The following is a 112,970-nucleotide window of genomic DNA, read 5'->3' as shown; positions in this document are numbered from 1 at the left end:
GACCTGCATCTGGCTGAAGCGGCCGATCACGTCGAAGACGTTGTTGGCATGGATGGTGGTGAACACCAGGTGCCCGGTGAGCGCCGACTGCACGGCGATCTGCGCGGTGTCGGGGTCGCGGATCTCGCCGACCAGGATCTTGTCCGGGTCGTGGCGCAGGATCGAGCGCAGGCCACGGGCGAAGGTCAGGCCCTTCTTCTCGTTGACCGGGATCTGCAGCACCCCCGGCAGTTGGTATTCGACCGGGTCCTCGATGGTGATGATCTTGTCCACGCCGTGGTTGATCTCGCTGATCATGGCGTAGAGGGTGGTGGTCTTGCCGCTGCCGGTGGGGCCGGTGACCAGGATCATGCCGTAGGGTTCGGCGGCCAGGCGGCGCAAGGCGCACAGGGTCTCGTCGGCGAACCCCAGGGCCTGCAGCTGTACGCCGCTGACCTGATCGGACAGGTCCTGCTTGTCGAGCACCCGCAGCACCGCGTCTTCGCCGAAGATGCTCGGCATGATCGACACGCGAAAGTCGATCTGCCGCTCGCCCACGGCGACCTTGAAGCGGCCGTCCTGGGGCACGCGCTTCTCGCCGATGTCCAGCTCAGCCATGACTTTGATGCGCGAGATGACCTGTTCGGCGAAGGCGCTGCCGCTGGCCTTGCCAGCCCCATTGAGCACGCCGTCGATGCGGTACTTGATGGTCAGGCCCTGGCCAGTCATGCCCAGGTGGATATCGCTGGCGTGCTGCTTGAGGGCATCGTAGAGGGTCGAGTTGACCAGCTTGACCACCCGGCTCTGGTCTTCGCTGATGCTGGCCAGGGACAGGCGCTGCAGCGGGTCGGCCTCGGCGCCGGGCTCGGCGTCCTGGCCGAGGGCGTCGATGGCGTGGAAGCTCTCTTCCTGGCGCGCCAGGAAGGCGGCCAGGTCCGCGGCATGGGCCAGGTACAGCGGCGCGCCCTGCAGGCAATCGTCGATCCAGGCCAGGCGGGCGTTGTCGAACGGGTCGGCGAATACGCCGATGACCTCGCCGCCACGCAGCACCTGGGCGAACTCACGTTTCAGGCACTGGGCCAGGCTGACCTGTTCGAAGACCGGCGTGCTGGCCAGCAGCCCCTGGCTGTCGAGCACCGGGAAATGCAAGGTGGCGCCCAGGCGCTGGGTGAAGGTGGCAGGGGTGTCGCCGGCAAGGCGTTCGAGGCAACTCAGCAGGCGCTCGTCACCGGCCTCGAGACGGGCCTGGGCGAGCAGTTCGCGGGGGTAGGCGCAAGGTTGAGACGTCGGCAGCGGCCCTTGCACGGGCGAGCCTGCTTCTACAGGGTATGCGTCGACGGCTGGATCGGTGGCTTCGGGCATGACCTGCGACTCCGCTCAGGGGGCGCGTCGCAGGCTGGTTCGGGAGTTCCAAAGTGGCCGCGGGCGCCGCTATTCCCCGGTGAGCAGTTGGTCGTCGTCAGGTTCGGGGGGCTTGGCGCCGTTGCGGCGGCGATCGGCCAGGACCCAGCTGCCATCGTACAACTGCAGGGGGAACGTCTCGTTCCTGTTCTGGCGTCGTTCGACGAAACCCTCGGCCTGTGTGTCCGCTGCCGCGCGCTGGCGCTCCATGCCCATCAGGTCGAACACCGCGCGGGCCAGTTCCGCCAACGGGAACGGCTTGAACAGGACATGGGTGACGCCAAGCTCGGCGGCCCGCTCACGGACCTCGGCGGTCGGGTGGGCGGTGATCAGCACGAAATGGCACTGCCTGTTCCTGCGCACGGTCTCCAGGACCTCGAACCCCTCCATATCGGGCAAGCGGTAATCCAGCACGATCACATCCGGCGCCAGGGCTGTGGCCTGGCCGATACCCGTGGCACCGTCATGGGCGACATGGACTTCCAGGCCTTGCGCCTGCAGGTAGGCCTGCAGGTTCTGTGCAAGGGTCTGCTCGTCATCGACTACCAATACTCTGTTCACCAAGGTCGACTCCCAAGAACTGCCCGGTTTCCCGGTCTGCGAAGTGCGGCCTCATACAGGCTTGAGCAGGCTTCGTGCCAGGCGTGAATAGTCATGTCGCACCGTTGTAAGTCATTGATCTGCTGGGTTGCCTCCACACTGTCCGGCGCATGCCAGGCAGGCTCCCCCCAGATGCGGGGAAACCTGATGGCCTTTTGCCCTGCGTTATTCCCCAGAAGTGGGGAAAGCCAGCTCGGCGGTGGGTCAGCGCGCCCGCTCCACCTGCGCCCCTTCACGCAGGCGTTGGCGCACCGACTGCCACGCCTGGGCCTGCAACTGCCCGACCAGCGCGGCCCTGGCCATGGCCAGGCCCTGTTCCCCTTCGACCGAAGCGTTATCACTTTGGTTCTGCGTCCCCTGCAGTCTTTGCCGATTCGCCTGATAGAAGGCCTCGACCTCGGCCTCGCTGGGCGCATCGATGGCGGTCAGCTGGGCGAACACCTGCTGGGCGGCCATCTCGTGACGAGTGTAGTCGGCGAACCCTGCCCTATCGAAGCCGGCCTCGGCCAGGCGGCGCTCGAACGCCGCGGCGCTGCCGAAGGCCCGTTCCAGCTGGTCGAGCCGCGCGGCCACCTGTGCCTCATCGACGACGATACCCCGCCGACCGGCCTCCTGCCATAGCAGCTCCTTGTCGATCAGCTGGTCCAGGGCCTGGTCGCGCAGGCGCTTGTACAGGCTCGGGCTGCGAATGCTGGCGAGCGCCCGCCCCTGTTCCTGGAGGTATTCGCTGAAGTAGCGCTCCAGGCGCATGACGCTGATCTCCACGCCATTGACCCGCGCCGCCACCAAGTCGGCCCAGGCATTCGGCAGGCTACCGAGCAACAGGCACAGCAACAGGATTCGCATGGCGACCTCCATTCAAGGGGTATCAGGAATGGCCCGGTACGGGGCGACGGCGTGAAAGCGTGGCCCAGGCAGAGCCACCTGGACCACATGGGCGCCGGCCAGCCCCTGGCGCCGCCCCGGGCCGAAGCCCAGGGCCGGGGTCAGGCCGGTGTCCACGTCGTGCAGGCCTTCCAGGGTACGCACCAGTTGCTCGCGGCTGGCGTCGCGGCCCACCTGCTTCAGGGCCTCGGCCAGCAGGCGCAGGGCGCACCAGGTGCCCACCTGCAGCGACGCCTGGCGGCTGTCCAGGCCCTGGCGGCGTTGCAGGCCGGCCAGGGTGGCACGCCCCTGCTCGGTCCAGTCGCCGGGGAGGAACGGGTAGGCCAGGAACAGCCGCTGCGACCAGGGCTGCGCAAGGCCAGGCACGGCGCCAGCCACCTGGCTGGAGGCGGCGAACAGGTACGGCTGGCGCCCGGCGACGTGCAGCGCTCCGGCAAGTTCGGCGAAAGCCTGGGCACGGCCGAGAAAGACGATGCCCTGGCCGTCCGGCGCCTGGCCCTCGAACGCCTGCGCCGGCGGTGGGGCCCAGCCGGCGCCTTGCAGGCGCTGGCGCACGGTCTCGGCGAGCGCCGCCTGCTCTGCCCCGGCATACACCACCTGCAGCCCGTCGGAAGCCAGGCCCAGGCTGTCGCGGGCATGTCTGGCCAGGCTCAGCAGTTGCTCGGGCAGGCCAGGCAACGGGTCGAAGATCTGCGGGCTGGCGCCGCTGCGCGGGGTGCTGCCGACCAGCGGCACGCCACGCCGTTCGAGTTCGCCGGCCAGGTGCGCGTCGAGCATCGGGGCCAGCGGGGCGACCAGGGCGAACACCTGCTCGTCGTCCAGCAAGCGCGCCAAGGCCTGCTGGGCGCTGTCCCGGTCCGGCCCCGGGTCGAGCGCCACCAGTTGCAGGCGACGGCCATGGATGCCGCCCTGCTGGTTGAGCTGCGCCAGGCCATCCTCCAGGACCGCGCGCACCACCCTGCCCGCCTCGGCCAATGGCCCGTGCGTGGGCAACAGGGTGCCCAGGCGCAGCACGGCCTCCTCCACGCCGGGGTCGCGCTCTTCGGCCAGGCGCTTGAGGTAGGCGGTCAGGTTGCGCTGGTCGGCCAGGCTCAGGTCGAAGCGCGGCATGGCCGGGTCCAGGCGGTTGCCGGCCGGGTCCAGGCCATGCTGGATGGCCCGGGCCAGGCTAGCCTCGGTGTAGGCCGGGTAGCGCCGGTTGTTGACCTGGCGCGCCCCCTGACCCACGGCCAGGCGCTGCCAGTCCAGGCTCGGCGGGCGCACGCCGCCCTCGGCGCGGCCACGGCCATCGTTGCCATGGCAGCTGGCACAGGGCAATACGCTGGCAGGCACCTGCACGTCGCTGGCGCCGACCCGTGCCAGCACCTGGGCATCGCTGCTCGACACACCCTCGCGGTACAGGCGCCTGCCGGCCTGTTCCTGCTCGTTCAGGTCAAGGGCCACGGCCGCCCCGCACAGGGACAGGCCCAGCCACAGTGCCAGCAGCCGGCCCATGGCGTTCACCGACCTGCCAGTGGCTGGGCCAGCAACTGCATGCGCTGGGCGATCGCGACGGCGGGCGCATCCGGGCGGATCCTGCTCCAGCGCTTGCCGGCCACATCGCCAGCGATCAGTTGCGTCGAGTGCTGCTCGGGGCTGGGCAGGAACTGCCCGAGGCGTCCCAACACCTGTTCGACCTCGTCCTGCCCGCCGGTCAGGAACAGCCAGTTCGGCCCGTCCACCCCCTGCTTCTCGGCGAACGCCTTGAGCACCGCCGGCGTGTCATTGGCCGGGTCGCTGCTGATCGAGACGAAGGTGACCTGGCTGGCCAACTCCGGCCCCATGGCCTCGCGCACCTCGCGCAACTTGCGGGTGATCAGCGGGCAGGCGTCGGTGCAGTGGGTGAAGATGACATTGAGCATCACCACCTTGTCCTTGAGCACGTCGCTGTAGAAACGCAGCTCGCGTCCGTTCTGGTCCTTGAGCAGGGTATCGGTGAACCAGGCCTGGGCATCATGGGTGCCACCGCCGCTGGCCATCGGCGGGAGCGCCGGTTGCGGCGACGGCGTTGTCGGGCCATGGCCCTCGTGGGCGAGCGCCACCGAGGCGAGGATCCACAGGCAGCCGGCCAGGGCCAGCCAGTCGAGGCCGCGCATGCTGGCGCGGCGGGTGGCCGGGTTGCTCATGGGTGCACCTCCTGGTGGTCAGGCGTGGCGGCGATGGCGGTGCTCTTGGCGTGCACCCGTCGGGCGCTGAGGCGGTTGACCTCCTCGATCAGCACCTGCGGGTCGGTGAAGCCGTAGTAGCGTGTCCACTGGCCACTGCGCCCGTCGCCGACCATGATCAGCGGCGGGTGCTGAGCCAGGTCGGCGCTGAAGCTGCCCAGGCCCTTGAGGGTTTCGCTGATGGCATAGGGCGAGCCGGTCAGCCAGCGCCAGCCCGGCCCATGCTGGAAAGCCTTGGCGTAGCCCAGCAAGCGCTTGGGATCGTCACGCTGCGGATCGACGCTGATCGACACCAGCTGGACCTCCTCGCCAACCCGCCCGCCCAGTTGCTGCTGGACCTTGGACATGATCGACGAGACCACCGGGCATACCGTGGTGCAACTGGTGTAGATGAAGCCCATGACCACCAGGCGGTCGCCCACCAGGTCCTTTTCCAGGCGTACCGGCAGGCCGTCCTGGTCGAGCAAGGCAACGTCGGCGAAGCGCACGCTGGCCTTTTCCTGGTGAGCCGCCGGCACCTGCGCGGCATGGCCGGCATGCTCCTGGGCACTGTGGTCATGCCCGGCGTGGGCCAGGGCCAGGTTACTGGCCAGCAGCAGGCCGAGGGCGAGCAGCTTGGGACGATTGGCGTTCATCGCACACTCCTGGGTTCCCCTTGGGAAGCGGTGGATGCTGCGGCGGGCAAGACGCGCAGGCTGGTGTAGTTTTCTTCGGTGAATTTGCGTCCGAGCGAAGGCGACTGCAGGTGCAGGTACCAGGCACCCGCCTCGGCCAGTTGCAGCGACACCTGGTAGACCCCGTCGCCAATTTCTTCCAGCGGCAGGCTGCGCGGCATCGACGAGGGCGCCAGGAAGTAGCGCAGGCTCAGGTCACGCAGGCCCAGGCGCGGCTGGCCATCGCTGCCGAGGATGCGCACCCGGGCGACGAAGGGGCTGTGCTGTATCGCCGGCTGGTCGCTGCCGAGGAACTCGGCGTGCACACCCTTGCGCCGGGCCGCCGCGCCAGGCACCGCCGCCACGTCGGTGCTGAAGCAATGGATGATCTGCGGCTGGTTGAGCAGGAAAGCCACGTCGAAGGTCCCGGCCGCCGGCATCTTCACGGTCGAGCCGTACACGCCTGGGGCCAGCTCGCGCAGGCTGCGGTCGATGACGATCGCCGCGCGGGCCTGATGGCCACGGTTGTTGTAGCCGGACATCGGCGCGTTCATGCCCTCGGCATAGAAGTAGGTGGTATTGTCCACCGGGTTGACCACGAACACCGAGTTGTCATCGCGCGCCACCGACAGGCCCTGGGCCAACGGCAGGTCGCCGGCCTGGCGCGGTGCGGCGGCGCCGGCCTCGAAACCCTGGACGATCGGCTCGCGCCCCTCGCCCAGGCTGCCCAGGTTGATCATGCTGACCTTCGGCGAGGCCAGGCCACGCACGTAGGCATAGCCCTTGGTGAACACCAGTTGGTACGGCTCGGCCGCCACCGGGATACGGTGGATCAACCGGTCGTTGCTGGCATCGATCACCACGGCCTGGTTCTCCAGGGTATTGAGCACCACGCCGTAGCGCCCGTCGCCACTGAAGCGCATTGGCCCCAGGCCCTGGCTGGCCTTGACCGTATGGCGCAGTTGGTGACTGCGGGCGTCGATCACCTGCACCGTGCCTTCCTTGCCGTCGACCACGTAGACCGCCTGGGACAGCGCCGAGTAGGCCACCGACAGCGGGTGCGGGCCGACCTCCAGGGTCTTGACCAAGCGCATCTCGGCGGCATCGATGACGCTCAGGGTACCGGCATCGCGGTTGCTGACGAAGGCGTAGCGCGAGTCGGCGCTGAAGGCGATCTCGTGATGCCCGGAGCCGGTGGCGAAGAACTTCAGGGTGCCGCGGCTGGGCACGTCGATCACCGTCACCCCGCCCTTGGCCGGGTCGCTGCTGTTGTTGCCCACCCACAGCCGGCGCTGGTCCGGCTGCAGGGCCACGCGCAGCGGTTGTTCGCCGGCGTCCAGGCTGGTCACGTGGCGGAAGGTCTCGGTATCGATCACCGCCACCTGGCCACGCTCGGGCATCGACACGAACACCTGCTTGTCGTCGCCGGTGGCCACCCAGTCCATGGGCCGCCCCGGCAGGTCGATGCGGGCCAGGGTGCTGGTGACGCCCCCCACCGACACCGTGGGGTCGATCACCGTCAGGCTGGCGTCCCTGTTCAGCACCAGCAAGAAGTAGCTGTTGAGGTCGAGCAACGGCCGGGCGCCGATGCTGCTCTTGAGAAACAGCGCCACGCGGGCCTTGCAACTGCTGTCACGGTCCCCGGCGGGGGCCGCTTGCGCCGGGTCCAGCCAGGCCCCCGGGGCCATGCCCGACAAGGGCTGGCCGCTACTCTGGTCGCTGACCTTGAAACGGATGTTGGCGAAACTGCCTTCACGCAGCTCGCCGCCATCCAGTGGCCGGGCCTCGAACTCCACGGTCACGCCATCCCGGCTGAGCCGGTGCAGGGCCTGCGGATCGGCAGGTGCCTGCAGCAGCTCGCGGGGGTCGCACCAGAGTTTGTCGTAGGCCACCCCCAGGCCGATCAGCGCCACTCCCAGCAATACCCCCAGGTAGGCGGGGCGGGTCTTCTTGTCCATGCTCACGCTCCCCCTCTTCTGTCATTGCGCCGGTGCGGTGGCCGGCGGCGCTTCGTGGGTGACCCGCAGCAGGCCCCACAGCCCCGAGACGTTGCCGTAGGCGGCATAGTCGCGGAACAGGTAGTCCCCCGGCACGGCGTTGGCTCCCCCGGCGCTGGGCAGCATGAAGCTGAAGTGCGCCGCCGGCAGCACGCTTTCCTGGGCGCCGATGTAGACCGACATCGGGTTGTAGCCAAAGCGCACCGAGCCGATGCCCGGCAGGCCCATGGGGTAGCCATCGAGGTCGTTCTTCTCGGCCTGGTAGGCGTGCAGCGGCCACAGGTGCCCGTCCAGTTGGTAGGTGATGCCACGGCTGCCGCCACTGGGCATCAGCACGTGGCTGCGCAGTGGCTGCCCGGGCTTGGCCCAGAGCACCGGGGTCTGCGGGTCGCCGCCGACCAGGTCGTTGCTGTAGGCCATGTGGGCGTTGGGCACATCGGCGAAGCCATTGCCGTCGGCGTGGCCGAAGGGTGCGTCCGGCGCCAGGCCGAAGCGCAACCACAGGGGCTCGGTCTTGTAGTTCATGGCCATGTTGCCGTTGTCCTTCGGATCGCCCGGCACACCGTTGCCCTCGGTGTTGATGCCCTCCACCGGCCGGCCATCGGCCCAGCGCATGTTCATCGCGCGTTGCCACACCGTGACGAAGTCGCGGTAGTCGGGCTGGCCGGCGACCTTGACCGTGGCCTGGGCACGGCTGGCTGCGTCCTCGGTCCAGGTGGCGCCCTGCGCCAGGATGCTCATGGCGCCGACCAGGCCTTTCTGCGGCTGCTTGATGAAGTCCGCCGGGGTCAGGTTGAGGCCGCCGAACTCGATGGCCGTGGTGTTGATGTTGTCCACCGTGCGGCCCAGTTGCAGCACCGGCTTGCCTTCGCGCTCCAGATGCCCGGCGTAGTACTGGTACACCTTGCTCGGGTACGCGCCGCTGCTGCCTGCGCGCGGTGGCACGGTCTGCACCGGGTTCAGGCCCACGTTGGCGCCGTCGGACTTGGTGATGTCGTAGGCCAGCAACTGGGCGTGCAGGCCCACGTGGCTGGACGGGCGCATCAGGTTGTTGTTGAAGGCGGTGGAGCCCTCGCTGCCGTTGCGGTCACGCTTGACCACGTGCTGCATCACGGCCGTGCTGGGCAGGTCGGGCATGACCAGCGGCAGGCGGTTCTCCAGGGTGATGCTCAGGCAGTCGCCGGCGTTGGCCCGCAGCACCAGCGGCTCCACCGGGACCCCGGCCTTGAGCTTGCCGGTGGCCGGGTCCAGGTCGGCCTTGCGCACGTACAGCACCGCGGTCGGGTCGTGCAATGGGGCGCTGTGGCCGCCGATGGTGAAGGTGGTGCCCTCCTCCTCGTCGGTCACCGTCACCTGCGGGATGCTGGTCTTGCGGCTGTTAAACACCAAGGTGCCACCGTTGGCCTTCAGCGGGCCGCCGACGTGCTGGCCGACGCCGGCCGGGTCGTCGATGCTGACCCCGTGGTTGTTCTGCAGGATGTCGTTGGCCAGGGCGGCGACGATCTCGTAGCTGCGCTTGACCGTCGGCCGGCTGCCGATGCCGTTGGGGTTGGCGGTGGTTCGCGGGCAGATGCCATCGAACGCCACGGTGTTGCGCATGGCCACCGGCTGCGGGTTGTTCGGCAGCGCGATCAGGTCCGGGCGATGGGCGGTGTAGTTGCGCATGACGCCCCAGATGCCGTTCCAGTAGCCCTCCAGTGCCGCGTCCAGGGAGTACAGGTAGTCACCGTTGGTGGCCGCGGAGCTGGAGATCATCGACACCGGTGCCATGAAGCCCATCTGCTCGGAGATGCCGACCATCTGCGAGGATTTCCACCCCGAGTTGGAGCTGCTGCCATAGCCGGAGCCGTTCTGCAGCCACTTCACGCCGTGCAGGGTGATGTTGTGTTCCTCCTCGTGACCACCGGCATGGATGCGCAGGCGCACGTTGTCGCCGGAATAGGTGCGCAGCATCGGGGTGAATGGGTCGCCCGGCTCGCTGCCCTGGTTGATGTGCGGTGGGAACAGCGTGGTGCCGCCGGTAGGCCCGACCGCCGCGGTGATCGCCGACGGCGCCAGGTTCATTGCCGGGATGGCGCGGTCGGTACGGCTCTGCATGGCGTAGGCCAGGTCGCCGCCGAGGCCATCGGCCTGCATGCCGCGCTTGCCGTCCGGGCCGACCTTGTTGGGATCGAACACGCGCAGGGCCAGCGGCTCGTTGCGGTAGTTGACGACGAACATGCCCGGATCATCCACCGAGATCGCCTGCGGGCACGGCCGGGTCGGGCAACCCGGGGCCAGGCCGCCACGCGACTCGACCACCGCCTCCAGCAGGTTGGACGCCTTCTGCCGCACGGGCGGGTTGATGGCGTAACGGAAGCTGTCAGCCGTGGCCGGATAGGCCTGGCTGTCGGGGATGCCGTCCGGGCCCGCGCCCACGTACACACCCGCCTCGTAGGCATGCTGGAAGTCGCTGTATTCGAGGAAGAACTCGCGGTAGCTGTCGTTGCGGCCATCGCCATCATGGTCGCCGGTGTGGATCACCGCCTGCCACGAGGTCGGCCCGCCATCCTGGCGCACGGCCGGGTCGTACAGCTTCTCGCCGGTCTCGGCGTGGTACCAGGTGGAGCCGGCCGGCTCGGCCAGCACGGTGGCGTACAGGCCCAGTTGCTGGTGGGTCGACGGGCCGAAGTGGTCGTGGGTGAAGATGGTGCCCAGGCCACGGTCGACGTTGTGCACGTTGACCAGCGGGTCGGCGAACCAGCGCTGCATGGCCGTGCGTGCGCCCAGCCAGTCGGCCCTGCCGAAGCGGCCGAAGTACGGGTGCTGCTTGGCTTTCGGGCAGGCGGCGGTGCCCTCGCGTTCGTCACCCTCGGTGCAGCCGTTGAAGCTGCGGATGGCCTGCACGCGCTCCACCAAGCTGCCGGGCGAGAGAACGCCGTCTTCATAGTTCCAGCCGTTGGCCGAGCCGTCGGAGGCGGTCAGGTCCCACTTGGGCAGGTGGATATGCTGGCCGATCACGTCGGTCGGGGTGCGCACCTGATAGTCGTCCATCTCGTAGAACGCCGGGATCAGGTTGGTGTGCTGGTACAGGGTGCAGTCGAAGGTGTTCATGCGCATCACCAGCGGCTCCGGTGGGCGCTGCTTGGTGATGACTGGCCAGGCGTCTTCCCAGAGGGCGATGATGCGCGCCTGCGGAAAGTGGTAGCCGACCTTGTTGTACACCGCGTCGAACTGGATGTTGGCGCCCTTGTAGATGCGCGGGCGGTCGGCGGTGAAGCTGGAGCCGCCACGGAAGTTGAGGCCGGTCAGGCTCTCGCCGCTGAAGAACTCGCCAAGCCCCGAGGCCTGGGTCAGGCGCTTGCCGCGATCGTCCATGCACGGTTCATAGAAGGGCGCGCCGGCGCTGGGCAAGGCACCGTTGGTGCGGAAGTTGCCAGGCTGCAACTGGCCGCCTGGCAGCAGGGCGAAGCTGGCGTGCTCGGCCTTGGCATGGAACCGCATGGCCGCCTGCTCGACCTCGGTGCCCTCTTCCGGCAGGTAGATCGGCTTGGCCTTGTGCACCACCTTGGAGAAGTCCAGCCGGGTGGTGGTGGTCAGGGCCTGGCCACCGGAGGAGAGGCCGTCCAGGGTGTGCCGGCTCAGGCCGCCATCCCAACCGTCGACCTGGTTCGGGTCGAGGTCGGCCCACAGGGCATTGCCACTGTCCTTGAGCTGACGGGCCAGGGCCGGGTCGAGCATGTCCAGCGGCGGGGTCGGCGGGCGCTGGCCGACGCTGCTTTCCATGCCACCGATCCAGAATGGGTAGCCGGGGTTCTTCAGGCTGCCATCGGCGTTGCGGTTGCTCTCGCTGCGATCGACCAGGGCCAGGGAGCCCACTGCGCGGGGCCCTGAGGCGCCATGCCCTGAGTGGTCGTCGCCTTCCTCGTCGTCGTCTTCGTCATCGTCGTCATGGCCGGCGACCAGAGTCTGGGCGAGTTTCGGCACCACCGTCACCTTGCCCGGCATCGGCGCCATGGCCTTGCCGGGCAACGGCACGATCGCCGGGATCGGCGTGCCGGCGATGATCTCGCCGTCCGGCAGGGCCCGGGCACCGGCAGCGGGCTTGCCGCTGCGCAGGGCGAACGGGGTGCTGTGGAAGCCGTTCTCGCTTTCGCCGCTGACCGCCAGGCGGGTGCCCTCCTCGAACACATCGTGGACCCGCCACATGCCCCACATGCCCTGGGCGAAGTGCGGGTAGAAGTGGCAGTGGTAGATGGCATCGCCCGCCACCCGGTTGCGGTTGCCCGAACCGCCGTTGGCGATCTCGTAGGTGTAGCCGACACCCGGGCCGATGCCTTGGGCATCGAGGTAGTCGGAGTTGTCGTCATTGGGGTTGAACAGCCACTGGTGGCCGTGCAGGTGGAAGATGTGCTGCTCGTGGCCATTGTGGGTATTGCGAAACTTGGTGAAGTCACCGATGTAGCTGTGGTGCACGTTGGCCGGCTCCGACGGGTACAGGGCCATGCTGGCCTTGACCCCGGTCGCGCTGGCCGGCGGTGTTTCGCCCGGGCGGATCTGCTCCAGGCCGACGTTGGCCGGTACGTCCACCAGGGTGCCGATGTCGCCCACGGTGTGGGCGCTGAGGAAGAACTCCTCGTAGGCGCACGACAAGCAGTCGTGCATCGGCCCCACGCCGAGGCGGTTGGCCACCACCTCGGCGCCCATGCCGCCAGAGCCGTAGTTGATCATGAAGGAGTCGCGGGTCGGCTCCAGGACGTGGCCCATCACAGGGTCGGCCCAATAGCCGGGAAAGGCCTGGGTGGCGGCCACTTCGTCAGCGAACTGCGAGGCGAAGTCGCGGAACGCCTCCAGGCGGTTGGGCAGTGCCGGGTTGCGCTTGCCGACGCTTTCCAGCGGATAGGTCGAGCGTGGGAAGCTGCCGTCGGGGTTGGGGCCCATGACGATGGCGTCGGTCTCGCTGCTGAGGATCTCGTTGCCGTCGACCATGGCGATGATCGGCTTGCCGGCCTTGCCTTCGGCGATCCACGGCTCGACCTGCGGATAGCGAGCCTCGTAGTCGATCACCGGCTGGCCAGTGGGCGCGCGACCCGTGGTGGCCAGGCGCATTTCCTCCTCGGTGAGGGTGTTGCGGTAGGTGCGGCCGCCCTTGGGCACCACCACCACCTGGCCGAACAGCCCGTTGGCCACGTTCCCGGCCCCGCCCTGGCCACCGAAGGTGGCGCCCAGGCTGGTGGCGGCGAAGGCGCCCTCGCGCTCGGCATAGAGGGTGTAGCTGCGGGTATTGCCGGGGGCGACCAGGAAGCTGCCGTTGCGGCCGGTGTTGGCGGCGATGTCGCTGATGCCGTTGACCGCCTGCATGCCGTTGACCTGGAAGCCCACGTGGCGGTCGGTCACCTGTTCGTCGGCGATGAAGTGTTCTCCGCCCGGGTGCCCGGCCTGGGCGTCGTCTTCTTCCTCGCCTTCGACGTCGTGCTCGTCGTGATCGAGGCCGTGCTTGTTGGGGTTGGCCTGGTAGGCCAGCAGGTTGGTCAGGTTGACCGTCAGGCAGTCACCGGCGGCGACCCGCAGCACGATCGGCCGCGGGCGCTTGTCCGGGCGCAGGGTGACCTTGCCGGGAACGGCGGCACCGCCCTTGGACAGCGGCACCAGGTGCTCGTCCACCACATCCTGGCGCAGGGCGAACATCATGCCGTTGGCGTTCTGCGCGCCAAGGCGGTTGAACATCAGCGGCTGGTCCAGCGCCACCACGTTGGCCACCAGCGTGCGCTGGCATTGCACCGCCGCCTCGCTGGTCGCCTGCCAGCCGAACAGGGCCAGCACGAGTGAAGTCAGGACGGAGCCTTTGAGCGGGGTCATCATGCTGCACCTCCGGGGGACACAGGGACTCTGCGAAGGGCCGGAGCAAGCGGCATGCCATAAATATTCGTGTGGTTTTTCAGTGGGTTGCGGTGACAACCGGAACGAGTTGGGGAGGATTCCCCAGTGGATTCCCCTGAATCGGGGGGCTGTGCAGGTCTTGCGGCTTGTCGCTGGGTTTGGCAGATGCTGGGGCCGCTATCGCCATAGTAAAAAGCCCTAGGACCGGGCTACACCTGCCGCCGTTTTTCTGCCAATGTCTGCCCCGCAGTGCGGACCAGCGCACCGCGCCTTGCCAGGACGTCGAATGAAAACACAAGAAAACGGCAACAAGCACAAAGGCTACCGGCGCATCATCCCGTCGATGACTGCGCTCCTCGAGTTCGAGGCGGTGGCCCGTCACAACAGCTTCACCCTCGCCGCCCGCGAGCTGGGCGTCACCCAGGCGGCAGTGAGCAAGCAGGTCAAGCAGCTCGAGGAGAACCTCGGCGCCCAGTTGTTCCAGCGCTTGCACCGGGGCATCCGCCTGACCAGCGAGGGCCAGGCGCTGTTCGCGGTGATCTCCGACTCCCTGCAGAAGATCGCCGCGGTCTTCGACCGCATCAGCGAAGGCAGTGGCGAACAGGAGCTGGTGCTCAGCACCACTGCGACCTTCTCCCAACTGCGTGTCATGCCGCGCCTGGGCAACCTGCGCGCTACCCTGCCGCAGATCCAGTTGCGCCTGGCCACGCAGATGTTCACCGGCGACCTGCGCAACCATGACGTCGACCTGCTGGTGCGCTACGGCAACGGCCGCTGGGAAGACGGCAGCGCGGTGCTGCTGTTCGAGGAAGAGATCTTCCCGGTCTGCTCGCCCGCCTGGCTGGCACGCAATACGCCACCGACCTCGCTGCACGACCTGTACACCAGCGACCTGCTCGACGCCGACGCCACCAGCGAAGGCTGGATGACCTGGCCCACTTGGTTCAGGGAGCAGGGCCATACGCCCCCCAAGCTGCGCTACAGCCTGCGCTGCCACCTGTACACCGACACCATCCAGGCCGCCCTGCACGGCCATGGCGTGGCCCTGGGCTGGGGGCGGATGATCGATCACCTGCTGGCCAGCGGCGAACTGGTACGCCTGACCGAGCTGACGGTCAGGCCACGCGAGGCGTACTACGTGGTGATCCCCCACGGGCGCAGCGCCACCCCGGCCATCCTGGCGCTGATCGACTGGCTGCGCGACGCCCTGCCAGAAGCCGCGCGGTAAAGCCGCCGCTCGCATAACCCTGGGTAATGCGAGCGGTAAAATTAGGCGCGTTGACGCTTTTTCGGGCCGTTCTGATACTGCGGGCACAGCCTCCGTAATGTCTGACAAAGTGCCTGAGGAAAACAATGAACATTGCGCCTGTCCAAAAGAGCCATCGTGAGCTCGTCGCCCTGCGTCAACCCGGCTTCGGCATGAACGGCGAACTGTTCGGCCGCCAGGATATCTTCGACACCGACGTGGATATCTTCTTCACCAAGCACTGGATCCTGGTCGGTGTCACCGCCGACATCGCCGAGCCCGGCGACGTCTCGACCCTCGACATCGGCAAGTCGTCGATCCTCCTGGTGCGCGATGACGACGAGCAAGTCCGGGCCTACCGCAACGTCTGCCGTCACCGCGGCGCGCGCCTGAAGGAGGCCGGCAAGTCCACCGTGGGCATGCTGGTGTGCCCCTACCACCAGTGGACCTATGACCTGGACGGCAGCCTCAAGCATGCCGCGCACATGGGCAAGGGCTTCGACCCCAAGTGCCGCAGCCTGATCCCGGTGCATTGCAAGGTGATCGGCACGCACATCTTCGTTTGCCTGGGCGACAACCCGCCCGAGGACATCGCGGTGCTGGAGCAGACCATGACCCCGCGCTTCGCGCCCTATGACCTGACCAACACCAGGATCGCCCACGAGCAGGAGATCATCGAGAACGGCAACTGGAAGCTGGTGATGGAGAACAACCGCGAGTGCTACCACTGCGCGGGTACCCACCCTGAATTGACCGCCTCCTTCCTGCCGGAGGACTTCGGCTTCTGCACCGACGGCATGGGCGAGGACTCGCTCAAGGCCCTCGACGAATACTACCAGCGCAACGCCGATGCCCAGCGGGACTGGGAGCGCGACGGGCATCTCTGCGCCGCCGTGGAATACCTCGACGAAGACGCCGTGACCCAGTTTCGCACCCAGCGCCTGGTGATCGCCGGACGCGGCGAGTCCCAAACCCTCAGCACCGCAGTGGCCTGCACCCGGCTGTTCGGCGAGCTGACCCGCCGCGACCTGGGCGATACCCACTTGTGGACCCACAACTCCTGGACCCACGTGATGAGCGATCATGCCGTGATCACCTACATCATCCCGCTGTCGCCGGACAGGACCCTGGTGCGCTCCAAGTGGCTGGTGCACAAGGACGCCGTGGAAGGCGTCGACTACGACCTGCAGACGCTGACCGAAGTGTGGATCGCCACCAACCAGCAGGACGCCAGCCTGGTCGGCATCACCCACAGCGGCACCCAGGACCCGGCCTACGCACCCGGCCCGTTCTCGGCCTTCACCGAGCGCTACGTCGATCAATTCTCCCGCTGGTATGCCGCGCGCCTGGCCGCGCATGGCGTGTGAGGCCAGACATGAACAGCATCCATGTGATCCCCAGCCTGATGGTCGAGGAACGTTTCAACGACCCTGCCCACTGGAGCACCTTCGGTGCCCAGTGGGGCAGCGCCGACAGCCAGCGCCTGGAATGCGTGAGCGTGGTGGACGAAACCCACGACGTGAAGACCTTCACCTTCCGCAGCCCGGTCCACCACGCCATCGCCTACGAGCCTGGGCAGTTCCTCACCGTGTCGCCGCTGATCGACGGGCAGACGGTATCGCGCTGCTATACCCTGTCGTCGACGCCGACCCGGCCGTTCACCGTCTCGATCACCGTCAAGCGGGTGCCCGGCGGTGTGGTGTCCAACTGGCTGCACGACAACCTGCGCAGCGGCCACACCCTGGCCGCGTCGGGGCCGGCGGGCAACTTCACGCCGGTGGCCGGGCCCGCGCGCAAGCTACTGTACCTTTCGGCCGGCTCCGGCGTGACGCCGCTGATGGCCATGACCCGCGCCGCCGCCGACCTGCATGCCGAGCTGGACATCGTCTTCGTGCACAGTGCGCGCACCCCGGCAGACATCATCTTCCGCGCCGAGCTGGAGCGCCTCGAGCGTACCCTGCCCCAGCTGCGCACGCTGTTCTTCTGCGAAGACGTCGGTGACGAGCCTGGCTGGAGCGGCCCCATCGGCCGCCTGTCGCTGCAGGCGCTGCGCCAGCAGGTGCCGGACTTTCTCGAGCGCGAGGTCTTCACCTGCGGCCCGAAGGGCTACATGGACGCAACCCGCGCACTGCTGGCCGAAGGCGGTCTCGACCTGTCCCGCTACCACCAGGAAAGCTTCGACATCAATGCCGAGCCGATCATGGAACCGGCCCCCGCCGAACCTGCCGCAGGCCAGGCCCAGGCCACCTTCAACGTGCGCCTGGCCCGCTCCGGCAAGACCTTCACCATGACCGCCGAGCAGACCGTGCTCGCCGCGGCGAAGAAGGCCGGCGCCATCGTGCCGTCCTCCTGCAGCCAGGGCGTATGCGGCACTTGCAAGACCGCCCTGCTCGAAGGCGACGTCGAGATGAAGCACAACGGCGGCATCCGCCAGCGCGAGATCGACAAGGGCCTGCGCCTGCTGTGCTGCAGCCGGCCGACTTCGGACCTGGTCATCGACCTCTGACCGGGCGCCTCGGCGCCCCTTCCCTTCACCCTGCCACCTCTGCAGCACCTGTGCCTTGCCGCGCAGAGGCTTGGCGCGAGCCCACAGGTTCACCCACGTCCATCCTGCCGCCAGCGGCCTGACACGCCGCGCCATGGACCCACTCGCTGAACAAAGGCCGCCTGACGGCCTGAAAACAACAAAAGCTCAGCTGTACCAGGAGAAACCATGACTCACCCCGCTCAATCGATCGAAGACGTCCCCCTGAACCACTTCCATCGACTGCTCACCCTGCGCTCGGCCGGCGGCTCGTTCGTCGACGGCTACGTCCTCAGCCTGATCGGCATCGCCCTGATACCCACCGCCGCCGCCCTCGGCCTGGACAGTTTCTGGGAAGGCATGATCGCCGCCTCGGCGCTGATCGGCATCTTCTTCGGCGGTTTCCTCGGCGGCTGGCTGACCCACCGCCTGGGCCGTCGCCGTGTGTATTTCATCGGTCCGCTGCTGTTCATCTTCGCCTCGCTCGCCCAGTACTGGGTGCAGGATGCCCAGACCCTGTTCATCCTCAGGTTGATCATCGGTGTGGCCGTGGGCATCGAGTACCCGGTGGCCACCTCGATGCTGGTGGAGTTCATGCCGAAGAACGCCCGCGGCCCGCGCCTGGCCGGCTTCATCGTCATCTGGTTCGCCGGTGCTGCAACGGCCTACGGGCTGGGCGAGATCATCCTGCGCCTGGGCGATGCCGAAGCCTGGCGCCTGGTGCTGGCCAGTGCCGCGGTATTCGGCGCGGTGCTGCTGCTCCTGCGCCTGGGCACGCCCGAGTCGCCGCGCTGGCTGCTGAGCAAGGGCCGGAATGCCGAGGCCGAGCGGATCATCAAGCAGGTCTACGGCCCGGCATTCTCCCTTGCACATCTGCCGGAGGAGCCACGCAGCAGCACGCTGTCGGCCTGGGACTTGATGCGCGCCGGCTATGGCCGACGTATGTTGTTCGTCAGCGCGTTCTGGAGCTGCTCGGTGATTCCGCTGTTCGCCGTATACGCCTTCGCCCCGAAAGTGATGGACGCGCTCAATCTCAAGGGCGATTGGGCCTCCCTCGGTTCGATGGCGATCACCCTGCTGTTCGTGGTTGGCTGCATCCTCGCCGCGCGGTTGATCAACAGCATCGGCCGGCGCAACCTGCTGATCAGCAGTTTCCTGTTCTCGGGACTGGCGCTGTTCGGGCTGGGGCTGTTCCACGACAGCAACGCCCTGCTCATCCTCATCCTGTTCGGCGCCTATGCCGTGGCCATCGGCGGTGCCCAGGTACTGGCACTGGTCTACCCCAACGAGATCTTCCCCACCGAAATCCGCGCCCAGGCGGTCGGCGTCGGCACCTCGCTGTCGCGCATCGGCGCGGCGGTGGGCACCTACCTGGTGCCCATCTCCCTGCAGGACTATGGCATCGCCCATACGATGTACGCCGCCGCGGCGGTGACCCTGGTGGGGTTGCTGGTCAGCTGGGCGCTGGCGCCGGAAACCCGCTCGCTGAACCTGCAGCAGGCGGCGGCCTTGAGCTGAGCCGTTGGCGGCGCTTCGCCCCCCGGCAAGCCTGCTTGCGCAGGGACAGCGCCAAACTTCAGGATTGCGCTGTACCCTGTGGGCTTGCCAGCGATGGGCAGCAAAGCAGCCCCGCGATGGCATGGCAACACGAGCACCGGGCGTCTTTACTTGCAGGTAACTGCCCACAGGAAGGATGCATTGCCTATGAAGATCGTCGTCACCAGCATTCTCGTCGACGACCAGGCCAAGGCCCTGGCGTTCTACCACCATGTACTGGGCTTCGAGCCCAAGCACGACATTCCCATGGGCCAGCACCGCTGGCTGACCCTCACCTCGCCCAACGACCCCGACGGCGTCGAGCTGCTGCTCGAGCCCGACGTGCACCCGGCCGCCAAGGCCTTCAAGGCGGCGATCAAGCAGGACGGGATTCCCGCCACCTCCTTCGGCGTCAAGGACATCCAGGCCGAGTACGCACGCCTGTGCGCCGCGGGCGTTCATTTCACCCAACCGCCGACGGCCATGGGGCCGGTCACCGTGGCCGTGTTCGACGACACCTGCGGTAACCTGATCCAGATCGCCCAGCGACATTGAGCGACCACGCCAGGCGGTTCTTCCGCTACAGTGCCCTTTCCCGCCAAGAAGCGCAGCCACAATAAGGAAACCCAATGCGCTACGAATTCAGCGAAGTCCTCAACGACCTGGTCGATTACTTCCTCGTCGGCGACATCCAGTTGCTCGAACGCTTCAAGGAAGAGAACGACCTGCCCGACGACCTGGCCTACGAGTTCACCCACAACGACAGTGGCGACCAGGCGGTGCTCGCGGGCGTCGTCTTGCCCCTGGCCGGCATCGAGAACCTGCCCTACCGGATCATCTTCAGCCTGAACGAAGCCACCCCCGTCCTGCGCGAGGCCGGCAGCCGGCTGCAGCACCGCCGGGCTGGCTACCTGCTGCGGGTGGAGCATCGCACGCTGATGCTGTTCACCTGGCGCATCCTGCAGCACTTCACCAACAAGACCCTCGGCGACCTGCTGGCGCGCTACCAGCAGCCTGGGCGGCCGATCATCGAGCTGGACAACGGCTGGTACGAGGTCGAGGTGCTCGCCGGCGCGGTGTTGCGCGATGGCCTGTACGAACCGGCCTTCGAGTTCATGCTCAAGCGAACCGGCGGCCCTGGGGCCACCCGTGAGATCGACATCGGCTACCGCTTCAGCCTGCAGGACTGTTTCGACTGAACCGGTGTCTGGCAAGGGCTTGCCCTATGCCAGTCGGTTAACCAGGGTTTTGTCATTCTTGGGGCTGCCTTGCAGCCCATCGCCGGCAAGCCGGCTCCCACAGGGTGGCCGAGTCGACCACACATGATGCGGTTTGCAGGACCGTGTGGGAGCCGGCTTGCCGGCGATGGGGCGCGAAGCGGCCCCAAATGACAGATGACTACGAGGCCCCGCCGACCACATCACCTGTGATCGACGCAGCCCCTGTGGGAGCGGCGCCGAAGCGCCGCGGACAGCCCTGTTCAGGCGTGATGGATATCCCGGTCCTTGGTCTCCGGCAGGAAGAAGATGCCGAGGATCGCCGTCATCACCGCGATGACGATCGGGTACCACAGCCCGTAGTAGATATCACCGGTGGCCGCCACCATGGCGAACGCCACGGTCGGCAGGAAGCCGCCGAACCAGCCGTTGCCGATGTGGTACGGCAGCGACATGGAGGTGTAGCGGATGCGCGCCGGGAACAGCTCCACCAGCCAGGCGGCGATCGGACCGTAGACCATAGTCACGTAGATCACCAGGATGGTCAGCAGCAACAGCACCATCGGGTAGTGGACCTTGTCCGGATCGGCCTTCTCCGGATAACCCGCCTCCTTGAGGGCGTTGCCGAGGGTCGCGGTGAAGGCATCGTTCTGGGCCTTGAACGCCTCCGGCGCCAGGCCACTGCCTTCGAAACTCGGGATCACCTGCTCGCCGATGCGGACCTGCGCCACGCTGCCAGGTTCGGCACGTTCGTTCTCGTAGGGGATGGCACGCTTGGCCAGCAGGCTCTTGGCCAGGTCGCAGGAGCTGGTGAAACGGGCCTTGCCCACCGGGTCGAACTGGAACGCGCACTGGCTGGGGTCGGCGATCACTACCACCGGGTTGCGCTCCTGGGCGACGAACACGTCCGGGTTGCCGTACTCAGTCAGCCCCTTGAAGATCGGGAAGTAGGTCAGCGCGGCGAGGATACAGCCGGCCATGATGATCTTCTTGCGGCCGATGCGGTCCGACAGGCTGCCGAACAGGATGAAGAACGGCGTGCCGATCAGCAAGGAACCCGCGATCAGCAGGTTGGCCGCCTGCGGGTCGATCTTGAGCGTCTGCAGGAGGAAGAACAGCGCATAGAACTGCCCGGTGTACCAGACCACCGCCTGGCCGGCGGTGCCGCCGAGCAGCGACATGATCACCACCTTGAGGTTGTCCCAGCGGGCGAAGGACTCGGTCAGCGGCGCCTTGGACGCCTTGCCCTCGGCCTTCATCTTCAGGAACACCGGTGACTCGTTGAGCTGCAGGCGGATGTACACCGAGATCGCCAGCAGCAGGATCGACAGCAGGAACGGAATGCGCCAGCCCCAGGCTTCGAAGGCCTCGGTGCCCAGCAAGGTCCGGCAGGCCAGGATCACCAGCAACGAGAGGAACAGCCCCAGGGTGGCGGTGGTCTGGATCCACGAGGTGAAGAACCCACGCTTGCCCTTGGGTGCGTGCTCGGCCACGTAGGTCGCGGCGCCGCCGTACTCACCGCCCAGCGCCAGGCCCTGGAGCAGGCGCAGGGTGATGAGGACGATGGGTGCGACCACACCGATGCTCGCGTAGCTGGGCAGCAGGCCGACCAGCGCGGTGGACAGGCCCATGATCACGATGGTGATGAGAAAGGTGTGCTTGCGCCCGATCATGTCACCCAGGCGACCGAACACGATCGCGCCGAACGGTCGTACGGCAAAGCCTGCCGCGAAGGCCAGCAAGGCGAAGATGAAGGATGTGGTTTCGTTGACGCCGGCGAAGAAATGCTTGGCGATGATCGCAGCCAGCGAGCCATAGAGGTAGAAGTCATACCACTCGAATACGGTGCCCAGGGATGAAGCGAAGATGACCTTGCGCTCCTCCCGGGTGATGCCGCGTTGGGGCGCACTGCCCGTGGATGTGCTGTCGATTGCCGCCATGGGTTGCCTCCGTCTTGTTGTTTTCAGGCCGGAGTACCTTGCACGCAGTTGATCATCGCACCCTGGCCCTGGATTGACACTCGGTTGCGCGAAGCACGACGAGGCGTACCGCCCCGCATCGCAAAGCCTGTTGAAGCATAATCAGCTTTGCCGGGATATCCACCGCCCCCGGCCTGCGGCCTCCTTCAGGAACGTGACTGGCGCAGCAGCGCGACGACCTCCGTGTCGGTGGTCTGCTCGAACGTTTCGTAATGCAGGCCCACCGCGCGAAACGGCTCGGGCATCTGCAGGCACACCAACTCATCCACCAGGGGCCTGAGCCGCGCCACCGACTCCCAGGCACCGACCGGCGCGGCGAACAGCAATCGGGAAGGCCCAGCGGCGGCCAGCGCCATCAGCGCAGCGCGGGCGGTGTTGCCAGTGGCGATGCCGTCGTCCACCAGGATCACCTCCCGGCCAGCCACCTCAGGCAATGGCCGGTCACCGCAATAGACGGCGCGCCGCCGGGCGATCTCCGCCAGTTGCCGGTCGCGCTCGGCATCGAACCAAGCCTGGCTGGCACCGAACATGTCCATCACAGCCTGGTCGGCCACGCAGAATGGCGGGTTGCCTTCGGCCACCGCGCCGATGGCGAACTCCGCATTGCCCGGTGCACCGATCTTGCGCACCAGCACCACGTCCAGCGGTGCCTGCAAGGCCTCGGCGACCTCGAAGGCCACCGGCACCCCGCCCCGTGGCAGCGCCAGTACCAACGGCTCGCCCTGGACCTTGGCGCGCAACACCGCCGCCAGGGCTCGCCCGGCCTGGCGGCGGTCGCGGAAGGCGGGTCCATCCGGGAACGCGCGATTCATGGTTTCAGGCTCTCGCTGGCAAGGTGTGTTTTCGCATGGCCGGCACCTGTGGGGCGGTTTGCCGGTAATGGGCCGGCCCTGATATCCGGCAGACACCAGCACAACCCAGGATGTTCCTCCCGACAGTCAACGCCGTCGTCGCCCCGCAACGCCCAAATGCAGGGGAACCGCACCACGGCAAAGCCCTGAGCCGGCCTGAACGCCTGGTTTAGAGGGCCACGCCAAGGGAAAGGTCATCGCAGCCCATGGCCGTGTCAGGCCAGGAACCGGCCGATCGCCTCGAGCACCGCCGCTGGTTGCTCGCGGTGCGGCACATGCCCGCAGCCGGGCAGCAGTTGCATGACACTCGGCCCACCGGCCAGGGCGGTGATGCGCCGGGGGTGTGCGGGCGAGCCGAATTCATCCTGGTCGCCGTGCAGGCTGAGCAGCGGGCAGTGCACCCTGGGCAGCAGTGCATCCAGGCTCCAGCCGGCGAAGGCCTCGCTCAGCCAGGTGTCCACCCAGGCCCGCAGCACCCATTCGGCCTTGTCGCCATGGTACTTGCCCAGCCGCTGCAACTGCCCGGGCTCGGCGAACTGCCGTTGCGCGGCACGAATGCCGTCGAGGGTAAGGGGCTCGACGAAGGCCTGGGCCGACTCGCTGACCAGGCCCCGGCACTGCCCAGCGAAAGCCGCTGCGCAGCCAACGGCCATGCCACCGCCCACGCTGTGACCAAGGACGAGGAAGCCGTCGATGCCGAAATGACCACGCACGGCCGCGAAACCCTCGTGCGCCTCGGCCTCGACGAAGCCCGGGCGCAGATGGCCGGGATGGGCATCGGAACGGCCGAAGCCCAGCCGGTCGTAGGCGACGACCCGGCGCCCGGTGGCCTGCGCCAGTTGCGCGGGGAAGTCGCGCCACAACGCCACGCAGCCGAGCGAGTCATGCAGCAGGACGAAGGGCTCGCCCCGCGCCTGAGTGGGAGTCCAGACTTGGGCGAACAGCCTGCCCTGGGGGGTGCCTATCATGTGCTGGCTGACGATGAGGTCCTTCATGCAGTCTCCTGATCCCGGCGCCGCCGGGGTACTGGGCTTTCCCTATGGGCCGGCGGAGGGCCCCTTGAGCTCGACCTGGTTGCCATCGGGGTCGAAGCAGTACAGCGACAACCCCTCGCCCTCGGCACCGTAGCGTTTCTCGGCGGGCTCCACGACCACGCCCGCCGCGTTCAGGTAGCCGACCAGGGCTGCCTCGTCGAACGGCTCGATGCGCAGGCAGAAGTGATCGACATTGCGCCCCTCACGGGCTGCGGCTCGCCCACCTCGACGCCCCAGCGGGCCGTCGAGCGCCACCAGGTCGATCATCGCCGTGCCGGCGGCGAGGTGGATCATGCCCAGGTCGTCCCGCTGACGGCTCACCTGGCAGCCGAGCAGGTCACGATAGAAAGCGACGCTGCGCGCCAGGTCACTGACCCGCAGCACCACATGGTCGATGCGCTGGATGGTGAAAGGCCGCATGCGCAGTTCCTCCTTGCAAGGCACAGGGAAAGGCTTGGCAGCACCATAGCCTATCGGGCGCCGGCTCGACCAGCGCCCGGTCGCGCTCATTCGTTGACCAGGCGCTGCAACTGGCCCAGGTCGTGGCTGGCCAGCACCCGCAGGATCTGGTCCACCAGCGCCCTGTCCGGCGCCTCCAGGTGGAAATGATGCCCTCCGGGGTGCCAGGACACCCGGGCATGTCCAGGCAAGGCCGCGCGGCGCTGCTCGAAACCACTGCCCGCGAAGGCCCCCTGGCGGCCGAGCATCAGGTACAGCGGGCAGTTTATTTGCCTGAGCAGGTCGCAGGCTTCGCGCTCGGTCAGCGGCATGGGCTCGGGCAATACCAGGCGCGGGTCGTGCCGCCAGCAATAGCCCTCGCCCACCTGCAGCAGGTCACGCAGTGCCAGCAAACGTGCGGCCTCGTCCGACAGGTTGCCGTCGAGGCGGTTACGGCGTTGCTGCAGCGCGGTTTCCAGGCTGTCGAACTGGCTGCCGTCCGGCTCGGCGAAACCTTGCAGGCGGCTGCGCCGCACCAGACGCTTGAGGCGGTAGGCCCGGGCCAGGTGCTGCACCCGGTCATCCTCGGCAACGGTGAAGGGTACCCCCATGCCATCGAGGAAAATCATGCTGGCAATCGAACTGGACAACGCCGCCAGCACCGAGGCGATCCCCGTGCCCATGCCGTGGGCCAGCACATGGACGTGCGAAAGGCCCAGGCTGTCGAGCACCGCCAGCATGTCTTCGGCGTGCTCCCACAGGTAATAGCCGCTGTCGTCGCGGCGGTGATCGGAACGGCCGTGACCGACGAGGTCCGGGGCCACCACGAAGCAACCGTCGAGCAGTGGCGCCAGGCGCTCGAAGGAGGCCGCGTTGTCCAGCCAGCCGTGCAAGGCCAGCACCGGAACGCCATCCTCCGGCCCCCAGGTACGGACGGCGATCTCGATGCCATTGAGGTCAAGCAGGTGATCCTTGGGTGTCGCGGTCGAGCGCATGGGCATTCTCCTGGCCAGGGCCCGGCGCCTGCGCGCCAGGCCGGACATGCCGCCGCCCTCATGCCGGCGGCTACTACGCAGCGGACGTCCGCACGGCGTCCGGCATCCCACCTTCGCGCATGCGGCGGCGCGATGCTGGCCCCTCAACGACCGTCGCATGCGCGACACCGACCCCTGGCCACGACACGGCTACTGGCCGCGCAGGTCCTCGAAGAACACGTGCCGGCCATCGACCTGGGCCGAGGCGCGAAGCTGCCCCGCCTCGCCGCTGGCCGGCTCCACGTGCCAATAACAGTGCCTGGCCGCCCGGGTCACGGCCACGTAGGCCAGGCGTTGCACCTCTTCCTTCTGCGCCGTGTCGAACGGCTGGGCATCCCCGGCACGGCCAAGGCCTGCCTGGCGATAGACCTGGTTCTTGTACGGCGAACTGGTCAGGTACTGGCAGTCGCCGAGCATGAATACCGCGTCGGCCTGCAGGCCCTTGGCGCTGTGGTAGGTGAGCTGGCGCAGCCGGCGCTGATCCGGCGGCAAGCTGGACTCAGCTTGAAGAACCGAAACCAAATGCTCGTTTATCAACGATTTATCGCTTGTTTTTCGAAACAACATCATCACCGTCTCACCCTGCTGGTAATGCTCCATCAGGGTCTGGGCCAGCGCCGCCTCATCGCGCTCGCAAACCTTCACCGGCGACAAGGGCAGCTCGGCCGCCGGGCCGCTGGCCCTGGCCTTCTTGCCGGCGATGGCCGGCGCGCCCTTCACCAGGTGCTCGGCGGCCGCGATGATGTGCTGCTGGCTGCGGTAATTCTCCACCAGCATCACCCGGGTATTGGCCGGCGACGGAAAGGTCTTGGCGAATTCCATGAAGTACTTCGGCGAGCTGCCCCGCCAGCCGTAGATCGACTGCCAGTCATCACCCACGCACATCAACGAGGAATGCCCGGCGTTGCGCCCGACGTGCATAGCCGGGCCGCGTCGGCGGATCTCTGCCAGGCTCGCGCGCAACCAGCTGACGATCTGCGGCGAGACATCCTGGAATTCATCGATCATCAGATGCGCCATCGGGCGCAGCAGCGGGTCGGGCAACAGGCGCAGGTTCTCCGGGTTGTTCTCACCGAACAGGGCGAACATGCGGTTGTAGGTCATCACCGGTGGCGACTGGGCCAGCAGGTGCGCCTCCAGCGCCTGCCAGTACAAGGCCAGGGCCTCGAAGAACAGCCCGTCGCTGTCGCCTGGGGCAAAGCGCATCCCGGCCACGGCGGTGCCTACGTCCAGGCCCAGGTTCTCGATGAAGCTGGCCGCACTGACGAAGGCATCGAGCAAGGGCGCCGGCGCCAGTTCGCCCTTGACCTTGTACTCGAACCCCGGCCCGGCCACGGCATCGCCGGCCAGGGACGCGGCCAGGCGTTTTGCCGATGCGTAGTTTTCCAGCCATATCAAAGGCTTGTCGCAGAAAGCTTGAAACAGGGTGCGTTTCACCGCCCACTCCGCACGCACTCCAAGCCTGGCCCCTGGGCGCTGGTACTGCGCGCTCTCGGACGGGTCGAAGCCCAGCACCACCCAGGCGTCCAGGCCTTCCAGGCGGCCATGCACGTGAAAACGACTGCCGCGGATCTGCACGGTGTCGCGGCATGGCTCGATCCCCTTGATCGGCCAGGCGCCGGCGGCGAACCAGAGGTCCTCGATCAGGTCGCACAGCTCCTCGTCGCGTTGTGCGGCCAGCTGGGTCACCTGCACGCGCTTCTGCACGTCGGGGTGGTCCGGGTCCAGCGGCTTGAGCTGCAGGGCCTCACGGCGCATCGCCGCCACCAGTTCGGCGAAACGTGGGTTGCCTTGCAGCAGGTCGCGGTAGCAGAGGTTGAGCTGCTGACGCTGGGCGTCGTTCAGGCGCAGGTCGAAGGGGTTGCCCTCGGCGTTGGCCTCGTTGCCCGCGGGCAGTTCCTGGCCGAGGGTCTCGAACGCGCGCAACTGGCCGAAGCCCGGCAGGCTGCGCACCAGCGGCAGGATGCGCGAGTGGAAGGTGCGCACCAGCTCACGGGCCTGGGCTGGCGGCAGTTCGACTTGCCAGAGGGCGAAGACCTGTACCAGGCGCTTGATGAAGTCCTTGCGCGATTCGCGAGTGAAGGTCACCACGGTCATGGCGTCCAGCTCGAAGCCCAGGTAATGGCGCAGCAGCAGCAGGCGCAGCACCAGCGAGGTGGACTTGCCCGCCCCCGCGCCAGCGACCACGCAGGTGGACGGCGTATCGCTGAAGATCAGCTTCCATTGCGCCGCGCTGGGCTGTGCCTGGGCGGGCAGGCGCTGGGCGACGTCGGCCTTGAAGCGTTTCTTCAGCTCGGCACTCAGCGGCAGGCGCCAGTCGTCGAACAGCGCGTCGTCCTGACCGGGGACTGCGGCGCTGTCGGGCCGCACGTCGCGGATCACCAGCACCTGGCGCCCGGCCTCGTAGCCTTCCGCCCGGCCACGCTCGTAACCTTCGCGCAGGCCGTCGGCATGGCCACTGCGCTGGCCGGTGGCATGGCCGAGGAACCAGGAGTCGCGGTGCTGTGCCCGCAGGCGGGTCAGGCCACGGCCCAGCAGGCGCGCGGCCAGGCGGCGGAACCAAGGCAGTTGGGCCGGTGGCGTCAACTCAGCCGAGGCTGGGGGAAGCTCGTGGGGCACGGTCACTCCATTGCAGGTCGAATCAGCAGGCCATGTTCGCCGCATCTGCAAAAAATCGCCAGCGAATGCTTGAGGATCAGGGGATTAGGCGATGAATCGCAGGGAGTATCGCACCTTTATTTATCTATTAAATAGATAATATAAAGCCGATATTTACGCTTATTTTCGATCTTTCATTAGCGCATCATGGCGTCATTCCACCCATTCAAGGAGCACGATCATGCTGCAACTGCGACCGTTCGAAAGCCTCGGCCACGCCAACCATGGCTGGCTCGACGCCCATCACCACTTCTCCTTCGCCGAGTACTACGACCCGGCTCGCATGCACTGGGGCAACCTGCGCGTGTGGAACGACGACCTGATCGCCGCCGGCAGCGGCTTCCCACCGCATCCGCACCGGGACATGGAGATCGTCACCTATGTCCGCGAAGGGGCCATCACCCACCAGGACAGCCTGGGCAACAAGGGCCGTACCGAGGCTGGCGATGTGCAGGTGATGAGCGCTGGTACCGGCATCGTCCACAGCGAGTACAACCTGGAGAAGGTCGACACGCGCATCTTCCAGATCTGGATCGTCCCCGAGCGGGTCGGCGAAGCACCGTCGTGGGGCACCCGGCCGTTTCCCAAGGGCGAGCGTGGCGAGGGTTTCGTGACCTTGGCCAGCGGCCGGGCCGGGGATGAAGACAGCCTGCGTATCCGTACCGACGCACGCTTGGTGGCGGCCACCCTGCGGGCCGGGGAAAGCGCCGAGTACCGCTTCGATGCCGAACGCCGGGGATATCTGGTGCCGGCCAAGGGGCTGGTGGAGGTGAACGGGGTGCGGGTCAAGGCGCGGGATGGCTTGGCCATCGAGCAGGAGCCGGTGTTGAAGGTCACGGCCGTGGAGGATAGCGAGATCGTCCTGGTGGATGTGGCCTGATCCGGGGGCGACAGGGCTTGCCTTTGGCGGGCAAGCCCGACCCTACAGGGTACCCGTTGGGCTTTCGGGCGCTTGTTCTCTGCAAGACAACGCAGCCCTGTCCTTGCCGCCCACCGCCCGAAGCCTGTAACGTGCCGCCACCCCACCCCGGAGGCCGTTCGCATGTCCCTCAAAGCCCTGCGCACCCTGGTGACCATCGCCCGCCACGGCACCTTCGCCCGGGCTGCCGACCTGCTCAGCCTGACCCCTTCGGCGGTAAGCCTGCACATCAAGACCCTGGAAGACGAACTACAGGTCACCCTGTTCGACCGCAGCCGCCGCCAGGTGGCGCTGACCGAGGCCGGGCAGTTGGCGGTGGCTCGCGCCGAAAGCATCCTGGCGGCCTACGACGAACTCGCCGACGCCCTGGCCAGCGGCCCGAGCCTGCGCGGGCGGCTGCGCATCGGCGCGATCCATACGGTACTGGCGCGGCGCCTGCCCAAGGCCCTGGTATGGATCAAGGCCCATCACCCACAGCTGCACATCAGCGTCGCCTCGGGGATGTCGGCGGAGCTGGCGCGGCGGGTCGAGGACGGCGAGTTGGATGCCGCGATCACCACCGAGCCGGTCAGCCCCTACCCCCAGTGCCTGCAGTACACCACCTTGTTCGAGGACCGCTTCTGGGCGGTGGCCAGCACCGAGCTCGCCGGCCAGAGTCTGCCGCAGTTGCTGGCCAGCCAGCCGTTCCTGCGCTTCGACAAGCGCGCCTGGGCCGGCCGGCAGATCGAGCAGGAACTGCGCCGCCAACACCTGCAGGTCAGCGAACAGATGGAGCTGGACAGCCAGGAAGCCCTGGCGCGCATGGCCGCCATGGGCCTGGGCGTGGCCATCATTCCCATGGCCGACGATGACCTGGAACGCCTGCCGCCGGCGATCCGCCTGCCCTTCGGCGAACCGCAGCTGACCCGTCGGGTGGTGCTGCTGGAACATGAAAAGAGCCAGCGCCGGCACCTCAGTGCCGTGCTCGGGGCAGCCCTGGCGAGCTGATCCCCCTCGCGACCATGCAGTTTTCCTCAATAGTCACTGCAGAAAACACCGTTTTTTCCCATCGTTGCTCAGCGGTAGTCTGTGCCAGACCCGACAACGGAATGCCGCCATGCTCCACCTGCTGCTGACCACCCTGGTGCCCATCATCCTGCTCATCGCCCTGGGCGCTTTCCTGCGCACCCGCCATTTCCTCGCCGACACCTTCTGGCCCGGCGCCGAGCGTCTGAGCTACTACGTGCTGCTACCGTCGCTGTTCCTCCACGGCCTGGCCACCGCCAACCTCGACGGTGTGCCGGTGCTGGGCATGGTCGGCGTGCTGATGCTCTCGACCGTGCTCGGTGCCGCCCTGCTGGTGCTCTACCAAGGCGTGGTGCACCACGATGGCGCCGACTTCACCTCGGTATTCCAGGGCGGTGTGCGTTTCAACAACTACATCGGCGCCACCCTTGCCGCCGGGATCTACGGCAGCGCGGGCATCGCCCTGGCGGCAGTGGCCAACGCCGCTATCGTGCCGCTGGTCAACCTGCTCTGCGTGCTGGTGTTCGCCCGCTTCAGCGCACGCCACAGCTCACCGCTCACGGTGCTGCGGGCGATCTTCGCCAACCCGTTGATCGTCGGTTGCGCCGGCGGCCTGTTGTTGCGGGTGAGCGGGCTGGGCCTGCCGGCGGGGCTGGAACCGACGGTCAAGGCATTGGGCCAGGCCGCCCTGCCCCTGGGCCTGCTGTGCGTCGGCGCGGCGCTGGGCGGTGCGCGCCTGGGCCATCAGGTGCGGCCGCTGGCGGCGGCCTCGGCGTTCAAGTTCCTGGTCCTGCCAATGACAACCTGGGGCCTGTGCCGCCTGCTCGGGCTGGGAGGCCAAGCAGCCGTGGTGGCGGTGCTGTTCCAGGCGTTGCCCACGGCGTCGTCATCCTACGTCATGGCCCGGCAGATGGGCGGCAACGCCCCGCTGATGGCCACCATCATCGCCTTGCAGACCATGGCCGCGGCCATCACCCTGCCACTGGTGCTGGGCCTCATGCTCGATTGAAGCCATGCGGGGCACTAGACTGAGATTCACTTCACACTTCGGAGCATGGCCATGCGCCTCTCGTGGATGCTGTCCGGTCTGACCCTGGCCCTGCTCGCAGGCCCGTTGCACGCCGCCGACAGCCCCCAGGCCGCGGTCGCCGAGGACAAGGCCGAGGTGCTGGAGGAAAGGGTCGTCGAGGACGCCACGCCGCCGAAGCCACGCGAAACCCTCAGCCCTGGCGAGGTGCAGGCGGTCGACCCGGCTGGCCAGTCGCCCATGGACGACAGCATCACCTGCCTGGCCCGTACCCTCTACTGGGAAGCCAAGGGCACCGATGCCCGGGACATGGCCGCGGTGGCCAGCGTGGTGCTCAACCGCCTGGGCCACGACGGCTTCCCCGACAGTATCTGCGGCGTGGTCAAGCAGGGTGTGGAGCGCGGGAGCTGCCAGTTTTCCTGGTGGTGCGACGGGCGTCCCGACCAGGTGGAGGAAGCGCAGCGCTACGCGATGGCCAAGGAGATCGCCCGCAAGGCGCTCAACCAGCAGCTCGAGGACTCCACCGGCGGTGCCCTGTACTTCCACGACCGCCACGTACTACCCGACTGGGCCAAGGCCTACCGCAAGACGGCCGAGACCAGCCACTTCATTTTCTATCGGCCGAACCAGGCGCTGGCGCACTGAGGATGGGCGGGGCGTGTCGGTTGCAACCCGTTCGCGACGATTCGACGCCCGACAAGCCCGCTCTCGCAAAGTGAACTTTTCCTTACAGCGACCCCACGCCGGGCACCGGGCGTTAATCTGGACAGGCATCCCTGCCAACCCGCCGCCCGAGGTGCCGAGCCATGAACCCACGACTGCGCGTACTGTTCGTCTGCATTCACAACGACGCCCGTTCACTGATCGCCGAGGCCGTGCTGCGCCATGCCGATCCCGAGCACTTCGAGGCCTTCAGCGCCGGCGTGCGGCCTACCGAGGTGGATCCACGTGTACGGGCAGTGCTCGAGCATGCCGGGATATCCGGCCAAGGATTGCAGAGCAAGCCGCTGGAGACCTTCGCCGGTGAAGCGTTCGACTACCTGATCGACTTGTGCGACAGGCGCACCGACGAACTGGCGGAGCTGCCCCAGTCCAATGCGACGATCACCTGGAGCTTCGTCGACCCGGTGGGGCAGGATGGCGAGGAAGGCTTCCGTCACCTGCTGCAAGAGGTGAGCGACCGGGTGAAGCTGTTCGTGATGGTGAAGAACCGGCCGCATGGGCGGGAGGAGTAGGCTCAATATCCAAGTAGTCCTGGAGCCGCTTCGCGCCCCCAAATGGCGGCTGTAAAACCGTTTGCCGGCAAAACCTTCCATGAGCCGTCCCGCACGTTATATCCCCCCTGCCCCCTCGGTGCGATATTGGAGAAAACAACACGGATAAAAAACATGTACAGAAACACCTCTACCCCCGCGGACGACAACGGTTGCGGCTGGTTCGACCTCAGCCCCAGGCGCCAGCCTCGTCCCGCTCACCGGGGGCGGAGCGAAGCGCGCTGGGTCGTGCTCGGCGCGGGCTTCACCGGCCTTGCCGCCGCCCGGCAACTGGCCCTGCGTCACCCCGGCGACCAAGTGATCCTGGTCGAGGCGCAGCAGGTAGGCTTCGGCGCCTCGGGGCGCAACTCCGGCTTTGCCATCGACCTGCCCCACGACATTGGCGCTGCCGACTACATTGGCGATTTGCCCACGGCCAGGATGAACCTCAAGCTCAACCTGCGCGCCCAAACGATCCTCAGGCAACTGATCGCCGAGCATGGCATCGACTGCCAACTGCGCCCGGACGGCAAGTACCAGGCGGCGGTGGAGGACAAGGGCCTGGCGGTGCTGGATGCCTACCGCAGCGGCCTGGACAAGCTCGGCCAGCCCTACGAGATGATCGACGCCCGTGACCTGCCCGCGCACCTGGGCACTGCCTTCTACCGCAAGGCGCTGTACACCCCCGGCACCCAGCTGCTGCAACCGGCGAGCCTGGTCAAGGGCCTGGCCGATAGCCTGCCGGGCAATGTCACGCTGTACGAGAACACGCCGATCAGCCACCTCGAGCAAGGCCGGCGCACCACCCTCAGGCATCCGGATGGCGAGATCGTCGCCGACCAGTTGCTGCTGACCAACAATGCCTTCGCCAGCCACTTCGGCTTCTTGCCCGGGCGCCTGCTGCCGATATTCACCTACGCCAGCATGACCCGCCCACTGAGCGAGGAGGAACAGGCGCGCCTGGGCGGCAAGCCGACCTGGGGCATCATCCCCGCCGACCCGTTCGGCAGCACCTTGCGCCGCACCCCCGACCAGCGCCTGCTGGTGCGCAACAGCTTCAGCTTCAACGCCGACGGCCGTGCCCAGCAGCGCTACCTGGACCGCGCCGGGCGCCAGCACCGCGAATCGTTCGAACGGCGCTTCCCGATGCTCTCGGGCATGCCGTTCGAATACACCTGGGGCGGTTCCATGTGCCTGTCGCGCAACCACCTGTCGTTCTTCGGCAGCCTGGCGCCGAACATCCATGGGGCACTGTGCTGCAATGGCCTGGGCATCACCCGCGGCACCGCCACCGGCACCCTGCTGGCCGACTGGCTGGCGGGCGAGCGCGACGAACTGATCGATTTCCTGCTCGGCGGCGCTGGGCCGAACCGCAACCCACCAGAGCCGTTCCTCAGCCTGGGGGTCAACATGAACCTGTTCTGGGGCCAGCGTCGCGCCGGCCTGGAAAGCTGAAGGAGGCGGCATGCACAGCCTGGGCATCCTAGGGGTCGGCGAGCTGACCGAAAAAGTGGTACATGGCCTGCGCCGCAGCGGCTTCACCGGCGCCATCCTGCTCTCTCCACGCAATGCCCAGCGGGCCGCGGCCCTGGCCCGGGAATACGGTTGCCAGGTGCTGCCCGACAACCAGGCGGTGGTCGAGCAGGCCGAGCTGCTGGTGCTCGGCGTGCGCCCCGGGTCGCTCGGCGAACTGGCGGCGCAGGTGCAGGTGCGGCCTGGGCAGCGCCTGGTGTCGCTGGCGGCCGGGGTGAGCCTGGAGCAGTTGGCGACGGCCTTTCCTGGCGCCCGTTGCGTCCGCGCGATGCTGTCGTACGCGGCGCAGTACAACCAGTCCACCGTGGTGGTCTGCCCGGCGGATGGGCCCACCGAACAATGCCTGGGCCCACTCGGCAACCTGGTGGTGGTCGCTGACGAGTCGGCGTTCGAACTGGCCACCGTCGCGGCGTGCATGAACGGCTGGTTCTACTTCCTGCTGCACGACCTGCAGCAGTGGCTGAGCGACAAGGGCCTGCCGCCGGAGCAGGCGCGGGCCCTGGTGCTGGGCAACCTGCAGGACTGTGTGGCCAGTGCCCAGCGTCAGCCCGAACAGCCCCTCAAGGCCCTGGGCCAGGCGATCGCCACGCCGGGCACCTTCACTGCCGACGGCCTGGCGGTGCTCATGCACCAGCCTTCCAGCACGAGCTGGGGAGCGGCCTGCGAAGTGGTGCTCGATGGCCTGTTGACACGGTCGCGGTAGCGGTATTCGCGGGCACACCCCGAGGCCGGTTCAGCGGTCATGGGCTGCAAAGCAGCCCACGCGAGCCGCTGCGGTCCTCACAACTGCCGGTACACCCGCGCCGTATCCTCCTCGAAATACCGCAGCTCTTCCTGCCGCCGCACCTCGGACCAGCCCAACGCCGCCGCCATACCCTGCGATAGCTGCTCCACGCGCTGGCGCCCCAGGTCCGGGTCCAGCCCCCAAGGCAGGCGCCGGCGCACCAGGTCCACCAGGCGTACCACATGCTCGCGGGCAACGAGGCGGGCAATGTCGTCCGCCGCCACCCGCTCCCGCTCGAGCATGCCCTTCGGCGCGGCGCCACGCTTGCCCAGCCGCCGCTCCACCGCCCGGGCGATTACCCGCGCCGCGTGGCGGTGGAGCATGATGGTCGAGCCGGTCAGGGTGAGCAGGTCCGGCTTGTCCGCCGCTTCGCTGAGGCGCACCGGCAGGTAGGCGGTGCGGCCGTCGAGGGTCGAGGTAGGACGCACGCCGCACCAGCAGTGCTGCACGTCGGCGCGGGTCAGCCCGAGCTCGGGGAACAGGTGGTTGGCCTCGCCGAGGATGTAGTCGATCTCGCTGTCCTGCACACGCACCTGGTCCGGGTTGTCGGTGAACGTCGACTCGGTGGGGCCGATGAAGTGGAAGTCGCGCCAGGGGAAGACATAGAACGGCTCGCCTTTGCTGGAGAACGCCTCCAACCCCTGGCCACGGTAGGACTCGGGCAGGCGCACCATGACGTTGACGCCCTTGATGCCCAGCACGCGCGTATCGCTGTCGCCACCAGCGCCCGGTACCCGGTCGACCCAAGGCCCGGCGGCGTTGATCACCACCCGGGCCTTGACCCGGGCCTGACCCAGGCATTCCGGGGCCTGCTCATCCAGGGTGACCCACCAGTGGCCATCGGCGCGCTCGAGCTGGCTGACGCGGGTGTAGGTGCGCAGCGTGGCGCCACGCCATTCGGCGTCCAGCGCCGTGTCCACGCAGATGCGCTCGGGCCAGGCGTACATGTACTCCTCGAACACCCCGACTCCGCGCAATGGCCCGCCCAGGTCGGCGGCCATGGCACTCTCGCCTGCGGCCTTGTCCCGCGACAGGCGCCGGTAGGCCAGCGGCACCTTCCAGCCGCCCAGGGCCTCGACCAGGCGAAAGCCCATGTCCACCAGCCATGGCGGATAACGGTCGCCCTGGCGGAACGGATAATGGAAGCGGTGCTTGGTCAGGTGCCCGGGCATTTCCTTGACCAGCTCGGCACGACAGCGCATCACCTCGCGGGTGTAGCGCAGGCGCTGCCACATGTCGAGCGGGCGCAGCGGGATCTGCCACAAGGGGTAGCGCGCAGCCAGGTAGCCCAACCCGGAATACAGCATGCGGCTGGAGCGGGATGAGGTGCCGGCGCCGATATCGCCACGGTCCACCAGCAGGGTGCGGAAATTGCGCGCGGCCAGTTGCCGGGCGGCGGCGCAACCTACCGCGCCAGCGCCGACGACCAGCACGTCGAAGCATTCGCCGTCGAGGCGCTCCAGTGCCGAGCGGGTCATGCGGCGTGCTCCATTGGGATGGCCTGGGTGTTTTTCATGTCGAGGGTCTCCGGTTTCTTGTGATTGTCCCGACACGATAGAAAGCCTCCTGCCTTGCCCCCTAGAACATCCATGACAACTTGCATAAGCCGGCGGCCACCTTCCATGACTCGTCCCAGGCGTTATATGGCCGGCCAGCGCCCCGGTGCGATAGTCCCTGCATGACCACCCCTGCTCGCAACACCTCAAGGAGCCTGTTTTCATGAGCCAAGTACTGACTGTCGTGCGCAATGCCGCCGAATCGCCCCTGGGCGAGCTGGCACCTGCCAAGTTGCCGATCGGCGAGCCGATCGCCCAGGCCGCCACCGGGCAACACCAGACCGATGAGGCGGTGAACGCCAGCATCGGCGTCTGGGAAAGCAGCCCGGGCGTGTTCCGCCGGCACCTGAAGAACCGTGAGTTCAGCCATATCGTCAGCGGCTGGTGCACCTTCACCCCGGACGGTGGCGAACCGGTGGAACTGCGCGCCGGCGATGCCGTGCTGTTTCCGGAGAACTGCGAGGGCGTGTGGGATATCCGCGAGCCCCTGCGCAAGACTTATGTGCTGTTCTGAAGGAGCGCCAGGATGATCGAACGTATCAACCCCGGAGCGCGCGCCAGCCAATTGGTAATCGTCGATGGGCGCATCGAGACGTCGGGGATCGTGGCCCTGGCGCCTGGGGATATCGCGTCGCAGACCCGCTGCGTGCTGGCCCAGCTCGACGACTGGCTGGCCCAGGTCGGCGCCACCAAGAGCAACCTCACCCGCATGCAGATCTGGCTGGCCGACATGGGCGAGTTCAAGGCGATGAACGAGGTGTACGACGCTTGGGTTGGCGACCAACCACCGGTGCGGGCGTGCGTGGGCGCGGCGTTGGCAACGCCTGAGTACCGGATCGAGATCCAGGCCTTCGGGCAGCGTTGAGAACGCCGGGGCTGCTGTGCAGCCCCTACAATCCTCCTGCTACAACTCCGGGTCCAGCCCCACCTTGTCCCCATGCCAGTCGAAGCGTTCCACCTCATGCCGCCGCTTGCGGAAGCTGTACGGCGTCTCGCCATACTGCTTGCGAAACCACAGGATGAAGTGCGAAGCATCGGAAAACCCGCAAGCCAGGGCGATGGTGGTGATGTTCTGGCTGGTATTGACCAGCAGCCGCCGCGCATGGTCCAGGCGCAGCTTGCGCCAGTAATTGGCAGGCGGCTCCTGAGTGTTGGCGACGAACTCCCGGTGCAGTTGCCGGGGGTGGGTGCCGACCGCCTCGGCCACGGCCTTGAGGGTCATCGAGGCATCCAGGTTGGCGCGCATGAAGGCAATGGCGCGCTGGACACGATCGTTCTGGTAGACGCTGGCCGCTTCCTCCCGCGCCTCCTCCGCCCGCTCGTCCACCAGCAGGTACTCCAGGCCCTTCTGCGCCCGCACCGCGCCGCAGTGTCGGCGGATCAGGCTGGCCGCCAGGTCGATGGCGGTGCCGCCGGGGCAGGTGATGATGCCGCGATCGTCCACGTAGCTCTTGTCGATCACCATGGTGGCCAGGGGAAAGCGCTCCTTGAACTCATCGCGCAAGGTGAAGTGCACCGCGCAGCGCCGGCCATCGAGCAGGCCGGCCTTGCCCAGCACGAACGAGCCGGAACACAGGGCGATGATCGGTACGTTCGCCGCATGCAGGTCGCGCAGCGCCTCCAGCAACCAGGCCGGCGGATTGCGGGTCTCGCCCAGCAAGCCGCCGGCGAGGACGATGTAGTCGTACTGCGCCCACAGGTTCAAGGGCTTGGTCGGCGAGACGGGCATGCCGCAACTGGCGCTGATCGGCTGGTCGTCGAGGGTCATCCAGTCCCACTGGCAGTACACCTGCTGGCTGCGGAACGACTTGTCGGCGGCAAAGCGCAGCGAGTCCACCAGGCCGGCCACCGGCACCAGGGTGAACTGGTTCATCAGCACGAAGCCGACGCGCAGTTCCGGCTTGACCGATGTGGCGATCTGCGGGGCTTGCAGGGGTTCTACTCGTTCTTGGGAAACCATGGACGCGGGCCTTGCGACATCCGGGATAACGCCATTCTAAGGGGCGGTTTCGGTCCGGCATATCATATCGATCCCAAGAAATAGTAGATCCAGGACAAAAGGTGAGCTGGGTTGGCTGAACTGCCGGTCAGTCAAGACGTTCTGTTGCCATTTGGGGCCGCTTCGCAGCCCCCTGCACACTCAATGCCCCCTGAGATACGCCAGCAACCGCCCAAGCATCGCATCGCACCCTTGCAACTGCTCGACACTGAGGTACTCATCCGGCTTGTGCCCCTGGTCCATGCTGCCAGGCCCGCACACCACGGTGGGAATGCCCGCCTGGTCGAACAGCCCGCCTTCGGTGCCGAAGGCCACGGTGGTGAACTCGCTCGAACCACTGAGCAGAGCGACCCACTGCGCCGCCTCGCTGTCAGCCGGGGTGGCCAGCCCCGGGTAGGCGCTCAGCGGCTGCAGGCGGATATCGCTGCCGGCATCCACCGCACGCATGCGCGGCAGCAGCTCGGCCTCGGCGTAGGTCTGCAACTGGTCGACCACGGCCTGCGCCTCGAAACCGGGCAAGGCACGTACCTCGAAGTCGAACTCGCACTCGGCCGGGACGATGTTCAGCGCCCTGCCCCCTTTGATCACGCCGGTCTGCACCGTGGAGAACGGCGGGTCGAAGCGGGTGTCGTGCTGCTCCGGGCGGGCCAGGCCGTCGCCGATCTCACCGAGCCTGCCGATCAACCGCGCCGCGTATTCGATGGCATTGACCCCATAGGGCGCGTAGGCCGAATGGCAGGCCGCACCGTGCACCTGGCAACGCATCGCAAGCTTGCCCTTGTGGCCGAGCACTGGCTTGAGTTCGGTCGGTTCGCCGATCAGGCACAGGCGCGGCTTGTGCGGGCGCTGCTCGAGGGCCGCGAGCATGGAGCGCACACCCAGGCAGCCCACTTCCTCGTCATAGGAAAACGCCAGGTGCACCGGCACCTTCAAGGGTTCGGCGAGCATCGCCGGTACCGCCGCCAGCACCGAGGCGATGAAGCCTTTCATGTCGGCGGTGCCGCGCCCGTACAGGCGGCCATCCTGTTCGCTCAGGCGAAACGGCTCGACACTCCAGGCCTGGCCATCCACCGGTACCACGTCGGTATGCCCGGACAACACCACGCCGCCGCGGTCCGTGGGGCCGATGGTGGCGAACAGGTTGGCCTTGGTGCCTTCGGCGTTGTGGAACAACTCGCTGTGCACGCCCAGGCCCGCCAGGTAGTCGCGGACGAAGGCGATCAACTCGAGGTTGGAGTCGCGGCTGACCGTGGCGAAACCGACCAGCCTGGCCAGCAGCTCACGGCTGGTGAACTCACTCATCGCCAGGCACCCCGTAGCTCGGCGCGGCGGTGGGGTTCAGGGCGCGGGTCACGTAGTCCTGCATCTGCGGCCGGTAGGCCTGCCAGAGCTGGTCGAGGGCCGCGATGGGGTCTTCGTCCGTCCAGTCCACGCGCAGGTCGATCAGCGGCCAGGTCAGCTCGCCGGCGATCTTCAGCGCCGCCGAATGCACAGGCCCCGCCTCGCCGCCGGCGGCGATCGCGGCGTGCATGGCGGCCAGCAGGCGGTCAGCCAGGTGCCCGTCGGCCTGTTCGAACGCCTCGACCATGGCTTCGATGACCTGGGTGGAGGTCAGCAGGTTGCCCGCCGCCGCGCATTGCTCGCCCGCCACGGCGTTGTGCACGCCCAGGGCCTCCTTGCCGGTGAACAGCGCCACCTGGCCTTGGCTGTCGATCACCGTGACCTGGCGATACTCGCTCCAGCCGTTGGCGCTGAGTACCCGGTCCAGGGCGGCGGCAGGTGGCAGTTGGGCCTGCTCCAGGACATCGAGGATCTGCGGGCCGAGGGCCGGCAAGGTGATGTTCTGGGTGGCCACGGCACCCACACCGGCGCGTACCCAGGGGCAGCGGGCGCCCACGGCGATGCTCGACGAGCTGATGGCGATGCCCAACTGGCCGGTTTCCTGGCAGCGGCCAATGATGGAAAAGGTCATGTCTGCGACTCCTGATCGTGTCTGTCCCATGCACTGCGAAAAGCGAACTTTCGCGTAATCGAAGGCATTCTGGGCAGAAGCGGCCGGCCCACGAAACCACCTTTTTCCTGGGTCTTGGGCAGGAAAAAACTAAGCCGGGCCAAGGGCCAGGAAATTGCCCGCGCCAATGGCCTCCAGCATGGTTCAAAGCCCCGTATCACAAGGCCTTCGTCAATTTATGGGCAAGCATTAGCTAAATAATAATTTCGCGATCCAAAGCGCATCCCTAGTCTGGCCCCAGGCAAAGACGGTCTCCCAACCGACCTGAATAAAACCGCCTTTCAAGAAGGGATCGGACATGACAATGAACACAATCGAAATCGACACCCTCGTGGTGGGTGCCGGCCAGGCCGGCGTGGCCATGAGCGAGCACCTGAGCAAACTCGGCGTGCCCCACCTGGTGCTGGAGCGCAAGCGCATCGCCGAAGCCTGGCGTACCGGCCGCTGGGATTCCCTGGTGGCCAACGGGCCGGTCTGGCACGACCGCTTCCCAGGGCTGGAATTCGACCTCGACCCCGATGCCTTCGCTGGCAAGGACCAGGTCGCCGACTACTTCGAGACCTACGTGCGCAAGTACAACCTGCCGGTGCGCACCGGCGTCGAGGTGAAGAAAGTGGTGCGCAACGCCGACCGCCCGGGCTTCACCATCGAAACCAACGAGGGCATGATCCACGCCAACCGTGTGGTGGCCGCCACCGGCCCGTTCCAGCGCCCGGTGATCCCGGCCATCGCGCCGAAGGACGAACGCCTGCACCAGATCCACTCGGCCGCCTACTACAACCCCCAGCAACTGCCCGAAGGCGCGGTGCTGGTCGTCGGTGCCGGCTCCTCGGGCGTGCAGATCGCCGAGGAACTGATGCGTGCCGGGCGCAAGGTCTACCTGTCGGTAGGCGCCCATGACCGCCCGCCACGCAGCTACCGTAACCGTGACTTCTGCTGGTGGCTGGGCGTGCTCGGCGAATGGGACGCGGAAATCGCCAAGCCTGGCCGCGAGCACGTGACCATCGCCGTCAGCGGCGCCCGTGGCGGCCATACCGTGGACTTCCGCGCCCTGGCCCACCAAGGCATGACCCTGGTCGGCCTGACCAAGGCCTTCGCCGACGGCGTGGTCACCTTCCAGCCCGACCTGGCCGACAACATCCGCCGTGGCGACGAAAACTACCTGGCCCTGCTCGATGCCGCCGATGCCTACGTCGAGCGCAACGGCCTGGACCTGCCGGAAGAGCCCGAGGCCCGCAAGCGTCTGCCGGACCCTGCGTGCATCAGCGAGCCGCTGCTGCAACTGGACCTGGCCGAGGCTGGCGTCAGCACGATCATCTGGGCCACCGGCTATGGCGTGGACTTCAGCTGGCTGCAGGTCGATGCCTTCGACGCCAATGGCAAGCCGCAGCACCAGCGCGGCGTGTCCAAGGAGCCTGGCGTGTACTTCCTCGGCCTGCCCTGGCTGTCGCGCCGTGGCTCGTCGTTCATCTGGGGCGTGTGGCACGACGCCAAGCACGTGGCCGGCCATATCGCCACCCAGCGCACCTACCTGGCCTACCGCGACCGCGAGCAGCGCGCGGCGGATGCCGAGCACACCCCTTCCCCGATCAAGAAAGTCAGCACCCTCGGAGTTCACTGATGCCTACCCATACCCGTATCCGCATGTTCAACACCAAGGCGACCTACCCCAACCAGTCGCTGGACAACGACCTCTGCCAGGCCGTGCGCGCCGGCAACACCATCTATGTGCGCGGCCAGGTCGGCACCGACTTCGAAGGCCGCCTGGTGGGCCTGGGCGATCCTCGCGCCCAGGCCGAGCAGGCGATGAAGAACGTCAAGCAACTGCTCGAGGAGGCCGGCTCGGACCTGTCGCACATCGTCAAGACCACCACCTACATCACCGACCCTCGCTTCCGCGAGCCGGTGTATCAGGAGGTCGGCAAGTGGCTCAAGGGTGTGTTCCCGATTTCCACCGGGTTGGTGGTGGCGGGGTTGGCCCAGCCTGAGTGGCTGATGGAGATCGATGTGATCGCGGTGGTGCCTGAGCAGGTGTAGGCCCTTTACCCATTTTGGGGGCGCTTCGCGCCCCTTTCCGACCGGCCCGGCCGGAAAGGGCTGCAAAGCAGCCCCAGGACTACGGCTCAGAACCGCGCCAGCTCCTCCCGGCAGAACTCGACGAACAGCTGCGCCGGCTTGGTCAACTGCACCCGCTTCAAGCGCGCCGCCGCAAGCCCCGACAGGGCCACCGGCTCGGCGATGTCCACGGTCACCAACCGCTGCCCGTCATAGGTGCACTCCGAATGCGGCCGGGTCACCAGCAGCGAGAACCCGAACCCCTGCCCCACCATCCCCCGCACCATCTCGATCGACGGCGAACTGAAGACGATGTTCGGCGTCAGCCCCAGCTCGTTGAACAGGCTGACGAAGTAGGTACGGCTGGGCGCCACGTCGAGCAGGATCATCGGCTCCGGGCACAGGTCGCGCAGCGACACCTGGGCCTGTCCGGCGAAGCGGTGCTTTTCCGGCAGCAATACATAAGGTTTCTGCGGCGGCATCAGGGGTTCGGCCTCGATGGTGCCGTCCAGGTCATGGTCGTAAAGGAAGGCCAGGTCGAAGGTACCGGCGGTCAGCCCCTGGATCAGGTCCTGTTGCTCGCCGTCGCGCAGGCGGATGTCCACGCCGGGGTAGCGCTCGCGAAAGCCGGCGATCAGCCTGGGCAGGTACAAGGGCGCCACGGTCTCGAAGCAGCCGATGTCGATCTGTCCGGCCACCGTGTCGTTGTCGGCCAAGGCATTCTGCTCGAACTCGTGGGTCATCTGCAGCAGGGCCTTGGTCTTGGCGTAGAAACGCTTACCGCTGGGGGTCAGCGACACGCCCTGGGCATGGTGGCGGATGAACAGCTGGACGCCGAAGCTCTCCTCCAGGCTCTTGATCGCCGTCGAGATCGACGGCTGGGCGATGTACAGCTGGCGGGAGGCCTCGGCCACGCTGCCGGCCTCCACGGTGGTGACGAAGTACTTGAGTTGTCGCAAGGTATAGGAAGCCACAGGCACCTCTCTGGCGCCTAAGGGCGGCGCGCGGGGATCTTTCCTGCCACCTTACCCCAGCGCCGGCCTGGCGGGCGCAGGAAAGACGCAAGGATTTGCCTAAGGCCTGGGCATATTTGCGCTATCCAGGCCGGCCCCGCGCAGGGGTGGCGCTACTGCACCACCCCGCAGGCCACCCGATCCCCGCCACCACCGAGCTTCTCGGGGTGGTCGCTGTGGTTGTCACCACCGGCGTGCACCATCAAGGCATGCCCCTTGAAGTCACCGGCCTTCAGGCGTGGTGCCAGCACCGGGTAGGTCGCCGTGCCATCGGCCGCGACATACAAAGCCGGCAGGTCGCCACGATGGCCACTGTCGTCGTAAGGGCCCTTGTGGGCATTGGTGGCGTCCGGGTCCCAGTGGCCGCCGGCGGCACCGGCCGGCACCGGCTTGCCGTTTTCCTCGGCCGGCTCGCACGAGGGCCGCTGGTGCAGGTGGAAACCGTGCACGCCCGGTGGCAGGTCCTTCAGGTCTGGCGTGAGCACGGCGCCGTACTGGCTCTGCTCGATGCTCACGGTACCGATCGGCTTGCCGGGCCCGTCGGGCGCCGCGAGCGTCAGCTCCACGGTCTGGGCGGCCTGGGCGAGGCCAGCGGCGGCCAGCAATGCGGTCATTAGCACTGTTTTCATGACGATTCTCCATGGCTTGGATGCGTCGGGCGTCGTACCCGCCTGGGCAGGCACGCAACGCGCCCGCATAACAGGTGGGACTGCCCAGCCTGGCGACGATTCCATCCAATCACGGCCGGATACACGTCCATCCTGTGGAAGGAACCTCCTGGCCCCTGGGCTTTCTACCCAGCATCCCAGCGAAGGAGGCCCGTCCCATGCTCGACCCTGCAACCGGCATGCAACCTGGCGAACGCTATACCCTCGACAACGAGGAGCGTACCTGGCAGTTCTCCGGTTTTTTCCTCGACGGCAAGTACTACCTCGGCCCCGACCTGCAGACCGCCCTCGGCTGGCTGGAGGGCACGCGCTTCTACTACGACGATGTCGACCCGGACGGCCAGCCGATCTTTCCCGATCGCCTGGCCGGCACCATCGAGGACTTGGTCCTGACCCTGGCCGACGGCACGACGCTCAAGCTGCTAGGTTCGCTGCAAGGCCACCCGAGCGACCGCCGCAAGGGCCTGTGAGGCACACGCCGCCGATCGGCGAAACGGCCGGGCCGCCCGGCGATTCTTGACGAAGCGGCCATACTTGGACTCCGTCGCCCCTGCGCCGAAGGCCCCGCATGCCCAGCCGCCGCCCATTCTTCGACTTGCGTACCCTCGTGCTCGGCATGATAGTGCTGGCCTGCCTGGCCACCTTGTGCAACAGCCTCTACGTGGCCTACCGGGTGCAACGCGACGCCCTGGTGCAGGTCGCCCTGCAGGCCAACCAGGCCTACGCCAGCAAAGTGGCGTCGAGCATCGGCGAATTCCTCCGCTCGGCGCACAGTCACCTGCGCTACAGCGCCGGCCTGCTGGCCGCGGGTCTCGACGATCCAGCCCTGCTGCGTGCCGAAGCCGTGCGCTTGCAGGCCCAGGACGAGGACTTCAATTCCATCGTCATCGCCAATGCCGAGGGCCACGTGCTCACGGCCTACCCGGACATCCGCCAGATCGCCAGCCTCCCGTACCGCTCGCCCGAGATCCAGCAAGCGGTGAGCGAACGCCGCCCCCTGGTCAGCCGGGCCTACACCTCCCAGGGCGGCGACCTGGTGGTGTTCATCTGCGAGCCGATCTTCGCCGACGATGGCCGCTTCCTCGGCATCGTCGGCGGCTCGGTGTTCCTCAAGAAAGAAAGCGCGCTGCATACGGTGATTGGCGCTCACTACCACCACGATGGCACCTACGCCTTCGTCGCCGATGCCAACGCGCGCCTGCTCTATCACCCGGACTACCAACGCATCGGCGAAGCGATCAGCGGCAGCCCGACCCTCAGCGCAGCGCTGCGCGGCGAGAGCGGCACCCTGCAAGCCCCCAACTACATCGGCATCCCCATGCTCGCCGGCTTCGCCCCGGTACCCGCCGCCCATTGGGCCGTGGTGGCCCAGCAACCCGAAGCGCGTGCCCTCGCCCCGCTCACCGAACTGATGCGCAAGATGCTGCTGCATATCCTGCCGGCCAGCGTGGTCGGCCTGCTGCTGGTGCTGTGGATGACCCACCGGCTGACCCGGCCACTGCGCCAGTTGGCCCGCCGCGCGACCCACCTGACGGCCAACGAGGCCGGCGAGGAGCAGCCGCGAATCGATGCCTGGTATGCCGAGGCCGCCGCCATCCGCAGCGCCCTGCTCACCGGCAAGCGGCTGCTGCAGGACAAGCTCGGCCTCCTGCGCCTGGAAGCCCAGAGCGACGCCCTGACCGGGCTGGCCAACCGCCGGGCACTGCAGGCCGCCCTAGACACGCTCATGGCCAGCGGCCGCGACTTCGCCGTACTGGCCCTGGACATCGATCATTTCAAGCGGGTCAACGACACCCACGGCCACGATGCCGGCGACGAGGTGCTCAAGCACCTGGCCAACCTGCTGCGCCATGGCTCGCGTAGCCACGACCTGGCCTGCCGGGTCGGCGGCGAGGAGTTCACCATGCTACTGCCGGACACTGGCCCGGCCGATGCCCGGCAAATCGCCGAACGTATCCGCCAGGCCGTCGAGCAGGCCGAGACGCCCTACGTCGGCCGGCTGACCCTGTCCATCGGCGTGGCCTGCCGCCAGCCCGATACCCTGCTGGCCGAGACGGTACTCAAGCAGGCCGACGAACAGTTGTACAAGGCCAAGCAGAATGGGCGGAACCGGGTCGAGGCGCTCACATCCTGATGCCGATGATGTGCGACGTTGAAACGGAGGGTGCGCTGCTGGGTTTTCCAAGCGAAGCGCGCAAAGGGCTGTCGCTACCTACGTATGCCGGATACCACCGCAACCTCTCCCGGTAGTATCCAGCCATTCACGTCATTCAAACTCAACGTCGGCAAGTACGCAGTCATCCCCAATAGGCTTGTAGCCCGACTCGCAGGGTATAGGTAGCACCGGCCCGATCGACCTGGGTGTTCTGCGCAGTGGCACCTGCTCCGGATTGGCAGCCTCGCCATCCCCCCGACTGTTTTCGGCCACGTTCTGCCCGATGCCGACGGGGCTGGTCGTCTTCGGCATCACTGCCGTCGCCTCCTGCGCCTGTGCGACCTGGACCGGCCCTGCGATCGCCAGCAAGGCAACCATCACCGTTACTTTCATGATTAGCGCTCCTCGGTTTGCGTTAGTCGGCCTTATGCCAACAACCGGCAAACGCTACGCAGTACCCGAGCAGAGATACATCTGGAAAGGGTGCGCGCTCCAGCCTTTGGCAGCCGCTAGGCGCAGGCCCGATCACCTGACGCCCAGCATCCCCCGCTCGACGATGAAGTCGATCACCGCCTGCAGCCCCTCGCCCTTTTTCAGGTTGCTGAAGGTCCACGGCCGCTCCGGGCGCATGCGCTGGGTGTCGCGCGCCATCACCTCCAGCGAGGCGCCGACGTACGGCGCCAGGTCCGTCTTGTTGATCACCAGGAAATCCGACTTGGTGATGCCCGGCCCGCCCTTGCGCGGGATCTTCTCGCCTTCGGCGACATCGATCACGTAGAGGGTCAGGTCGGCGAGCTCCGGGCTGAAGGTAGCGCTCAGGTTGTCGCCGCCGCTTTCCACGAAGATCACCTCGAGGTTGCCGAAGCGGCGCGCCAGCGCTTCCACCGCGGCCAGGTTCATCGAGGCGTCCTCGCGGATGGCGGTGTGCGGGCAGCCGCCGGTTTCCACGCCGACGATGCGCTCAGGCTCCAGGGCGCCGGCCTCGGTGAGGATGCGCTGGTCTTCCTTGGTATAGATGTCGTTGGTCACCACGGCGATCTGGTAATGATCGCGCATGGCCTTGCACAGCGCTTCGAGCAGCGCGGTCTTGCCGGAGCCGACCGGGCCGCCGACACCGACGCGCAGGGGTTGCTGGTAGCTTTGCATGGAGGCAGTCCTCAGGAACGGAACAAACGGGTGTATTGGGTTTCATGACGTGACGAGGCGATCGCCAGCAGCGGCAGGCCGCCACCGAGCTGGTCGTCCTCCAGCGCCAGGGCCTGGTCGAGCGCCGTCGGCAGCGCCTCGCCCAAGTCGCGCAGCAGAGTCTGGGCAGCCTGCTGGCCGAACGGCACCAGCTTGACGCCAGCCATCACCGCGCCTTCCAGCCAGGCATAGCCATGGCCCAGGGCCAACTGGCGTAGCGGGATCGACCAATGTGCACCCAACCAGGCCATACCGCCCAGTTGGCTGAGTTCGAGGCTAGCCCGCCAGGCCGGTGCCTGGGCCAGTTGCCAACCGTCCAGCAGGCGCGCCAGGGCGCTGCCGCGCTGGCGCTCCTCCAGGCGCAGCTCGGCGGTCTCGCGGTTGGCCAGCAGGAAGCGACTCCACTGGCCGAAGGCCTCGGCATCGCCGGCCTGGCAGGCGCGGTACAGGCGCGCCAGCACCGGCCAATCGAGATAGCCCAGGGTGTCGTGCAACTGCTCGCGCTGCCACGCGCCGAAACTCGCGACGTCGCCCACCCAGCCCACCTCGACGGCCCACTCCAGGCCCTGCGAGTAGGTGAAGCCACCCACCGGCAGGCCCGGGCTCGCCAGTTGCAGCAGGCGCAGCAGCGCCAGGTCGCTGTCCATCAGCCGGCCAGTACCATGGCGGCGCCGGCCAGCAGGCCGCCACCGAAGGCCTTCTGCAGGCCGCTGTGCCGACGCAGCAGGCAACCTACGGCGAAACCGGCCAGCAACAGCAGGCCGCTGACCGTGACGAAACCTGCGCTGAACAGCCAGAACGCGCTCGGCGTGGCCTCCACGCCATGGGCCCAGCCATGGAACAGGGCGAACACCGGCATGGCCAGGGCCAGCAGCAGTTGTCGGTCGGGCACCAACAGCGCGGCGGCGGCCACCAGCAGGGAACCGATGATCATCGTCTCCATGCCCAGCACGTCACCGAACAGGTGCCCGCATACGGCACCGGCGAACATCGCGCCCAAGGTCGCCAGAGGCAGTGCCAGGTTGCGTCGGGTCAGTGCCGCCAGCACACCGGTGCCCAGCAGCATCAACAGGTGGTCGAGGCCGGTCAGCGGATGCAGCAGGCCATCGTGCAGCGGGTTGCTGTCATGGCCCGGGTGAGCGAACGCAGGTACCGCTACCAGCAGCAGGACAAGGGCGAGGGTCTTTTTCATCGAGGGCTCCAACGGCAGTTCAGGAATGGGCGTGCAGACGCACGAAGGGGTGGTCGTGGCCATGGTTGTGCGGGGCGCTCTGGTAGGCGCCGGCTTCCGGCTCGAACGGCGCCTGCTCGGCCTCCACGGCCAGGCCGAGGCCGCGCAGCATGTCGTCCAGCACGTGGTCGTGCTGGTAGCGCAACAGGCCGGGTTCGATCTGCAGCGGGACATGGCGGTTGCCCAGGTGATAGGCAGCGCGGGCCAGCAGGTGCGGGTCGGCGCAGCGCACCGTGGACACCGCCTCCGGCGCGGCCAGCACGCGCACCACTTGCGTGCCGTCGGCGTCGGCGAGCAGCTCGCCGCCGCGCAGCAGGTGACCGCGCTCGAGCATCAGGCCCGCCTCGCGGCCATCGTCGAGGGTCACGCGCAGACGGCTCTTGATGCGGCTGTCCACATCCAGGGTGACGGTGCCGGTGACCGTGGCGGCCTCGGCGATCCGGCGGGTCAGGACAATCATGTTCGCTCCTTCAGAACAGGAAATAACGCTGGGCCAGCGGCAGTTCGCGGGCCGGCTCGCACACCAGCAGCTCGCCATCGGCGCGCACCTGGTAGGTCTGGGCATCGACTTCGATCACCGGCTGCAGGCCGTTGTGCAGCATGTCGGCCTTGCGCACCCGGCGGCAGCCCCGGGCCACGCCGATCAAGCTGTGCAGGCCGAGCGCATCGGGCAGGCCACGGTCCAGGGCGGCCTGGGACAGGAAGGTCATGCGCGTGGCATGCCGTGCCGCGCCCAGGGCGCCGAACATCGGCCGGTAGTGCACCGGTTGTGGGGTCGGGATCGAGCCGTTGATATCGCCCATCGGCGCCGTGACGATCATCCCGCCCTTGAGTACCAGGGCCGGCTTGACCGCGAAGAACGCCGGCGACCAGAGCACCAGGTCGGCCAGCTTGCCGACTTCCACCGAGCCCACCTCGTGGGCGATACCGTGGGTCAGCGCCGGGTTGATGGTGTACTTGGCGATGTAGCGCTTGACCCGGAAGTTATCGCTGTACGCGCCATCCGGCGCCAGCGGCCCGCGGCGCAGCTTCATCTGGTGCGCCACCTGCCAGGTACGTAGCACCACCTCGCCGACCCGGCCCATGGCCTGGGAGTCGGACGAGGTCATGGCGAAGGCGCCCAGGTCGTGGAGGATGTCTTCGGCGGCGATGGTCTCGCGGCGGATGCGCGACTCGGCGAAGGCCACGTCCTCGGCGATGCTCGGGTCCAGGTGGTGACAGACCATGAGCATGTCCAGGTGCTCATCGACCGTGTTGACCGTGTACGGCAGGGTCGGGTTGGTCGAGGACGGCAGCACGTTGGCCTGCCCCGCTGCGCGGATGATGTCCGGGGCATGGCCGCCGCCGGCGCCTTCGGTATGGAAGGTGTGGATGGTGCGATCGCCGATGGCGGCCAGGGTGTCCTCGATGCAGCCGGACTCGTTGAGGGTGTCGGTGTGGATGGCCACCTGGATGTCCATCTCTTCGGCCACGCCCAGGCAACAATCGATGGCGGCGGGCGTGGAGCCCCAGTCCTCGTGCAGCTTCAGGCCCACCGCGCCGGCGGCGATCTGCTCGCGCAGCGCCTCAGGCCGCGAGGCGTTGCCCTTGCCCAGCAGGCCGATGTTGATCGGCAGGCTGTCGGCGGCCTGGAGCATGCGCGCCAGGTACCAGGGGCCTGGGGTGCAGGTGGTGGCGTTGGTCCCGGTCGCCGGCCCGGTGCCGCCGCCGATGAAGGTGGTGACGCCACTGGTCAGCGCCTCCTCCACCTGCTGCGGGCAGATGAAATGGATGTGCGAGTCGATACCGCCGGCAGTGACGATCTTGCCCTCGGCGGCGATCACCTCGGTGCCCGGCCCGACCGGCACGGTGACACCGGGCTGCACGTCGGGGTTGCCGGCCTTGCCGATCGCGGCGATACGCCCCTGGCGCACACCGATGTCGGCCTTGACGATGCCCCAGTGGTCGATGATCAGGGCGTTGGTCAACACCAGGTCCATGGCCTCGGCGGCGAGCATCTGGCCTTGGCCCATGCCATCGCGAATGACCTTGCCGCCGCCGAACTTGACCTCTTCGCCGTAGATCGTGAAGTCCTGCTCCACCTCCACCCACAGCGCGGTGTCGGCCAGGCGCACGCGGTCGCCGACGGTGGGGCCGAACATGTCGGCATAGGCCTGGCGGGAGATACGGCTCATGCCCTGCCCTCCAACGGCCCCATCACCTTGCCTTGGAAGCCGTATACCTCACGGTTGCCGGCGTAGGCCACCAACTGCACGGTACGCGCCTGGCCCGGTTCGAAGCGCACGGCGGTACCGGCCGGGATGTCCAGGCGAAAGCCTCGGGTCGGCTCGCGGTCGAACACCAGGGCGTCGTTGACCTCGAAGAAATGGTAGTGCGAGCCGACCTGCACCGGCCGGTCGCCGTGGTTGGCGACGCTGACGCTGACGGTCGCGCGGCCGGCGTTGAGCTCGATGTCGCCAGCGGCGACCTGGACTTCTCCGGGAATCATGCGGGGCTCCTCAGACAATGGGGTCGTGCACGGTCACCAGCTTGGTGCCGTCGGGAAAGGTCGCCTCGACCTGGACGTCGTGGAGCATCTCGGCGACGCCCTCCATCACCTGGTCGCGGCTGAGCACTTCGCGGCCCAGGCTCATCAGTTCGGCGACACTGCGCCCATCGCGGGCGCCTTCGAGCACCGCCGCACTGATCAGCGCCACCGCCTCCGGGTAGTTGAGCTTCAGGCCACGGCCCAGACGCCGCTCGGCCAGCAGCGCGGCGGTGAACAGCAGCAGTTTGTCTTTCTCTCTCGGGGTCAGCTCCATGGCGTTTCTCTCAGGTGGCCCAGATACGCGGCGGGCACGGCGCCAGGCCGAGGACGGCCGGGCGCAGCAGGTGCCAGAGGCGCTGCAGGGTGTGTTGCAGGTGTTGGTTGTCATGGTCGAGCAGGCGAATCACCAACAGTTGCCCGAGCAAGGTCGCGCCGGCGGGAATCTTTAGCTCATCGAGCAGTAGCCGTACCTGTTCGAGCACAGCCTGGCCGGCGGGCGCCGCGCAGAACGTGGCGACCAAGGGGTGGTCGCCGAGCTTCTCCAGGCGCCCGCCGACGATGCGCAGGCGCTCGTGCAGACCCGGGTCGTCGGGCAGGTCGATACGCAGCCGGCTGTCCAGGCTGCCGTGGTCGAAACGCTCGTTCATCACCGGGCGTCCCAGGCACAGGGTTTCCCAGGCCAGCAGGCGGGCACCGGGCTCGAGGGTGAAGTGGCTGTCGAGGCTGGCGCGTGCGCCGGCGAAGAAAATGCTGTCCTGGGGCAGCCACTCCAGGGTGCTGCCAGCGGCCAGGTGAAAGCGCTGCGCTAGCCGGGCGGTGGGGCCGATGCTGCGGTAGAACTTGCTGGCGCCGGGCATGGTGAGCAGCGCATGGCTGCCCGCTTCCAGGTGAATGTCCAGGTCCAGGCGGTCGCCTGCGACGATGCCGCCCGGGGGGTGGAGGATGTATACATGGCACGGCGCGCCTTCGGGATGGAACGGCCGCTGCACCAAAAGAGGTCCGAAGTGTCGGCGCGCACCAAGACGGGTCACACCATCGCGCTGGACGAAGCGCAACTGCAGGTGGGCACTCCAGCCCTCCTGGTCATCCTGGTGTTCGATCTGTTCCGCCAACGACATTCTGGAGCCCCTGAAATCCCTGGCCTGACGGCCAGCTGCATGGCATTGCACGGCACCCATTGGCACCTGCCCTGACCAGTCGATCAAAATTCTCAGGCTGGATATTGCAGATAACGGGCCAGGCCCGCAGATGAAGGCTCATGAAGTCCTTGCCATGGCGCGCGCCAGCGCCGATCACAGGGGCTTGCCAGCGCACAACGCAGGGGCGAGACGGGCGCCCTGTTCCAGTGCCTGCCGCATACAAGGGCGAAGGATCGGGGACCTGCCCTGGTCCAATTCGTGACTGGACGTTTCCGATCCGCGGCGGATGTATTATCGTGGCGAGGTGCGCAAATAACAGCAGCCTGAGCGATCAGGCCTCTGCAAGACAATCGAGGGTGTCATGAGTAACGAGAGCATTAACTGGGACAAGCTGGGCTTCGACTATATCAAGACCGACAAGCGCTACCTGTCCTACTGGCGCAACGGCGAATGGGACAAGGGCACCCTGACCGAAGACAACCAGCTGCACATCAGCGAAGGCTCGACCGCCCTGCACTACGGCCAGCAATGCTTCGAGGGCCTGAAGGCCTACCGTTGCAAGGATGGCTCGATCAACCTGTTCCGCCCCGACCAGAACGCCGCGCGCATGCAGCGCAGCTGCGCCCGCCTGCTGATGCCGCAGGTGCCGACCGACGTGTTCGTCGAGGCGTGCAAGCAGGTGGTCAAGGCCAACGAGCGCTTCGTCCCGCCGCACGGCAAGGGTGCCTTGTACCTGCGTCCGTTCGTCATCGGCGTGGGTGACAACATCGGCGTGCGCACCGCTCCCGAATTCATCTTCTCGATCTTCGCCATCCCGGTCGGCTCGTACTTCAAGGGCGGCATGAAGCCGCACAACTTCGTGATCTCCAGCTACGACCGTGCCGCGCCCCAGGGCACCGGCGCGGCCAAGGTCGGAGGCAACTACGCGGCCAGCCTGTTGCCAGGCGCCGAGGCCAAGAAGGCCCACTTCGCCGACGCCATCTACCTGGACCCGCTGACCCACAGCAAGATCGAGGAAGTCGGTTCGGCCAACTTCTTCGGCATCACCGCCAACAACGAGTTCATCACGCCGAAATCGGCCTCGGTGCTGCCGGGCATCACCCGCCTGTCGCTGATGGAGCTGGCGGCCTCGCGCCTGGGCCTGAAGGTGATCGAGGGCGACGTGGAGATCGACAAGCTCGACCGTTTCGTCGAGGCCGGCGCCTGCGGTACCGCAGCGGTGATCACGCCGATCGGTGGTATCGAGTACAACGGCAAGCTGCACGTGTTCCACGACCTGGAGAAGGTCGGGCCGGTCACCCAGAAGCTCTACAACGAGCTGACCGGTATCCAGAGCGGTGACGTCGAGGCGCCGGCGGGCTGGATCGTCAAGGTCGCCTGACGGCTCGCCTTGCACTGACCACGGGGCATGCCAGCGATGGCATGCCCCGTTTTTTCTGGCCTGCCAGAAGCGGCCCCGTGTTTCCAGATGAATTTTTCTTAAATCCCCACTTGGCTATTCTTTGGCACAATCAGGTTTCCATTCGCTGCCCAGGAACCCGCATGCCCCGCGTACTGACCATCGAAGACGACGCCGTCACCGCCCAGGAAATCGTCGCCGAACTGTCCAGCCATGGCCTGGAGGTGGACTGGGCCGACAATGGCCGCGAGGGGTTGTCCAAGGCCATCGCCGGCGGCTACGACCTGATCACCCTGGACCGCATGCTCCCAGAGGTCGACGGCCTGACCATCGTCACCACCCTGCGCAACCTGAAGATCGCCACGCCCATCCTGATGATCAGCGCTCTGTCCGACGTCGACGAGCGGGTACGCGGGCTGCGTGCCGGTGGCGACGACTACCTGACCAAGCCGTTCGCCTCCGACGAGATGGCCGCGCGGGTCGAGGTGCTGCTACGGCGCAACAGCGTGCCCATGACCCAGACCCGCCTGCAGGTCGCCGACCTCGAGCTGGACCTGATCAGCCATGAAGCACGCCGCGGCGAGCAGACCCTCAACCTGCTGCCCACCGAGTACAAGCTGCTCGAATACCTCATGCGCCATGCCGGCCAGGTGATCACCCGGATGATGATCTTCGAAGAGGTCTGGGGCTATCACTTCGACCCGGGCACCAACCTGATCGACGTGCACATCGGCCGCCTGCGCAAGAAGATCGACCCGCCCGGCCAAACACCGCTCATCCGTACCGTGCGGGGCTCCGGCTATGCCATTGCCGAACCCGTCTAAGGGCTGGAGCTCCTCGACCAGCCGCCTGCTCGCGCTGTACAGCTTCCTCTTCGTGGCCTGGAGCTGCATCCTCATGGGGGTGCTGTACTTCGAGGTCTCCAGCTACCTGAACAAACTGACCCGCCATTCCATGCTGCAACGCCAGCACCTGTTCGCCCACATGAGCGGCAAGCAACTGGACGACGCGCTGATCGCCAGCCAGGCGTTCGAGGAGCGCAGCTTCGACGCCTACGGCCTGTTCGATGCCCAGCTCAACCCCATCGGCGGGCGGATCCGCGCCATTCCGCCGGAGCTCGGCCTGGACGGCCAGGTCCATGAACTGAAACGCTGCCTGGACGCCGATGACCCGCACATGCCACGCGACAGTTGCGACGCGGTGGCGATCAAAGTGCAGGATGGCCGCTGGCTGATACTGGTACGCGACAACGGCTCGTTGTTCGTGGTCACCCGCATCATCCTGCATGCGCTGCTGTGGGGCATCTCCCTGACCCTGATCCCTGGTTTCGCCGGCTGGTACCTGCTGCGTCGCCGGCCACTCAAACGTATCCGCGCCATCCAGGCCCAGGCCGAGCTGATCGTCGCTGGCGACCTCACCCACCGCCTGCCGCTGTCGGCACGGCGTGACGAGTTGGACATGCTGGCCGCCATCGTCAATGCCATGCTCGACCGTATCGAGCGGCTGATGCACGAGGTCAAGGGCGTGTGCGACAACATCGCCCACGACCTGCGCACTCCGCTGACCCGCCTGCGCGCCCAGCTCTACCGGATTCGCCAGCAAAGCGGTGACGACTCGCCCGAGGCCGAGGCACTGGACCAGGCCATCGGCGAAACCGATACGCTGATGGCGCGCTTTCGCGGGTTGCTGCGTATCAGCGAGCTGGAGGATCGCCAGCGGCGTGCCGGCTTCGTCCAGCTCGATCCGCATGAGCTGCTGGTGGAACTGCACGATTTCTACCTGCCCCTGGCCGAGGACGGCCGCATTCATCTGTCCCTGGAGCAACCGGCGCAGTTGCCGGCACTGTACGGCGATCGCGAGCTGCTGTTCGAAGCACTGGCCAACCTGGTGGGCAATGGCATCAAGTTCACGCCCGAGGGTGGGCGGGTGTCCATCACGGCGACGCATGACGAGACGGGTGTGCATATCGCCATCGAGGACAGTGGGCCGGGGATTCCCGAAGAGGAGCGTGCCGCGGTGTTGAAGCGCTTCTACCGTAGCGAGGAAGGTCACCGGCACCCTGGGTTCGGGCTCGGGTTGTCGATCGTCGCGGCGATCGTCGACTTGCACGGGTTCAGGCTGGAGGTAGGGGCTGGTGGGCTGGGTGGGGCCAGGTTGGTCCTGCATTGCCCGCTGGTGGGGTGAGTCGGGGCTTCGCGGTGCAACCTCTGCATGGCTGGGGCCGCTGCACGCCCCTTTCCGAGCAGTCCGGCGCCCCGGCAAGGCCGCTCCAGGTTCAGCATTGTGCCTGTGGAGCGGCCTGGTGTCGCGAAAGGGGCGCGCAGCGGCCCAACGGGTCTTGCCCGGTCAGTCAGCCAGGCGCCAGGTGGTGCCACCCTTGCCGTCTTCCAGCACCACGCCCATGGCGGTCAGCTGGTCGCGGATACGGTCGGACTCGGCCCAGTTCTTGTCCGCACGCGCCTGCAGCCGCGCCTGGATCAGTGCCTCAACTTGCGCGGCATCGACCTTGCCTTCGGCGCCCGCACGCAGGAATTCGTCGGCATCCAGCTGCAACACCCCCAGCACGTCGCCCAGCTCGCGCAGGCGACCAGCCAGGCCGGCGGCGGCTTGCGGATCGCTGTCGCGCAGGCGGTTGATCTCACGCACCAGGTCGAACAGCACGGCGCAAGCTTCCGGGGTACCGAAGTCGTCGTTCATCGCTACGCTGAAGCGCTCGACGAACGCCTCGCCCCCCTTGGCCTCGACACGCGGCAGGCCGCGCAGCGCATGGTAGAAGCGCTCCAGGGCGCCCTTGGCCTCGCGCAGGCTGTCCTCGGAGTAGTTGATGGCGCTGCGGTAGTGGCTGGCCACCAGCAGGTAGCGCACCACCTCCGGGTGGTACTTGTCGAGCACGTCGCGGATGGTGAAGAAGTTGTTCAACGACTTGGACATCTTCTCGCCATTGATGCGGATCATGCCGCAGTGCATCCAGGCATTGGCATACGGCTTGCCGGTGGCCGCCTCGCTCTGGGCGATCTCGTTCTCGTGGTGTGGGAACTCCAGGTCGCTGCCACCGCCGTGGATGTCGAAGCTCTCGCCCAGGCAGCAGGTGGACATCACCGAGCACTCGATGTGCCAGCCCGGACGGCCCGGGCCCCACGGCGAATCCCAGCTCGGCTCGCCCGGTTTGGCGGCCTTCCACAGGACGAAGTCCAGCGGGTCCTGCTTGGCTTCGCCGACCTCGATCCGCGCACCGATGCGCAGGTCTTCGATCTTGCGCCGCGACAGCTTGCCGTAGCCGACGAACTTGCCGACCCGGTAGTACACGTCGCCGTTGCCCGGCGCGTAGGCATAGCCCTTGTCGATCAGGGTCTGGATCATCGCGTGCATGCCGGCGATATGATCGGTGGCACGCGGCTCCTGGTCCGGCGGCAGGATGTTCAGCCGGCGCTCGTCCTCGTGCATGGCATCGATCATGCGTGCGGTCAGCGCGTCGAAGCGCTCGCCGTTCTCGTTGGCGCGGTTGATGATCTTGTCGTCGATGTCGGTGATGTTGCGCACGTAGGTCAGCTCGTAGCCGCTCTTGCGCAACCAGCGGGTGACCAGGTCGAAGGCCACCATGCTGCGGCCGTGGCCCAGGTGGCAGTAGTCATACACGGTCATCCCGCACACGTACATGCGCACTTTGTTGCCGTCCAGGGGCTTGAAGGCTTCCTTGGTCTTGCTCAGGGTGTTGTAGATGGTAAGCACGGCGGTTCCTCAGCTGCCCCAGGAGTCACGCAGGGTGACGGTGCGGTTGAACACCGGACGACCCGGCTGGCTGTCCTTGAGGTCGGCGCAGAAATAGCCTTCGCGCTCGAACTGGAAACGGTCCTCGGGCTGCGCCTGGGCCAGCGACGGCTCGGCACGGCAACCGGTCAGCACCTGCAGCGAATCGGGGTTGATGTTGTCCAGGAAGCTGCCGCCCTCCTCGGTCTTGTCCGGGTTCGCCGAGCGGAACAGGCGGTCGTACAGGCGCACCTCGCATTCCACGCTGCCTTCGGCCGGGACCCAGTGGATCACGCCCTTGACCTTGCGGCCCTCGGGGTTCTTGCCCAGGGTGTCCGGGTCGTAGGAGCAGCGCAGCTCGACGACGTTGCCGTCGGCGTCCTTGATCGCCTCGTCGGCGCGGATCACGTAGCTGCCGCGCAGGCGTACCTCGCCATTGGGCTCCAGGCGCTTGTAGCCCTTGGGCGGCGTTTCCATGAAGTCGTCGCGGTCGATGTACAGCTCACGGGCGAACGGCAGCACGCGCACGCCCATGTCTTCCTTGGGATGGCGCGGCAGTTCGAGCTGCTCGACCTGGCCCTCGGGGTAGTTGGTGATGACCACCTTCAGCGGGCGCAGCACGCACATGGCGCGCGGAGCGGTGCGGTCGAGGTCGTCACGGATGCTGAACTCGAGCATGGACATGTCGACCACCCCGTCGGAGCGGTTGGTGCCGATCATCTCGCAGAAGTTGCGGATCGACGCCGGGGTGTAGCCGCGGCGACGGAAGCCCGAGAGCGTGGACATGCGCGGGTCGTCCCAGCCGTCGACGTGCTGCTCGTCCACCAGTTGCTTGAGCTTGCGCTTGGAGGTGATGGTGTAGTTCAGGTTCAGGCGGCTGAACTCGTACTGGCGCGGATGGGCCGGCACCGGCAGGTTGTCCAGGAACCAGTCGTACAGCGGGCGATGGCCTTCGAACTCGAGGGTGCAGATCGAGTGGGTGATGCCCTCGATGGCGTCGGACTGGCCATGGGTGAAGTCGTAGTTGGGGTAGATGCACCACTTGTCACCGGTCTGGTGATGGTGGGCATGACGGATGCGGTAGAGGATCGGGTCGCGCATGTTCATGTTCGGCGACGCCATGTCGATCTTCGCGCGCAGCACGCGCTCGCCATCCTTGAACTCGCCGGCCTTCATGCGCGCGAACAGGTCCAGGTTCTGCTCGACGCTGCGCGTACGGAACGGGCTGTCCTTGCCTGGCTCGGTCAGGCTGCCGCGGTATGCGCGGGCCTGCTCCGGGGTCAGGTCGCAGACATAGGCCTTGCCGGCCTTGATCAAGTCCACCGCCCAGTCGTGCAACTGGTCGAAGTAGTCCGAGGCATAGCGCACCGGGCCTGCCCACTCGAAGCCCAGCCACTTGATGTCGCGCTGGATGGCGTCGATGTATTCCTGGTCTTCCTTGGCCGGGTTGGTGTCGTCGAAACGCAGGTGACAGACGCCACCGAACTCCTGGGCCAGGCCGAAGTTGACGCAGATCGACTTGGCATGGCCGATGTGCAGGTAGCCGTTGGGCTCGGGCGGGAAGCGGGTGACGATGCTGCTGTGCTTGCCCGAGTCCAGGTCGGCCTGGATGATCGGCCGCAGGAAGTTCGCAGGGACGGCGGGAGCGCCTTTGGCAGCGGCGTTGGGCGCGTTGTCGGCAGTGGGCTTGCTCATAGGTTCCTTGAATGCAGGTGTTCGGCCCGGGTAGGCCGATTGAATCAAAGGGCCTATCATAGCCGAAGCAGTCAAGCTGCCGACAGCCGGGCGCCGACAAACTGGCGCGATTTATCGCAGGCCGGGCAAAATGGCCGGCGCACGCCCTGTGTCGCGGTCGCCCGATCCTGCGTCAGGTGACAGTACGCGCCCTGCGCACCCTATTCATGAATGCCTTGAAAGAGCGAATTCCAGTATGTCCAAAGTCAAACTGAGCACCAACCACGGCGACATCGTCCTGCAACTGGACGCCGAGAAGGCACCGAAAACCGTCGAGAACTTCGTTCAGTACGTCAAGGACGGCCACTACAATGGCACCGTGTTCCACCGCGTGATCAACAACTTCATGATCCAAGGCGGCGGTTTCGAACCGGGCATGAAGCAGAAGTCCACCCGCGCACCGATCCAGAACGAAGCCGACAACGGCCTGCCGAACAAGCGCTACAGCATCGCCATGGCCCGTACCATGGAGCCGCACTCCGCGTCGGCGCAGTTCTTCATCAACGTCGCCGACAACGACTTCCTCAACCACAGCGGCAAGAACGTGCAGGGCTGGGGCTATGCGGTGTTCGGCGAGGTGATCGAAGGCCGCGAGATCGTCGACGCGATCAAGGGTGTGTCCACCGGCTCCAAGGCCGGCCACCAGGACGTGCCGAAAGATGACGTGATCATCGAGAAAGCCGAGATCGTTGAGTGATCCTGCTGATCTCCGACCTGCACCTGCAAGAAGAACGCCCGGACATCACCCGGGCGTTTCTTGATCTGCTCGATGGCCGTGCGCGCCATGCCAGGGCCTTGTACATCCTGGGCGATTTCTTCGAAGTGTGGATCGGCGACGACGCCATGACGCCCTTCCAGCAGTCGATCTGCCAGGCCTTGCGCCGGCTCTCCGACAGTGGCACGGCCATCTACGTGATGCACGGCAACCGCGACTTCCTGATCGGCCAGCGCTTCTGCCAGGCGGCCGGCTGTACCCTGCTGGACGACCCGTGCGTGGTGGAACTGGGCGGGGAGCCGGTGCTGCTGATGCATGGCGACACCCTGTGCACCCGCGACCTGGGCTACATGAAACTACGCCGCTACCTGCGCAACCCGCTGAGCCTGTGGCTCCTGCGGCACCTGCCGCTGGCCACCCGGCAGAAGCTGGCCCGCAAGCTGCGCAGCGAGAGCCGCACGCAGACACGCATGAAGAACACCGAGATCGTCGACGTCACCCCCGAGGAAGTGCCGAAGGTAATGGCTGCCCATGGCGTGCGCACCCTGGTCCATGGCCACACCCACCGGCCAGCGATTCACAAGCTGGTGGTCGATGGCGAGCCGGCACGGCGTATCGTGCTGGGGGACTGGGACCGTCGCGGCTGGGCCTTGCAGGTGGATGAACAGGGTTTCCAGCTGGCGCCGTTCGAGTTTCCCTGAGACCAGGCCCTGCCCCATTCGCAGGCTTGCTCCAATGCCGGGGCCGCTAAGCGGCCCCAAATGGGCGGCACAGTGGATAGATTCCAGCCTGACCGCCCTCGCCTCCCTGGTTACTGACCGCTGCTGGCCACTGCGCTGTGGTCGCGCTCGCTGATCACATACTGCCGATACTGCGGATCCGCCTTGATCTGCGCCTCGGTGAACGGGATCGGCGCCAGTTGCTTGGCCGAGAAGGCGCGGGTCTGGTCACCGGCATGCGGCGAAGCGGACTCGCTGGACTGGGAGAACGCCAGCAGGCCCTGGGCTTGCGGTCCCTGGTCGGTGAAGCTGACCAGTTGCAGGTAGCTGGTACCGCTGACCACCAATCGCTTGCCCGCCCCGCGCGGGACGCTGTAGATGGCGTTGTACACCCCCAGGCCCTGTGGCCCGCCCGGCACGGGCGTGCCGTCGGCCGCCTGCTGGATCTGGCCCCAGCGGCTGTCGGCGCTCACGCCAGCCTCGGCCACCTGCTGCTGGGAGGCCAGCGCCGCCTCGCGCAGCAGCTTGCGTACCGCCGCCTGCTCGACGGCCAGGCCGCGCGGGGTATGCTGCGGGTCGGCCGGGTCGAAGGCCACGCGCCAGCTCTGCGGGTGCTGCGCCAGGGCGCCGAGGATGTTCTCGAAATGCACCAGGCCGATGCCGCTGTCCAGGTCGGCCTTGCCGTTCCAGTCCGCCAGGCTGCTGCACACGGCTTGCAGGTCGGCCCCGGTGGATTTGCACCATTCCAGCAAGTCCGGCAGCAGCAGGCTGGCCAGGTAGACCTCGTCGTCCAGCACCATGCGCTGCAGGTCAGCGACACCCAGCTTGCCATGGCCTTGCAGACGCTGCAGGGCAAAGCGGCCACGCATGCCCAGGGGCTGGTCGTCACGGCTGACCAGCGGCGAGAACCCGGTCAGCGGCTGCGCCGGGTTGGTCATTCGCGCCGGGTCGTTGGAGTTCTGCACGAAATCTCGACGCTCCAGGCTCGGCAACAGCCGCGCCGGGAAGATCCCGGGTTGGGCGGCTTCGTCGTCGACCTTCCACTGGCAGGCGCTGCGCGAACCGTCCAGCACCACCAGCGGCCCGGGCGCGGCGGGGTCGCTGCAGTGGGCGAGCAGCGCCTGGTCGACGTACGGCACCACCGACTGGTTCAGGTACAACGCCTGACCATCGGCATCGACGGCCAGGGTGTTGACCCAGGGAATGCCCTGCACCTGCCCTACGGCCGTCTTCAAGGACGCCAGGCTGTCGGCTCGGTTGATCCGGTACCACTGCTGCAATACCCGGGTGTTGTCCAGGTTGGCATCGCGCAGGCTGTAGGCGTAGCGGTTGTCCCAGTCCAGCCGGCCGGGCCACTGCACCACCGGGCCGAAGGCCGAGGCATAGACTTGGCGCGCGACCTGGCTCAGTTGGCCATCGTCGCCCTTGACCGTCACGCTCAGGGTCTGACGGGCCAGCGGTAGCGACTTGCCGTCGAGCAGGTAGCGGGTCGGGTCCTTGGGGTCGAGCTGCAGGCGGTAAAGGGTGAAGTGCTTGGACGTATCGACCGTATGGGTCCAGGCCAGATGCTGGTTGAAGCCGATGTTCACCACCGGCAGGCCGGGCAGCGCGGCCCCCATGACATCCAGCTGACCGGGAATGGTCAGTTGCATCTGGTAGAAGCGCAGCCCACCCATCCACGGGAAATGCGGGTTGGCCAGCAACAGGCCGCGACCGTTGGCCGAGCGTTGCGAGCCGACCGCCACCGCGTTGCTGCCACGTTCCGAGGCGAATTGCGCCTGACGCGCCAGCGCCACGCTGAAATCCTCACCCGCTCGCTGCGCCGCCAGCTTCGGCGGGGCCGCCGCCACCAGCGCCTCGGCGAACTGGCCGACGCCTCCCTCCACCAGCAGGCGGCGGGTCAGCTTGACAAGGTCGAGGCTGGTGATCGGCCGCAGCCAGTCGCCTTGCCCACACTCACCGGGCAACCCCTGGGCCCGGCGTTCGGCCAGGGCCCGGTTGTAGCCGCTGGCATAACCTTCGAGCAGGTCACGCACCTGGGCCGGCTGGGCCTGGAGGAAGTCTTCCGTCGCCGCCTGGGTGTTGAGCCAGGTGAAGAACAGGTCGCTATCGAGGTTGTCGCGCTGTTCGACGGTCTTGCCCTTGGCGCCGAAATAGCGGGAGCGCTCACCGTTGACCGTCAGCACCTCGTTGGCCAGCAGGCAAAGGTTGTCCTGGGCGTAGGCATAGCCGATGCCATAGCCCAGGCCGCGTTCGTCCTTGGCCAGGATGTGCGGCACACCGAAGCTGGTACGGCGGATCTGCGCCGAGGCATCGCCGGCGGTTTCCCGGGCCTGTGCGGCCAGGCTGGCGGCAACCAGCGCGGCCACCAGGCCAAGACGGGTCATGGGACGCGAAAGTGTGGTCACGGGCACTCCTGGAGTTGTAAGGGTGATCCCGATCAGACGAATGGCTGGATGAAAATTTTACGCCTGGCGGGGCTTTGCAACGTCTTGAAAAGGACGCGGCAAATTTTTTCAGGCAAAGGTTGCAGTTTTGCCGATCTCATTCGTCTTAGTAAGTGAGGCACCCATGATTTCGGGACAGATCACGAAAAGGAGCATTCACATGTACAACCCACAACCCTCGCCACAGAGCGCTCGAAGCCCGGGCAAGGCGAGTGCCGGGCAGCTCGCCGGCACGGCGGAACGCGTCGGCAACGAGCAGATCCGCGAACTGCTGCGCACCTACGGCCTGCGCACCAGCCTGATCCGCCTCAAGGTCATCGACGCCCTGCACAACGCCGATCGCAATGGCCGCAGCATTGGCGTGCGCGGCGTTCATGCGCAACTCGAGCAACTGGACATCCCGCTGTCGTTCCTGAGCGTGCGCGAAGTGCTCAAACGGCTGTGCGCCGAAGGCGTGATCAGCCTCGGCAGCGACAAGTGCTACAGCCTCAACCCCCAGGCCAGGGCCGTGCTGGAACAACCCGCCGCGCGCTGAGCGCATGGCCGGCCAAGGCAGGCCAGCCCGTGCAGGTCAACGCTTGACCTTGCGCCGCAGGATCCCGTTGAGCACCACCACGACGACCGCGATGGCGATGGCGATGTACTGGAACGTCTGCTCGCTGATCGTCCCCTGCCGCTGCAGGTAGCTCAGGCCCACCATCAGGCCCATCATCACCAGGATGATCAGGATCGAGTACTTCAAGCGTTGCATGTGTGTCATCAATGGTTCCTTGCGACATCAGGGACATAGGGCTCGCGACGAGCCGCGCCCATGATACAACGATGCAAGGCGCAGGCGGGGCATTTCCTGCTGAGCCCACCTGCCCGCACCTGAAAGCATGAAGCCCCCACCACCACTCCCTGATGGAGGCCCCATGCTCAACGCCATGCTGATCGCAGGCCTGCTCCTGCTTGCTCCCTCTCCTGCCCACGCACTGGAGACCACCCACCTTCCCCCTGAACGACTGCATGCCCTTGGCAGCGCACTGGCCAACAAGGCCGGCTCCAGCCAATGGCAACTGCTGTGGCAGAACGTACGCACCGCCGGCTACCTGACAAACCACCCCACCCGCCTGCACTTCAGCGTGCCGCACCGGGAGTTGCCGACCCTGGCCCGCGAGACCCTGGCCCAGTCCGACCAGGTCGAGGCCCTCGAACGGACTCGGGCGCGCTATCGCCGTGACTTTCATCCGCGGGTCATCGGCCGACGCGATGGCCAGGCACTCAATGCTCTGTGCCTGGTCGTGGACTGGCGGGCCGTGCCCCACGGCATGCGCGACAGGCCCGAGGCCTACCTGCGCCTGGCCAGGTTGCTGGACAGCTATCCCTGTGACTGAGGGTGGTACTACCCAATGAGCCACCTGGAAATCGCTACCACGGAAAACCAAGGCCTGCCGGGCAAAGCTGAAGCGATGTCCTACGCGAGCAGCCATCGCTGCCTGCGAGACATGCTCACTGGGGCTACAGGCCTTGGCCCGCATGGCGCCTAGCGACGTTGTCAGGCCCTGCTCGACAATCCAGTCACACCACCACAGCACCGGTGGCGTACCCGACAGCCATCCCGGATGTCCATGCATTGCGCCACCCCACACGCCCGAGGGAGCCCATATGGAATTGCCAGACCTCAGCCACATCGAAATCACCCAGTTGCCGCATTCGCTGCAATCGCTGATCGAGTGCATCGGCATCGAGAACGCCTACCGCCTGACCTGCGCCTACGGCGGGCGGCCGAAATACATCCCCAAGCACCGCGAGCGCACCCGACTCGCCGATGTCCTACCAGCCGAAGCGTTGGAAGCGTTGATCAAGCGCTTCGCCGGCGTGGCACTGGAGATCCCCAAGGCGGATCACTTCCTGCGCCAGCTGCGCAACCAACAGATCCAGAAGGAAAGCGCCGACGGCCTGTCCCGCAGCCTCTTGGCCAACAAGTACGGCCTGAGCCTGCGCCAGATCGGCAACATCCGCCGCCTGGAGAGCCATGCCCGCTGATGGGCATGACACCCACCCACCCTCACCTCAATCTCCCTTGACGAAAAGGAATGCCACCCATGGCCACGATCGACAACAACCTCATCGGCTCCGTGCTCAATGCCCTGCCGATGGACAGCATGATTGCCGCCCCGCTGCAGGCGATGATCGACGCGCAAGTGACAGCCAGCAAGTCCTACGCCGAGTTCCTCATGCAGGTCTGCGTGGAAAACGGCAAGGCCCGCGCCGTCGAATTCAACTACGAAGAAACGGTGGTCGACGAGCAGGGCCAGGCCCAGGGCACCATTGCCCGGAAAATGCAGATCCCGCTGATGGCGGCCATCACCCACCCCAACATCTGCATCGAGCAAGGCACGGTCGAGTTCGAGCTGACCATCAGCCAGATGGCCGAGAGCAGCAAGTCCACCGAGGCCAATGCCGAACTCGAGGCCTCGCTTGGCTGGGGCCCGTTCAAGCTCAACGTCAAAGGCAGTGTCAGCCACAAGTCGGCGCAGACGCGCAAGACCGACACCCGCGCACGCTATGCCTTCAACACCACGGTGCGCCGCCAGGAACCACCCGAAGCACTGCAGCGCGTCATGGACTTCCTCACCGAAGCCGCCATCAAGCCCGTACCGGTGAGCAACGCGGACAAGGCGCCGAACCTGCCGCCGGCGCAGGCGTAGCAAGCCACCCTCCACCCATCCCCTGCCCCCGCTGCCCGCGGGGGTAGCCCCTTAGCGCTTGAGGAGCCTACCGCGTGGAATCCAGCATCCCCAGCCAAGCCCCGATGACTTCGAGCGACCTGAGCGACATCACCCGCGGCCTGCAAGAAGCCGCTGCGGCCACCAACACCTTGGTCGCCCAGCAGTACATCAGGCTGTTCGACCAGTTCTTCGACTACGACCCGAACGCATTGGGCAGCCCGATGAAGGCCAAGATGGTCGAAGTGGCCATGGACGGCCAACACAGTTTGCAGATCCCGCTGATCACCCTGGTATCTCCCCGTGGCCTGGCCCTGGAGCGCATGCAGGTCGACCTGTCGGTGCGGGTCAACGGCCTCGACGCCGGTGCCGCCGTCGAATCGGGCGCCGTTGGCGGCACTCGCTTCCAGGTGACGGTCGGCGCCGGTGGCAGGCGTACCGACCAGCGCGACCCGGACGAAGTGCAGATCCGCATGCAGTTCCAGGCCTGCGAGCCTCCCGAGGCGATCAATCGCCTGATCGAGGAATACACCAACCTCATCCTGCCCCGGCGCCAACCCGCCCCAGCCGCCACGGACGAGCAGCGCAACGAGTTCATCGACGCCGCCACGGTCCGTTAGAAATCCCGCTTGTAGAAAATGTCCAGCGAGCTGGCCAGCCCGCTGGCTGCCTCCAGGTACACCTTCTTGCTCAGCTTGTAGCGCAGGGCGATGGTATTGGCCGGCTCGAACACCCCGACGCCGTAACGCAGGCTCAGCCGCTCGGTCAGGTTGCCGCTGGCCACCACGCTGGTGCTGGTCCCCGAACCCTCGGTGTCGAGTTGGAAATCATCGATACCCAGGCTCGAGGCCAGGCTGCCGGTGAGCCCGGCGCTACCGGCCAGGCCCAGGCCGAGGGCCGCCTCGGCGAGCATGTTGCTGTCTTCGCCGGAGGCGCCCAGTGGCCGGCCGAGTACCAGGTACGACAGGGCCTGCTCCTGGCTCATGGCCGGCTCGGAGAACACCTGGCTGGTGGGTTGCTCGGCGCTGCCGCTCAGGCGGATGCCGGCGATCACATCGTCGACCCGGCGGATCGCTTCGATGTCCAGGTAGGGTTGGTCGATGGGGCCGGCGAACAGCAGGCGTGCGCGGCGAATGGTCAGGCGCTGGCCATAGGCCCGGTAGCGGCCGTCGGCCAGGCGCAGCTCGCCCCGGGTATCGAGGTTGTCGCCAATGTGCACGTGGCCCAGCAGGTTGGCCGTCAGGCCGAAGCCTGTGAACGACAGCTTGTCCTGGCCGACCTCGACATCGATATCCATGGCCACCGCCATGGGCGGCTTGCCCTCTTCGGTCTGGCGACCGACGATCACCGCGTCGTCGGACACCTTGACCGTCGACGGCGGTAACTCGCGCACAGTGATCTCGCCCTTGGGCACGTGCACCTTGCCAGTCACTGCCAGCCTTTCGTCGACCAGGCGGATGGTCAGGTCCGGCGCCACTTCCAGCGCCGCATAGGGCTCGACGTTGACCGGCAACTGCTGGCCTTGCAGGCGCAGGTCCACGCCCAGGGCCTGCCCCCAGGTCAGGTTGCCGTCGAGCTGGCCACGCCCGGCCTGGCCGCTGCGCCAGTTGCCTTTCAACTGCACCTGCTCGCCGGCGATCAACGCCTGTAGCGACAGGTCCTGCAGGCTGACCGGCAGCTGCGCGCCGCTCACCTCGCCCCCGGTCAAGGCCAGGCTGCCATTGACCTGGGGCGCCAGCAAGGTACCGGACAACCGACCACTGCCATTGAGCTGGCCGACCAGGCGCTCGACCATCGGCACGAACGGCCGGGCGATCGACAAGTCCAGCCCGGTGAGACGGAAGTCGCCGGACAGCGGCTTGTCCTTGCCCAGTGGATCGAGCCGGGTCGTCAGGTTCAGCTCGCCCAGGCGCTCGCCACGAAAATCCAGGCGGGTATCGATGCGCCGCGGATCGAGCGTGCTGTCCAGGCGCAGCACCTGGTACGGGAAATCGATCCAGCGCCCGTTGTCGCGTACCCGCAGGGTGCCGCCGCTGGCGTCGACGTGGACGCTGCCCTTGGGCCCGCTGGCGGGTATGTCCAGATTGATGTCGGCGCCGAGCAGGCCCTGCCAGGCGAAATCCTTCGGCAACCACTGGGCCAGGCTGTCCAGCGGGAACTGCTTGAGGTGAAAGCGCAGGCGCGGCTCCGGCGCCAGGCGCTGGTCTTCGCCGCACAGGCTGGCTTGGCCGGCGCGCCAGCAATGGGCACCCAGGTCCAACTGGCCGTTGGCCAGGCGCTGCACCCGCGCCGGGGCCTGCAAGCGCCAGTCCTGGCCGCCGGCCTGGATTCGCCCGCTGGCCAGGCGGCCGTGCCAGTCCCCTTTGGCCAACTGGCCGTCCGCGGCCAGGTCGAGCTTGAGTTGTGGCCCATCGAGGCCCACGGTGGCCGCCTGCTGACGGATGTCGCCCTTGCCTTCGACGTCCAGGTTGCCCAGCGCCGTGTCACCCAGGCGGATGTCGCCTGCCTTGAGCGTGACCAGCCCACGCTGGGCATTGTCCAGGCGGGCGTCCAGGGCCAGGCGCTGGATGCGGTTGTCGGCCTGGCCCAGCCGCTGACCCTGCAGGGTCAGGCTGCCTTGTGGCGCCGCCAGGGTACCGGCCAGGTCCAGCCGCCCCTTGACCTGGCCGTGCAACTGCGGCCACAGCTGGCCCAGGCGCGGCAGGTCGAGATCGATGCGCCCGGCCAGACGCTGCTGCAGGCTGCCGCTGCCATTGATGCGGTTATCGCCCAGTTGCACCGCCAGGCTGCCCAGGGTCCAGTGCTCACCGGCGCCCTCGGCCTCGACCTTGAGCAGTGCCGGCTGGCCACGCAGGCGCCCCTTGAGGTCGAGTTGCGCCTGCAACTGCAAGCGCTCGTTCTTCATTTCCCCCTGGCTGCGCAATGGGCCGGCCAGGGTGCCCGGCAGCTCCGCGACCCAGTAGGCCGGGTCGAGGGCCGACAACTGCAAGTCGACATCCCAGGCCAGGGTATCGGCGAAGCGCAGCGCGAGCATGCCGGTGGCCTTGCCCTGCCCGGCATTCAGGGCCAGCTGCGGCAGGCGCACTTGGGTCAAGTCACCCTCGAAGGGGCTGGCCAGGCTGAAGGCGCCCGCCGGACCATCGAGGTCGCCGGCGAAGGTGCCCTGGTAGTTGCCGTCGCGGTACTGCACCTGGGCGTTGAAGCGCTTGAGGGTGACCTGCGGCGCCTCCTCCAGGGGGTAGAGGCGCAACCAGGGGAAGTCCAGCCAGTCGACCTTCGCGTCGGCCGCCAGCCCCTGCTGCCAATCGGCACTGGCCTGCAGCTTGACCCGCTGCTGGTCGTCGGCATTGAGGTCGAGGGCATCGAGCCTGGCGCCCTTGGCATCCACCCGCCCCGCCAGGACCAGGCCGATCGGCCCCTGCTCGGCCGGCAAGCTGGCCGAACCGGACAGCTGGTAGCCCTCGAGCAAGTCGCCCTTGGCATCGAGGCGAAGCTGGTTCAACTGCAAGGTGTCGGGCAGCGACGCGGAGGGTTTGAAGGCATCGGCACGAATGCTCAACATCGCGGGCAAGTGCTCGGCCAGTGGCTGCAGCGCGCCGCTCAGGTGCGCGTCGAGATAACCGCTGCTGGTGGCCTCGAGGTCGAGGGTCTTCTGCAAGTCGCCCTTGGCGTTCAGCCCCAGTTGCCAGGGCTGGCCATCCACGGCAGGCAACTGCAGCGTGCCGCCCAGTTGCAGCGGCCAGTCGCCTTGCGGTTGGAGGTTGCCTTGCAGGCTCAGGTGCAACTCGTCGCGCTGCAGTTGCAGGGTGTCGATGCGCAGGCCTTCGGCCGTCCAGTGCGCGGCCAGTTGCAGGTCGCCCAGCAGATCGCTGCCATCGAGGCGCAGTTGGCCGACCTTGACTTCGCCCAGCTCGATGGCCAGCGGCAGACGCAGCGCTGGCAACTGCAACGGGCCGCTGTCCGGCGCTGGCTCAGCGGGGGCGAAACCCATGTCGACCCGCTCGGCTTGCAGCCGCTCGATGCACAGCCTGGCCCCCAACAGGCACCCCGGCGACCAGGCCATGTGCGGCGCCAGCACCTCGACCCGATTGCCAGCGTCGGCCCAGAGCAGCCGCTCGGCCTGCCAGCCACCGCCCAGGCGCCCCTGGAAGCCCGTGACCTCCAGCCCCGGCACCTGCTTCAGGGCCCAGCCGCTGCCGGCCTGGGTACCGAGCACCAGGCCAAGCGCCAGCGCGACCAGGGCCAGCAGGCCCAGCACGGTCAGCAGGAGGTATTTGAAAACACGCGTCACAGCTCAGGCCCCATGGAAAAGTGCAGACGCAAACCTCCGTCGTCGTCCAGCGCCCGGGCCAGGTCCAGGCGCAACGGCCCGACCGGAGAGACCCAGCGCACGCCGATACCGACGCCGGTCTTGAGGCTGGGCAGCTCCAGCGTATTGAACGAGTTGCCCTGGTCGATGAACGTCGCCACGCGCCATTTTTCGGTCAGCGAGTACTGGTACTCGGCGCTGCCGGCCACCAGGTAGCGGCCGCCGATACGGTCGCCATCGCTGTTCTTCGGCGACAGGCTCTGGTAGTCGTAACCCCGTACGCTCTGGTCGCCGCCGGCGAAGAAGCGCAGCGATGGCGGGATGTTGTGCTTGTAGCCGTTGGTGGCACTGCCGCCGAACTGCACACGACCCAGCAGGCGGTGGCGCTGGCCGAGCGTGGTCAGGCCCTTGAGCAGGACGTTGCCATGCAGCAGGTTGGTGTCCGAGACCAGCCCTTCCTTGGCGGCCTGCAGGTCGAACTGCAGGCGGTAGCCATTGTGCGGGTCGATACGGTTGTCGCTGCGCAGGTAGGCGAAGCTCACCCCAGGCATCAGCAGGTTGCTCAAGCCCGAGTCGTCGCCCAGGCGGTATTCCTCGCGCTGGTACTTGAGCGAGATCACCCGTTGCCAGCCGCTGGGCAGCTTGCTGTGCCACTCCGGGCCGACCGTCAGCAGCTTGCTCAGGGTATCGGTGCCGGCGATCTCTTCGTTCTGGTAGCCACCGGCGAAACGCAGCTTGTCGGTCAGGGGTGGGTCGAGGGGGATGTCGTACCACAGGCCGACGTTCTGCCGTGGCGCCGACAGTTCGGTTTCCCAGCCGTAGCTATGGCCCTGGGGGTTGACCCAGTGCCGGGTCCAGTTGGCCTTGCCGCGCGGGCCGACGTCGGTCGAGAAACCCAGGCCCAGCCCCATGGTGCGGGGCTTGCGGGTCTCAAGCAGGACATCCACCGGCACCACCTCGTCGACCGCGGCGGTCGGCGCCGCGTCGACACGCACGCCCTCGAAGTAGCCACTGGACTGCAGGTCATTGTTGAGTTCGGCGATCAGCTCCGAGTCGTAGGGCGTGCCAGGCTTGAAGGCAACCATGCGCTGCAGCAGGTCGTCGTCCAGCGGGGTGTCACCGCCGAAGGTGACCGCGCCCAGGCGGTAGCGAGGACCGCTCTGGTAGACCAGTTCGATGTCGGCGACCCCGGCCCGTGGGTCGACGGCCAGGCGTTGCCGGCTGAAGCGGCCCTCGAAGAAGCCATAGCGCGAAGCCTGGTTCTGGATCAGCCGCTTGGCGTCCTCGTAGACACCATGGTTGAGCTGTTCGCCCGGGCGCAGGGCCTTGGCGTCGGGAATGCGGAACGCTTTCATCTCGCTGGCCGGCCCTTCGATGCGCACGGTCACGTTGCGCAGGCGCACCGGCTCACCCAGCTCGATGTGGATGATCAATTGCGCTGGGTGGTCCTTTTCGCTCGGCGGCTTGACCTCGCTGGCGATCCGCACCTGATAGTAACCCAGGGCCTGGGCGGCTTTGCGCGCCTGCTCCTGGGCGCCGCGGCTAAAGCGCAGCAAGGCCTCTTCGTCGCGGTCCCCGAGGCTGCCGATATAGCCTTCCACATTGGCCTTCAGGGCCTTGTTGGCCGGTTTCACCCGCACCAGCAATTCGCTCTGGGCCCACACTACGCTGCTGGCGGCCCAAAGGATCAGGCCCCAGGTAAGTCTTCCTGAATACGTCATGCGGCGCATGCTACCAGAGGCGCGCCACGAGTGCGCCGCTTGTCGGCTTCGTCACGCCGTCGCCGGCCTCGACGACGACGGATTGGGGTGGAAGAACACCCGCTCGCGGATCGGCCCCACGGCGATCTCACCGATCTCCTGGTAGCCCTGGCGCTGGTAGAACGCCAGGTAGTGGGCGTTGCCGGTATCCAGGATCACGCCTTGGGTGTCAGGGTCTTCGGCGCACCAGTCGTGCACCGCCTGGAGCAACTGCTCGCCATAGTGCTGCCCCTGGAACTGCGGGTGCACGCCCAGCAAGGGCAGCACATGCACCTGGTCCGTGGGCAGGCAGGCGGCCAGCGCGGCCTGGTAGTCGAGGTAGCGCCGGGTGCAGCGCAGGCCCGTACCGAGGATCATGCGCAGGCGCCAGCTCCAGCTGTCGGCCACGCCCAGGCGGCGGTACGGCGGCACGATCAGCGCCAGGCCCACCAGGCGATCGTCCAGCAACAGGCCGATGGCCGGCAGTTGCATGTAGAAATGCTGGCGCACCCACTCGCGCACCATCGCCCGTAGGCGCCGCTCGTAGCCCGGGCGCTGGGCCTCGAACACATAGGCGAAGGTGGGCTCGTGGCGATAGGCATGGAACAGCAGCGAGCGCGCCTCGCTGCTGTAGCCATCGTCGAGCATGCAGATCCGGGCCGGGGCGGCAGTGGCGTCGGGCATCGTCGGCAGTCCTCCTGGAATGGTCATGCAGTGTCTTGGAGGTGATCCTCCACGCATCGTTCAGCCCCCCAGCACGTTAGCAGTGCCAGCGCTTGGGTGCCATGCTGGTGGTGACGGCCGATGTCGGCTAGCATCCGAGGCTTTTACCAGGATTGTCTTTCCATGAAGATCGTCTCGTTCAACATCAATGGCCTGCGCGCCCGCCCTCACCAGTTGGCGGCGGTGATCGAGAAACACCAGCCGGACGTGATCGGCCTGCAGGAAACCAAGGTCAGCGACGATCAGTTCCCGCTGGCCGACATCCAGGCGCTCGGCTACCACGTGCATTTCCATGGCCAGAAGGGCCACTACGGGGTCGCCCTGCTCTCGCGCCGGGAGCCGCTTTCGCTGTTCAAGGGCTTCGCGGACGATGAAGAAGATGCCCAGCGGCGTTTCATCTGGGGCACCTTCGTCGACGCCAACGGCACGCCCATCACCGTCATGAATGGCTACTTCCCCCAGGGCGAAAGCCGCGACCACCCCACCAAGTTCCCGGCCAAGCAGCGCTTCTACCGCGACCTGCAGAGCCTGCTGGAAGGTCAGTTCCGCAGTGACCAACCGTTGCTGGTGATGGGCGACATGAACATCTCGCCCCAGGACTGCGACATCGGCATCGGCCCGGACAATGCCAAGCGCTGGCTCAGGACCGGCAAGTGCAGCTTCTTGCCCGAGGAGCGGGAGTGGATGGAGCGCCTCAAGAACTGGGGCCTGGTCGACAGTTTCCGCCACCTGCACCCGGAGGTGGACGACCGCTTCAGCTGGTTCGACTACCGCAGCCGCGGCTTCGAGGACGAGCCCAAGCGCGGCCTGCGCATCGACCTGATCATGGCCTCCCATGGCCTGGTGCCGCGACTCAAGGCAGCGGGCGTGGACTACGACCTGCGGGGCATGGAAAAGCCCTCCGACCATGCGCCTATCTGGCTGGAATTGCACTGACTCAAGCGGCAAGCTGCAAGCTACAAGCGGCAAGAGAACGTGAGCACCGCACCGCTTTACTTGCGGCTTGGCGCTTGCCGCTCCCCCCATCGCACCGGACTCCCCCCATGAATGCTGCAAAGGACACTGCACCCCCGCCCGCCACCTCGACCCTGGACATGCGGCCGTTGTTGTTGGTCAACATGGCTTGCACCATGTCGATGATGGCGTTCGTCTCGCTGATCGGCCCGATCGCCCGGCTGCTGGGCATGGCCACCTGGCAGGCCGGTGCGGCGGTGACCGTGGCCGGCGTGGTCTGGGTCGTGCTGGCACGGCCGTGGGGGCGCGCCGCCGACCGTCATGGGCGGCGACGGGTGTTGCTGCTGGGCAGCGCAGGCTTCGCCCTGGCCTACTGGGGGCTGTGCCTGTTCATCGATGGCGCGCTGCGCTGGTTGCCGGGTGCCACCCTGGCCTTTCTCGGCCTGATGCTGGCACGCGGGCTGATCGGCGCGTTCTACGCGGCCCTGCCGGTGGGCTGCAACGCACTGATCGCCGATCATGTCGAGCCGCAACGGCGTGCCGGGGCCATGGCGTCGCTGGGCGCGGCCAACGCCGTCGGCCTGGTGATGGGGCCGGCCCTGGCGGCGCTGCTGGCACGCCATAGCCTGAGCCTGCCGTTCTATATCATGTCGCTGCTGCCGGCGACTGCCTTCCTCGTGCTGCTGTTCAAGCTCAAGCCGCAACCCCTGCCCCAGCGCCATGCCCCCAGCCCGGTGCGCCTGGCCGACCCGCGCCTGCGCCGCCCGCTGCTGGTGGCCTTCAGCGCCATGCTCAGCGTGACGGTGGTGCAGATCACCGTGGGGTTCTTCGCTCTCGACCGCCTGCAACTGGGCTCGGCCGAGGCGGCCCAGGTCGCCGGCATCGCCCTGACCACGGTCGGCGTGGCGCTGATCCTGGCGCAGGTGCTGCTGCGTCGGTTGCAGTGGCCACCGCTGAAGATGATCCGGGTTGGCGCCAGCGTGTCGGCCCTGGGCTTCGCCTGCGCCGCCCTGGCCCTCAGCGCCCCCTGGCTGTGGGCCTCGTTCTTCGTCGCCGCGGCCGGCATGGGCTTCGTCTTCCCGGCCTTCTCGGCGTTGGCGGCCAATGCCATGCAGGCCTCGGAACAGGGCGCTACCGCAGGTTCGGTCGGCGCCGCCCAGGGCATGGGCGCGGTAGTCGGGCCCCTGGCCGGTACCCTGGTCTATGCGCTCGACCCGCGCCTGCCGTTCCTGGCGGTGGCGGCCCTGTTGCTGCTGGTCGGCCTGTGGCCGATGCCCGGCGCGCAACGCCGCTGACAAGCACAGCGCGTTGCCGCCCAGAGTGTGTTTTAATGCGTCGCCCATTATTTTTGACACCTCTTACTACAAGGCGGCTATGGACACGGGGACACGACTCAAACTGGTGCGTGAACGCAACAACCTCTCCCAACGGGAACTGGCCCGCCGCAGCGGCCTGACCAACTCGACGATCTCGCAGATCGAGCAGAACCGCGTCAGCCCCTCGGTCAGTTCCCTGAAGAAACTGCTCGAAGGGATCCCCATGACCCTGGCCGAGTTCTTCGCCTTCGACGAGCCGGTGCGGGAAGAGCGCTACGTGTTCCGTGCGGGCGAGCAGCCCGACCTGGGCCGCAACGGCCTGCGCATGCTGCTGGTCGGCGCCAGCGTCGAAGGCCGGCAGATGCGCATGCTGCGCGAGCTCTATGCGCCCGGCGCCGACTCCGGCGAGCCGATCGTGCATTCCGAAGGCGAAGAATGCGGCCTGGTCACCCGGGGCACCATCGAACTGTGGGTCGATGGCCAGGTGAGCGTCCTCAACTCCGGCGATGGTTACTACATCCCCACCACGCTGCCGCACAGCTTCAAGAACATCGGCCCGGACGAAGCGGAAATCATCAGCGCCAACACCCCGGCCAACTTCTGACCGGCGCCCAGGTCAGGCGCGCGCCAGGGCCTCCTCGACGAAATCCAGGCGGTCCTGGCCGAAGAACATCCGCTCGCCGACGAAGCAGGTCGGCGCGCCGAACACACCCCGTGCCACCGCCTCCTCCGTCGCCCGCTTGAGCGCCTCCTTGACCTCGGCCTGGGCAACCAGTGCATGGAACACCGCGGGGTCGAAGCCACCCTGCTCCAGGGTTTCGTCCAGCACCGCCGCCTCGCCAAGATTGCGCCGGTGCACCCAGAGCCCGTTGAACAATACCTCGAGCAGCGCCTCGAAGCGCTCCGGTGCCCGCAACTGGATGCCGATGGCGCCGCGCATCAGGGTCAACGTGTTCACCGGAAAGCCCGGCGGCAAGCCGAATGGCACGCCGTAGCGGTCGGCGAAACGCTTGAGGTCATCGAACATGTAGTGGCCCTTGGCCGGGACCATCACCGGCGACGCATTGCCCGTGGCCTGGAACACCCCGCCCAGCAACATCGGCCGGTAGCGCAACGTAGCGCCGTGGCGGGTACAGAGGGTGGGCAGTTGGGTCCAGGCCAGGTAGCTGGCCGGGCTGCCCAAGTCAAAGAAGAATTCGACGTGCTTGCTCATGACGTAGTCCTTTTTCTCGGCAACGGTGGCTACCAGCGCTCCATCCACGGGCGCAGGTCCAGTTCGAAGGTCCAGGCATCCCGTGGCTGGGCATGCAGGAACCAGTAGCTGTCGGCGATGTGCGCCGGATCGAGGATACCGTCCTGGTCCTTGAGTGCGTAGCGCTCGGGGAAGCTGTCACGGATGAACGCCGTATCGATGGCGCCATCCACCACCACGTGGGCCACATGGATGTTCCGTGGCCCCAGCTCGCGCGCCATGCTCTGGGCCAACGCACGCAGGCCATGCTTGGCCCCAGCGAAGGCAGCGAACCCGGCGGCGCCCCGGGTACCGGCCGTGGCGCCGGTGAACAGTAGCGTGCCGCGCGCGCGGGTGACCATGCGCCGGGCCACCGCCTGGGCGGTGAGAAAGCCGGCGAAGCAAGCCATTTCCCAGATCTTGAAGTACTTGCGCGGCGTCTCGTCGAGGATGCTGCAAGGCACGTTGGCGCCGATATTGAAGACGAAGACCTCGATCGGGCCGATGTCACGCTCGATGGTCTCGACCAGCGCCGCCACTTCATCCTCCTTGCGTGCGTCGGAGCCGAAGCCATGGGCCTGGCCACCGGCGGCACGGATCTCGTCCAGCAGCGGTTGCAGCTTGTCGACCTGGCGCCGGGTGACGCAGGCGATGTAGCCCTCGCGGGCGAAGCGCTTGGCGATCGCCCCACCAGTGGCATCGCCCGCCCCGATCACCAGGGCCACTTTGGGTTGTGCGGACATCGGCGCCTCCTTTTGATGAATGATCGTTTAGTAAACGAACGCTATGTTATGATCGCGACCATCGTCAAGCCCGCGCCCAGAGGTTCCTCGATGCGCTACTCCACCGAGCACAAGCAACAGACCCGCGAGAAACTGCTGGCCAGCAGCGGCGCGCTGGCCAAGCGCGGCGGTTTCGCCACCACCGGCGTGGCCGGGCTGATGAAGGCCATCGGCCTGACCGGCGGTGCGTTCTACAACCACTTCCCGTCCAAGGACGACCTGTTCACCGAGGTGGTGCGGCGCGAGCTGTCCAACAGCCCACTGGCTCGCCTGGCCGAACAAGGCGCCAGCCGCGAGCGCCTGCAACGCTGCCTGGAGCAGTACCTGAGCCTGGCGCACCTGCACAATGCCGAGGGCGGCTGCCCGTTGCCGCCGCTGGGCGTGGAGATCGCCCGCGCCGGGCGCGAGGTCCGTGAGGAGGCCGAGCACTGGCTGGTGGCCTTGCACACGGCCTGGAGCGCGACCCTGGAGGATGGTGAACTGGCCTGGGCATTGATCAGCCAATGCGTCGGTGCCCTGGTGGTCGCCCGCATGCTCGCCAGCGAAGCGGTGCAGGCCCGGGTACTGGAGGCCAGCCGGCAGGTCGTCGCGAGGGCACTGGATGAAACTCGCTAGCGCCTTTCTCGGCCTGGTCCTGGCGCTCCCGGCGGCGGCCGAGAACGCGTGCCCGCCAGGGCAATACCAGGTGTGCCTGATGGGCTGCTTCTGCGCCCCGATCGATCCCGGGCAGGCCGGCAAGGTACTGGAGGACGTCGAGCGCATGGCCTCCTCGAGCCTCGCCTTCGCCCTGCGCCAGGCCCGCGACGAGGCCACGGCCAGCGGTACCCAGCCGATCCCTCTGCATATCCGCGCCCAGCTCGAGCCCTGGTACGACTTCGCCGTGCTCGACGCGGTGCGCTACCGGGTCGGCGACGAACAGCAGGTCAGCGCGGCCAATGCGCTGTTGCACAATCCGGATGTGAATGCGGTGACACTGATCGATACCATCATCTTCCGCCATGCCCGGGATGCCGAGGACAACGTCGCGCTCTGGGCCCATGAACTCATGCATGTGCAGCAGTACCAGACGCTAGGGGTGGAGGGATTCGCCCAGCGCTACACCCGCGACTACCAGGCGCTCGAGGGGCCGGCCTACGCGATCGAGGCCGAGGTGGCCAAGGTGCTGCGCGAGCGTGCGGCGGGGCGGCGGCGCTGAGTTGCAAGCAGGCTGCGAGAGGGGGTGCTGGCCCGTCAGGAACAGCGCTGCGCCTCTGCCGCCCCCGCCTCCTCTCGGCTGGCGTACCGCTGCGCCAGTACCGCACAGACCATCAGCTGGATCTGGTGGAACAGCATCAGCGGCAAAATCATCGCCCCGATACCGCCGCCAACGAACAACACCTGGGCCATGGGCACACCGGTGGCCAGGCTCTTCTTCGACCCGGCGAAGAGGATGGTGATGCGATCCTCCAGGTCGAACCCAAGCAGGCGCCCGAGCAGCCGCGTGCCGAACAGCACCACGGCCAGGAGAATGCCGCACACCGCGAACAACCCGGCCAGGTGCTCTGGCGAGACGGTGTGCCACAGCCCGGTGACCACCGCTTCGCTGAACGCCGTGAAGACCACCAACAGGATCGAACCCTGGTCCACCAGCTTCAGCCAGCGTGCATTGCGCTTGACCCACGCCCCGATCCAGCGCCGGGCGACTTGCCCGGCCACGAAAGGCACCAGCAGTTGCAGGGTGATCTTGAGCACCGCATCCAGCCCCGAGCCGGTGTCGCCGCTGGCACCGAGCAGCAACATCACCAGCAAAGGCGTCAGGAAGATGCCCAGCAGGCTGGACGCCGCGGCACTGCAGATCGCCGCTGGCACGTTGCCGCGCGCCAGCGAAGTGAAGGCGATCGCCGACTGCACAGTGGCCGGCAGCGCGCACAAGTAGAGCACGCCCAGGTACAGCTCGTTGCCCACCAGCGGCACGAACAGCGGCTTGAATGCCAGGCCCAGCAGCGGGAAGAGCACGAAGGTGCAGGCGAACACCAGCAAGTGCAGACGCCAGTGGCTGGCCCCGGCGATGACCGCCTCGCGCGACAGCTTGGCGCCATGCAGGAAGAACAGCAGGCCGATGGCCAGGTTGGTCAGCCAGCCGAAGAACACCGCGCCGTCGCCCGAGCAGGGCAGCACGGTGGCGACGAGGACCACCCCGAGCAGGGCCAGGGTGAAATTGTCGAAAAGCATGCGCAGGTACTTCATGGCAGGGTCCATCTTGTCATTGTCCAAGGCCAGACGATAAGGTCTGCCGTCTCCCGCCGCTAACGCCGGAACCCCCAGCCGTATCGCCGAACGGACACCTCGAGGCCCGCCTCGCCCCATCAGCCCCTTCCAACCTGGAGCCATGACATGCTGAAAATCCTCGGCAAGGCCTCATCGATCAACGTGCGCAAGGTCCTGTGGACCTGCGACGAACTGGGCCTGCCCTACCAACGGGAGGACTGGGGCAGTGGCTTCCAGCCCACCGACGCCCCGCAGTTCCTGGCGCTCAACCCCAACGCCACGGTGCCGGTGATCGTCGATGGCGACTTCGTGCTGTGGGAGTCCAACAGCATCCTGCGCTACCTGGCCAACCAGCACGCTGGCGAACACCTCTACCCTGCCACGCCCCGTGCCCGCGCCAGCGTCGACCAGTGGCTGGACTGGCAGGCCACCGACCTCAACGACGCCTGGCGCTATGCCTTCATGGCCTTGGTACGCCAGTCCCCGGCCCATCGCGACCCGTCTCTGCTGGAAGCGTCGTGCGCGCAGTGGACGGCGAAGATGCAGTTGCTCGAGCGGCGCTTGCAGGACACCGCGGCCTATGTCGCCGGCGACGACTTCAGCCTGGCCGACGTGGTGATCGGCCTGTCGCTGAACCGCTGGCGGCGCACCCCCCTGGCGCACCCGCCCCTGCCCGCGCTGGATGCCTACCACGCCCGCCTGAGCCAACGCGCAGGCTTTCTCCGGCACGGCGACAACGGCGTCGCCTGAGCCGTGCACGCAGGATTGTCCGACAAGATGTAGTGCGGAAAAATTTTCACTACAAAACGGTTGACGCCGTTCATCGCCCTTGGGCATGATGAAGCCGTCTCCCCGATCGGGAGCGGTGGCAAGGGTGTTCCAGACGGCCTGCGCGGTAACGCAGGCCGTCCGTGGAGAGGGAAACTGTCCAAAAGGCAGCGTGAGAAAGCCCCTGTTGCGATGCTGCTGTAGCAGCCTTGGTAGTGCGCTACACGTTGTGGCGCCGAGTGCGAAATCACTAACTGACGGGTAATGGGGGCTTTATGATGAACTTGAACAACAATCCCACGATCGACCAATTGGCCCAGCTGTTCGCCGCGCGCAAGGACAGCCTCGACGACCATCTGCTGTGGGTCAGCCAGACCGGCGAGGTACGCCTCGACCGCCTGCCGCCCAACACGGTCGAAGATGAATTCGAATCGCACATGCCCAGCATGCGCGCCCGCTTCAAGGTCTACCGCCGTGGCCAGGGCTACGTCGGCAAGAAGGCCGCCGCCGACACCGAGTTCGTCGGTCGCGTCCTGCAGACCCTGCAACAAGAATGGCCCGCCGCCCGTGAGCGGCAGGCAGTCAAGGTGATCGACCCACTGAACTGAGTCGTACCGCCATCTCTTGAGCCCGGCCCACAACGCCGGGCTTTTTCATGCCTGCTACAATGCCCGCCCCTGTTTCCCGGAGCCCCCGATGAACACTCCCGCCTACGGCACCGGCGATGCCTCCTACCAGGCCGCCGGTGGTATCGACGGCCTGCGCCGGCTGGTCGACGACTTCTATCGGCTGATGGATGAAAACCCCGAGGCTGCGAGCGTACGGCGTATGCACCCGGACGACCTGGCAAGCTCGCGGGACAAGCTGGCCTGCTTTCTCAGCGGCTGGCTCGGCGGGCCTCGCCTGTACAGCGAACGCTATGGCTCGATCGCCATCCCGTCGTTCCATGCCCAGTGGCCGATCGATCAGGCGCAGGCCGACATCTGGCTGACCTGCATGGCCAAGGCCATCGCCCTGCAACCTTGGCCTGCGGATTTCGCCGAGTACCTGTTGCGCCAGCTGCGGGTGCCGGCCCAGCGCATCGTCCAGGCCAGCCGCAACCGGCATCCTCAAGCCTGACGCCGCCGACGCTCCGGCAATGCCACGGCACCGATCGCCAGAGCCCGCGCCCGCTCCACGCCCCACACCAGCGCACGGGTCATGGTCTCGCCGGGGCGCGATGGGTAGTACTCCTCCACCAGGGCCTTGCCACCCCGGGCGTACAGGCCGAGGAACAGTTGCGTCGCCCCCAGCCGCGACAGCCGCACCTGTACATCGAGGGTGGTGCCGTCGCTCAATACCTCATCGTGGCAACGGCTATGCAGGTGGGCATCGGCCCACTCCCAATACGTCTCTTCCCTGACTCGCATGGCAACCATCCTCCCTTTCTGACAATGCCGCGCAAGAAAAGCACAGCCGTGGCCATCCGGCGAGGGCAACCCGCCGATGCCATGAGCAGGATCAAGGAATGCGAAAAAAACCCGCCGTCGGGCGGGGTAACCGTCGAGACTGCAGGTGGCCTCCCGATGGATCGGCAACGAACAACCCAGCGCCCCTGAACGGGGCGCTGGCGGGATTCACTTCTTCTGTGGCACCCGCGGCGTGAAGCGGCCTTTCTTGCTGCGCTGCAGATGTGCAGGCTGCAGTTGCTCCGATTCGTCCAGCGTCATGTTGGCAAAACCCAGGCGAAACGCCGACTGGCCGCAGCGCACCTGGCTGTTGATGGGAAATGCATCGTTCATGTCTTCGAAAAAGGATTCGCTCATGCCCTGTCTCCCTCCAATGACGACCGCGCCGACAAGCAGCGTGCTTGCCTAGATAAACGACGGTCCGTTGAAGTGAGACTAGCCGGTCATTTGCGGACTGCCTGGCCAGCCCTCCCGTCCCCGACCAGCGGCATCCCAAGCTCCAATGCCAGGACCGTGCCCGGCTCGCATAGGCGCCGCCTGCTTCTTCTTGCCGCTTGCAGCGTGTTTCAGTGCGCGCTGGCCGCCCGCAGGCGCTGGCCCAGACGCGGGCCGAAGACATTGATCAGCAGCCCCAGCATCACCAGCAACGCGCCCCAGCCTTGTACCGCAGTCAGGCGCTCGCCCAACAGCCAGGCCGAGGAACTCAGCCCGATCACCGGCACCAGCAGCGAGAATGGCGCCACCTTGCCCGCCGGGTGGCGCGACAGCAACGTGCTCCACAGGCTGTAGCCGAGCATGGTAGCGACGAAAGCCAGGTAGGCCAGGGCCAGCACCGAACTCCAGCCGATATGGGCCAGCGCATGGCCGATGCGCTCAGGCCCTTCCAGCCACCAGGACAAGGCGAAAAATGGCAGCGGCGGAATCAACCCACCCCAGATCACCAGCGCCACCAGGTCCACCGAACCGAAACGGCGAGTGATGATGTTGCCCATGCCCCACATGGCACCGGCACAGAGGGTCAGCAACAGCGCCAGCAACGGCACGTGCCCACTGTCTTCGCTACCGATCAGAGCCAGCCCGCCAGCGGCCACCAGCAACCCCAGCAGGCTGGCCAGACGCAGGCGCTCGCCCAGAAACAGCGCGGCGAAACCGAGGGTGAAGAAGGCCTGGGATTGCAGCACCAGCGACGCCAGCCCCGGTGGCATGCCGCTGTACATGGCCTGGAAGAGGAACGCGAACTGGCCCAGGGAGATGGTCGCGCCATAGGCGCACAGCCAGCGCCAGGGCAGCTTCGGCCGCTTGACCAGAAGGATCGCCGGGAAGGCCACCAGGGCGAAGCGCAAGGCGCCGAGCAACATGGGCGGCAGGCCATCGAGGCCGATCTTGATGACCACGAAGTTGACTCCCCATGCAATGATCACGACCAGGGCGATCAGCAAGTCCTTGAGCGGCATTGGCCTTTCCTTCTTCGGCGTTCTAGACATATTTCGTTACAGCATAAGGCCATTCCTTCCACGCGGACCAGCACAGTTGAGGGCCAGCCTTGCGCAACAGTCCCCTGTAAAGCCCTCTATCCACGGGGGCTCCGTTCGCACGGAACACCCCTGCCGGTAGTTGGCCAATCTTGTATATACATGCTCATATAAGCCAAGGTCATCCACCCCGCGTCCTGACGATGGCCGTCGCCCCCACAACAACAACGAAGCGGAGCCACCCGATGTCCAGCAACCCCGTGATCGAACGGCGTTCGATCGACTACATCCCCGAAGCTGAACGCCATGGACGCGTCTACAGCCAGTTCACCCTGTGGCTGGGAGCCAACCTGCAGATCACCGCCATCGTCACCGGCGCCCTGGCCGTGGTGCTCGGCGGCGATGTGTTCTGGTCGTTGATCGGGCTGCTGCTCGGCCAACTGGTCGGCGGCACGGTGATGGCGCTGCACGCCGCCCAGGGGCCGCGCCTGGGCCTGCCGCAGATGATCTCCAGCCGGGTGCAGTTCGGCGTGTACGGCGCCGCCATCCCCATGGTCCTGGTGTGCCTGATGTACCTGGGCTTCACCGCCACCGGCACGGTGCTGTCCGGGCAGGCCATCGGCCAGTTGCTCGACGTCAGCGACAGCACCGGCATCCTGGTCTTCGCCGGGGTCATCGTACTGGCCACCCTGGCTGGCTACCGAGTGATCCACTGGATCGGCCGGCTGGCCAGCGTGCTGGGGATCATCGCCTTCGTCTACCTGTTCAGTCGCATCCTGATGCTGGCCGACATCGGCCAGTTGCTTGATAACCGCCACTTCAGCTGGGCGACCTTCCTGCTCGCGGTGTCGTTGGCCGCGTCCTGGCAGATCGCCTTCGGGCCCTACGTCGCCGACTATTCGCGCTACCTGCCCAGCGGCACTTCGCCGCTGAAGACCTTCCTCGCCGCCGGCCTCGGCTCGGTGATCGGCGCCCAGGCGTCGATGATCCTCGGGGTCTTCGCCGCCGCCATCGCCGGGGGCCAGTTCTCCGGGCGCGAAGTGGCCTACATCGTCGGCCTGGGTGGCGCTGGCACCACCGCGGCGCTGCTGTACTTCAGCATCGCCTTCGGCAAGGTGACCATCTCGACGCTGAACTCCTATGGCAGCTTCATGTGCATCGCCACCATCATCAGCGGTTTTCGCGGCCACCTGCAGATCAGCCGCCTCCAGCGCCTGCTCTTCGTCCTGGCCATCGTCGGCGCGGCGACCCTGGTGGCCCTGCTCGGGCAGCATTCGTTCCTCACGGCGTTCAAGTCGTTCATCCTGTTCCTGCTGACCTTCTTCGTGCCCTGGAGCGCGGTCAACCTGGTGGACTACTACTTCATCACCCGCGAGCGCTACGACATCCCCGCCCTGGCCGACCCCAATGGCCGCTACGGGCGCTGGAACTGGCCGGGCATCATCGTCTACACCGTTGGCGTGCTGGTGCAGATGCCGTTCATCGACACCAAGCTGTACACCGGCCCCATGGTCGCCCACCTAGGGGGTGTCGACGTGTCATGGCTGATCGGCCTGGTAGTGCCCAGCGTGCTGTACTACTGGGTGGCCCGGCGCCGGGCCGCCGAGGCGCCGGCGCAGCTCATCGTCCCCGACGCACGCTGATGCCTGTCCCTGCCATAGGCGCCCAAGCTCGTTGAAGGCTGCTGCTCGGCGGGCCGGTTGGTGATAACCAGCGCGGCCCGCCTGTATGATACGGTCCAGCCCAACCGAGACCTGACGATGGCCAAAGACAACGAAACCGAAGGCGGCGCACGCCGCCACAGCGGTCGCTACATCTACGAGGAACTGCGCAAGCAGATCCTCACCCTCAAGCTCAAGCCCGGCGTGCAATTGGACGAAGTGTCCCTGGCCGCCCAGTTCGGCCTGTCCCGCTCGCCGGTGCGCGATGCCCTGGCGCGGCTGATCACCGAGGGGCTGGTGACCATCCTGCCCAACCGCACCACCCTGGTGACGCCGTTCGAGATCGCGGAATTCCCCAACTACATCAGCGCCCTAGACCTGATCCAGCGCGCGGTCACCCGGCTGGCGGCGACCCAGCATCGCGACGAGGACCTGGCGCATATCCGCCAGGCCGATGCCGCCTACCTCCAGGCCGTGACCACAGGCGACTTCCAGGCCATGTCCGAGCTGAACAAGGCCTTCCACATGGCCGTCGCCCAGGCCGGGCGCAACCCCTACTTCATCACCTACTACGAGCGCCTGCTCGGCGAGGGCCAGCGGCTGTTGCACCTGCACTTCGACCATATCGTCAGCTCGGCCGGTACGCAGCAACTGGGGCGTGACCATGAAGACATGATCGAGGCCATCGCCGCCCGCGACGCCGACGCGGCGGAAAGGGCCGCGCATGAACACACGATGCTGTTCCAGCGGCGCTTTCTCGACTACATGCGGCAGAACCTGACGGCGCGCATGCCGGTGTCCTGAGCGATAGGCCGCAGGATCCTGGGGCCGCTACGCGCCCCCAAGGGCTCACCTAAGGCGCGGCGACCTGCGTCTCGCCTGTCGGTGGCGGCGCCAGTTGCAACGCCTCGTTGGTATAGGTCCACACCTGCTGGACCTTGTCCGGGTGATCGTTCAGGCGGATCCCGTAGGACGGGATGATCTGGTGCAGCTTTTCCTGCCAAGGGGCGGAGGCCATCTTGTCCTTGAACACCTTCTGCATCAGGTCGAGCATGATCGGCGGCGCGGTCGAGGCACCTGGCGAAGCGCCCAGCAGTCCGGCGATGCTGCCATCCTTGGAGGCGACCACTTCGGTACCGAGCTTGAGTACCCCACCCAGTTCCTCGTCCTTCTTGATGATCTGCACCCGCTGGCCGGCCTGCCACAAGCGCCAGTCCTGCTGCTTCGCTTCGGGGAAGTAGGTGCGCAGCGCCTCGAAACGGTCGTCGTCCGACTGCAGGAGCTGGCCGATCAGGTACTGCACCAAGTCGAACTCACGTACGCCGACACGCACCATCGGCCAGGTGTTGTGCACCGACATGCTGTCGAACAGGTCGAGCAGCGAACCCTCCTTGAGGAAACGGGTGGAGAAGGTGGCGAACGGCCCGAACAGGATCATGCGCTTGCCATCGAGCACTCGGGTGTCCAGGTGCGGTACCGACATCGGTGGCGCACCCGTCGCCGCGATGCCATAGGCCTTGGCCATGTGCCGCTGGGCGATGGCCGGGTTGTCGGTCACCAGGAACGACCCACCCACCGGGAAGCCCGCGTAGTCCTTGGCCTCGTCGATGCCGGATTTCTGCAGCAACGGCAACGCGGCGCCCCCGGCGCCGATGAACAGGAACTTGGCATCGGTGGCGGCCTTGCTGCCGTCCTTGAGGTTCTTGTACTCGACGTGCCAGGAGCCATCGTCGTTGCGGGTGATGTCCTGGACCTCGGTCGACAGCTTCAGGTCGAAGTTCGGCTGGCCTTGCAGGTAGGACACGTACTGCCGGGTGATCTCGCCGAAGTTGACGTCGGTGCCGATGGGCGTCCAGGTGACAGCCAGCTTTTGGTTCGGATCACGCCCTTCCATCATCAACGGCACCCATTTGCGGATCTGCTCCGGGTCCTCGGAATACTGCATGGGCTTGAACAGCGGGCTGGCCTGCAGCGCCTCGTAGCGCTTCTTCAGGAAGCGGATGTTGTCGTCCCCCCAGACGAAGCTCATGTGCGGCGTGGTGTTGATGAACGAGCGCGGGTTCTTCAGCACCCCTTGCTTGACCTGCCAGGCAAGGAACTGCCGGGTGACCTGGAACGATTCGTTGATCTCGATGGCCTTGCTGATGTCGATCTTGCCGTCCTTCTCCGGCGTGTAGTTCAGCTCCGCCAGGGCGGAGTGGCCGGTCCCGGCGTTGTTCCAGCCGTTGGAGCTTTCCTCGGCCACCTTGTCCAAGCGTTCGACCATCTCCATGGACCAGCCCGGCTCCAGCTCGTTGAGCCAGATGGCCAGGGTCGAACTCATGATGCCGCCGCCCACCAGCATGACGTCGACCTGCCGGGTCTCGGCCGCCTGGGCATTGAGCATCCCGCACGTCAGGCCCACCAGGACCCACCTCAACTTGATCATGTTTTCCTCCTGCAAGGCGCTGTGCCTCGATATGGTCTCCATGGCTCTTACTGCCGGGTCTTGCCGACCAGCTCACGCGCCGCCCCCTGTGTCTGGCATCAGCCTCACAAGCGAAGTCAACCCACTAGATTGTTAGCGCATTTTTCTGAATGCCTCCACTCTGGCGCCAGGGGGGCATCGAGGCCGATGCCCCCCTGGCGCATACCTGCCCCCTCCCCGCGCCCCAGGCAAATGTGAAAATTTCATTGAATTTCTACCGCACCTGACTTTTTCGCCGCGACAAAACCTGACACACTTATTGCTAATAGTTCTCATAAATACCTTTATTAACAATAAGCGCCACCAGGAACCCTTCGCCATGTCGCGTCTCACCCCACGACCTTGCTTCACCCCCACCCGCAACCTGCTGGCCATGGCCATCTGCATGGCGACCCTCGCCCCTGCACTGGCCGACGAGCGCAGCGAGCCCCAGGACCAGGCCCCGCCAGTGACCCTGGAGCTGGGTGCCACCGAGATCAACTCCCAACAACTGGGCAGCATCACCGAGGGTTCGGGCTCCTACACCAGCGGCGCCATGTCCACCGCCACCAAGCTGCCGCTGAGCATGCGCGAGACCCCACAAGCGGTGACCGTGATCACCCGCCAGCGCATGGACGACCAGGCCATGACCAGCATCAACGACGTGGTCCAGGCCACGCCTGGGTTGTTCCTCGACTTCTCCAACGGCCCGGGCCGCCAGACGTACTCGGCCCGCGGCTTCGACATCGACAACCTCATGTATGACGGCATCCCGAGTGGCTACCAGGGTTGGATCGTCGGTGCCCAGCCGAACCTGGCGATGTTCGACCGGGTCGAGATCGTCCGTGGCGCCACCGGCCTGGTCACCGGTGCCGGCAACCCGTCGGCGGCGGTCAACCTGGTGCGCAAGCGCCCATTGGCCGAACAGAAGGTCACCCTGACCGGCGCAGCCGGCAGTTGGGACAACTACCGTGGCGAGATCGACGCCTCCAGCCCGCTCAACGACAGCGGCACCCTGCGTGGCCGGGTGGTGGCCTCGTACCAGGACGCCAACAGCTTCCGCGACGGGGTGGAGGAAGATCACGGCCTGTTCTACGCGATCACCGAGGCCGACCTGGGCGAGGACACCACCCTGACCCTCGGTTTCTCCCACCAGAAGGACAAGACCAATTTCTTCTGGGGCGCCATCCCCGTCGGCCTGGACGGGCATCACCTGGACCTGCCGCGCTCGTACAACCCAGGCACCGACTGGGAAAACAAGGACCAGGAGATCAACACGGTCTTCGCCGAAGTGCAGCAGCGCCTGGCCAACGACTGGAAGCTGCAGGTCAATGCCAACTACTCCGAGCAGGACGCCCTGTTCTCCGGCTCCTACCAGTCGCGCTGGCTCGGTCCACTGACCCGGACCGTCTACCAGGCCGGCCACCAGGAGAACCAGGCGGGCCTGGACGCCTTCGCCAGCGGCCCCTTCCAAGCGCTGGGCCGCACCCATGAACTGGTGGTGGGCGCCAGCAAGCGCATCTACGACATGACCACCCGCAACTACAGCCCTTATGACATGAACTGGCCGCTCAACGGCGCCAAGCCGAACTTCGTCCATACCGACAACCGCCGGGAAGTCACCAACCAGGAAGGCGTGTACCTGACCACCCGCCTGAGCCTGGCCGACCCGCTCAAGCTGATCCTCGGCGGGCGCCTGGACTGGTACGACTACGACGACCGCGAGAGCGACAACGACTACAAGGTCACCCGCAACGTCACCCGCTACGCCGGCCTGATCTACGACCTCGACGATCACCACTCGGTCTACGTGAGCTACAGCGACATCTTCACCCCGCAGAGCTCCAAGGGCATCTCCGGCAGCCCGGTCAAGCCGATCGAGGGCAAGAACTACGAGATCGGCATCAAGGGCGAGTACTTCGACGGTGCGCTGAACGCGAGCCTGGCCCTGTTCCAGGTCGACCAGGAAAACCGTGCCGTGCAGATCTTCGTGCCCAACTGCCCGCAAGCGTCCTGCTACGAAGCCTCGGGCAAGGTGCGCAGCCAGGGTATCGACATGGAGCTGCAAGGTGCGCTCACCGAAAACTGGCAGGTCGGCGCCGGCTACACCTACGCCCGCGTCCACACCATCAAGGATGACGCCAACCCCCAGACCGAGAACCAGCGCTTCGACACCGACACCCCGGAACACCTGTTCAAGCTGTCGAGCACCTACCGCTTCCAAGGCCCGCTGGAGAAACTGCGCGTCGGTGGCAACGTCTACTGGCAGAGCCGCATGTACAACGACATCGCCCTGGGCGATGGCGGTAGCTACCGACTGGAGCAAGGCGGCTACGCCATCACCGACCTGATGGCCGGCTACCAGGTCAACCAGCACCTGGACCTGCAGCTCAACGCCAACAACATTTTCGACCGCAAGTACTACTCCTCCATCTCCAACTCCGTGGACTATGGCGGCGACACCTACGGCAACCCACGCAACCTGATGTTGACGGCCAAGTACAGTTTCTAAGGTCGCCCACGCTATGCGAGCGCGCGCAAGGACGCGCCCCTTCGTGGTGCTCGGGAAATTGGCGCTCCAAACGATTGCCATCTAGCCTGTAGCCCCATAAGCAGCACCTATAACGAGAACGTGCAGTACACACCGTGATTCGGCTGGCGGGTGGCGTTTGCAGGCGACTGGTTCGGCCAGCCCCGTGTACGCCCCTGGCTGACGCACATCCGTCGCTTTCGCACTCCAGGAGGAAGTGCTTGCATGGCCACGAATGTCCCAGCCAAAGATCAGTACCGCGCCCTTGTCCTGTCTACCCTGGCCTTCACCCTGTGCTTCGCCGTCTGGACGTTGTTTTCCATCCTGGGCCTGCAGATCAAGGATGAATTCACCCTCAGCGACACCCAGCTCGGCCTGCTGATGGCCACGCCGGTGCTGACCGGCTCGATCTCGCGGATCTTCCTCGGCCTGTGGACCGACCGCTACGGCGGCCGTTGGGTCTTCGGCCTGCTCATGCTCGCGTCGGCGCTGTGCGTCTACCTGCTGACCTTCGCCACCAGCTTCGCCTTGCTGTTGCTGGCGGCCCTGGGCGTGGGCCTGGCCGGCGGCGCCTTCATCGTCGGCACCGCCTACACCGCCACCTGGTTCGAACCCGAGCGCCAGGGCACCGCCTTGGGGATCTTCGGCGCTGGCAACGTCGGCGCCGGCCTGACCAACTTCGCCGCCCCCTTCCTGCTGCTGGCCCTGGGCTGGCGCGGGGCGGCGCTGGTGTACGCCAGCGTACTGGCGATCATGGGCGTGCTGTTCATCCTGCTGGCCAAGAGCGATCCGCAGAGCGCTTCGCGCCGGGCCCATCCGCTGCCCCTGGCCGAGCAACTGGCGCCGCTGGCCGAGCTGCGCGTCTGGCGTTTCTCGCTGTACTACTTCTTCGTCTTCGGGGCCTTCGTCGCCCTGGCCCTGTGGCTGCCGCACTACCTGATGGAGGTCTACGGCCTGAGCCTGGCCGCCGCCGGCATGGTCGCCGCGCTGTACACGGTGCCGGCCTCGCTGTTCCGCATCCTCGGCGGCTGGCTGTCGGACCGCCATGGCGCGCGCAAGGTCATGTACTGGACCCTGGGCATGTCGACGCTGTGCACCTTCCTGCTCAGCTACCCGCCGACGCGCTACAGCATCACCGGCGTGCAGGGCCAGATCGACTTCGCCATGCACCTGGGCCTGGCTGGTTTTGCCGTGATCATCATCGTGCTGGGCTTCTTCATGTCGCTGGGCAAGGCGGCGGTGTTCAAGCACATCCCCACCTACTACCCCGGGCACGTCGGCGTGGTCGGCGGCCTGGTGGGCATGATGGGCGGCCTGGGCGGTTTCCTGCTGCCATTGACCTTCGGCATGCTCAACGACGTGATCGGCATCTGGCAGAGCTGCTTCATGCTGCTGTTCGTGATCGCCGCTGCCGCCCTGGCCTGGATGCACTACGCGATCCGCATGGCCGAACGGGTGGAATGGGCCGAACGCAGCGAAAGCCGCGACCTGCCGGAGCTGTCCACGCCCAGCGGCTTCGTGCTGCGCGAATGGCACCCGGAGGACCCGACCTTCTGGGCCGATACCGGCAAACGCATCGCCACGCGCAACCTGTGGATCTCCATCCCCAACCTGCTGCTGGGCTTCGCCATCTGGATGGTCTGGTCGGTGGTGGTGGCCAAGCTGCCACTGGCCGGCTTCGACTACAGCGCCAACCAGCTGTTCTGGCTCGCCGCCCTGCCCGGCTTGTCCGGCGCCACCCTGCGCATCTTCTACAGCTTCATGGTGCCGATTTTCGGCGGGCGACGCTGGACGGCGCTGTCCACCGCCTCGCTGCTGCTGCCAGCACTGTGGATCGGCTTCGCGGTACAGAACCCGCAGACACCCTACCTGGTGATGCTCATCCTGGCCTTGCTGTGTGGCCTGGGCGGTGGCAACTTTTCCTCGAGCATGGCCAACATCTCGTTCTTCTTCCCCCGCCAGGCCAAGGGTGGTGCCATGGGCCTGAACGCAGGGCTGGGCAACCTGGGCGTGAGCGTCATGCAGTTCCTGGTGCCGCTGGCGATCACCGCCGCGGTGTTCGGCAGCCTGGGCGGCGAGCCGCAGGTCACTGCGCAAGGCACGCCCTTGTGGTTGCAGAACGCCGGCTTCATCTGGGTGCCGTTCATCATCGCCGCGGCCCTGGCCGCCTGGTTCGGCATGAACGACATCGCCAGCGCCAAGTCGTCGTTCAGGGACCAGATGGCGATCTTCAAGCGCAAGCACACCTGGCTGATGAGCGTGCTCTACACCGGCACCTTCGGCAGCTTCATCGGCTTCTCGGCCGGCTTCCCGCTGCTGGCCGGGCACCTGTTCCCGGCGGTGGACGTGCTCAAGTTCGCCTTTCTAGGCCCGCTGATCGGCGCCCTGTCACGCGCCTTCTCCGGCGGGCTGGCCGACCGCTTCGGCGGCGCGCGCATCAGCCTGTGGGTCTACGTGGCGATGGCCGCGTGCGTGGCCGGCGTGCTGTTCTTCATCGCCGGCAAGGACCAGCCGGGAGCCTTCTGGGGCTTTCTGGCGATGTTCCTGCTGCTGTTCTTCTTCTCTGGCGTGGGCAATGCCAGCACCACGCAGATGATCCCGGCGATCTTCCGCATCCAGACGCCCCGCCTGTTCCCCGACCTGCCCACCGCCGAGCAGGCCCTGCTCGGCGAGAAGGAGTCCGCCGCTGCGGTGGGCTTCATCTCGGCGGTGGCGGCCTACGGCGGTTTCTTCATTCCCAAGTCGTTCGGCAGCTCGTTCGACCTCAGTGGCGGGCCGGAATGGGCGCTCTACGGTTTCATCCTGTTCTACCTGCTGTGCATCGTCCTGACCTGGTTCTACTACACCCGTCGCAACGCCGAGGTTCGCTGCTAGCCGATCCCATCGCCAAGGAGGAAGACCATGAGTTTCTTCATCGACCGCCTGCGCTACCTGGTCAAGCGGCCGCCGCAGTTCGCCGCAGGCCACGGCGAGACCCGCGACGAGAGCCGCGCCTGGGAGGACGGCTATCGCCAGCGCTGGCAGTTCGACAAGATCGCCCGCTCCACCCACGGGGTGAACTGCACCGGCTCCTGCAGCTGGAAGGTGTACGTGAAGAACGGCCTGGTCACCTGGGAGACCCAGCAGACCGACTATCCGCGCACCCGCCCGGACCTGCCCAACCACGAACCCCGCGGCTGCCCGCGCGGCGCCAGCTATTCCTGGTACCTGTACAGCGCCAACCGGCTCAAGTACCCCATGGTGCGCAAGGCGCTGATCCAGCTCTGGCGCGAAGCGCTGGCCGCCCAGCCCGACCCGGTGCTGGCCTGGGCCAGCATCGTCGAAGACCCCGACAAGGCCCGGCGCTACAAGTCGATCCGTGGCCGTGGCGGCTTCGTGCGCAGCGACTGGGACGAGCTGCAGACGCTGATCGCCGCCGCCAACGTCCATACCGTCAAGCGATACGGCCCCGACCGGGTCGCCGGCTTCTCGCCGATCCCGGCCATGTCGATGGTCAGCTATGCCGCCGGCACCCGCTACCTGTCGCTGATCGGCGGGGTGTGCCTGTCGTTCTACGACTGGTACTGCGACCTGCCGCCGGCCTCGCCGCAGGTGTGGGGCGAGCAGACCGACGTGCCGGAGTCGGCCGACTGGTACAACGCCGGCTACCTCATCGCCTGGGGCTCCAACGTCCCGCAGACCCGCACCCCCGACGCGCACTTCTTCACCGAGGTGCGCTACAAGGGCACCAAGACCGTGGCCATCACCCCCGACTACGCCGAGATCGCCAAGCTCTGCGACGAGTGGATGAGCGCCAAGCAAGGCACCGATGCCGCCCTGGCGATCGCCATGGGCCATGTGATCTTCAAGGAATTCCACCTGGAGAAACCCAGTGCCTATTTCACCGACTACATCCGCCGCTACACCGACATGCCGATCCTGGTCGAACTGGAGCCGCGCGAGGACGGCAGCCTGGTGCCGGGTAAACAACTGCGCGCCAGCGACTTCGCCGGCAACCTGGAACAGGCCAACAACCCCGAGTGGAAGACCCTGGCCTGGGACGAGGCCCATGAGCGCCTGGTGGTGCCGCGCGGCTCCATCGGTTTTCGCTGGGGCGAGAGCGGGCGCTGGAACCTGGAGACGGTCGAGGCCCAAGGCAGCGAGGTGAAGCTGTGCCTGTCGCTGCTCGGCCGCCACGACGAGGTGGCGCGGGTGGCCTTCCCCTACTTCGGCGGTATCGAGCGCCAGCACTTCGCCCATGTCCCGCTGCGCGAGGTGATCCACCACCATGTGCCGGCCAAGCGCCTGCGCCTGGCCGATGGCCGCGAGGTACTGGCCGTCACGGTGTTCGACCTGACCGCCGCCAACTACGGCATCGACCGCGGCCTGGGCGCCACGGTCGGCGGCAGCGGCGAGGACGACGGTGCCACCGCGTACGACCAGCTCAAGCCCTATACCCCGGCCTGGCAGGAAGCGATCACCGGCGTGCCGGCGGCGCAGATGATCCGCATCGCCCGCGAGTTCGCCGAAAACGCCGACAAGACCCATGGCCGCTCGATGATCATCGTCGGTGCCGGGATGAACCACTGGTACCACATGGACATGAACTACCGTGGGCTGATCAACATGCTCATCCTCTGCGGTTGCGTGGGCAAGAGCGGCGGCGGTTGGTCGCACTACGTCGGCCAGGAGAAGCTGCGCCCGCAGACCGGCTGGACACCGCTGGCCTTCGCCCTGGACTGGCACCGTCCGCCTCGGCACATGAACAGCACCTCGTTCTTCTACAACCACTCCAGCCAGTGGCGCTATGAAAAGCTGCAGGTCAGCGAGCTGCTTTCGCCCCTGGCCCGCCCGCAGGACTTCAGCGGCAGCCTGGTGGACTTCAACGTGCGCGCCGAGCGCATGGGCTGGCTGCCTTCGGCGCCGCAACTGGCGACCAACCCGCTGCGCCTGGCCGCCGCGGCGAAGGCCAACGGGCAGAGCACGGTCGACTACACCGTCGCCCAGCTCAAGAGCGGCCAACTGCGCTTTGCCAGCGAAGACCCGGACAACCCGCAGAACCACCCGCGCAACCTGTTCGTCTGGCGCTCCAACCTGCTCGGCTCCTCGGGCAAGGGCCACGAGTACATGCTCAAGTACCTGCTCGGTACCCGCAACGGCGTGCTCGGCAAGGACTTGGGCGAGGCCGGCGGGCAGAAGCCCGAAGAGGTGCTGTGGAGCGACACCCCCATCGAGGGCAAGCTCGACCTGGTGGTGACCCTGGACTTTCGCATGTCCACCACCTGCCTGTACTCGGACGTGGTGCTGCCCACCGCCACCTGGTACGAAAAGGACGACCTCAACACCTCCGACATGCACCCGTTCATCCACCCGCTCACCGCCGCCACCGACCCTGCCTGGGAAGCGCGCAGCGACTGGCAGATCTACGACGGCATCGCCCAGGCCTTCGCCCGCGTGTGCGTCGGCCACCTGGGCGAGGAGACCGACCTGGTCACCCTGCCCCTGCAGCACGACAGCCCCGGCGAGCTGGCCCAGCCCGAGGTGCGCGACTGGAAGAAAGGCGAATGCGAGCCGATCCCCGGCAAGACCATGCCATCGCTGATCGAGGTCCACCGTAACTACCCCGAGACCTATGAGCGCTTCAGCTCGATCGGCCCGCTGCTGGACGACATCGGCAACGGCGGCAAGGGCATCGCCTGGCAGACGCGCGAGGAAGTCGAGCTGCTCGGCCAGCTCAACTACCGCAAGCAGACCGGCGCCGCGGCCGGCCGGCCCTGCCTGGCCTCGGCGCTGGACGCCGCCGAGATGATCCTCACCCTGGCGCCGGAGACCAACGGCCAGGTGGCGGTCAAGGCCTGGGAAGCGCTGTCGAAGGTCACCGGTCGCGACCACAGCCACCTGGCCAGGCGCAAGGAGGAAGAGAAGATCCGCTTCCGCGACCTGGTGGCGCAACCGCGCAAGATCATCTCCAGCCCCACCTGGTCGGGCCTGGAGGACGAACACGTGAGCTACAACGCCTGCTACACCAACGTCCACGAACTGATCCCCTGGCGCACCCTCACCGGCCGCCAGCAGTTCTACCAGGATCACCCGTGGATGCGCGCCTTCGGCGAGAGCCTGATGGTCTATCGCCCACCGATCGACACCAAGGCCGCCGCCAGCGTGGCCGCGCCGCGCAGCAACGGCAACCCGGAAATCGCCCTGAACTGGCTCACCCCGCACCAGAAGTGGGGCATCCACTCCACCTACAGCGACAACCTGTTGATGCAGACCCTGTCCCGGGGCGGGCCGATCGTCTGGATCAGCGAGGATGACGCGCGCGCCATCGGCGTCGCCGACAACGACTGGATCGAGCTGTACAACGCCAACGGCGCCATCGCCGCCCGTGCCGTGGTCAGCCAGCGGGTACGCCCGGGCATGGCGATGATGTACCACGCCCAGGAACGCATCCTCAACATGCCCGGCTCCGAACTCACCGGCACCCGCGGTGGCATCCACAACTCGGTGACCCGGGTATGCCCCAAGCCGACCCACATGATCGGTGGCTACGCCCAGCTGTCCTACGGTTTCAACTACTACGGCACGGTGGGTTCGAACCGCGACGAGTTCGTCATCGCCCGCAAGATGCGCAACATCGACTGGCTCGACGACGAAGGCAACGACTACCAGCAGGAGGCCGTGAAATGAAGATCCGTTCCCAGGTCGGCATGGTCCTGAACCTCGACAAGTGCATCGGTTGCCACACCTGCTCGGTGACCTGCAAGAACGTCTGGACCAGCCGCGAAGGCATCGAGTACGCCTGGTACAACAACGTCGAGACCAAGCCCGGCATCGGCTACCCCAAGGAGTGGGAGAACCAGAAGAAGTGGAACGGCGGCTGGGTGCGCAACGCCGACGGCTCGATCAACCCACGCATCGGTGGCAAGTGGCGGGTGCTGGCGAACATCTTCGCCAACCCTGACCTGCCGGAGATCGACGACTACTACGAGCCATTCACCTTCGACTACCAGCACCTGCACAGCGCCAAGGAGGGCGATCACCAACCCACCGCGCGGCCGCGCTCGCTGATTTCCGGCCAGCGCATGAAGAAGATCGAATGGGGCCCGAACTGGGAGGAACTGCTGGGCAGCGAGTTCGCCAAGCGGCGCAAGGACGTGAACTTCGACCAGGTCCAGGCCGACATCTACGGCCAGTTCGAAAACACCTTCATGATGTACCTGCCGCGCCTGTGCGAGCACTGCCTGAACCCGGCCTGCGTGGCCGCCTGCCCCAGCGGGGCGATCTACAAGCGCGAGGAGGACGGCATCGTCCTGATCGACCAGGACAAGTGCCGTGGCTGGCGCATGTGCGTCAGCGGCTGTCCGTACAAGAAGATCTACTACAACTGGAAGAGCGGCAAGTCCGAGAAGTGCATCTTCTGCTACCCACGCATCGAGACCGGCCAGCCCACCGTCTGCTCCGAGACCTGCGTGGGGCGCATCCGCTCCCTTGGGGTATTGCTGTACGACGCCGACCGCATCGAGGAAGTGGCCGCCTCGCCCGATGACCGCGACCTGTACCATCGCCAGTGCGAGATCTTCCTCGACCCGCACGACCCCGAGGTGATCGCCCAGGCACGTCGCGACGGCGTGCCCGACAGCGTGATCGCCGCAGCCCAGGCCTCGCCGGTGTACAAGCTGGCCATCGACTGGCGCCTGGCCCTGCCGCTGCACCCGGAATACCGCACCCTGCCGATGGTCTGGTACGTGCCGCCGCTGTCGCCGATCCAGTCCGCCGCCGAGGCCGGCCATGTGGCATTCGACGGCATCCTGCCGAAGATCGAGTCGCTGCGTATTCCCGTGCGCTACCTGGCCAACATGCTCACCGCCGGCGAGGAAGCGCCGGTGGTGCTGGCGCTCAAGCGGCTGATGGCCATGCGGGTGTACATGCGCGCCCGGCATGTGGACGGCCGCGACGACGATGCCGTGCTCGCCGAAGTCGGCCTGACCCAGGCCCAGTGCGAGGACATGTACCGCTACCTGGCGATCGCCAACTACGAGGACCGCTTCGTCATCCCCACCGGCCACCGCGAACAGATCCCCGACGTGTTCGCCGAACGCAGCGGTTGCGGCTTCTCCTTCGGCGACGGCTGCAACGGTGGGCGCAACGAGGTGAGCCTGTTCGGCGGGCGCAAGCAGACCACCACGCTGGTCAAGCCGGTGCAGACGTTCGACCCGGTGGAGGACAGCCGCCATGGGTGACTATCACGCCAGCCAGGCGCCACAGGTGGGCCTGCTCAGCCTGCGCGTGCTGGCACGGCTGCTCGACTACCCCAGCCGCGAACTGCAGGCCGCCAGTGCCGAGGCGATCGCCATCCTCGATGCCGAGCAGCGCCTGCCCGCACCGCTGCGCGCCCAGCTGGCGCAGTGGTGCCAGGCACTGGCCCAGGGCGACTTGCTGGACCTGGAGGAAGCCTACGTCGAGCTGTTCGACCGTGGTCGCGCCACCTCGCTGCTGCTGTTCGAGCACGTGCACGGCGAGTCCCGCGATCGAGGCCAGGCCATGGTCGACCTGCTGGCCGAGTACGAGGCCGCAGGGTTCGCCCTCGACGCCCGGGAGCTGCCAGACCACCTGCCGTTGTTCCTCGAGTACCTCTCCACCCGGCCCCACGACGAAATCGGCCAGTGGCTGGGCGAGATCCAACCGATCCTCGCCATGCTCGGCGCACGCCTGGAAGAGCGCGGCAGCCGCTACGCCCTGGTGCCTCGCGCCCTGCTCGCGTTGATCGGCGCCAGCGACAGCATCGATGCCCAACGCCCGGCTGCCAGCGTCGAGCCACCGGACAACACGCCCCAGGCGCTGGACGCGGTGTGGGAAGAAGAAGCGGTGCGCTTCGAGGCCCAGTCCGACCAGGACTGCAGCCTGCAGTCCGCCACAGGCCGGCGCCTGGCCGAGCGCAAGCACGAGGCGATCCCCCAGGTCATCCAGGTCATGCCGTCCGCCGCCGCGGACCGGCGCTGAAAAGGAGGTGCATCATGCATGAGGGCTACCTGCTCCACCTGATCTACGGCTTCTACCCCTACCTGGCCGGCACCGTGTTCTTGCTCGGCAGCCTGCTGCGCTACGACCATGGCCAGTACACGTGGAAGACCGGTTCCAGCCAGATGCTTTCGAGCAAGCACATGCGCCTGGCCAGCAACCTGTTCCACATCGGCATCCTGGCGATCTTCTTCGGCCACCTGGTCGGCCTGCTGACGCCGCACTGGGTCTACGCGCCCTTCCTCTCCGCCGGGCACAAGCAACTGATGGCCATCGTCTTCGGCGGCATCGCCGGGGTGCTGTGCGTCATCGGCGGCGCCATGCTGCTCTGGCGTCGGTTGTTCAACCCGCGGGTACGCGCCTCCTCCAGCCTGATGGACAACCTGATCATCGCCCTGCTCCTGCTGCAGGCGATCCTGGGCCTGGTGACCATCGTCTTCTCCCTGCACCACCTGGATGGCGGCATGATGGTGGCGTTGGCCAACTGGGCCCAGGCGATCGTCTTCCTGCGCGGCGACGCGGCAAGCTTCCTGGTCGGCACGCCGCTGATCTTCAAGCTGCACATCTTCCTCGGCCTGACCATCATCCTGCTATTCCCCTTCACCCGCCTGGTGCACGTGTGGAGCATTCCGCTGGGCTATTTCGGGCGCAGCTACCAGATCGTCCGCCGACGCGGCTGAGGAGCAACAAGCATGGAGATGATCGCCGTCGAGAACCTGCCGGACAGCCCGACGCCGGTGATCCGGGTGGGCGACACACGGCTCAGCGAGGCCGATATCGCCCGGGAAACCCCCTTCCACCCCGCGCCATCGCTGGCCGAGGCGCAGCGCTGCGCGGCACGGGCGCTGGTGGTGCGCGAGCTGCTGGCCCAGCGCGCGGCCATGCTTGGCCTGGCGCCGGGCGACGAGGCCGTGGCCAGCTTGCTGGAGCGTGAGCTGCAGGTGCCGCAGGCCGACGAGGACGCTTGCCGGCGCTACTTCGACAGCCACCGCGAGCGCTTCTGCGCACCGGCGCGGCTGCGGGTGCGGCACATCCTGTTGCCCGCGGCGCCGGAGGATGCACGGGCGCGCGATGGGCAGTACCGGCTCGCCGAACGGTTGCTGGGGGAGCTGGTGCAACATCCCAAGCGCTTCACGGAACTGGCGCTGCGGCATTCCGCCTGCCCGTCCAGGGACCAGGGTGGCGAGCTTGGCTGGCTGACCGCCGGGCAGACCGTCGCCGAGCTGGACCAGGCGCTGCTGCGCCTGCCGCCGGGCCTGCACGACCGGCCGCTGGCCTCGCGCTATGGCTGGCACCTGGTGTGCATCGACGAGCGTGTCGAGCGCCGCCCCCTGCCCTATGCCCAGGTCGCCGAGCGGGTGCGCCACAGCCTGCGCGAAGCGTCCACCCGGCATGCCCTGCGCCAGTACCTCCTGGCACTGGAGAGTGAGTTCGGGGTCGAGGGGTTCAGCCTGGAGGAGGACGGTGGGTAGCTGTCCATTCGGCCCCAGGATTACCAGGCAGCGCTTATCGACCGGCCAGCCGCCGTCTCAGCGCTCGGCCCCATGCTGGATGACGATCGAATCGGTCCCCAGGCGCCCCATGACATCGGCCTTGCGGGCCTCGGCCTCGGCCTTGGTGGGGAACGGCCCCATCAGCACCACCGGCTTGCCGTCGCGGTACTCCACCGAGGACGGGATCCCCTTCTCGATCAGGCGCGCCGTCATGTCGCTCAGGGCCCCCATGTTCGGGCCCTGGATCACTTCCACATCCCAGCCTTGGGGCGCCGGCTGGTCGGCCAGGGCATCGGCGCGACGCTGCAGGTCGGCGCCACCGCAGATTTCACGGATGCGCAGGTTGTTGCCGGTTTCATCGACGAGCACCTCGTACTGGCCATCGTGCTTGATCGCCACGTAGCTGCGGTACGGCTCGTACTGGCCGGCATCGTCCTTGCCACGGACCTGGCCGCAGATGGAGCCCTGGGTGTCGATCCGCACGTTGGCGAACTTGGCCGTCTTGGGGTTGTGCAGGTGTTCGGCCACCTGCTTGTGCACGCCCTCGACCTCGTTCTCACAGCCGGCCAGGGCCAGCACTGCCATTACCACTGCCAGTTTGCGCACGCGTCTACCTCCTGATTCGAAGGGGCGGATTCTAGCATGATGCAAGCAGCAGATCGCTGGGACGTAGCCACCCGCCAGCGTTGCCGGGATCAGATCTCACAGCGGACCTCCCGCGAAGGCGGGTGGCCGAAGAAGGCGCTGTAGCATCGGCTGAAATGGCTGCTCGACACGAAACCGCAAGCGAGCGCGACATCCACCACCGACAGGCCGGAGTTCTGCAGCAGGCAACGGGCCTCGGCCGGTACCGGCCCGGGGCGCGCGCAGGCGGCCACATTCGCTACACCGCGTCTACTTGCAGCTTGAAGCTTGCTGCTCGCCGCTGAAAAAAACCGCCCCCCTAGTCCCGCAGAAAGCGCTCCTCGAACGGATAGTGGGTCAACAGCTCATACCCGTTCTCCGTCACCAGCAGCTGGTTCTCCAGTTTGATCCCGTCACGCCCCCCGACCTCCCCCACATAGGCCTCCACGCAAAGCGCCATGCCAGCCTGCAGCTCGCCTTCATAGCCATGGGACTGCAAATCCTCCGGGTAGCGGATGCTGGGGTATTCGTCGCACAGCCCCACCCCGTGGAACATCACGCCATAGCGCTGGGCGCGGCAGCTCTCGGGCAGGCGGTGGCCCTTGGCGGTCAGCTCGGTGAAGCGCACACCGGGCCTGACCAGCTCGATGTTGGTGGTGATGTGCTCATGGGCAATGCGGTACAGGCGCTTCTGCTCCGCGGTCGGCTCCCCGCCACCACAGATCCAGCTGCGCGACATGTCCACGCAGAAGCCGTAGACCCCGATCAAGTCGGTGTCGAATGACAACAGGTCGCCATCACTCAGGACCCTCGGGCCGGACTCCTGGTACCACGGGTTGGTGCGAGGACCGGAACTGAGGATGCGCGTCTCGATCCACTCGCCGCCACGGCGGATGTTGCCAGCGTGCAGTACCGCCCAGACGTCGTTCTCGGTCATTCCGGCACGCATGGCCTGGTGCATCTCGGCCACCGCCGCTTCGCAGGAGGCGACGGCGCAGCGCATGGCGAGGATCTCGTCCGGCCCCTTGACCATGCGGGCGAACTCGGTCACCTCCTGGCCGTTGTGCACCTCCACGCCCAGGGCATCGAGGGCGCGCAACCCGGCCACCTCGATGCGGTCGACCGCCAGGCGGCGGTTGTTGCCTGCATGGGTGCGTAACAGCTCATCCACCTGCGCGCAGAAATGGCGCGCATGCTCGTCGGTACGGTCACCGGACTCGAAGTAGAAGAACGACGCCCCGCTACGCAGCTCACTGATCAGCGGCAAGTGCGCAGACAGGTGGTCGCAACCGTGAAAGTCCCACAGCACCACATGGCCACTGGCGGCGACGAAACAGGCACGAGCCGGGTTGTGGGTGGTCCACAGCTGCATGTTGGTGGTGTCGGTGGCGTAGCGGATGTTCAGCGGGTCGAACAGCAAGATACCGCCCAGGTCACGGGCTACCAGCTGTTCGCAGATGCGCCGCAGGCGGTACTCGCGCATGCTCGGCAGGTGCGGCGCCTGCAGCCCGAGGCGCTGCCACTCGGCAAAGGCCAGGGGCGTCGGGCCGATCTCGACGCGGTCGTTGTCGTCGACCGAGCCGTCTGCCTTGAGCGCAGCGGCGCGTTGCCGGGAGGGGTCGATACGTCGGGCATGGCTGGGGATCGAGAATGGCGATGTCATCACGGCGTTCCTGTGTTGTTGTTCTTGAATACCACGGCAGAGGGCCGGTGAAGGCCCCTGCCCCACCGGCCACCCCACCCAAATGCCTCTTGCGTGACTCAGGCGATCCGCGCCGAGGCCTCGCCCAGACGGCGGATCATCAGCTCGCAATACCAGTCGACGAACTGGCACACGCCATTTTCCACCAGGCCCGAATACGGCCCTGGCGCGTAGGCCGGCGAGGTCACGCCGACCTGGGTGCCCTCCACCAGGCGGCGGTCCTGGTCGTTGGTCGCCATCCACACCTTGGTCAGGCGCTCGAGGTCGTAGTCCACGCCTTCCTGGGCATCCTTGGGAACCAGCCACTTGGTGGTCACCACGGTCTCCCCCGGCCCCATCGGCAGCACACGGAAACTCAAGGCGTGGTCGCCAAGGAAGTGGTTCCAGGTCGAGGGGTAGTTGAAATAGAGCAAGGCACCGATATTGCCCACGCCGCTGCGGTCCAGGCGACGGGACACCGCTGGCTTGCCGTCCATGGTGTAGCTGCTGGCGCCATTGTTGAGCGGGATGCGGGTCATGCGGTACTGGCCGCCTGGGTCCATGACCAGCCGGCTAGCCAGGCCACCGGCCTCGCAGGTGTTCCAGTGGGTGGCCAGCTCCGGGTCTTCCTCGCCGCCGATCCCCTGCACCGAGACGTTCTCGACGAAGGAGTTGAGCAGCTCCGGGTGCGTGCCGTCGCAGTGGTAGCACTCGCGGTTGTTCTCGAAGACCAGCTTCCAGTTGCCCTGCTCGACCAGGTTGGACTCGAAGGCGACCTTGCAGTCTTCCAGGTAATGGGGGCCGATGAACGGCGAGACCGCGCTGCGGAACTTCTCGAAGTCCGGCGCCACCTTGGCTACGCAAACGTAGATGTAGCTGTGGACCACCTCGCAGTGGGCGGGCAGCAGGCCGTGGTCGGCGGTATTGAAGTCCGGGCCCATGTTACCGGCGAACAGCAAGCGACCATCCAGTTCGAAGGTCCACTTGTGATAAGGGCAGACCAGCTTGGCCACCTTGCCCTTGGCCTCGGTGCAGACCTTGGAGCCGCGATGACGGCAGGCATTGTGGAAGGCACGGACCTGGCCATCGCCACCGCGCACCACGGCTACCGGATAGTCGCCAATCTGCAACGTTATATATTGGCCGGGCTTTTCGATCTCGAACGTATGCCCGGCGAAGATCCATTCGCGGTGCCAGATCTGTTCGAGGTCCTGGCGATAGACTTCCGGGTCCCTGTACGCGATACCCGGCAGCCCATGCTGCGGCTTGCGTTGTTTTATCAGGTCCAATACATCGGTACTTTTGTACATTATTATGGATGCTCCCAAGTAAGTGCAGGAGGGCCGCGGCATGCCGTATGCGTCAGGGCTCATCAGCCCGATACAACCTGTACGATTAAGGCTTCAATGTTTCAATCGACTCGGATAGCCTGCCGATTGAAATAATCGAGCAGTCATCGCTGCTGCTTGACAAACAGTCTAGGGCGAGGCTCTCAGTCTCAAGAATCGACTTTTTATACGGTCTATTGATTACCTGATGTTATGGTCAAGCACACCGAACCCGATCACACATTGATGAAGATGCCGTCCCTGCGCGCCGTCAAGGCCTTCGTCGCGGCGGCCCGCTCGATCTTCTTCGATGCCGTGCAGCTTTCGTTCACCAATATCGCCCAGACGGCGCAACGCATCCGCAACACCGGCAAACCCAAGCAACGGGTGACGCTATGCTGCTCGCCGGCCTTCGCCAACTTCTGGCTCAGCACCAGGTTGCCCGCCTTTTTCGACACCTATCCAGAAATAGACCTGAACCATCGCGTTCGAGTGGTCATCCTCCCAAGACCTGGATGGATAACCTCAGCTCATCAGATGACCCGTGTAAATGTCGCTGTATTCCACTTTCCCGCAACACTAACCTTCACCTTGATGCTGTGCAGCGCTTCGAGGTGAAGGTGGCCTGAATGCGATAGGTCTGGATAAATGAATAATTCATTCGCCCATCCGGATATCAATCGTCCGGCAAAAGTTCTCTTTCAGCGGACCCCGTGAAAACTTTCATGATGCGTGAAGAACAACGCCATACCGACTGAAATTTTCATTCACAAAAGAAGCGCGCCAAAAAATATACAGCCAAAACAAGAAGAGGTTATTCCATATGTCCGCATTCCCGTTTTCCGGTATCAACCTGGCTATCACTACGCCCTTCGATACCCAAGGCAATATCGACTATGCCCGCTTCGAAACCCTGATCGAGGGTTATATCGCCGCTGGCGTGCATGGCTTCGTGCTCAGTTCCGGCACTGGCATGCACGTCTACCTGAGCAAGGAAGAATCCAAGGAGTTGGTCGCCTTCGGCGCCAAGGTCATCGCTGGCCGTGCCCGGGTGATCGCCCAGACCTCCGCGCTGCTGGTCGAGGACGTGCTGGAACGCACCCGGCATGCCACCGATTGCGGGGCCGACGGGGTCATGGTGCTGCCGCCGTTCTTCGAAGGCCCGACCGACGACCAGGGCATCGTCGACTTCTACACCACGGTCTGCCAGGCGGGCCTGCCGGTCATCGGCTACAACGTGCCCCAGGCCGTAGGCGTGGAAGTGACTCCGGCATTGTTTGGCAAGCTCAGCGAAATCCCCAACTTCGTGTCGGTCAAGGACAGCAGCGGCGACCTCGCTGCCCAGGCCTCGCTGATCCGCACGGGCCTGCCCACCATGAACGGCGCCGATCCGCTGGCGCCCTATGCCCTGTATGCTGGCGCCGCGGGCCTGATCTGGGGCGGCGCCAACATGGCGCCACGCACCTGCGTCGCCTTCGTCAATGCGGCCATGGAGCGCCAGTGGGAGCGTGCCCGCGAGATCTGGCGCGAACTGGAGCCGGTCATGTCGTTGATCTGGCAAGGCGACTACGTGCAGTCGGTCTACGCAGGCGCGCAACTGAGCGGCTATGGCGCCGGCAACCCACGCCGCCCGCTGGCCCGTCTGTCGGCGGAAAAGCTCGAGGTGCTCAAGGCCGCCCTGGGCCCGCTGGCCTCGCGCGAAGCCAGCCTGGCCTGACACCTGGGGAGATCACGACATGTACGTGGCCAAGAAGTTTCCCAAGCACGCCAGCCTGTCCGGCTGGGTGGGCCTGCTGCCACCGCGCACGCCCAGGCCGCCCCTCGACAGCGCCGTCACGGCCGACGTCGCCATCAATGACGCCCGGGCGTGCTCAGAAGCACAACCTGAGCATGTCCGCCAAGCGTCGGTCATCCGCGCTGCGTGACCGGCAGCAGGCCTTCAGCGCTTGCTGCAGGCAGCGCACGAAACAGCGCGCGGCCGGGTCCAGCACCTGGTCGCGCAGCTGAATCACGCTGATATCCCCTTCCTCCAGCGGCTCGTCCAGCGCCAGGGCGCGTGCCTTGTCGCGCAGCGGCTCGCACAGCAGCATCGGCGCGGGCGAATAGCCGAGCATGCCGGCATCGATGATCAGGCTGCTGAGCATGGCGCTGGACTGGGCGCAGACGATGCGCCCCGGCTCGAGGTCCAGGCCATGTCGGCCGAACAGCTGCTGCATCAGCGAGTGCTGGCCTGTCTGGGTGAAGTTCATGACCCAGTCGTGCTCCAGCAACTGGCCGAGCGAGCGCGCCTCCTGCAACGGGTGGCCGATGCGTGCCAGCACCTGCATGGGGTAGTGCGCCAACACCTGGTGGCTGAACTCCTGGGCCGGCAGCCCCCCGGCCGGGCCCAGGGCGAACTGCATCTGGCCGCTGCGCAGCAGCGACAGGCTGACCGCCTGCAGGCCTTCGTAGAGCTCCAGTTGCACCGCCGGCATCGCCTGGCGAAAGGCTTGCAGCGCCGCGCCCAGCAGGGTCTGCCCGAACCAGGGCGTGATCCCCACGCACAAGCGGCTCGGCGTTTCCCCCCGCAGACTGGCCAGGTCACGCTGGGCCTTTTCCAGCTGGCTGGCGATCTGCCGGGCATGCGGCAGCAGGGTCAGGCCCGCCGTGGTCAGGCGCGCGCCGCCGGCATGCCGGGCCAGTAACGCCAGCCCCTGCTCTTGCTCCAATTCACGCAAGGCACGGGTGATCGCCGCCTGGGACAACGCCAGGGCCCGGGCGGCGGAACGGATGCCACCGTGGTCGGCCACGGCGATCAGGGCCTGTAGCTGGTGCAGCTTCACGAAGAGTCTCCTGCCTGAACACCAAGGGTCGTCATGACAACATTTTTGCGGCTTATGCCCGGCCGGCGGGGGCGCTAGGTTAAAGCACGAGGCCAGGGCCGCCAACGGGCCCTGCAGTGTCGCCTCGCTGACCAGGAAAGAACAATATGCATAACACCTGCATCGCCCCCGGCATCGCCGCCATCACCCCGGCCATGGTCGAGCTGCGCCGGGCCATCCACCGCCAGCCCGAACTGGGCTTCGAAGAGTTCGCCACCCGTGCGCGGGTGATCGACCACCTGCAGCAGTGGGGCTACGAGGTCCACCAGGGCCTGGCCGGCACCGCCGTGGTCGGCACCCTGCGCAATGGCGCAGGCCCCACGCTGGGCCTGCGCGCCGAGCTCGATGCCCTGCCGATCGCCGAACAGAGCGGCCGCCCCTGGGCCAGCACGGTACCGGGCAAGATGCACGCCTGCGGCCATGACGGGCACACCGCCATGCTCCTGGCGGCAGCTTGCGAACTGGCCCGCGAGCGCCACTGGCGCGGCACCCTGCACCTGTTCTTCCAGCCCGCCGAGGAAGGCCACGGCGGCTCCGGCGCCAAGCGCATGCTCGACGAAGGCGTGTTCGAACGCTTCCCCTGCGACGCCCTGTTCGCCCTGCACAACTCCCCCGGCATGCCGGTCGGCCAGTTCGGCGTGCTCGCCGGGCCGCGCATGGCCTCTACCGACAGCGTGACCATCGTCATCCACGGCCAGGGCGGCCACGGCGCGATGCCCGACAAGACAGTCGACCCGGTGGTGGTCGGCGCTTCGCTGGTCCTGGCGTTGCAGACCATCGTGTCGCGCAACGTGCCGCCGAGCGAGACCGCGATCATCACCGTGGGCGCCTTGCTCGCCGGCGATGCCGCCAACGTCATTCCCGACCGGGCCGAACTGCGCCTGAGCGTGCGCACGCTCGACCCCGAGGTCCGCCACCTGCTGCGCCAGCGGATCGCCACCCTCGCCGAGCTGCACGCCCAGGGCTATGGCGCCACGGCCGACGTGAGCTTCGGCGAAGGCTACCCGGTGCTGGTCAACGACCCAGAGGCCAGCCAACTGGCCGAACAGGTGATACGCGACTGGCTCGGCGACGAGGGCCTGGCGCCACGGCAGCAGCCGATCTGCGCCAGCGACGACTTCGCCTTCTGGCTGGAGCAGGTCCCCGGTTGCTACCTGCTGATCGGCAATGGCCACGGCAGCGGCACCTGCGAGGTCCACAACCCTGGCTACGACTTCAACGACCTGGCACTGCCCCTGGGCGCCACCTTCTGGGTGCGGCTGGCGCAACGTTTCCTGGCCTGACGGCCATCGCAAGAGAGCACAGACGATGACAACAAAAACAACAGACTTCGCCATCGACACCCACAGCCGGCCACCCAGCAAGCGCCGGGCGATCGCCGCGATCTGCGTGGGCAATGCCCTGGAGTTCTACGATTTTCTGGTCTACAGCCTGCTGGCCACGCTCATGGCACGGCTGTTCTTTCCCTTCAGCGACCATCCGTTGATTCCGCTGATGCTGTCGCTGGCGGTGTTCGGCACCGGCTTCGTCATGCGCCCCCTGGGCGGCTTGGTGATCGGCCTGTACGCCGACCGTGCCGGGCGCAAGGCGGCCATGCGCCTGACCCTGTGGCTGATGGCGATCGGCTCGCTGCTGTTCACCGTCGCGCCCACCTATGCCCAGGCCGGCCTGCTCGGCCCAGCGGTGGTGATCGTCGCGCGGCTCTTGCAGGGCTTCGCAGTGGGCGGGCAGATCGGCACCTCGACCACCATGCTCATGGAGTATGCCGACAAGCATTCGCGCGGCTACTACTGCAGCTGGCAGACCTTCAGTCAGAGCCTGGGCATCTGCCTGGGCGGGCTGATGGTCACCCTGTTGAGCACCCTGCTCAGCCCCGAGGCCATGGACAGCTGGGGCTGGCGCCTGATCTTCGCCCTGGGCATCCTGGCCATCCCGGTCAGCGAGTACATCCGCCATCGCCTGGAAGAAACCCAGGCCCACCGCCAGATCGTGCGCAGCGGCGCGGCGGTGTCCCAGGGCAGGCAACTGGCCGTGCTGCTGCAGCACCCACGGCAGATGCTGGCGGGCGTGCTGCTGGTGATCGGCGCCACCGTGCCGATCTACACCATCCAGTTCTACCTGGCCAACCATGCCATCGGCGTACTCGGCATGCCCCTGGCCAGCGGCACCTGGGCGGCGATCGTCGCCTGCCTGCCGCCCCTGCTGCTCTCGGCCCATGCCGGTCGACTGAGCGACCGCATCGGCCGGCGCAAGGCGATCTTCTGGCCCTTGCCGATCCTGCTGCTGGCGATCTACCCGGCCTTCCTGCTGCTCAACCAGCACCCCAACCTGGGCGTGCTGCTCGGCGTGGTGACCCTGCTGAGCATCCCGCTGACCTACACCATCGTGCCCAACCTGGCGATCCTGCCGGAGCTGTTTCCCACCCACATCCGTGCCAGCGGCATGTCTTTGGCCTATTGCATCGGCGTGGCCCTGTTCGGCGGTTTCGCCCAGTTCTTCGCCGCTGGCCTGGTCAGCCTCACCGGCAACAGCAATGCACCGGCGTTCTACATCATCGCGGCGATCCTGCTGTCGCTGGTGGGCCTGAAGCTGGTGCCGGAAACCGCTGGCAAGGACCTCGACTGACCCCTCGGCTCACGGACGAGCCCTCCCCTTCACTGCCCTGGGCCTCCCGCCTACGGCACCCGGATGCGCCGAAAACAAGAACAACAGGTGAAACCTCATGCTCCATCGCCCTGCCACGCTGCTCTGCAGTGCCCTGCTGGCCTCCGATGTGCTGGCCGCTCCCCACGGCCTTGTCGAAGACAGCCAACTGGAGTTGCGCAACCGCAACTTCTACTTCAACCGCGACCTGCGCAACGGCGCCAGCAACGGCCAGGGCGACAATGCCGCCCGGCCTGCGGACGAACGCAAGGGTTACCGCGAGGAATGGGCCCATGGCCTGATGCTTGGCCTCGACTCCGGGTTCACCCAGGGCACCCTGGGCCTGGGGCTCGATGCCCATGCCCACCTCGGCCTCAAGCTCGACAGCGGCGCGGGGCGCACCGGCACCCTGCTGCTGCCGGTGCGCCATGACCGCCAGCGCGACGCCGAAGTGGCGGACGACTACAGCCATGCCGGTGCCGCGCTCAAGGCGCGCTGGCGCGGCAACGAACTGAAATGGGGCGAAATGCGCACCTCGACGCCGGTGTTCACCACCGCCGACAGCCGCCTGCTACCCGAACTGGCCACCGGCCTGTACCTGCGCAACGACACCCTGCCCGGCCTGCTGGTCGAGGCAGGCCACTTCACCGCCTACCACGGCTTCGCCTCCAGCAATGACGACGATAGCCTGCGCACCCGCTATTCCGACGTGGCGGTACGCAGCCTGGATTTTCTCGGGGCCAGCTATTCGTTCAGCGATACCCTGCGCGCGAAACTGTTCCATGCCCGCGCCGAGGACAACTGGCTGCAGTACTACCTGAACCTCAACCAGGACCTGCCGTTCACGCCGTCCAGCGGCCTGAACCTCGATCTGCAGCTGTACCGCAGCGACGCCACCGGGCGGGAACTGTCCGGCCCCGTCGCCAACACCAGCTGGAGCCTGGCCGGAGCCTGGCGCCACGGTCCGCACCGCATCACCCTGGCCTACCAGCAGATCGACGGCGATACACCGTTCGACTATGTCGGTGGCCTGTCCATCGACCTGGCCAACTCGGTGCAGCTATCGGACTTCAACGCCCCCGGCATGAAATCCCGCCAGGCACGCTACGACCTCAACCTGGCCGGCTATGGCGTCCCTGGCCTGAGCTTCATGACCCGCTACGTCACCGGCTCCGGCGCCAGCGACCGGCACTGGCGCCCCGGCCAGCGCTATGCGGGCGGGGCATTGTCCACCTATGGCCAGTATGACGGCGCGAAATGGCACGAACTGGACATGGAGGTGCGCTACGTGGTGCAGGCAGGACCGGCCCGCGACCTCTCCCTGCGCACCCGCGTGGCCAGCTACCGAGGCAACCGACAGGCCCAGGCCGACCTGCCGGACATCAATGAAGTGCGGCTGATCGTCGAATATCCGCTGAGCCTGTAGAACGGGCGGTGCCAACCCTTTGGAGAAAAACGAAAACACCCAGGATATGCACTACGCTAAAGCAGCGCGGATACTTGCGCAGCGCAGGTGTCGGCCAGTTCTCAGACGACGTCAATACCGGAGATTTTCATGGGCGGTTACTACGAATTGAAACGCAGCGGCGATCAGTACATGTTCAACCTGAAAGCCGGGAACAACGAAATCATTCTCACCAGCGAACGCTATACCACCAAAGCCAGCGCACAGGACGGCATCGCTTCGGTCCGCCAGAATTCGTCGAGCGATGCCAGGTATCAACGCAAGACGGCAGCCGACGGTTCGCCCTATTTCACCTTGACCGCGGCAAACGGCCAGGTCATCGGGCGCAGTGAAATGTACTCCAGCACGTCGGCCCGGGATAACGGCATCGCCTCCGTCAAAACCAACGGGGCCACGACCACGGTGAAGGACAACACCTGACCCCTCCGCCGGGCAGCCCTACAGCGCTGCCCGGCAATCGGCACTGTTGCTGCAGAAAACATCATTGCCTCCAGGCAGGCGCAAGCACGACACCCTTGCGGTGAGCATCGAGGAGCACAGGTTCACAGAAGCGCCACAGTTGCTCGAGAACGGAGCTCACCCGGCCGGCGAGTTGCAGGGGGCCAATGACACTTTCCTCGGGCACGGAGCGTTCGAGGACAAGATGCAACATCTGCCGCCGCATTTCAGTGGGCGGATGGGTGGTAGACAGCGGTATGTCGGCCTCGCCCGTCCTGATGACACTGACTGCCCGCTCGACGATTTCGATGCAACCGAAGAAAAACTCAGCGCCCCAGAAACTCAATGAAAGATCGAACCCTCTTTTCCCCATGACGGCGAGCATGAATTCGAGCCCACGGACATCCGCCTCGAACTCTTCGTTCCAGTTCGTGGTTATTTCGTCGATATCTTCACCAGCGATGACGGCCCGCTTCGTCTCATCGCCATTCAGGTGCCCGCTGACCAGATGCCCGTACTCATGCCCCAGGACGAACAACTCGAGGGCATCGCGCAATGCGCTGGCAATCCCATCGTAATTGGGCTCTGGCAAGTAAGACGTGGCCAGGTGCGGGTGCCCGCCCACGATGTACGCCAGCAGCACCTCCAGGAACTTCTCGGGAAGTTCCGGCCTGGCTGCCAGTTCCTGTTGCCAGTCTGCCGGGTCGACAGAAAACATCAGGCGCCCCTCGCTGTCGCCTTTGAACGGGAATGTTCTGGAAACCGCCTTGGCCGCGAGGTTGGCGAAACCAAAGAGCCCGTCTTCGATGAGGATGATGACGTGGTCGAGCCCGGGTGCCTTGAGCGCCATGCCATTGACTCGCCCTGTGGGGAGCGTTCCGAACAGGGGCGCAGGATCCAGCTTCATGTTCTGCCCGCTCAGCACCTCCTCTATTTCCTTGGTCATCCTGACCAAGAGCGAATACCACGCGGGGTCCTGATAGGTGCTGATCGCGGTGTCGGGGCCACCGCGCAGTTCTTGCAGCGCCATTTCCCGGAACACCTCGAACGGCGTTCCTCGATGGCGAACCTGGGACTCGTAGTACCTGCGGATGAATGCTTCCTGGAATTCGAGGTAGTCGGCTGTCGCCCAGTCTGGCTCGATGCCCAGGTGTTCATACGTATGCCGCTGGAGTTGTTCGAGATAAGCAAGTGCCTCTTGCGTGTCGGTCGTCATGTCTGCACCTGCGATCGGATGGCATTCATTTCTTCCTTATCGTGAACTCCAGCCCCGTGCTGCCCTTGAGCGAGCCCTTTGCCAGGGAGACGACTGAAACTTCGCCTGACGCATCGAAGGCCAGGCTGAATGAAATCTCGGTAACCACATGCGTTGCGCTTTCGTCCGTGACCTCGGACAGCAGTTCGAAAATACCCTGCAGCGTCCCGTCGATGCTTTTCTTGAGCACGTCACTGCCAAGTTCCACGACCCGCTGACCCAGCGCATCGAACCCGGGCACAGGTAAGGCGCTCTTCGTTCTGGGCGGCTCTTCATTAACCAATAATCGAATTTTCCTGGCCATGCGAATCACTCTTGTTGGGTGAGAACTGCTCTGGCATTCCTGGCGAACGATGCTCGGTTCAGTGTAGCTGTCTCGATGGGCTTGTGTGCTGTGAGGGCCTAGGGCCGCTGCGCGCCCCAGTATGGGCGACACATCCAACTGTGCAGACAGCACCGCACTACGTAGTACTACGTAGTCTTCCCGCGTATTACTGCGAATTTTCTCCCAAGCCCAGTGCGCGGACAGTGTGCAGCGCCCTACCCGGGCCCAAACAACAACAAAGACCGCCGCAGGTAACCCACCCGTGGCAGGAGAAAACTCGATGACCAATCTGGCTACCCGAATTGCCTGGTTCGCCGTTGCCCTGCTTGGCGCATTCGCGCTCGGCACCCTGGCCTTGCGCAGGGGCGAAGCCATCAATGCCTTGTGGATCGTAACCGCCGCCGTGGCCATCTACCTGGTCGCCTACCGCTACTACAGCCTATTCATCGCCACCAAGGTGATGCAGCTCGACCCTACACGTGCAACCCCCGCCGTACTCAACAACGATGGCCTGGACTACGTCCCGACCAACAAGCACATCCTCTTCGGCCACCACTTCGCCGCCATCGCCGGCGCCGGCCCCCTGGTCGGTCCGGTGCTCGCCGCG

At 66.6% G+C, this 112,970-nt stretch carries 99 protein-coding genes and 4 pseudogenes (1 of these 103 running past the window's edge); 53 read left to right on the top strand and 50 right to left on the bottom strand.

The genetic code is table 11. From position 1 onward, the window contains the following. The 8 genes from NJF35_RS14580 to mnxG all read right to left on the bottom strand — a co-directional run. Positions 1-1,341, bottom strand: partial view of a GspE/PulE family protein gene (locus tag NJF35_RS14580; RefSeq protein WP_253091199.1) — the 5' portion only. 396 nt of this gene lie to the left of the window's left edge; only the first 1,341 of its 1,737 coding nucleotides appear in the window; the start codon lies at positions 1,339-1,341; its stop codon lies off the left edge, out of view. Positions 1,342-1,410: 69 nt separating this feature from the next. After that, positions 1,411-1,944: a response regulator gene (locus NJF35_RS14575; protein WP_225790108.1), complete on the bottom strand. Its 534-nt coding sequence runs from the start codon at positions 1,942-1,944 to the stop codon at positions 1,411-1,413. Positions 1,945-2,184: 240 nt separating this feature from the next. Continuing rightward, positions 2,185-2,826, bottom strand: a complete 642-nt coding sequence (locus NJF35_RS14570; protein WP_225790107.1) for a SurA N-terminal domain-containing protein — start codon at positions 2,824-2,826, stop codon at positions 2,185-2,187. Between the two features lie 12 nt (positions 2,827-2,838). Next, positions 2,839-4,359, bottom strand: coding sequence for an ABC transporter substrate-binding protein (locus NJF35_RS14565; RefSeq protein ID WP_253091198.1), 1,521 nt, complete (start codon positions 4,357-4,359; stop codon positions 2,839-2,841). A 5-nt stretch (positions 4,360-4,364) separates the two neighbouring features. After that, the gene (locus tag NJF35_RS14560) at positions 4,365-5,030 is read right to left on the bottom strand and encodes an SCO family protein (protein ID WP_225790105.1); all 666 of its coding nucleotides are present in this window, start codon (positions 5,028-5,030) and stop codon (positions 4,365-4,367) included. Further along, on the bottom strand, positions 5,027-5,704 hold the full coding sequence (locus tag NJF35_RS14555; protein ID WP_225790104.1) for an SCO family protein: 678 nt from the start codon (positions 5,702-5,704) through the stop codon (positions 5,027-5,029). The genes NJF35_RS14560 and NJF35_RS14555 overlap by 4 nt, the downstream gene beginning before the upstream one ends. Further along, positions 5,701-7,680: a cytochrome D1 gene (locus NJF35_RS14550; protein ID WP_225790103.1), complete on the bottom strand. Its 1,980-nt coding sequence runs from the start codon at positions 7,678-7,680 to the stop codon at positions 5,701-5,703. The genes NJF35_RS14555 and NJF35_RS14550 overlap by 4 nt, the downstream gene beginning before the upstream one ends. Before the next feature lie 21 nt (positions 7,681-7,701). Next, positions 7,702-13,560 (bottom strand): manganese-oxidizing multicopper oxidase MnxG, encoded by a 5,859-nt coding sequence (mnxG, locus tag NJF35_RS14545; RefSeq protein ID WP_225790102.1) that lies wholly within the window; start codon positions 13,558-13,560, stop codon positions 7,702-7,704. Between the two features lie 304 nt (positions 13,561-13,864). Between mnxG and NJF35_RS14540 the strand changes: the two genes are divergently transcribed. The 6 genes from NJF35_RS14540 (at position 13,865) to NJF35_RS14515 (ending at position 20,083) form a co-directional block, all read left to right on the top strand. Beyond that, positions 13,865-14,806 (top strand): LysR substrate-binding domain-containing protein, encoded by a 942-nt coding sequence (locus NJF35_RS14540; RefSeq protein ID WP_225790101.1) that lies wholly within the window; start codon positions 13,865-13,867, stop codon positions 14,804-14,806. Between the two features lie 125 nt (positions 14,807-14,931). Then, positions 14,932-16,191 carry an aromatic ring-hydroxylating oxygenase subunit alpha gene (locus tag NJF35_RS14535; RefSeq protein WP_225790100.1) on the top strand — a complete coding sequence of 420 codons (1,260 nt, stop codon included), beginning with the start codon at positions 14,932-14,934 and terminating at the stop codon, positions 16,189-16,191. Positions 16,192-16,199: 8 nt separating this feature from the next. Continuing rightward, positions 16,200-17,330: a hybrid-cluster NAD(P)-dependent oxidoreductase gene (locus tag NJF35_RS14530; protein WP_225790099.1), complete on the top strand. Its 1,131-nt coding sequence runs from the start codon at positions 16,200-16,202 to the stop codon at positions 17,328-17,330. A 207-nt stretch (positions 17,331-17,537) separates the two neighbouring features. After that, positions 17,538-18,866, top strand: coding sequence for an MFS transporter (locus tag NJF35_RS14525; protein ID WP_225790098.1), 1,329 nt, complete (start codon positions 17,538-17,540; stop codon positions 18,864-18,866). Between the two features lie 186 nt (positions 18,867-19,052). Next, entirely contained in the window at positions 19,053-19,439 is a 387-nt protein-coding gene (locus tag NJF35_RS14520) for a VOC family protein (RefSeq protein ID WP_225790097.1), read from the top strand. A gap of 74 nt (positions 19,440-19,513) precedes the next feature. Beyond that, the gene (locus NJF35_RS14515; protein ID WP_225790096.1) at positions 19,514-20,083 is read left to right on the top strand and encodes a hypothetical protein; all 570 of its coding nucleotides are present in this window, start codon (positions 19,514-19,516) and stop codon (positions 20,081-20,083) included. Positions 20,084-20,364: 281 nt separating this feature from the next. Here the strand turns inward: NJF35_RS14515 and NJF35_RS14510 are convergent, their stop codons facing one another. The 6 genes from NJF35_RS14510 to NJF35_RS14485 form a co-directional block, all read right to left on the bottom strand. Further along, the gene (locus NJF35_RS14510) at positions 20,365-22,041 is read right to left on the bottom strand and encodes an MFS transporter (RefSeq protein WP_225790095.1); all 1,677 of its coding nucleotides are present in this window, start codon (positions 22,039-22,041) and stop codon (positions 20,365-20,367) included. A gap of 185 nt (positions 22,042-22,226) precedes the next feature. Continuing rightward, a complete protein-coding gene (locus tag NJF35_RS14505; RefSeq protein WP_225790094.1) occupies positions 22,227-22,892 on the bottom strand; it encodes a phosphoribosyltransferase in 666 nt (221 codons plus the stop codon). Between the two features lie 254 nt (positions 22,893-23,146). Beyond that, positions 23,147-23,926 (bottom strand): alpha/beta fold hydrolase, encoded by a 780-nt coding sequence (locus tag NJF35_RS14500; protein WP_225790093.1) that lies wholly within the window; start codon positions 23,924-23,926, stop codon positions 23,147-23,149. A 42-nt stretch (positions 23,927-23,968) separates the two neighbouring features. Next, the gene (locus NJF35_RS14495) at positions 23,969-24,385 is read right to left on the bottom strand and encodes a VOC family protein (protein ID WP_225790092.1); all 417 of its coding nucleotides are present in this window, start codon (positions 24,383-24,385) and stop codon (positions 23,969-23,971) included. Between the two features lie 86 nt (positions 24,386-24,471). After that, positions 24,472-25,398, bottom strand: coding sequence for an alpha/beta fold hydrolase (locus NJF35_RS14490; RefSeq protein ID WP_225790091.1), 927 nt, complete (start codon positions 25,396-25,398; stop codon positions 24,472-24,474). A 189-nt stretch (positions 25,399-25,587) separates the two neighbouring features. Then, positions 25,588-28,101 carry a UvrD-helicase domain-containing protein gene (locus NJF35_RS14485; protein ID WP_225790090.1) on the bottom strand — a complete coding sequence of 838 codons (2,514 nt, stop codon included), beginning with the start codon at positions 28,099-28,101 and terminating at the stop codon, positions 25,588-25,590. Between the two features lie 175 nt (positions 28,102-28,276). On the opposite strand from NJF35_RS14485, the gene NJF35_RS14480 reads away from it, so the two are divergent. The 7 genes from NJF35_RS14480 to NJF35_RS14450 all read left to right on the top strand — a co-directional run bounded on the left by NJF35_RS14480 (position 28,277) and on the right by NJF35_RS14450 (position 34,535). After that, the gene (locus NJF35_RS14480; RefSeq protein ID WP_225790089.1) at positions 28,277-28,975 is read left to right on the top strand and encodes a pirin family protein; all 699 of its coding nucleotides are present in this window, start codon (positions 28,277-28,279) and stop codon (positions 28,973-28,975) included. Between the two features lie 162 nt (positions 28,976-29,137). Beyond that, complete coding sequence (locus NJF35_RS14475) at positions 29,138-30,001, top strand: LysR family transcriptional regulator (protein WP_225790088.1); 864 nt, start codon at positions 29,138-29,140, stop codon at positions 29,999-30,001. 109 nt (positions 30,002-30,110) lie between these two features. Further along, positions 30,111-31,028, top strand: coding sequence for an AEC family transporter (locus tag NJF35_RS14470; RefSeq protein ID WP_225790087.1), 918 nt, complete (start codon positions 30,111-30,113; stop codon positions 31,026-31,028). Positions 31,029-31,079: 51 nt separating this feature from the next. Continuing rightward, the gene (locus tag NJF35_RS14465) at positions 31,080-31,691 is read left to right on the top strand and encodes a cell wall hydrolase (protein ID WP_225790086.1); all 612 of its coding nucleotides are present in this window, start codon (positions 31,080-31,082) and stop codon (positions 31,689-31,691) included. 161 nt (positions 31,692-31,852) lie between these two features. Next, positions 31,853-32,281, top strand: a complete 429-nt coding sequence (locus NJF35_RS14460) for an arsenate reductase ArsC (protein WP_225790085.1) — start codon at positions 31,853-31,855, stop codon at positions 32,279-32,281. A 153-nt stretch (positions 32,282-32,434) separates the two neighbouring features. After that, positions 32,435-33,754, top strand: a complete 1,320-nt coding sequence (locus tag NJF35_RS14455) for an NAD(P)/FAD-dependent oxidoreductase (RefSeq protein WP_225790084.1) — start codon at positions 32,435-32,437, stop codon at positions 33,752-33,754. Positions 33,755-33,764: 10 nt separating this feature from the next. Further along, a complete protein-coding gene (locus tag NJF35_RS14450) occupies positions 33,765-34,535 on the top strand; it encodes an NAD(P)-binding domain-containing protein (RefSeq protein WP_225790083.1) in 771 nt (256 codons plus the stop codon). 77 nt (positions 34,536-34,612) lie between these two features. Here the strand turns inward: NJF35_RS14450 and NJF35_RS14445 are convergent, their stop codons facing one another. Continuing rightward, positions 34,613-36,094: an FAD-dependent oxidoreductase gene (locus NJF35_RS14445; protein ID WP_262923650.1), complete on the bottom strand. Its 1,482-nt coding sequence runs from the start codon at positions 36,092-36,094 to the stop codon at positions 34,613-34,615. Between the two features lie 241 nt (positions 36,095-36,335). Between NJF35_RS14445 and NJF35_RS14440 the strand changes: the two genes are divergently transcribed. Together NJF35_RS14440 and NJF35_RS14435 are read left to right on the top strand one after the other, a co-directional pair. Next, the gene (locus NJF35_RS14440; RefSeq protein WP_225790082.1) at positions 36,336-36,686 is read left to right on the top strand and encodes a cupin domain-containing protein; all 351 of its coding nucleotides are present in this window, start codon (positions 36,336-36,338) and stop codon (positions 36,684-36,686) included. Positions 36,687-36,698: 12 nt separating this feature from the next. Next, a complete protein-coding gene (locus tag NJF35_RS14435; RefSeq protein ID WP_225790081.1) occupies positions 36,699-37,037 on the top strand; it encodes a RidA family protein in 339 nt (112 codons plus the stop codon). Between the two features lie 39 nt (positions 37,038-37,076). Here NJF35_RS14435 and NJF35_RS14430 read toward each other — a convergent pair whose 3' ends face one another. The 3 genes from NJF35_RS14430 to NJF35_RS14420 all read right to left on the bottom strand — a co-directional run bounded on the left by NJF35_RS14430 (position 37,077) and on the right by NJF35_RS14420 (position 40,143). Next, positions 37,077-38,132: a GlxA family transcriptional regulator gene (locus tag NJF35_RS14430; protein WP_225790080.1), complete on the bottom strand. Its 1,056-nt coding sequence runs from the start codon at positions 38,130-38,132 to the stop codon at positions 37,077-37,079. A gap of 180 nt (positions 38,133-38,312) precedes the next feature. After that, entirely contained in the window at positions 38,313-39,473 is a 1,161-nt protein-coding gene (gene argE, locus NJF35_RS14425; RefSeq protein WP_225790079.1) for an acetylornithine deacetylase, read from the bottom strand. After that, the gene (locus tag NJF35_RS14420; RefSeq protein ID WP_225790078.1) at positions 39,466-40,143 is read right to left on the bottom strand and encodes a DUF1028 domain-containing protein; all 678 of its coding nucleotides are present in this window, start codon (positions 40,141-40,143) and stop codon (positions 39,466-39,468) included. The genes argE and NJF35_RS14420 overlap by 8 nt, the downstream gene beginning before the upstream one ends. A gap of 270 nt (positions 40,144-40,413) precedes the next feature. On the opposite strand from NJF35_RS14420, the pseudogene NJF35_RS14415 reads away from it, so the two are divergent. Next, positions 40,414-41,803: pseudogene (locus NJF35_RS14415) on the top strand (flavin-containing monooxygenase). Further along, positions 41,803-42,219 (top strand): RidA family protein, encoded by a 417-nt coding sequence (locus tag NJF35_RS14410; RefSeq protein ID WP_225790076.1) that lies wholly within the window; start codon positions 41,803-41,805, stop codon positions 42,217-42,219. Before NJF35_RS14415 ends, NJF35_RS14410 begins: the two are co-directional and overlap by 1 nt. 86 nt (positions 42,220-42,305) lie before the next feature. Here the strand turns inward: NJF35_RS14410 and NJF35_RS14405 are convergent, their stop codons facing one another. Together NJF35_RS14405 and sodC are read right to left on the bottom strand one after the other, a co-directional pair. Further along, positions 42,306-43,211 (bottom strand): LysR family transcriptional regulator, encoded by a 906-nt coding sequence (locus tag NJF35_RS14405; protein ID WP_225790075.1) that lies wholly within the window; start codon positions 43,209-43,211, stop codon positions 42,306-42,308. A gap of 152 nt (positions 43,212-43,363) precedes the next feature. After that, positions 43,364-43,879 carry a superoxide dismutase family protein gene (sodC, locus tag NJF35_RS14400; protein WP_225790074.1) on the bottom strand — a complete coding sequence of 172 codons (516 nt, stop codon included), beginning with the start codon at positions 43,877-43,879 and terminating at the stop codon, positions 43,364-43,366. 197 nt (positions 43,880-44,076) lie between these two features. Here sodC and NJF35_RS14395 point away from each other — a divergent pair. Further along, a pseudogene (locus NJF35_RS14395) lies at positions 44,077-44,340 on the top strand (short chain dehydrogenase); the annotation flags it as partial. Between the two features lie 146 nt (positions 44,341-44,486). Then, positions 44,487-46,052, top strand: coding sequence for a sensor domain-containing diguanylate cyclase (locus tag NJF35_RS14390; RefSeq protein ID WP_253091197.1), 1,566 nt, complete (start codon positions 44,487-44,489; stop codon positions 46,050-46,052). A 132-nt stretch (positions 46,053-46,184) separates the two neighbouring features. On the opposite strand, the gene NJF35_RS14385 is transcribed toward NJF35_RS14390, so the two are convergent. The 9 genes from NJF35_RS14385 to NJF35_RS14345 all read right to left on the bottom strand — a co-directional run bounded on the left by NJF35_RS14385 (position 46,185) and on the right by NJF35_RS14345 (position 52,134). Continuing rightward, complete coding sequence (locus NJF35_RS14385; RefSeq protein WP_225790071.1) at positions 46,185-46,466, bottom strand: hypothetical protein; 282 nt, start codon at positions 46,464-46,466, stop codon at positions 46,185-46,187. A gap of 132 nt (positions 46,467-46,598) precedes the next feature. Continuing rightward, on the bottom strand, positions 46,599-47,219 hold the full coding sequence (ureG, locus tag NJF35_RS14380) for an urease accessory protein UreG (protein ID WP_225790070.1): 621 nt from the start codon (positions 47,217-47,219) through the stop codon (positions 46,599-46,601). A gap of 11 nt (positions 47,220-47,230) precedes the next feature. Further along, a complete protein-coding gene (locus tag NJF35_RS14375; protein WP_225790069.1) occupies positions 47,231-47,905 on the bottom strand; it encodes an urease accessory protein UreF in 675 nt (224 codons plus the stop codon). After that, complete coding sequence (locus NJF35_RS14370) at positions 47,905-48,450, bottom strand: HupE/UreJ family protein (RefSeq protein WP_225790068.1); 546 nt, start codon at positions 48,448-48,450, stop codon at positions 47,905-47,907. The genes NJF35_RS14375 and NJF35_RS14370 overlap by 1 nt, the downstream gene beginning before the upstream one ends. A 19-nt stretch (positions 48,451-48,469) precedes the next feature. Beyond that, positions 48,470-48,949 (bottom strand): urease accessory protein UreE, encoded by a 480-nt coding sequence (gene ureE / locus NJF35_RS14365; RefSeq protein WP_225790067.1) that lies wholly within the window; start codon positions 48,947-48,949, stop codon positions 48,470-48,472. Positions 48,950-48,959: 10 nt separating this feature from the next. Continuing rightward, positions 48,960-50,663 carry an urease subunit alpha gene (ureC, locus tag NJF35_RS14360; protein ID WP_225790066.1) on the bottom strand — a complete coding sequence of 568 codons (1,704 nt, stop codon included), beginning with the start codon at positions 50,661-50,663 and terminating at the stop codon, positions 48,960-48,962. Then, on the bottom strand, positions 50,660-50,977 hold the full coding sequence (locus tag NJF35_RS14355) for an urease subunit beta (protein ID WP_225790065.1): 318 nt from the start codon (positions 50,975-50,977) through the stop codon (positions 50,660-50,662). The genes ureC and NJF35_RS14355 overlap by 4 nt, the downstream gene beginning before the upstream one ends. A gap of 10 nt (positions 50,978-50,987) precedes the next feature. Next, a complete protein-coding gene (locus NJF35_RS14350) occupies positions 50,988-51,290 on the bottom strand; it encodes an urease subunit gamma (protein WP_225790064.1) in 303 nt (100 codons plus the stop codon). A gap of 10 nt (positions 51,291-51,300) precedes the next feature. Beyond that, positions 51,301-52,134, bottom strand: a complete 834-nt coding sequence (locus NJF35_RS14345) for an urease accessory protein UreD (RefSeq protein ID WP_225790063.1) — start codon at positions 52,132-52,134, stop codon at positions 51,301-51,303. Positions 52,135-52,516: 382 nt separating this feature from the next. Between NJF35_RS14345 and NJF35_RS14340 the strand changes: the two genes are divergently transcribed. The 3 genes from NJF35_RS14340 to NJF35_RS14330 all read left to right on the top strand — a co-directional run bounded on the left by NJF35_RS14340 (position 52,517) and on the right by NJF35_RS14330 (position 55,738). Continuing rightward, positions 52,517-53,536, top strand: coding sequence for a branched-chain amino acid aminotransferase (locus tag NJF35_RS14340; RefSeq protein WP_225790062.1), 1,020 nt, complete (start codon positions 52,517-52,519; stop codon positions 53,534-53,536). 161 nt (positions 53,537-53,697) lie between these two features. Next, on the top strand, positions 53,698-54,378 hold the full coding sequence (locus NJF35_RS14335) for a response regulator transcription factor (protein WP_253080064.1): 681 nt from the start codon (positions 53,698-53,700) through the stop codon (positions 54,376-54,378). Continuing rightward, positions 54,356-55,738 carry a sensor histidine kinase gene (locus NJF35_RS14330; protein ID WP_253091196.1) on the top strand — a complete coding sequence of 461 codons (1,383 nt, stop codon included), beginning with the start codon at positions 54,356-54,358 and terminating at the stop codon, positions 55,736-55,738. Before NJF35_RS14335 ends, NJF35_RS14330 begins: the two co-directional genes overlap by 23 nt. 162 nt (positions 55,739-55,900) lie before the next feature. On the opposite strand, the gene cysS is transcribed toward NJF35_RS14330, so the two are convergent. Continuing rightward, positions 55,901-57,283 (bottom strand): cysteine--tRNA ligase, encoded by a 1,383-nt coding sequence (cysS, locus tag NJF35_RS14325; RefSeq protein WP_225790059.1) that lies wholly within the window; start codon positions 57,281-57,283, stop codon positions 55,901-55,903. A 9-nt stretch (positions 57,284-57,292) separates the two neighbouring features. Then, positions 57,293-58,996: a glutamine--tRNA ligase/YqeY domain fusion protein gene (locus NJF35_RS14320; protein WP_225790058.1), complete on the bottom strand. Its 1,704-nt coding sequence runs from the start codon at positions 58,994-58,996 to the stop codon at positions 57,293-57,295. A 235-nt stretch (positions 58,997-59,231) separates the two neighbouring features. On the opposite strand from NJF35_RS14320, the gene NJF35_RS14315 reads away from it, so the two are divergent. Then, entirely contained in the window at positions 59,232-59,732 is a 501-nt protein-coding gene (locus NJF35_RS14315; protein WP_225790057.1) for a peptidylprolyl isomerase, read from the top strand. After that, the gene (locus NJF35_RS14310) at positions 59,729-60,451 is read left to right on the top strand and encodes a UDP-2,3-diacylglucosamine diphosphatase (RefSeq protein ID WP_225790056.1); all 723 of its coding nucleotides are present in this window, start codon (positions 59,729-59,731) and stop codon (positions 60,449-60,451) included. The genes NJF35_RS14315 and NJF35_RS14310 overlap by 4 nt, the downstream gene beginning before the upstream one ends. Positions 60,452-60,561: 110 nt before the next feature. Here NJF35_RS14310 and NJF35_RS14305 read toward each other — a convergent pair whose 3' ends face one another. Further along, entirely contained in the window at positions 60,562-62,856 is a 2,295-nt protein-coding gene (locus NJF35_RS14305; RefSeq protein ID WP_253080106.1) for an acylase, read from the bottom strand. Between the two features lie 220 nt (positions 62,857-63,076). Between NJF35_RS14305 and NJF35_RS14300 the strand changes: the two genes are divergently transcribed. Continuing rightward, complete coding sequence (locus NJF35_RS14300; RefSeq protein WP_225790055.1) at positions 63,077-63,451, top strand: fe2+ zn2+ uptake regulation protein; 375 nt, start codon at positions 63,077-63,079, stop codon at positions 63,449-63,451. A gap of 36 nt (positions 63,452-63,487) precedes the next feature. Here NJF35_RS14300 and NJF35_RS14295 read toward each other — a convergent pair whose 3' ends face one another. Next, entirely contained in the window at positions 63,488-63,676 is a 189-nt protein-coding gene (locus tag NJF35_RS14295; RefSeq protein ID WP_225790054.1) for a hypothetical protein, read from the bottom strand. 154 nt (positions 63,677-63,830) lie between these two features. Between NJF35_RS14295 and NJF35_RS14290 the strand changes: the two genes are divergently transcribed. The 4 genes from NJF35_RS14290 (at position 63,831) to NJF35_RS14275 (ending at position 66,247) form a co-directional block, all read left to right on the top strand. Further along, positions 63,831-64,292: a hypothetical protein gene (locus tag NJF35_RS14290; protein ID WP_225790053.1), complete on the top strand. Its 462-nt coding sequence runs from the start codon at positions 63,831-63,833 to the stop codon at positions 64,290-64,292. Positions 64,293-64,563: 271 nt separating this feature from the next. Then, a complete protein-coding gene (locus tag NJF35_RS14285; protein WP_225790052.1) occupies positions 64,564-64,944 on the top strand; it encodes a Mor transcription activator family protein in 381 nt (126 codons plus the stop codon). Positions 64,945-65,003: 59 nt separating this feature from the next. Next, on the top strand, positions 65,004-65,609 hold the full coding sequence (locus NJF35_RS14280; RefSeq protein WP_225790051.1) for a DUF2589 domain-containing protein: 606 nt from the start codon (positions 65,004-65,006) through the stop codon (positions 65,607-65,609). A gap of 104 nt (positions 65,610-65,713) precedes the next feature. After that, complete coding sequence (locus tag NJF35_RS14275; protein ID WP_225790131.1) at positions 65,714-66,247, top strand: DUF2589 domain-containing protein; 534 nt, start codon at positions 65,714-65,716, stop codon at positions 66,245-66,247. On the opposite strand, the gene NJF35_RS14270 is transcribed toward NJF35_RS14275, so the two are convergent. Genes NJF35_RS14270 through NJF35_RS14260 form a run of 3 tightly spaced genes read right to left on the bottom strand, consistent with a single transcriptional unit; the run spans position 66,244 to position 72,359 of the window. Beyond that, positions 66,244-69,918, bottom strand: coding sequence for a translocation/assembly module TamB domain-containing protein (locus tag NJF35_RS14270; RefSeq protein WP_225790050.1), 3,675 nt, complete (start codon positions 69,916-69,918; stop codon positions 66,244-66,246). The genes NJF35_RS14275 and NJF35_RS14270 overlap by 4 nt on opposite strands. Then, on the bottom strand, positions 69,915-71,657 hold the full coding sequence (locus NJF35_RS14265) for an autotransporter assembly complex protein TamA (RefSeq protein ID WP_225790049.1): 1,743 nt from the start codon (positions 71,655-71,657) through the stop codon (positions 69,915-69,917). Before NJF35_RS14265 ends, NJF35_RS14270 begins: the two co-directional genes overlap by 4 nt. 51 nt (positions 71,658-71,708) lie before the next feature. Continuing rightward, on the bottom strand, positions 71,709-72,359 hold the full coding sequence (locus NJF35_RS14260; RefSeq protein ID WP_225790048.1) for a GNAT family N-acetyltransferase: 651 nt from the start codon (positions 72,357-72,359) through the stop codon (positions 71,709-71,711). A gap of 162 nt (positions 72,360-72,521) precedes the next feature. On the opposite strand from NJF35_RS14260, the gene xthA reads away from it, so the two are divergent. The 3 genes from xthA to NJF35_RS14245 all read left to right on the top strand — a co-directional run bounded on the left by xthA (position 72,522) and on the right by NJF35_RS14245 (position 75,272). Next, positions 72,522-73,334: an exodeoxyribonuclease III gene (gene xthA / locus NJF35_RS14255; RefSeq protein ID WP_225790047.1), complete on the top strand. Its 813-nt coding sequence runs from the start codon at positions 72,522-72,524 to the stop codon at positions 73,332-73,334. Between the two features lie 107 nt (positions 73,335-73,441). Further along, complete coding sequence (locus NJF35_RS14250; protein WP_225790046.1) at positions 73,442-74,647, top strand: MFS transporter; 1,206 nt, start codon at positions 73,442-73,444, stop codon at positions 74,645-74,647. Positions 74,648-74,726: 79 nt separating this feature from the next. Continuing rightward, complete coding sequence (locus NJF35_RS14245) at positions 74,727-75,272, top strand: cupin domain-containing protein (protein WP_225790045.1); 546 nt, start codon at positions 74,727-74,729, stop codon at positions 75,270-75,272. Positions 75,273-75,284: 12 nt separating this feature from the next. On the opposite strand, the gene NJF35_RS14240 is transcribed toward NJF35_RS14245, so the two are convergent. Both NJF35_RS14240 and NJF35_RS14235 read right to left on the bottom strand, forming a co-directional pair. Further along, entirely contained in the window at positions 75,285-75,881 is a 597-nt protein-coding gene (locus tag NJF35_RS14240; RefSeq protein ID WP_225790044.1) for a 2-hydroxychromene-2-carboxylate isomerase, read from the bottom strand. A gap of 29 nt (positions 75,882-75,910) precedes the next feature. Next, the gene (locus NJF35_RS14235) at positions 75,911-76,642 is read right to left on the bottom strand and encodes an SDR family oxidoreductase (RefSeq protein WP_225790043.1); all 732 of its coding nucleotides are present in this window, start codon (positions 76,640-76,642) and stop codon (positions 75,911-75,913) included. Positions 76,643-76,732: 90 nt separating this feature from the next. Here NJF35_RS14235 and NJF35_RS14230 point away from each other — a divergent pair, with 90 nt between their 5' ends. Beyond that, the gene (locus NJF35_RS14230) at positions 76,733-77,296 is read left to right on the top strand and encodes a TetR/AcrR family transcriptional regulator (protein ID WP_225790130.1); all 564 of its coding nucleotides are present in this window, start codon (positions 76,733-76,735) and stop codon (positions 77,294-77,296) included. Further along, on the top strand, positions 77,283-77,876 hold the full coding sequence (locus NJF35_RS14225) for a DUF4157 domain-containing protein (RefSeq protein WP_225790042.1): 594 nt from the start codon (positions 77,283-77,285) through the stop codon (positions 77,874-77,876). The genes NJF35_RS14230 and NJF35_RS14225 overlap by 14 nt, the downstream gene beginning before the upstream one ends. 35 nt (positions 77,877-77,911) lie before the next feature. On the opposite strand, the gene NJF35_RS14220 is transcribed toward NJF35_RS14225, so the two are convergent. Then, positions 77,912-78,907 (bottom strand): bile acid:sodium symporter family protein, encoded by a 996-nt coding sequence (locus NJF35_RS14220; protein ID WP_410045672.1) that lies wholly within the window; start codon positions 78,905-78,907, stop codon positions 77,912-77,914. Positions 78,908-79,054: 147 nt separating this feature from the next. On the opposite strand from NJF35_RS14220, the gene NJF35_RS14215 reads away from it, so the two are divergent. The 3 genes from NJF35_RS14215 (at position 79,055) to NJF35_RS14205 (ending at position 80,815) form a co-directional block, all read left to right on the top strand. Beyond that, positions 79,055-79,678: a glutathione S-transferase family protein gene (locus tag NJF35_RS14215; protein ID WP_225790040.1), complete on the top strand. Its 624-nt coding sequence runs from the start codon at positions 79,055-79,057 to the stop codon at positions 79,676-79,678. A 293-nt stretch (positions 79,679-79,971) separates the two neighbouring features. Beyond that, positions 79,972-80,304 (top strand): hypothetical protein, encoded by a 333-nt coding sequence (locus tag NJF35_RS14210; RefSeq protein WP_225790039.1) that lies wholly within the window; start codon positions 79,972-79,974, stop codon positions 80,302-80,304. 88 nt (positions 80,305-80,392) lie between these two features. Beyond that, the gene (locus tag NJF35_RS14205; protein WP_225790038.1) at positions 80,393-80,815 is read left to right on the top strand and encodes a group II truncated hemoglobin; all 423 of its coding nucleotides are present in this window, start codon (positions 80,393-80,395) and stop codon (positions 80,813-80,815) included. Here NJF35_RS14205 and NJF35_RS14200 read toward each other — a convergent pair. From NJF35_RS14200 to NJF35_RS14190, 3 genes are all read right to left on the bottom strand, one after another. Further along, positions 80,806-81,105 carry a hypothetical protein gene (locus NJF35_RS14200; RefSeq protein WP_225790037.1) on the bottom strand — a complete coding sequence of 100 codons (300 nt, stop codon included), beginning with the start codon at positions 81,103-81,105 and terminating at the stop codon, positions 80,806-80,808. The two genes, NJF35_RS14205 and NJF35_RS14200, sit on opposite strands and share 10 nt — an antisense overlap. Positions 81,106-81,312: 207 nt before the next feature. Further along, positions 81,313-81,501: a hypothetical protein gene (locus NJF35_RS14195; protein WP_225790036.1), complete on the bottom strand. Its 189-nt coding sequence runs from the start codon at positions 81,499-81,501 to the stop codon at positions 81,313-81,315. Between the two features lie 209 nt (positions 81,502-81,710). Next, positions 81,711-82,598, bottom strand: a complete 888-nt coding sequence (locus NJF35_RS14190) for an EamA family transporter (RefSeq protein ID WP_225790035.1) — start codon at positions 82,596-82,598, stop codon at positions 81,711-81,713. A 263-nt stretch (positions 82,599-82,861) separates the two neighbouring features. Between NJF35_RS14190 and NJF35_RS14185 the strand changes: the two genes are divergently transcribed. Continuing rightward, the gene (locus tag NJF35_RS14185; RefSeq protein WP_225790034.1) at positions 82,862-84,259 is read left to right on the top strand and encodes a purine-cytosine permease family protein; all 1,398 of its coding nucleotides are present in this window, start codon (positions 82,862-82,864) and stop codon (positions 84,257-84,259) included. Between the two features lie 117 nt (positions 84,260-84,376). Further along, the gene (locus NJF35_RS14180; RefSeq protein ID WP_225790033.1) at positions 84,377-85,081 is read left to right on the top strand and encodes a GntR family transcriptional regulator; all 705 of its coding nucleotides are present in this window, start codon (positions 84,377-84,379) and stop codon (positions 85,079-85,081) included. Between the two features lie 49 nt (positions 85,082-85,130). Here NJF35_RS14180 and mqo read toward each other — a convergent pair whose 3' ends face one another. Continuing rightward, the gene (gene mqo, locus NJF35_RS14175) at positions 85,131-86,705 is read right to left on the bottom strand and encodes a malate dehydrogenase (quinone) (protein WP_253091195.1); all 1,575 of its coding nucleotides are present in this window, start codon (positions 86,703-86,705) and stop codon (positions 85,131-85,133) included. Between the two features lie 358 nt (positions 86,706-87,063). Between mqo and NJF35_RS14170 the strand changes: the two genes are divergently transcribed. From NJF35_RS14170 to NJF35_RS14140, 7 genes are all read left to right on the top strand, one after another. Next, positions 87,064-89,235 carry a TonB-dependent siderophore receptor gene (locus NJF35_RS14170; RefSeq protein WP_253091194.1) on the top strand — a complete coding sequence of 724 codons (2,172 nt, stop codon included), beginning with the start codon at positions 87,064-87,066 and terminating at the stop codon, positions 89,233-89,235. A 243-nt stretch (positions 89,236-89,478) separates the two neighbouring features. Then, positions 89,479-92,127 carry a nitrate/nitrite transporter gene (locus NJF35_RS14165; protein WP_225790794.1) on the top strand — a complete coding sequence of 883 codons (2,649 nt, stop codon included), beginning with the start codon at positions 89,479-89,481 and terminating at the stop codon, positions 92,125-92,127. A gap of 27 nt (positions 92,128-92,154) precedes the next feature. Next, entirely contained in the window at positions 92,155-95,919 is a 3,765-nt protein-coding gene (locus tag NJF35_RS14160; protein WP_225790793.1) for a nitrate reductase subunit alpha, read from the top strand. Continuing rightward, positions 95,916-97,472 (top strand): nitrate reductase subunit beta, encoded by a 1,557-nt coding sequence (gene narH, locus NJF35_RS14155; RefSeq protein ID WP_225790792.1) that lies wholly within the window; start codon positions 95,916-95,918, stop codon positions 97,470-97,472. Before NJF35_RS14160 ends, narH begins: the two co-directional genes overlap by 4 nt. Beyond that, complete coding sequence (gene narJ, locus NJF35_RS14150) at positions 97,465-98,232, top strand: nitrate reductase molybdenum cofactor assembly chaperone (protein WP_225790791.1); 768 nt, start codon at positions 97,465-97,467, stop codon at positions 98,230-98,232. The genes narH and narJ overlap by 8 nt, the downstream gene beginning before the upstream one ends. Before the next feature lie 14 nt (positions 98,233-98,246). Beyond that, on the top strand, positions 98,247-98,930 hold the full coding sequence (narI, locus tag NJF35_RS14145) for a respiratory nitrate reductase subunit gamma (protein ID WP_225790790.1): 684 nt from the start codon (positions 98,247-98,249) through the stop codon (positions 98,928-98,930). A gap of 12 nt (positions 98,931-98,942) precedes the next feature. Then, a complete protein-coding gene (locus NJF35_RS14140; protein ID WP_225790789.1) occupies positions 98,943-99,722 on the top strand; it encodes a peptidylprolyl isomerase in 780 nt (259 codons plus the stop codon). A gap of 57 nt (positions 99,723-99,779) precedes the next feature. Here the strand turns inward: NJF35_RS14140 and NJF35_RS14135 are convergent, their stop codons facing one another. The 4 genes and pseudogenes from NJF35_RS14135 to NJF35_RS14120 form a co-directional block, all read right to left on the bottom strand. Continuing rightward, positions 99,780-100,349, bottom strand: coding sequence for an SPOR domain-containing protein (locus NJF35_RS14135; protein WP_225790788.1), 570 nt, complete (start codon positions 100,347-100,349; stop codon positions 99,780-99,782). 89 nt (positions 100,350-100,438) lie between these two features. Continuing rightward, positions 100,439-100,585: pseudogene (locus NJF35_RS14130) on the bottom strand (helix-turn-helix domain-containing protein); the annotation flags it as partial. Between the two features lie 101 nt (positions 100,586-100,686). Next, entirely contained in the window at positions 100,687-102,030 is a 1,344-nt protein-coding gene (gene dddP, locus NJF35_RS14125; RefSeq protein WP_225790787.1) for a dimethylsulfonioproprionate lyase DddP, read from the bottom strand. Positions 102,031-102,128: 98 nt separating this feature from the next. Next, the gene (locus NJF35_RS14120) at positions 102,129-103,358 is read right to left on the bottom strand and encodes an aromatic ring-hydroxylating oxygenase subunit alpha (RefSeq protein WP_225790786.1); all 1,230 of its coding nucleotides are present in this window, start codon (positions 103,356-103,358) and stop codon (positions 102,129-102,131) included. 231 nt (positions 103,359-103,589) lie between these two features. Here NJF35_RS14120 and NJF35_RS14115 point away from each other — a divergent pair. Both NJF35_RS14115 and NJF35_RS14110 read left to right on the top strand, forming a co-directional pair. Continuing rightward, positions 103,590-103,856, top strand: a pseudogene (locus NJF35_RS14115) (LysR family transcriptional regulator); the annotation flags it as partial. Between the two features lie 343 nt (positions 103,857-104,199). Beyond that, on the top strand, positions 104,200-105,093 hold the full coding sequence (locus NJF35_RS14110) for a dihydrodipicolinate synthase family protein (RefSeq protein WP_225790785.1): 894 nt from the start codon (positions 104,200-104,202) through the stop codon (positions 105,091-105,093). A gap of 154 nt (positions 105,094-105,247) precedes the next feature. On the opposite strand, the gene NJF35_RS14105 is transcribed toward NJF35_RS14110, so the two are convergent. After that, a complete protein-coding gene (locus tag NJF35_RS14105; RefSeq protein ID WP_225790784.1) occupies positions 105,248-106,198 on the bottom strand; it encodes a LysR family transcriptional regulator in 951 nt (316 codons plus the stop codon). A gap of 146 nt (positions 106,199-106,344) precedes the next feature. Here NJF35_RS14105 and NJF35_RS14100 point away from each other — a divergent pair, with 146 nt between their 5' ends. The 4 genes from NJF35_RS14100 to NJF35_RS14085 all read left to right on the top strand — a co-directional run bounded on the left by NJF35_RS14100 (position 106,345) and on the right by NJF35_RS14085 (position 110,765). Next, positions 106,345-107,520 (top strand): M20 aminoacylase family protein, encoded by a 1,176-nt coding sequence (locus NJF35_RS14100; RefSeq protein ID WP_225790783.1) that lies wholly within the window; start codon positions 106,345-106,347, stop codon positions 107,518-107,520. A gap of 25 nt (positions 107,521-107,545) precedes the next feature. Next, entirely contained in the window at positions 107,546-108,862 is a 1,317-nt protein-coding gene (locus NJF35_RS14095; RefSeq protein ID WP_225790782.1) for an MFS transporter, read from the top strand. Positions 108,863-108,959: 97 nt separating this feature from the next. Beyond that, complete coding sequence (locus tag NJF35_RS14090; protein WP_225790781.1) at positions 108,960-110,306, top strand: OprD family porin; 1,347 nt, start codon at positions 108,960-108,962, stop codon at positions 110,304-110,306. A gap of 129 nt (positions 110,307-110,435) precedes the next feature. Beyond that, on the top strand, positions 110,436-110,765 hold the full coding sequence (locus NJF35_RS14085; protein ID WP_225790780.1) for a YegP family protein: 330 nt from the start codon (positions 110,436-110,438) through the stop codon (positions 110,763-110,765). 61 nt (positions 110,766-110,826) lie between these two features. Here the strand turns inward: NJF35_RS14085 and NJF35_RS14080 are convergent, their stop codons facing one another. Next, positions 110,827-111,999 (bottom strand): hypothetical protein, encoded by a 1,173-nt coding sequence (locus NJF35_RS14080; protein WP_225790779.1) that lies wholly within the window; start codon positions 111,997-111,999, stop codon positions 110,827-110,829. 25 nt (positions 112,000-112,024) lie between these two features. Beyond that, positions 112,025-112,342 (bottom strand): hypothetical protein, encoded by a 318-nt coding sequence (locus tag NJF35_RS14075; RefSeq protein WP_225790778.1) that lies wholly within the window; start codon positions 112,340-112,342, stop codon positions 112,025-112,027. Positions 112,343-112,643: 301 nt separating this feature from the next. Between NJF35_RS14075 and NJF35_RS14070 the strand changes: the two genes are divergently transcribed. Beyond that, positions 112,644-112,970 (top strand): carbon starvation CstA family protein (locus tag NJF35_RS14070; RefSeq protein ID WP_317235055.1); only part of this gene is annotated, 327 nt, incomplete at its 3' end.

The organism is Pseudomonas guariconensis (genome assembly GCF_024127895.1).
GTDB classification, from domain to species: Bacteria; Pseudomonadota; Gammaproteobacteria; order Pseudomonadales; family Pseudomonadaceae; genus Aquipseudomonas; species Aquipseudomonas guariconensis_B.
Note: the sequence above shows the minus strand (reverse complement) of the source record. Positions and strands in the feature narration are given on the sequence as shown.

Bases quoted from the DNA above. Each gene is read 5' to 3' on its own strand.
- NJF35_RS14540 (WP_225790101.1), top strand. From the start codon at position 13,865: ATGAAAACACAAGAAAACGGCAACAAGCACAAAGGCTACCGGCGCATC.
- NJF35_RS14235 (WP_225790043.1), bottom strand. From the start codon at position 76,642: ATGTCCGCACAACCCAAAGTGGCCCTGGTGATCGGGGCGGGCGATGCC.
- NJF35_RS14485 (WP_225790090.1), bottom strand. From the start codon at position 28,101: ATGCGGCGAACATGGCCTGCTGATTCGACCTGCAATGGAGTGACCGTG.
- NJF35_RS14455 (WP_225790084.1), top strand. From the start codon at position 32,435: ATGTACAGAAACACCTCTACCCCCGCGGACGACAACGGTTGCGGCTGG.
- NJF35_RS14460 (WP_225790085.1), top strand. From the start codon at position 31,853: ATGAACCCACGACTGCGCGTACTGTTCGTCTGCATTCACAACGACGCC.
- NJF35_RS14240 (WP_225790044.1), bottom strand. From the start codon at position 75,881: ATGAGCAAGCACGTCGAATTCTTCTTTGACTTGGGCAGCCCGGCCAGC.
- NJF35_RS14555 (WP_225790104.1), bottom strand. From the start codon at position 5,704: ATGAACGCCAATCGTCCCAAGCTGCTCGCCCTCGGCCTGCTGCTGGCC.
- NJF35_RS14165 (WP_225790794.1), top strand. From the start codon at position 89,479: ATGGCCACGAATGTCCCAGCCAAAGATCAGTACCGCGCCCTTGTCCTG.
- NJF35_RS14275 (WP_225790131.1), top strand. From the start codon at position 65,714: ATGACTTCGAGCGACCTGAGCGACATCACCCGCGGCCTGCAAGAAGCC.
- NJF35_RS14185 (WP_225790034.1), top strand. From the start codon at position 82,862: ATGTCCAGCAACCCCGTGATCGAACGGCGTTCGATCGACTACATCCCC.
- NJF35_RS14330 (WP_253091196.1), top strand. From the start codon at position 54,356: ATGCCATTGCCGAACCCGTCTAAGGGCTGGAGCTCCTCGACCAGCCGC.
- NJF35_RS14450 (WP_225790083.1), top strand. From the start codon at position 33,765: ATGCACAGCCTGGGCATCCTAGGGGTCGGCGAGCTGACCGAAAAAGTG.
- NJF35_RS14465 (WP_225790086.1), top strand. From the start codon at position 31,080: ATGCGCCTCTCGTGGATGCTGTCCGGTCTGACCCTGGCCCTGCTCGCA.
- NJF35_RS14075 (WP_225790778.1), bottom strand. From the start codon at position 112,342: ATGGCCAGGAAAATTCGATTATTGGTTAATGAAGAGCCGCCCAGAACG.
- NJF35_RS14550 (WP_225790103.1), bottom strand. From the start codon at position 7,680: ATGGACAAGAAGACCCGCCCCGCCTACCTGGGGGTATTGCTGGGAGTG.
- NJF35_RS14410 (WP_225790076.1), top strand. From the start codon at position 41,803: ATGCCTACCCATACCCGTATCCGCATGTTCAACACCAAGGCGACCTAC.
- mnxG (WP_225790102.1), bottom strand. From the start codon at position 13,560: ATGATGACCCCGCTCAAAGGCTCCGTCCTGACTTCACTCGTGCTGGCC.
- NJF35_RS14205 (WP_225790038.1), top strand. From the start codon at position 80,393: ATGAACACTCCCGCCTACGGCACCGGCGATGCCTCCTACCAGGCCGCC.
- NJF35_RS14085 (WP_225790780.1), top strand. From the start codon at position 110,436: ATGGGCGGTTACTACGAATTGAAACGCAGCGGCGATCAGTACATGTTC.
- NJF35_RS14305 (WP_253080106.1), bottom strand. From the start codon at position 62,856: ATGACCCGTCTTGGCCTGGTGGCCGCGCTGGTTGCCGCCAGCCTGGCC.
- NJF35_RS14385 (WP_225790071.1), bottom strand. From the start codon at position 46,466: ATGAAAGTAACGGTGATGGTTGCCTTGCTGGCGATCGCAGGGCCGGTC.
- NJF35_RS14285 (WP_225790052.1), top strand. From the start codon at position 64,564: ATGGAATTGCCAGACCTCAGCCACATCGAAATCACCCAGTTGCCGCAT.
- NJF35_RS14260 (WP_225790048.1), bottom strand. From the start codon at position 72,359: ATGCCCGACGCCACTGCCGCCCCGGCCCGGATCTGCATGCTCGACGAT.
- NJF35_RS14515 (WP_225790096.1), top strand. From the start codon at position 19,514: ATGCGCTACGAATTCAGCGAAGTCCTCAACGACCTGGTCGATTACTTC.
- sodC (WP_225790074.1), bottom strand. From the start codon at position 43,879: ATGAAAACAGTGCTAATGACCGCATTGCTGGCCGCCGCTGGCCTCGCC.
- NJF35_RS14500 (WP_225790093.1), bottom strand. From the start codon at position 23,926: ATGAAGGACCTCATCGTCAGCCAGCACATGATAGGCACCCCCCAGGGC.
- narI (WP_225790790.1), top strand. From the start codon at position 98,247: ATGCATGAGGGCTACCTGCTCCACCTGATCTACGGCTTCTACCCCTAC.
- NJF35_RS14265 (WP_225790049.1), bottom strand. From the start codon at position 71,657: ATGACGTATTCAGGAAGACTTACCTGGGGCCTGATCCTTTGGGCCGCC.
- NJF35_RS14505 (WP_225790094.1), bottom strand. From the start codon at position 22,892: ATGAATCGCGCGTTCCCGGATGGACCCGCCTTCCGCGACCGCCGCCAG.
- NJF35_RS14335 (WP_253080064.1), top strand. From the start codon at position 53,698: ATGCCCCGCGTACTGACCATCGAAGACGACGCCGTCACCGCCCAGGAA.
- NJF35_RS14100 (WP_225790783.1), top strand. From the start codon at position 106,345: ATGCATAACACCTGCATCGCCCCCGGCATCGCCGCCATCACCCCGGCC.
- NJF35_RS14220 (WP_410045672.1), bottom strand. From the start codon at position 78,907: ATGAAGTACCTGCGCATGCTTTTCGACAATTTCACCCTGGCCCTGCTC.
- NJF35_RS14525 (WP_225790098.1), top strand. From the start codon at position 17,538: ATGACTCACCCCGCTCAATCGATCGAAGACGTCCCCCTGAACCACTTC.
- NJF35_RS14340 (WP_225790062.1), top strand. From the start codon at position 52,517: ATGAGTAACGAGAGCATTAACTGGGACAAGCTGGGCTTCGACTATATC.
- NJF35_RS14430 (WP_225790080.1), bottom strand. From the start codon at position 38,132: ATGGTTTCCCAAGAACGAGTAGAACCCCTGCAAGCCCCGCAGATCGCC.
- NJF35_RS14345 (WP_225790063.1), bottom strand. From the start codon at position 52,134: ATGTCGTTGGCGGAACAGATCGAACACCAGGATGACCAGGAGGGCTGG.
- ureG (WP_225790070.1), bottom strand. From the start codon at position 47,219: ATGCAAAGCTACCAGCAACCCCTGCGCGTCGGTGTCGGCGGCCCGGTC.
- NJF35_RS14210 (WP_225790039.1), top strand. From the start codon at position 79,972: ATGATGAACTTGAACAACAATCCCACGATCGACCAATTGGCCCAGCTG.
- NJF35_RS14225 (WP_225790042.1), top strand. From the start codon at position 77,283: ATGAAACTCGCTAGCGCCTTTCTCGGCCTGGTCCTGGCGCTCCCGGCG.
- NJF35_RS14475 (WP_225790088.1), top strand. From the start codon at position 29,138: ATGTCCCTCAAAGCCCTGCGCACCCTGGTGACCATCGCCCGCCACGGC.
- NJF35_RS14350 (WP_225790064.1), bottom strand. From the start codon at position 51,290: ATGGAGCTGACCCCGAGAGAGAAAGACAAACTGCTGCTGTTCACCGCC.
- NJF35_RS14195 (WP_225790036.1), bottom strand. From the start codon at position 81,501: ATGAGCGAATCCTTTTTCGAAGACATGAACGATGCATTTCCCATCAAC.
- NJF35_RS14160 (WP_225790793.1), top strand. From the start codon at position 92,155: ATGAGTTTCTTCATCGACCGCCTGCGCTACCTGGTCAAGCGGCCGCCG.
- NJF35_RS14490 (WP_225790091.1), bottom strand. From the start codon at position 25,398: ATGCGCTCGACCGCGACACCCAAGGATCACCTGCTTGACCTCAATGGC.
- NJF35_RS14280 (WP_225790051.1), top strand. From the start codon at position 65,004: ATGGCCACGATCGACAACAACCTCATCGGCTCCGTGCTCAATGCCCTG.
- NJF35_RS14535 (WP_225790100.1), top strand. From the start codon at position 14,932: ATGAACATTGCGCCTGTCCAAAAGAGCCATCGTGAGCTCGTCGCCCTG.
- NJF35_RS14110 (WP_225790785.1), top strand. From the start codon at position 104,200: ATGTCCGCATTCCCGTTTTCCGGTATCAACCTGGCTATCACTACGCCC.
- NJF35_RS14420 (WP_225790078.1), bottom strand. From the start codon at position 40,143: ATGACCTTTTCCATCATTGGCCGCTGCCAGGAAACCGGCCAGTTGGGC.
- xthA (WP_225790047.1), top strand. From the start codon at position 72,522: ATGAAGATCGTCTCGTTCAACATCAATGGCCTGCGCGCCCGCCCTCAC.
- narJ (WP_225790791.1), top strand. From the start codon at position 97,465: ATGGGTGACTATCACGCCAGCCAGGCGCCACAGGTGGGCCTGCTCAGC.
- NJF35_RS14095 (WP_225790782.1), top strand. From the start codon at position 107,546: ATGACAACAAAAACAACAGACTTCGCCATCGACACCCACAGCCGGCCA.
- NJF35_RS14440 (WP_225790082.1), top strand. From the start codon at position 36,336: ATGAGCCAAGTACTGACTGTCGTGCGCAATGCCGCCGAATCGCCCCTG.
- NJF35_RS14315 (WP_225790057.1), top strand. From the start codon at position 59,232: ATGTCCAAAGTCAAACTGAGCACCAACCACGGCGACATCGTCCTGCAA.
- NJF35_RS14170 (WP_253091194.1), top strand. From the start codon at position 87,064: ATGTCGCGTCTCACCCCACGACCTTGCTTCACCCCCACCCGCAACCTG.
- NJF35_RS14520 (WP_225790097.1), top strand. From the start codon at position 19,053: ATGAAGATCGTCGTCACCAGCATTCTCGTCGACGACCAGGCCAAGGCC.
- NJF35_RS14245 (WP_225790045.1), top strand. From the start codon at position 74,727: ATGGACACGGGGACACGACTCAAACTGGTGCGTGAACGCAACAACCTC.
- argE (WP_225790079.1), bottom strand. From the start codon at position 39,473: ATGAGTGAGTTCACCAGCCGTGAGCTGCTGGCCAGGCTGGTCGGTTTC.
- NJF35_RS14355 (WP_225790065.1), bottom strand. From the start codon at position 50,977: ATGATTCCCGGAGAAGTCCAGGTCGCCGCTGGCGACATCGAGCTCAAC.
- NJF35_RS14565 (WP_253091198.1), bottom strand. From the start codon at position 4,359: ATGGGCCGGCTGCTGGCACTGTGGCTGGGCCTGTCCCTGTGCGGGGCG.
- NJF35_RS14570 (WP_225790107.1), bottom strand. From the start codon at position 2,826: ATGCGAATCCTGTTGCTGTGCCTGTTGCTCGGTAGCCTGCCGAATGCC.
- NJF35_RS14390 (WP_253091197.1), top strand. From the start codon at position 44,487: ATGCCCAGCCGCCGCCCATTCTTCGACTTGCGTACCCTCGTGCTCGGC.
- NJF35_RS14180 (WP_225790033.1), top strand. From the start codon at position 84,377: ATGGCCAAAGACAACGAAACCGAAGGCGGCGCACGCCGCCACAGCGGT.
- NJF35_RS14560 (WP_225790105.1), bottom strand. From the start codon at position 5,030: ATGAGCAACCCGGCCACCCGCCGCGCCAGCATGCGCGGCCTCGACTGG.
- NJF35_RS14090 (WP_225790781.1), top strand. From the start codon at position 108,960: ATGCTCCATCGCCCTGCCACGCTGCTCTGCAGTGCCCTGCTGGCCTCC.
- NJF35_RS14290 (WP_225790053.1), top strand. From the start codon at position 63,831: ATGCTCAACGCCATGCTGATCGCAGGCCTGCTCCTGCTTGCTCCCTCT.
- NJF35_RS14370 (WP_225790068.1), bottom strand. From the start codon at position 48,450: ATGAAAAAGACCCTCGCCCTTGTCCTGCTGCTGGTAGCGGTACCTGCG.
- NJF35_RS14445 (WP_262923650.1), bottom strand. From the start codon at position 36,094: ATGACCCGCTCGGCACTGGAGCGCCTCGACGGCGAATGCTTCGACGTG.
- NJF35_RS14120 (WP_225790786.1), bottom strand. From the start codon at position 103,358: ATGTACAAAAGTACCGATGTATTGGACCTGATAAAACAACGCAAGCCG.
- narH (WP_225790792.1), top strand. From the start codon at position 95,916: ATGAAGATCCGTTCCCAGGTCGGCATGGTCCTGAACCTCGACAAGTGC.
- NJF35_RS14530 (WP_225790099.1), top strand. From the start codon at position 16,200: ATGAACAGCATCCATGTGATCCCCAGCCTGATGGTCGAGGAACGTTTC.
- NJF35_RS14495 (WP_225790092.1), bottom strand. From the start codon at position 24,385: ATGCGGCCTTTCACCATCCAGCGCATCGACCATGTGGTGCTGCGGGTC.
- NJF35_RS14480 (WP_225790089.1), top strand. From the start codon at position 28,277: ATGCTGCAACTGCGACCGTTCGAAAGCCTCGGCCACGCCAACCATGGC.
- NJF35_RS14250 (WP_225790046.1), top strand. From the start codon at position 73,442: ATGAATGCTGCAAAGGACACTGCACCCCCGCCCGCCACCTCGACCCTG.
- NJF35_RS14470 (WP_225790087.1), top strand. From the start codon at position 30,111: ATGCTCCACCTGCTGCTGACCACCCTGGTGCCCATCATCCTGCTCATC.
- NJF35_RS14320 (WP_225790058.1), bottom strand. From the start codon at position 58,996: ATGAGCAAGCCCACTGCCGACAACGCGCCCAACGCCGCTGCCAAAGGC.
- NJF35_RS14190 (WP_225790035.1), bottom strand. From the start codon at position 82,598: ATGCCGCTCAAGGACTTGCTGATCGCCCTGGTCGTGATCATTGCATGG.
- NJF35_RS14215 (WP_225790040.1), top strand. From the start codon at position 79,055: ATGCTGAAAATCCTCGGCAAGGCCTCATCGATCAACGTGCGCAAGGTC.
- NJF35_RS14295 (WP_225790054.1), bottom strand. From the start codon at position 63,676: ATGACACACATGCAACGCTTGAAGTACTCGATCCTGATCATCCTGGTG.
- NJF35_RS14080 (WP_225790779.1), bottom strand. From the start codon at position 111,999: ATGACGACCGACACGCAAGAGGCACTTGCTTATCTCGAACAACTCCAG.
- ureE (WP_225790067.1), bottom strand. From the start codon at position 48,949: ATGATTGTCCTGACCCGCCGGATCGCCGAGGCCGCCACGGTCACCGGC.
- ureC (WP_225790066.1), bottom strand. From the start codon at position 50,663: ATGAGCCGTATCTCCCGCCAGGCCTATGCCGACATGTTCGGCCCCACC.
- NJF35_RS14510 (WP_225790095.1), bottom strand. From the start codon at position 22,041: ATGGCGGCAATCGACAGCACATCCACGGGCAGTGCGCCCCAACGCGGC.
- NJF35_RS14140 (WP_225790789.1), top strand. From the start codon at position 98,943: ATGGAGATGATCGCCGTCGAGAACCTGCCGGACAGCCCGACGCCGGTG.
- NJF35_RS14230 (WP_225790130.1), top strand. From the start codon at position 76,733: ATGCGCTACTCCACCGAGCACAAGCAACAGACCCGCGAGAAACTGCTG.
- NJF35_RS14200 (WP_225790037.1), bottom strand. From the start codon at position 81,105: ATGCGAGTCAGGGAAGAGACGTATTGGGAGTGGGCCGATGCCCACCTG.
- dddP (WP_225790787.1), bottom strand. From the start codon at position 102,030: ATGACATCGCCATTCTCGATCCCCAGCCATGCCCGACGTATCGACCCC.
- mqo (WP_253091195.1), bottom strand. From the start codon at position 86,705: ATGATCAAGTTGAGGTGGGTCCTGGTGGGCCTGACGTGCGGGATGCTC.
- NJF35_RS14375 (WP_225790069.1), bottom strand. From the start codon at position 47,905: ATGGACAGCGACCTGGCGCTGCTGCGCCTGCTGCAACTGGCGAGCCCG.
- NJF35_RS14435 (WP_225790081.1), top strand. From the start codon at position 36,699: ATGATCGAACGTATCAACCCCGGAGCGCGCGCCAGCCAATTGGTAATC.
- NJF35_RS14300 (WP_225790055.1), top strand. From the start codon at position 63,077: ATGTACAACCCACAACCCTCGCCACAGAGCGCTCGAAGCCCGGGCAAG.